100 protein-coding genes, 1 other RNA gene, 1 pseudogene and 1 other annotated feature are annotated in these 98,320 nt (G+C 32.2%); of the genes and pseudogenes, 5 read left to right on the forward strand and 97 right to left on the reverse strand.

Going from position 1 to position 98,320, the window contains the following annotated elements:
- Nucleotides 1–232 precede the first annotated feature (232 nt).
- From KA883_RS01480 to ccpN, 17 genes are all read right to left on the reverse strand, one after another.
- Complete coding sequence (locus KA883_RS01480; RefSeq protein WP_046208165.1) at nt 233–439, reverse strand: YqgQ family protein; 207 nt, start codon at nt 437–439, stop codon at nt 233–235.
- Nucleotides 423–1,874, reverse strand: coding sequence for a rhomboid family intramembrane serine protease (locus KA883_RS01485; RefSeq protein ID WP_046208164.1), 1,452 nt, complete (start codon nt 1,872–1,874; stop codon nt 423–425). The genes KA883_RS01480 and KA883_RS01485 overlap by 17 nt, the downstream gene beginning before the upstream one ends.
- Nucleotides 1,875–1,885: 11 nt before the next feature.
- Complete coding sequence (locus tag KA883_RS01490) at nt 1,886–2,428, reverse strand: 5-formyltetrahydrofolate cyclo-ligase (RefSeq protein ID WP_064208905.1); 543 nt, start codon at nt 2,426–2,428, stop codon at nt 1,886–1,888.
- 133 nt (nt 2,429–2,561) lie between these two features.
- On the reverse strand, nt 2,562–2,711 hold the full coding sequence (gene rpmG / locus KA883_RS01495; protein ID WP_019469354.1) for a 50S ribosomal protein L33: 150 nt from the start codon (nt 2,709–2,711) through the stop codon (nt 2,562–2,564).
- A gap of 129 nt (nt 2,712–2,840) precedes the next feature.
- Nucleotides 2,841–4,892 carry a peptidoglycan D,D-transpeptidase FtsI family protein gene (locus KA883_RS01500; RefSeq protein ID WP_046208162.1) on the reverse strand — a complete coding sequence of 684 codons (2,052 nt, stop codon included), beginning with the start codon at nt 4,890–4,892 and terminating at the stop codon, nt 2,841–2,843.
- Between the two features lie 120 nt (nt 4,893–5,012).
- Complete coding sequence (locus tag KA883_RS01505; RefSeq protein ID WP_046208161.1) at nt 5,013–5,612, reverse strand: superoxide dismutase; 600 nt, start codon at nt 5,610–5,612, stop codon at nt 5,013–5,015.
- A gap of 278 nt (nt 5,613–5,890) precedes the next feature.
- The gene (locus tag KA883_RS01510; protein ID WP_046208160.1) at nt 5,891–6,304 is read right to left on the reverse strand and encodes a Fur family transcriptional regulator; all 414 of its coding nucleotides are present in this window, start codon (nt 6,302–6,304) and stop codon (nt 5,891–5,893) included.
- Nucleotides 6,291–7,154, reverse strand: a complete 864-nt coding sequence (locus KA883_RS01515) for a metal ABC transporter permease (protein WP_046208159.1) — start codon at nt 7,152–7,154, stop codon at nt 6,291–6,293. Before KA883_RS01515 ends, KA883_RS01510 begins: the two co-directional genes overlap by 14 nt.
- A complete protein-coding gene (locus tag KA883_RS01520; protein ID WP_064208902.1) occupies nt 7,151–7,924 on the reverse strand; it encodes a metal ABC transporter ATP-binding protein in 774 nt (257 codons plus the stop codon). Before KA883_RS01520 ends, KA883_RS01515 begins: the two co-directional genes overlap by 4 nt.
- A gap of 177 nt (nt 7,925–8,101) precedes the next feature.
- Nucleotides 8,102–8,992: a deoxyribonuclease IV gene (locus KA883_RS01525; RefSeq protein WP_046208157.1), complete on the reverse strand. Its 891-nt coding sequence runs from the start codon at nt 8,990–8,992 to the stop codon at nt 8,102–8,104.
- Nucleotides 8,993–9,008: 16 nt separating this feature from the next.
- The gene (locus KA883_RS01530; RefSeq protein ID WP_210139827.1) at nt 9,009–10,343 is read right to left on the reverse strand and encodes a DEAD/DEAH box helicase; all 1,335 of its coding nucleotides are present in this window, start codon (nt 10,341–10,343) and stop codon (nt 9,009–9,011) included.
- Nucleotides 10,344–10,547: 204 nt separating this feature from the next.
- Complete coding sequence (locus KA883_RS01535; protein WP_046208155.1) at nt 10,548–11,651, reverse strand: Nif3-like dinuclear metal center hexameric protein; 1,104 nt, start codon at nt 11,649–11,651, stop codon at nt 10,548–10,550.
- Nucleotides 11,652–12,332, reverse strand: coding sequence for a tRNA (adenine(22)-N(1))-methyltransferase (locus KA883_RS01540; protein ID WP_046208154.1), 681 nt, complete (start codon nt 12,330–12,332; stop codon nt 11,652–11,654).
- Nucleotides 12,333–12,398: 66 nt separating this feature from the next.
- The gene (gene rpoD / locus KA883_RS01545) at nt 12,399–13,505 is read right to left on the reverse strand and encodes an RNA polymerase sigma factor RpoD (protein ID WP_046208153.1); all 1,107 of its coding nucleotides are present in this window, start codon (nt 13,503–13,505) and stop codon (nt 12,399–12,401) included.
- 138 nt (nt 13,506–13,643) lie between these two features.
- Entirely contained in the window at nt 13,644–15,428 is a 1,785-nt protein-coding gene (gene dnaG, locus KA883_RS01550) for a DNA primase (protein WP_046208152.1), read from the reverse strand.
- Nucleotides 15,429–15,474: 46 nt separating this feature from the next.
- Complete coding sequence (locus KA883_RS01555) at nt 15,475–16,296, reverse strand: pyruvate, water dikinase regulatory protein (protein ID WP_046208151.1); 822 nt, start codon at nt 16,294–16,296, stop codon at nt 15,475–15,477.
- 14 nt (nt 16,297–16,310) lie between these two features.
- Nucleotides 16,311–16,934 carry a transcriptional regulator CcpN gene (gene ccpN / locus KA883_RS01560; RefSeq protein ID WP_075100076.1) on the reverse strand — a complete coding sequence of 208 codons (624 nt, stop codon included), beginning with the start codon at nt 16,932–16,934 and terminating at the stop codon, nt 16,311–16,313.
- Between the two features lie 341 nt (nt 16,935–17,275).
- On the opposite strand from ccpN, the gene KA883_RS01565 reads away from it, so the two are divergent.
- Nucleotides 17,276–18,667 carry a glycine--tRNA ligase gene (locus KA883_RS01565; RefSeq protein ID WP_040030033.1) on the forward strand — a complete coding sequence of 464 codons (1,392 nt, stop codon included), beginning with the start codon at nt 17,276–17,278 and terminating at the stop codon, nt 18,665–18,667.
- A gap of 124 nt (nt 18,668–18,791) precedes the next feature.
- Here the strand turns inward: KA883_RS01565 and recO are convergent, their stop codons facing one another.
- The 19 genes from recO to lepA form a co-directional block, all read right to left on the reverse strand.
- A complete protein-coding gene (gene recO, locus KA883_RS01570; protein ID WP_046208150.1) occupies nt 18,792–19,550 on the reverse strand; it encodes a DNA repair protein RecO in 759 nt (252 codons plus the stop codon).
- A gap of 21 nt (nt 19,551–19,571) precedes the next feature.
- Nucleotides 19,572–20,471 carry a GTPase Era gene (gene era / locus KA883_RS01575; protein WP_046208149.1) on the reverse strand — a complete coding sequence of 300 codons (900 nt, stop codon included), beginning with the start codon at nt 20,469–20,471 and terminating at the stop codon, nt 19,572–19,574.
- On the reverse strand, nt 20,471–20,875 hold the full coding sequence (cdd, locus tag KA883_RS01580; RefSeq protein WP_046208148.1) for a cytidine deaminase: 405 nt from the start codon (nt 20,873–20,875) through the stop codon (nt 20,471–20,473). Before cdd ends, era begins: the two co-directional genes overlap by 1 nt.
- Nucleotides 20,876–20,966: 91 nt before the next feature.
- Nucleotides 20,967–21,305: a diacylglycerol kinase family protein gene (locus KA883_RS01585; RefSeq protein ID WP_046208147.1), complete on the reverse strand. Its 339-nt coding sequence runs from the start codon at nt 21,303–21,305 to the stop codon at nt 20,967–20,969.
- A gap of 8 nt (nt 21,306–21,313) precedes the next feature.
- A complete protein-coding gene (ybeY, locus tag KA883_RS01590) occupies nt 21,314–21,775 on the reverse strand; it encodes an rRNA maturation RNase YbeY (protein ID WP_046208146.1) in 462 nt (153 codons plus the stop codon).
- On the reverse strand, nt 21,776–22,723 hold the full coding sequence (locus KA883_RS01595; protein ID WP_046208145.1) for a PhoH family protein: 948 nt from the start codon (nt 22,721–22,723) through the stop codon (nt 21,776–21,778).
- 335 nt (nt 22,724–23,058) lie between these two features.
- The gene (locus KA883_RS01600) at nt 23,059–23,715 is read right to left on the reverse strand and encodes a hypothetical protein (protein WP_046208144.1); all 657 of its coding nucleotides are present in this window, start codon (nt 23,713–23,715) and stop codon (nt 23,059–23,061) included.
- 17 nt (nt 23,716–23,732) lie between these two features.
- Nucleotides 23,733–24,719, reverse strand: coding sequence for a flotillin-like protein FloA (gene floA, locus KA883_RS01605; RefSeq protein WP_026034799.1), 987 nt, complete (start codon nt 24,717–24,719; stop codon nt 23,733–23,735).
- A gap of 6 nt (nt 24,720–24,725) precedes the next feature.
- Complete coding sequence (locus KA883_RS01610) at nt 24,726–25,418, reverse strand: NfeD family protein (protein ID WP_438873265.1); 693 nt, start codon at nt 25,416–25,418, stop codon at nt 24,726–24,728.
- A gap of 377 nt (nt 25,419–25,795) precedes the next feature.
- Nucleotides 25,796–25,972 carry a 30S ribosomal protein S21 gene (rpsU, locus tag KA883_RS01615; protein ID WP_002483157.1) on the reverse strand — a complete coding sequence of 59 codons (177 nt, stop codon included), beginning with the start codon at nt 25,970–25,972 and terminating at the stop codon, nt 25,796–25,798.
- Between the two features lie 175 nt (nt 25,973–26,147).
- Nucleotides 26,148–27,494, reverse strand: a complete 1,347-nt coding sequence (mtaB, locus tag KA883_RS01620; RefSeq protein WP_046208141.1) for a tRNA (N(6)-L-threonylcarbamoyladenosine(37)-C(2))-methylthiotransferase MtaB — start codon at nt 27,492–27,494, stop codon at nt 26,148–26,150.
- A gap of 5 nt (nt 27,495–27,499) precedes the next feature.
- Nucleotides 27,500–28,252, reverse strand: a complete 753-nt coding sequence (locus KA883_RS01625; RefSeq protein WP_210139828.1) for a 16S rRNA (uracil(1498)-N(3))-methyltransferase — start codon at nt 28,250–28,252, stop codon at nt 27,500–27,502.
- 3 nt (nt 28,253–28,255) lie between these two features.
- A complete protein-coding gene (gene prmA / locus KA883_RS01630; RefSeq protein WP_046208139.1) occupies nt 28,256–29,194 on the reverse strand; it encodes a 50S ribosomal protein L11 methyltransferase in 939 nt (312 codons plus the stop codon).
- 4 nt (nt 29,195–29,198) lie between these two features.
- On the reverse strand, nt 29,199–30,329 hold the full coding sequence (gene dnaJ / locus KA883_RS01635; RefSeq protein WP_210139829.1) for a molecular chaperone DnaJ: 1,131 nt from the start codon (nt 30,327–30,329) through the stop codon (nt 29,199–29,201).
- A 137-nt stretch (nt 30,330–30,466) separates the two neighbouring features.
- Nucleotides 30,467–32,311: a molecular chaperone DnaK gene (dnaK, locus tag KA883_RS01640; RefSeq protein ID WP_046208137.1), complete on the reverse strand. Its 1,845-nt coding sequence runs from the start codon at nt 32,309–32,311 to the stop codon at nt 30,467–30,469.
- 51 nt (nt 32,312–32,362) lie between these two features.
- On the reverse strand, nt 32,363–32,989 hold the full coding sequence (gene grpE, locus KA883_RS01645) for a nucleotide exchange factor GrpE (protein WP_064208889.1): 627 nt from the start codon (nt 32,987–32,989) through the stop codon (nt 32,363–32,365).
- Between the two features lie 26 nt (nt 32,990–33,015).
- A complete protein-coding gene (hrcA, locus tag KA883_RS01650; RefSeq protein ID WP_046208135.1) occupies nt 33,016–33,996 on the reverse strand; it encodes a heat-inducible transcriptional repressor HrcA in 981 nt (326 codons plus the stop codon).
- A 99-nt stretch (nt 33,997–34,095) separates the two neighbouring features.
- On the reverse strand, nt 34,096–35,220 hold the full coding sequence (gene hemW, locus KA883_RS01655) for a radical SAM family heme chaperone HemW (RefSeq protein ID WP_064208888.1): 1,125 nt from the start codon (nt 35,218–35,220) through the stop codon (nt 34,096–34,098).
- A gap of 100 nt (nt 35,221–35,320) precedes the next feature.
- Nucleotides 35,321–37,144, reverse strand: coding sequence for a translation elongation factor 4 (gene lepA, locus KA883_RS01660; protein ID WP_046208133.1), 1,824 nt, complete (start codon nt 37,142–37,144; stop codon nt 35,321–35,323).
- Between the two features lie 319 nt (nt 37,145–37,463).
- Here lepA and rpsT point away from each other — a divergent pair, with 319 nt between their 5' ends.
- Complete coding sequence (gene rpsT, locus KA883_RS01665; protein ID WP_046208132.1) at nt 37,464–37,715, forward strand: 30S ribosomal protein S20; 252 nt, start codon at nt 37,464–37,466, stop codon at nt 37,713–37,715.
- Between the two features lie 225 nt (nt 37,716–37,940).
- On the opposite strand, the gene holA is transcribed toward rpsT, so the two are convergent.
- The 33 genes from holA to sal all read right to left on the reverse strand — a co-directional run bounded on the left by holA (nt 37,941) and on the right by sal (nt 70,273).
- Nucleotides 37,941–38,915: a DNA polymerase III subunit delta gene (gene holA, locus KA883_RS01670; RefSeq protein WP_046208131.1), complete on the reverse strand. Its 975-nt coding sequence runs from the start codon at nt 38,913–38,915 to the stop codon at nt 37,941–37,943.
- Nucleotides 38,916–38,991: 76 nt separating this feature from the next.
- Complete coding sequence (locus KA883_RS01675; protein WP_245337583.1) at nt 38,992–41,046, reverse strand: DNA internalization-related competence protein ComEC/Rec2; 2,055 nt, start codon at nt 41,044–41,046, stop codon at nt 38,992–38,994.
- Nucleotides 41,047–41,210: 164 nt separating this feature from the next.
- A complete protein-coding gene (locus KA883_RS01680; RefSeq protein WP_046208130.1) occupies nt 41,211–41,672 on the reverse strand; it encodes a ComE operon protein 2 in 462 nt (153 codons plus the stop codon).
- 79 nt (nt 41,673–41,751) lie between these two features.
- Nucleotides 41,752–42,456: a helix-hairpin-helix domain-containing protein gene (locus KA883_RS01685; protein ID WP_245337584.1), complete on the reverse strand. Its 705-nt coding sequence runs from the start codon at nt 42,454–42,456 to the stop codon at nt 41,752–41,754.
- Between the two features lie 48 nt (nt 42,457–42,504).
- On the reverse strand, nt 42,505–43,224 hold the full coding sequence (locus tag KA883_RS01690; protein WP_046208129.1) for a class I SAM-dependent DNA methyltransferase: 720 nt from the start codon (nt 43,222–43,224) through the stop codon (nt 42,505–42,507).
- Between the two features lie 2 nt (nt 43,225–43,226).
- Entirely contained in the window at nt 43,227–43,580 is a 354-nt protein-coding gene (rsfS, locus tag KA883_RS01695) for a ribosome silencing factor (protein WP_210139830.1), read from the reverse strand.
- Entirely contained in the window at nt 43,581–44,165 is a 585-nt protein-coding gene (gene yqeK, locus KA883_RS01700; protein ID WP_046208127.1) for a bis(5'-nucleosyl)-tetraphosphatase (symmetrical) YqeK, read from the reverse strand.
- Nucleotides 44,155–44,727: a nicotinate (nicotinamide) nucleotide adenylyltransferase gene (gene nadD, locus KA883_RS01705; protein ID WP_046208126.1), complete on the reverse strand. Its 573-nt coding sequence runs from the start codon at nt 44,725–44,727 to the stop codon at nt 44,155–44,157. Before nadD ends, yqeK begins: the two co-directional genes overlap by 11 nt.
- Entirely contained in the window at nt 44,727–45,017 is a 291-nt protein-coding gene (gene yhbY, locus KA883_RS01710) for a ribosome assembly RNA-binding protein YhbY (protein WP_046208125.1), read from the reverse strand. Before yhbY ends, nadD begins: the two co-directional genes overlap by 1 nt.
- Before the next feature lie 12 nt (nt 45,018–45,029).
- Entirely contained in the window at nt 45,030–45,827 is a 798-nt protein-coding gene (aroE, locus tag KA883_RS01715; RefSeq protein ID WP_046208124.1) for a shikimate dehydrogenase, read from the reverse strand.
- Between the two features lie 12 nt (nt 45,828–45,839).
- Nucleotides 45,840–46,937 (reverse strand): ribosome biogenesis GTPase YqeH, encoded by a 1,098-nt coding sequence (gene yqeH, locus KA883_RS01720; protein ID WP_406992545.1) that lies wholly within the window; start codon nt 46,935–46,937, stop codon nt 45,840–45,842.
- Nucleotides 46,938–46,946: 9 nt separating this feature from the next.
- Nucleotides 46,947–47,474 carry a YqeG family HAD IIIA-type phosphatase gene (locus KA883_RS01725; RefSeq protein WP_046208122.1) on the reverse strand — a complete coding sequence of 176 codons (528 nt, stop codon included), beginning with the start codon at nt 47,472–47,474 and terminating at the stop codon, nt 46,947–46,949.
- A gap of 18 nt (nt 47,475–47,492) precedes the next feature.
- Nucleotides 47,493–48,179 (reverse strand): 5'-methylthioadenosine/adenosylhomocysteine nucleosidase, encoded by a 687-nt coding sequence (locus KA883_RS01730; RefSeq protein WP_046208121.1) that lies wholly within the window; start codon nt 48,177–48,179, stop codon nt 47,493–47,495.
- Between the two features lie 290 nt (nt 48,180–48,469).
- Nucleotides 48,470–49,702 carry an NRAMP family divalent metal transporter gene (locus KA883_RS01735; RefSeq protein WP_046208120.1) on the reverse strand — a complete coding sequence of 411 codons (1,233 nt, stop codon included), beginning with the start codon at nt 49,700–49,702 and terminating at the stop codon, nt 48,470–48,472.
- A 3-nt stretch (nt 49,703–49,705) separates the two neighbouring features.
- The gene (pxpA, locus tag KA883_RS01740; RefSeq protein WP_046208119.1) at nt 49,706–50,464 is read right to left on the reverse strand and encodes a 5-oxoprolinase subunit PxpA; all 759 of its coding nucleotides are present in this window, start codon (nt 50,462–50,464) and stop codon (nt 49,706–49,708) included.
- Entirely contained in the window at nt 50,464–51,822 is a 1,359-nt protein-coding gene (locus KA883_RS01745) for an acetyl-CoA carboxylase biotin carboxylase subunit (protein ID WP_046208118.1), read from the reverse strand. Before KA883_RS01745 ends, pxpA begins: the two co-directional genes overlap by 1 nt.
- Before the next feature lie 20 nt (nt 51,823–51,842).
- Nucleotides 51,843–52,277 (reverse strand): acetyl-CoA carboxylase biotin carboxyl carrier protein, encoded by a 435-nt coding sequence (locus tag KA883_RS01750; RefSeq protein ID WP_046208117.1) that lies wholly within the window; start codon nt 52,275–52,277, stop codon nt 51,843–51,845.
- Nucleotides 52,277–53,284 (reverse strand): 5-oxoprolinase subunit C family protein, encoded by a 1,008-nt coding sequence (locus KA883_RS01755; protein ID WP_046208116.1) that lies wholly within the window; start codon nt 53,282–53,284, stop codon nt 52,277–52,279. The genes KA883_RS01750 and KA883_RS01755 overlap by 1 nt, the downstream gene beginning before the upstream one ends.
- Nucleotides 53,274–54,005, reverse strand: a complete 732-nt coding sequence (gene pxpB / locus KA883_RS01760) for a 5-oxoprolinase subunit PxpB (protein ID WP_046208115.1) — start codon at nt 54,003–54,005, stop codon at nt 53,274–53,276. Before pxpB ends, KA883_RS01755 begins: the two co-directional genes overlap by 11 nt.
- Nucleotides 54,006–54,289: 284 nt before the next feature.
- Complete coding sequence (gene greA, locus KA883_RS01765; protein ID WP_019469406.1) at nt 54,290–54,766, reverse strand: transcription elongation factor GreA; 477 nt, start codon at nt 54,764–54,766, stop codon at nt 54,290–54,292.
- A 25-nt stretch (nt 54,767–54,791) separates the two neighbouring features.
- Nucleotides 54,792–55,415: a uridine kinase gene (gene udk, locus KA883_RS01770; protein WP_046208114.1), complete on the reverse strand. Its 624-nt coding sequence runs from the start codon at nt 55,413–55,415 to the stop codon at nt 54,792–54,794.
- A complete protein-coding gene (locus KA883_RS01775; RefSeq protein WP_046208113.1) occupies nt 55,415–56,683 on the reverse strand; it encodes a peptidase U32 family protein in 1,269 nt (422 codons plus the stop codon). Before KA883_RS01775 ends, udk begins: the two co-directional genes overlap by 1 nt.
- A 14-nt stretch (nt 56,684–56,697) precedes the next feature.
- The gene (locus tag KA883_RS01780) at nt 56,698–57,621 is read right to left on the reverse strand and encodes a peptidase U32 family protein (RefSeq protein WP_046208112.1); all 924 of its coding nucleotides are present in this window, start codon (nt 57,619–57,621) and stop codon (nt 56,698–56,700) included.
- Entirely contained in the window at nt 57,618–58,259 is a 642-nt protein-coding gene (locus KA883_RS01785) for an O-methyltransferase (RefSeq protein ID WP_046208111.1), read from the reverse strand. The genes KA883_RS01780 and KA883_RS01785 overlap by 4 nt, the downstream gene beginning before the upstream one ends.
- A 769-nt stretch (nt 58,260–59,028) precedes the next feature.
- Entirely contained in the window at nt 59,029–59,355 is a 327-nt protein-coding gene (locus KA883_RS01790) for a DUF1292 domain-containing protein (protein WP_046208110.1), read from the reverse strand.
- A 16-nt stretch (nt 59,356–59,371) separates the two neighbouring features.
- Nucleotides 59,372–59,800, reverse strand: a complete 429-nt coding sequence (gene ruvX, locus KA883_RS01795) for a Holliday junction resolvase RuvX (protein WP_019469412.1) — start codon at nt 59,798–59,800, stop codon at nt 59,372–59,374.
- A 3-nt stretch (nt 59,801–59,803) separates the two neighbouring features.
- On the reverse strand, nt 59,804–60,064 hold the full coding sequence (locus KA883_RS01800) for an IreB family regulatory phosphoprotein (RefSeq protein WP_046208109.1): 261 nt from the start codon (nt 60,062–60,064) through the stop codon (nt 59,804–59,806).
- A gap of 67 nt (nt 60,065–60,131) precedes the next feature.
- Entirely contained in the window at nt 60,132–62,762 is a 2,631-nt protein-coding gene (gene alaS / locus KA883_RS01805) for an alanine--tRNA ligase (protein WP_210139831.1), read from the reverse strand.
- A 299-nt stretch (nt 62,763–63,061) separates the two neighbouring features.
- The gene (gene recD2 / locus KA883_RS01810; RefSeq protein WP_046208107.1) at nt 63,062–65,449 is read right to left on the reverse strand and encodes an SF1B family DNA helicase RecD2; all 2,388 of its coding nucleotides are present in this window, start codon (nt 65,447–65,449) and stop codon (nt 63,062–63,064) included.
- 4 nt (nt 65,450–65,453) lie between these two features.
- Nucleotides 65,454–66,140 (reverse strand): tetratricopeptide repeat protein, encoded by a 687-nt coding sequence (locus tag KA883_RS01815; protein ID WP_336606217.1) that lies wholly within the window; start codon nt 66,138–66,140, stop codon nt 65,454–65,456.
- A gap of 185 nt (nt 66,141–66,325) precedes the next feature.
- Nucleotides 66,326–67,438 (reverse strand): tRNA 2-thiouridine(34) synthase MnmA, encoded by a 1,113-nt coding sequence (mnmA, locus tag KA883_RS01820; protein ID WP_046208105.1) that lies wholly within the window; start codon nt 67,436–67,438, stop codon nt 66,326–66,328.
- Nucleotides 67,439–68,581 (reverse strand): cysteine desulfurase family protein, encoded by a 1,143-nt coding sequence (locus KA883_RS01825; protein WP_046208104.1) that lies wholly within the window; start codon nt 68,579–68,581, stop codon nt 67,439–67,441. It lies immediately after the preceding gene.
- A gap of 60 nt (nt 68,582–68,641) precedes the next feature.
- Nucleotides 68,642–70,273, reverse strand: coding sequence for a Sal family ABC-F type ribosomal protection protein (gene sal, locus KA883_RS01830; protein WP_080937834.1), 1,632 nt, complete (start codon nt 70,271–70,273; stop codon nt 68,642–68,644).
- A gap of 287 nt (nt 70,274–70,560) precedes the next feature.
- On the opposite strand from sal, the gene KA883_RS01835 reads away from it, so the two are divergent.
- Nucleotides 70,561–71,559 (forward strand): LLM class flavin-dependent oxidoreductase, encoded by a 999-nt coding sequence (locus tag KA883_RS01835; protein ID WP_046208103.1) that lies wholly within the window; start codon nt 70,561–70,563, stop codon nt 71,557–71,559.
- Between the two features lie 84 nt (nt 71,560–71,643).
- Here KA883_RS01835 and KA883_RS01840 read toward each other — a convergent pair whose 3' ends face one another.
- The 3 genes from KA883_RS01840 to cymR all read right to left on the reverse strand — a co-directional run bounded on the left by KA883_RS01840 (nt 71,644) and on the right by cymR (nt 72,579).
- Nucleotides 71,644–71,811, reverse strand: coding sequence for a hypothetical protein (locus KA883_RS01840; RefSeq protein WP_157947928.1), 168 nt, complete (start codon nt 71,809–71,811; stop codon nt 71,644–71,646).
- Nucleotides 71,812–71,846: 35 nt separating this feature from the next.
- Nucleotides 71,847–72,029: a CsbD family protein gene (locus tag KA883_RS01845; protein WP_046208102.1), complete on the reverse strand. Its 183-nt coding sequence runs from the start codon at nt 72,027–72,029 to the stop codon at nt 71,847–71,849.
- A gap of 130 nt (nt 72,030–72,159) precedes the next feature.
- Complete coding sequence (cymR, locus tag KA883_RS01850; protein WP_019469423.1) at nt 72,160–72,579, reverse strand: cysteine metabolism transcriptional regulator CymR; 420 nt, start codon at nt 72,577–72,579, stop codon at nt 72,160–72,162.
- Nucleotides 72,580–72,665: 86 nt separating this feature from the next.
- On the opposite strand from cymR, the gene KA883_RS01855 reads away from it, so the two are divergent.
- On the forward strand, nt 72,666–73,946 hold the full coding sequence (locus KA883_RS01855) for a replication-associated recombination protein A (RefSeq protein WP_046208101.1): 1,281 nt from the start codon (nt 72,666–72,668) through the stop codon (nt 73,944–73,946).
- A 74-nt stretch (nt 73,947–74,020) separates the two neighbouring features.
- Here KA883_RS01855 and KA883_RS01860 read toward each other — a convergent pair whose 3' ends face one another.
- The 24 genes from KA883_RS01860 to KA883_RS01975 all read right to left on the reverse strand — a co-directional run bounded on the left by KA883_RS01860 (nt 74,021) and on the right by KA883_RS01975 (nt 97,647).
- Nucleotides 74,021–74,788 (reverse strand): tRNA threonylcarbamoyladenosine dehydratase, encoded by a 768-nt coding sequence (locus KA883_RS01860; RefSeq protein ID WP_046208100.1) that lies wholly within the window; start codon nt 74,786–74,788, stop codon nt 74,021–74,023.
- A 117-nt stretch (nt 74,789–74,905) separates the two neighbouring features.
- Nucleotides 74,906–75,096, reverse strand: a non-coding RNA gene (ssrS, locus tag KA883_RS01865) — 6S RNA.
- Between the two features lie 61 nt (nt 75,097–75,157).
- Nucleotides 75,158–76,924 (reverse strand): aspartate--tRNA ligase, encoded by a 1,767-nt coding sequence (gene aspS, locus KA883_RS01870; RefSeq protein ID WP_046208099.1) that lies wholly within the window; start codon nt 76,922–76,924, stop codon nt 75,158–75,160.
- 12 nt (nt 76,925–76,936) lie between these two features.
- Nucleotides 76,937–78,199 (reverse strand): histidine--tRNA ligase, encoded by a 1,263-nt coding sequence (gene hisS, locus KA883_RS01875; protein ID WP_046208098.1) that lies wholly within the window; start codon nt 78,197–78,199, stop codon nt 76,937–76,939.
- Between the two features lie 342 nt (nt 78,200–78,541).
- Nucleotides 78,542–79,417, reverse strand: coding sequence for an N-acetylmuramoyl-L-alanine amidase family protein (locus KA883_RS01880; RefSeq protein WP_046208097.1), 876 nt, complete (start codon nt 79,415–79,417; stop codon nt 78,542–78,544).
- Nucleotides 79,414–79,866, reverse strand: coding sequence for a D-aminoacyl-tRNA deacylase (gene dtd / locus KA883_RS01885; RefSeq protein ID WP_046208096.1), 453 nt, complete (start codon nt 79,864–79,866; stop codon nt 79,414–79,416). Before dtd ends, KA883_RS01880 begins: the two co-directional genes overlap by 4 nt.
- Before the next feature lie 13 nt (nt 79,867–79,879).
- Nucleotides 79,880–82,069: a RelA/SpoT family protein gene (locus KA883_RS01890; protein ID WP_046208095.1), complete on the reverse strand. Its 2,190-nt coding sequence runs from the start codon at nt 82,067–82,069 to the stop codon at nt 79,880–79,882.
- 310 nt (nt 82,070–82,379) lie between these two features.
- Complete coding sequence (locus KA883_RS01895; RefSeq protein WP_046208094.1) at nt 82,380–82,898, reverse strand: adenine phosphoribosyltransferase; 519 nt, start codon at nt 82,896–82,898, stop codon at nt 82,380–82,382.
- 15 nt (nt 82,899–82,913) lie between these two features.
- Complete coding sequence (recJ, locus tag KA883_RS01900) at nt 82,914–85,190, reverse strand: single-stranded-DNA-specific exonuclease RecJ (protein ID WP_046208093.1); 2,277 nt, start codon at nt 85,188–85,190, stop codon at nt 82,914–82,916.
- 291 nt (nt 85,191–85,481) lie between these two features.
- Nucleotides 85,482–87,758 carry a protein translocase subunit SecDF gene (secDF, locus tag KA883_RS01905; protein ID WP_046207916.1) on the reverse strand — a complete coding sequence of 759 codons (2,277 nt, stop codon included), beginning with the start codon at nt 87,756–87,758 and terminating at the stop codon, nt 85,482–85,484.
- A 326-nt stretch (nt 87,759–88,084) separates the two neighbouring features.
- Nucleotides 88,085–88,345, reverse strand: coding sequence for a preprotein translocase subunit YajC (gene yajC, locus KA883_RS01910; RefSeq protein ID WP_019468514.1), 261 nt, complete (start codon nt 88,343–88,345; stop codon nt 88,085–88,087).
- A 17-nt stretch (nt 88,346–88,362) separates the two neighbouring features.
- Entirely contained in the window at nt 88,363–89,502 is a 1,140-nt protein-coding gene (tgt, locus tag KA883_RS01915; RefSeq protein WP_046207917.1) for a tRNA guanosine(34) transglycosylase Tgt, read from the reverse strand.
- A 24-nt stretch (nt 89,503–89,526) separates the two neighbouring features.
- Nucleotides 89,527–90,552 carry a tRNA preQ1(34) S-adenosylmethionine ribosyltransferase-isomerase QueA gene (queA, locus tag KA883_RS01920; RefSeq protein ID WP_210139832.1) on the reverse strand — a complete coding sequence of 342 codons (1,026 nt, stop codon included), beginning with the start codon at nt 90,550–90,552 and terminating at the stop codon, nt 89,527–89,529.
- A 2-nt stretch (nt 90,553–90,554) separates the two neighbouring features.
- Nucleotides 90,555–91,556 carry a Holliday junction branch migration DNA helicase RuvB gene (gene ruvB / locus KA883_RS01925; protein ID WP_046207919.1) on the reverse strand — a complete coding sequence of 334 codons (1,002 nt, stop codon included), beginning with the start codon at nt 91,554–91,556 and terminating at the stop codon, nt 90,555–90,557.
- Between the two features lie 33 nt (nt 91,557–91,589).
- A complete protein-coding gene (gene ruvA, locus KA883_RS01930; RefSeq protein ID WP_046207920.1) occupies nt 91,590–92,192 on the reverse strand; it encodes a Holliday junction branch migration protein RuvA in 603 nt (200 codons plus the stop codon).
- A gap of 12 nt (nt 92,193–92,204) precedes the next feature.
- Nucleotides 92,205–92,660 (reverse strand): ACT domain-containing protein, encoded by a 456-nt coding sequence (locus KA883_RS01935; RefSeq protein WP_046207921.1) that lies wholly within the window; start codon nt 92,658–92,660, stop codon nt 92,205–92,207.
- 11 nt (nt 92,661–92,671) lie between these two features.
- On the reverse strand, nt 92,672–93,961 hold the full coding sequence (obgE, locus tag KA883_RS01940) for a GTPase ObgE (protein ID WP_046207922.1): 1,290 nt from the start codon (nt 93,959–93,961) through the stop codon (nt 92,672–92,674).
- A 129-nt stretch (nt 93,962–94,090) separates the two neighbouring features.
- Complete coding sequence (gene rpmA / locus KA883_RS01945) at nt 94,091–94,375, reverse strand: 50S ribosomal protein L27 (protein WP_019468507.1); 285 nt, start codon at nt 94,373–94,375, stop codon at nt 94,091–94,093.
- A gap of 11 nt (nt 94,376–94,386) precedes the next feature.
- The gene (locus KA883_RS01950; protein ID WP_046207923.1) at nt 94,387–94,707 is read right to left on the reverse strand and encodes a ribosomal-processing cysteine protease Prp; all 321 of its coding nucleotides are present in this window, start codon (nt 94,705–94,707) and stop codon (nt 94,387–94,389) included.
- A 2-nt stretch (nt 94,708–94,709) separates the two neighbouring features.
- Nucleotides 94,710–95,018: a 50S ribosomal protein L21 gene (gene rplU / locus KA883_RS01955; protein WP_046207924.1), complete on the reverse strand. Its 309-nt coding sequence runs from the start codon at nt 95,016–95,018 to the stop codon at nt 94,710–94,712.
- A 12-nt stretch (nt 95,019–95,030) separates the two neighbouring features.
- Nucleotides 95,031–95,104, reverse strand: a sequence feature (ribosomal protein L21 leader region).
- A 29-nt stretch (nt 95,105–95,133) separates the two neighbouring features.
- Entirely contained in the window at nt 95,134–95,658 is a 525-nt protein-coding gene (mreD, locus tag KA883_RS01960) for a rod shape-determining protein MreD (RefSeq protein ID WP_046207925.1), read from the reverse strand.
- Entirely contained in the window at nt 95,658–96,500 is an 843-nt protein-coding gene (gene mreC, locus KA883_RS01965; RefSeq protein ID WP_210139833.1) for a rod shape-determining protein MreC, read from the reverse strand. Before mreC ends, mreD begins: the two co-directional genes overlap by 1 nt.
- Nucleotides 96,501–96,962: 462 nt before the next feature.
- Nucleotides 96,963–97,121, reverse strand: a complete 159-nt coding sequence (locus KA883_RS01970; RefSeq protein ID WP_164987239.1) for a hypothetical protein — start codon at nt 97,119–97,121, stop codon at nt 96,963–96,965.
- Nucleotides 97,122–97,188: 67 nt separating this feature from the next.
- Entirely contained in the window at nt 97,189–97,647 is a 459-nt protein-coding gene (locus KA883_RS01975; RefSeq protein ID WP_046207927.1) for a DUF4930 family protein, read from the reverse strand.
- A gap of 146 nt (nt 97,648–97,793) precedes the next feature.
- Between KA883_RS01975 and KA883_RS01980 the strand changes: the two genes are divergently transcribed.
- Nucleotides 97,794–97,973 (forward strand): hypothetical protein, encoded by a 180-nt coding sequence (locus KA883_RS01980; RefSeq protein ID WP_019468500.1) that lies wholly within the window; start codon nt 97,794–97,796, stop codon nt 97,971–97,973.
- 193 nt (nt 97,974–98,166) lie between these two features.
- Here the strand turns inward: KA883_RS01980 and KA883_RS01985 are convergent.
- Nucleotides 98,167–98,310 (reverse strand): annotated as a pseudogene (locus KA883_RS01985) (JAB domain-containing protein); the annotation flags it as partial.
- Between the last annotated feature and the right edge of the window lie 10 nt (nt 98,311–98,320).

Raw genomic sequence — 98,320 nt, forward strand, 5'->3', positions numbered from 1 at the left:
CGATTAACGTGTCAACATAGTAGTCTTTTTCCTTAAAATATATTTTTCTCTGTATAAAACATATATATCTATATTAATATTTTTCATTTCATAAATGCAATGATAATGAATATAAAGATACATTATATCAGCACTTGCATGATTGCTGTTATTTAGTTTCAATATTTTATCACTTTATTTTGGTAGATATCTATAATGTCAGTAACTACATTTTCATAAAACTTTCGTAAAATCAGTGTTCATTTTTTCTTTGACTAATCACTAATTTGGACTTAATATAATCATCTTTAGAAATTAAATTATAGGAATATAGTGAATGAAGCTCTTGTTCCATCATTTCATAAATATCATTTTTATCCTTAAAATATATAATAAAACCAAATTTTTTTAAAAGTTGTTGAACATCATAAAAAGTATTAATCTCATGAATCACTGTCATCGCTCAATTCTTTATTTAAATTTATATAATCATTATTTGTTGGATCTAATTTCAAAGCGGACTTAATGTATTTTCTTGCTTTATCTTTGTTATCGATGGATCTATTTGCAACCGCTAGTTGGTAATTTAATAATGCAGAATCTGGGAAGTTTCTTAAACCTCTTTCCCATGTTGCCATACCCTCTGATTTTGAATCAGTTGTCGCATTAATTAGTCCTTTTAGGTAGTATGTTTCATCATCAGCATAACTTTTATTCACCGTATGTTGTACCATATCTTCAGCACTTTTATAATTGCCATTTTTCATTTCTTTTTCAATGATTGTATTATAAATATTATCTTCTTGAATCGTAAAAATCCTAATTTGTGCTGCAATAAATAAAATAATCATTACAATTAGAAAAAACCAGAATTTATTTTGATTAATTCTAAAATAATATCCTATAAGTGTTATCAATAAACCACCAATAAATCCACCAACATGTGCTACAATATTTACATTTTGCATTAGTAATGAAACGCCAATTAGGATGAAAAGAACAATTAGCAATTGACCAATCAACTTTTGGTTAAATTGTTTACCAATATACATAAAAGCGAAAATGGCACCTATCAGACCAAATATAGCACCGCTTGCACCAACGGAGACGGTGTCTGTATTAAAAGATAATGAAGCAAAATTACCAAACAAACCAGAAACAAAATAAATAATTAAAAATCTCCAATGCCCAACGATAGATTCTACTATTTTTCCAAAAATAAATAAACTTAGCATATTCATTAATATATGTTCAAAGTTATAATGTAAAAATATGGATGTAATGAGTCTGTACCATTCTCCGTGGACAACATTAAAATGTACAAGACCCCCAACATCTAAAAGTTTTAAATCAGAAAATCGATTTAACAATAATACCATCGAAAGCCAGATAATAATATTAATTATTATTAATAAATATGTAACTGGTGCAAATTTTAGCATATGTTTTTCAATAGGATTATTATTTAATGCTCTTTGTTTATAAAAACCTTTTGTATGGTTCGCATCGCGATTAAACACAAACTTCACAAAAAAGTTGGTCATTATTTGATCTATATGCTCTTTTTGACGTAAAATTTTTACTTTGAATTTAACTGATTTTAGCTCATCTAAATTTTCATTTGTAAATGTTTTATCGGTATATATATATAAATTATAATTATGGGGTTTAAAACCTAAAAATGTAATTATATCTTCTTCATGGTCTTGGATTCTACTTTTATCAAATCTTACTTCTTGTGTAGAATTAGCACCAAATTTAAATATTGCAATGGATTGCTTTCTTTTATTTGCAAGCCAAACTTCAGTATCATCTTGATTACGATGCACAACTTGATAATTTAAATATTTTATCCAAGTATAAATTGACTTCCAAAAATGCTTTTCTGTAATCATTTTTCCCTCCATTAATTTGTAGTCGCTATAATTAGTTTTTGCACTGGTTGATCATGTGCTTCTATTTCAAAATCATTTATTTGAAAGTCATAAATTAAACTTATTGTTGGCTGCTGATGTTGTGATAAAAATTTATCAAAATAGCCGCCACCATAGCCGATTCTATAACCTTTATTATTAAATACTACACCAGGCACGATCAATAGGTCTAAATCATTTGTTATTTCTGTGTCACTTGTAACATAATTAATTCCTTTATCATCAGGTGCAATATTTGATAAATTATCTAACTCCTTAAATGACATTGTTTTATTTTTATAATTAGTTTCTGGTACAAATACTTTTTTATCATCATTTAATATTTTCGAAATGATGGGATATGTATCTACTTCATGTTGCATTGAGAGGACAACTCCAATACGATATGCCGATTTATATTCAGGTGTATTCATTAATTGTTGTGTTAAGTATTGATCAGCAGATAATTTTTGATCTTGATCCGAAAATTGTTTCATTTTATTTATGGTTTCTTTTCTTAACTTATGTTTACTCATATATGACACCTTCCCATTTTATATCCTCTTTTATTATAACGATAATAATATATTATGTCATCAAACTGTCATTTCAATATTTTTAATAAAAAAATAACCAGATTCTAAAATTAGAATCTGGTTAAAAATTTAATTATTTTGTTTCACGGTGCAATGTATGTTTGTTATCACGAGCACAGTGTTTTTTCATTTCGATACGTTCAGGATTAGTACGTTTATTTTTTGTTGTGATGTAGTTTCTTTCCCCACATTCTGTGCAAGCTAGTGTTACGTTTACGCGCATGCTAATTCCTCCTTACCTTTTCAAAATACGACTTATTTATCATACCATTTAGTTATAAAATTGAAAAGTATTATTTTTCATATATACCATACCCATAGGTTTTTAACTTAAAAATGAGTTATATGAATTTTATTTTTTATCTTTTTCCTTAAAATAATAGTTAATGATGTCTCTACCTAAGTCACCACCATTAAGCCAAGGTTCTGGTACAGGTTGATTTGTATATACAATTGAAAATGCTAATTTCGGATTATCACTTGGTGCATAACCTACGTAAGTTGAATTTACTTTTGGTTTGCCGTCCTGGAATACTTCTGCTGTACCAGTTTTACCAGCTGAAGGCACAACAGTATCATTGAAACTTTGATAACCTGTACCTTCTTTTTCATTATATGCCATTTTGAAACCTTCTTGCACTTGCTTAACTTGATCTGATGTATTGTTAACTTTATTTAATACGTCGCCTTTTACTTTTTGTTTCACGGGTCCTAATGAATCTTTATTTGTTGCTTTTCTGATTTCTAAACCAATATGTGGTTGAATTCTATAACCACTGTTCGCAATCGTGGAAGCATATTGTGATAACTGTAACGGTGAATAAGTGTCATATTGTCCAATTGCCAAATCTAAATAATTACCTGGATTATCTGTTAGCGGTTCTATTTGTCCGCCAGTCTCATTTGGTAAATCGATACCTGTTTTAACACCTAAACCAACTTGATTTAGTCCTTTTCGTAATTTTTGACCTGCTTCTGAGATATCAGTTGGTAGTGACATGTTTGGCGCGTATGGTGAACCTGCAATTTTTAATGCTGTTTTAAACATATATACGTTTGATGAATGCATTAAAGCTTCTTTATCATCTATAGTTACTTTACCGTCTTGGTTAAAGTATGAACGTTTAGAAAGACCACCAGAAAATTTCAATGGTTCATCAACCATTTTTTCGCCCACATTAATTGCATTGTTTTGATAACCAGCAAGTAATGTTCCGCCTTTAACAGACGATCCAACAGCGTATTGTGATGTGAAAGTTCCGATATCATAATCGGTTAAATCACCATTTTTATCAATTTGTTTACCAGCCATTGCTAAAATATCGCCATTATTCGGATTTTGAACAACCACTAAAGCATTGTCCATATCTTTAGCACCTTCACTACGTAATTTGCTTATTTGTTTTTCTAAATATTCTTCAGTTTTCTTTTGCAAATCAATATCAATACTTAAAACAAGATCATCTCCGCGTGACCCCTTATGAATCACTTGTGAGTCAATAACTTCTCCCGATTTATCTGTTGTATATTTCATTTCTTTCTTTTTACCTTTGAGAATATCATCATACTGATATTCCAAATAAGATTTTCCTACACGATCATTTCTTGAATAACCTTTTGACAAATATTGTTCTGTTAATTCTTTTGGAATACCTTCTTGTGTCGTAGAGACATCACCAAAAATACCACGTAATGTATCATCATATGGATACTTTCGATCCCAGTCCATTGTTGTATTAACCCCTGGTAAATCAGAAAGTTTTTGTGACACTGCAGCATATTCTTCATCAGTAACATCTTCATTTTTAATCATTTGAGGATCTAATGCAGAACCTGACATCATCTCTCTAAATATCGCTAATACTTGTAAATCTTTGTCTGAAAATGAATCAAATTGTTGCTTTCCAATTTTTTTATGTAACGTTTCATCATATTGTTCTTGAGAAATACTCCCATCATCTAACAATGCTTGTTCTTTTTTCATTAATTTGTCTGCTTGATTAGGGTGTTTCAAAATCCAAAAATCTTGTTTATCTCGATCTGTGATTTTATCGGTATCCATTTTTATAAGTTTCGATAAATTAGTAGCTATTTTTAAAACTTCTGATTGAGAAGTTTTTCTTCCCCGAGAAAAAGTGATGGCTTTTTTTGATGCATTATCTACTAGAACTTTACCATTTCTATCGAGAATTCTTCCTCTCGGAACAGCTTCATTAACAGTTAAATTCTCACTATTTTTAATTAATTGTTTATAATGAGAGCCTTGTGCAATTTGCAAATAACCTAATCGTAAGACAATTATTGCAAAAATAAATACAATTAGACCAAACACAAAGCTTATTCTTTTATTCATCGTATTTCTTATTTTCTCATCGTTTGATTTTTCCTTTAATCTTTTTAGCAAAACAACATACCTCTATTCAAAAGTGATCACTTTAAATGATATATGAAATTGATACAGATTTCTATTATTTTAAATAAAAAAATGACGACCTGTGTAAGGCCGTCAAAAATAGAAGCTTAATTATTTAGCAGCATTATATAATTCATCAACTTTTTCCCAATTTACAACGTTCCAGAAAGCACTAATATATTCTGGACGTTTGTTTTGGTATTTAAGATAATAAGCATGTTCCCAAACGTCTAAGCCTAAGATAGGTGTTTTACCTTCAGTTAATGGGTTATCTTGGTTTGGAGTTGTAACAATTTCTAAATTGCCATTATTAACAACTAGCCAAGCCCAACCTGAACCAAAACGAGCTGCAGCTTTATCTGCAAATTCTTCTTTAAATGCATCTAAAGAACCCCATTGTTCCTTAATTTTATCAACTACAGTTCCTTTTTCTTCAGAGTTTGGAGTTAATAATTCCCAGAATAATGAATGGTTTAAGTGTCCACCACCATTATTTCTAACAGCTGTTTGAATATTTTCTGGTACACTGTCTAAATTTGCTACAATTTCTTCAATTGATTTAGATTCTAAATCAGTACCTTCAATTGCTGCATTTAATTTAGTAACATAAGTGTTATGATGTTTGTCATGGTGGATTTCCATTGTTTGTTGATCAATATGTGGTTCTAATGCGTCAGAACCATAAGGTAAATTTGGTAATTCAAAAGCCATAAATAATCATCCTCCTAATTAATCTGTAAATAAAGCATAACAACTAAAAATGATTACAACAATGAATATGCTTACAAACTTATTCAAAAGTCATAAAATTATATTTGTTATCTTTAGTTCCTTTACTATTATATCTCAAAATAGTGGATTTTAAACATAAAGGACAAAGTATTTTAAAAATTCAATAAAATTCAGACTAATGACCTATATTTAGAAGGGAACTTTTTAGTAATAAGCGTCGATAGGTGCTATTTTACATTAGATACACGCTAAAAATTTTAAGCATGCTGACAAGCTTCACATATGCCATATACTTCTAATTTGTGTGTGTGAATATCGACTTTTGGTAAAAAAGCCTTTATCTGTTCAATTGGACAGAAATCAATAATTTTTGTATCACCACATGATTCACAAATAAAGTGATGATGGTGGTGATCTGTACATGCTATTCTAAACTTCATTTCACCGTCGAGTTCGGTACCCTCAACGATGCCTAAATCTTTAAATAAATGTAAATTTCGATATATTGTATCAAATGAGATACCTGGATAATCTTTGTCTAACTTTTGCTGTATATGTTTTGCGTTAATGTATTTATCTTCTTCTATAAAAACATTTATCATATCTCTTCTTTTATTTGTATACTTGTGTCCTTCTGCTTTTAGAATATTAATTGCTTCATCTGTTTTCATTATTAATAGCCCCTTTCACAGTTTTAAATTTAAACTTTTGATATGACATCATCATTGCTAATAAAAGTACAAGTAATACGACAATTACGCCTCCAGGGGAAATATTCATATAAAATGCTAATACTAGCCCTGCTATAACTGAAAATTCACCAATTAACACGCTTAATATAATAAGTTGTTTGAATCCTTTTGTCATACGCATTGCTATAGCTATAGGTAATGTAATTAATGCACTTACCAATAAAATACCTACGACTCTCATAGAAGCAGATATGACCATCGCGACGATAATAATAAATAAAAATTGTATCCATTTCGGAATACCTATCACTTTACTATATTCTTCATCGAATGAAAGAATGAATAATTCCTTATAAAATAACAATATAAATGCTAATACAATAATAACGATTGCGATAATAGTTGATAAATCACTGATAGTTACAGCACTGATTGATCCAAATAATAATCCAACAATTTCTTGATTAAAACCATCTGCAAGTGAAATAAAAATGGCACTTAATGCTATTCCTGCACTCATTATAATAGGGATCGCAATTTCTTGATAATTACTATACGATGTTCTAAGTTTTTCAATCAATAACGCACCAATGACTGCGAACAATATCCCAAACCACATTGGATTAATAAAAGTTAGTGCGGGTGCAATAGTCACGAAAAACATCCCGAATGAGATACCACCAAGTGTAACGTGACTTAAAGCATCTGCAATTAATGATAGCCTTCGTACAACAATAAATGCACCAATTAATGGGGCAATAAAACCAATCAAAATACCACTTAATAGAGAGTATCTCATAAAATCAAAATTTAATAATGCCTCAATCATGATGAACAACACTCCCTATTATGTTGGTGATCTACAAATTGTATAGGATGACCGTATATTTTAGATATTTCTACCTCATCTAACGATTTAAAATCCTCTGTCGTGCCATGAAAATGCAGATGCTTGTTTAAACATGCTACTTCTGTAGCAGTATCAGCCACGACACCTATATCATGCGTAACCAAAATGATAGTTACGCCTTCATTTTTTAAAGTTTCTAGTGTTTCATAGAATTCACTAACGTGTTTTGCATCTATACCGTTAGTTGGTTCATCTAATATAAGGACTGAAGGGTTACTGATCAACGCTCGTGCAATTAATACACGTTGTTGTTGCCCACCAGATAATTCGGCAATATTTTTATTAATTAAATGGCCTATATTCAATCGATTTAATACGGCTTCCACTTTATTTTCATCCTTTTTATTAAACCACTGAAATAACTTTTTACGTTTCGTCAGCCCACTCATCACGACTTCTTTAACACTTGCAGGAAAACCTGCTTTAAAAGCTTGAGCTTTTTGTGAAACATAACTAATCTTGTATAAAGATTGTTTTCCATTATATACATTACCATCTACAAGTATTTCACCTTTTTGCAACGGTAACAATCCTAAAATAATTTTTAGCAAAGTTGATTTACCGGCACCATTAGGTCCAACTATAGCCAAAAATTGTCCTTTATTAATTTTAATATTAATATTTTCTAATACTTTTTTGTTTTCAAAATAATAATCGATGTTTTTTAATTCGAACACTGGAGTAGTCATCTTTTCACCTCGTTCTATACTATACAACTTGCAAACAATTATGTAAATAGTAATGTTTACGAATTAACAAAAAAAGGATGATCTAGAAACTCATTTTGAATTGAGTTCGCTATGTCATCCTTTAAATACATTTATCTATTTTTTCACATTTTTGATTATAATTCATTTTTTTTAGTATTATTGCATTAAAATTTTATCCTTTAAACTTGGATCAAATTGTTGTTGTTTAAGCATTTCAATTTCAAATTTATAAGGTGGTTTTTTATTCTTTTTATCTTCACCAACATAGGGTGTTTCAAGTATTTTGGGAATGTTTTTAAACGTATCATGATGAACGATATAATTTAAGGCATCAAATCCGATATAACCAAAACCTATATTTTCGTGTCTATCTTTATGAGCACCAATATCATTTTTACTATCATTTACATGAACAACTTGTATTCTATCTATGCCTATAATCTTATCAAATTCATTCAACACACCATCAAAATCTTCTTTTACATTATAGCCTGCATCATGAGTATGACATGTATCGAAACACACAGATAAACGTTCATTATGATTGACACCATCTATAATTCGAGCGATTTCTTCAAAATCCCTCCCAATTTCTGAACCTTTGCCAGCCATTGTTTCAAGTGCAATGCGTACATTATTGTCATTCGTCAGCACTTCATTTAGACCTTCTATGATTTTATTAATACCAGCGTCCGCACCTTCTCCCACATGTGAGCCAGGGTGCAATACTATGTCTTTAGCACCAATGGCTTGCGTTCTTTCAATTTCACTTTGTAGAAATTCTACGCCTAGATTAAACACATGTGGTTTGACAGTGTTTGCAATATTTATTATATAAGGTGCATGTACTACAATATTTGAAAGACCGTACGTTTGCATTAATTCTTGTCCTTGATCAATATTTAGCTCTTCTATTGGCTTTCTTCTTGTATTTTGTGGTGCACCTGTATAAATCATAAAAGTAGATTCACCGAATTTATGTGCTTCTTCAGCTGAACCTGCCAACATTTTTTTACCATTCATAGATACATGAGATCCTAATAACATAGTAGTCACCAATCCTTTATTTATTTTTTCTGGCTTGACGATTTTGTTTCTTACTGTATTTTTTACGCTCTTGACGTTTTAAATGTTCAAGATCACGTTGGAATTTTTTCTTATAGCCAGGTTTTACTTTTTTCTTATTTCTCTTCACTTTATTTTTTAATTCATTTGTTAAATGATCATCTTTATTCTTACGTGATTGACGTGTATTGTGTGCTTTAATTGGCGATAACTCATCATTTTTTATATCAACATTTTCAAATTGATAACCTCGTTGTTCTATTAACGATATGTTTTCTTCTTCTTCAGGGCTATATAAGGTAATCGCCACGCCCTTGTATTGCCCTCTACCTGTACGGCCAACACGATGCGTGAAGAAATCGATATCATTTGGTACATCAAAGTTAATCACATGGCTTACGCCTTCAATATCTATTCCACGCGATGCTAAGTCACTTGCAATAACATATTGAAATTCTAAGTTACGAATACGCTTCATTTGTTGTTTACGCTCTCTTGGCGTTAAACCACCATGTATCATACCTAATTTTAAACCGGCAGTATTTAACTGGTCTGCAAGTTCGTTTGCATTATCACGACTATTACAAAATATAATACATAGATATGGATTTAAAATATCAATGAGTTTTATTGTTTTTTCTATCTTTGCTTCACCCTTTGTCGGAATTAAATAGAATTCAATATTTTTTTTATTTTTTTGAACATTTTCAATTTCGACGTATTCAGGATTTTCTAAATATTTATTTAAAAATGGATGTAATGATTTAGGAATAGTAGCGCTAAACACAGCTATATGGGAGTATTCATCTAAACGTGTAGCAATGTGGTCTACCTCTTCTATTAATCCTAAATCAATCATTAAATCAGCTTCGTCCACAACTAAATAAGAAGCCAAATGCACATGCAAATCTCCATGTTTAGCTAAATCGTTTATCCGAGTTGGTGTTCCTATAATAAGTTGCGGTTGATTCTTAGCGCGTTGTCTATCTTTTTCTATATCTGTGCCACCAATAAAAAGTTTAACAGATAAATCATCTTTGTAATCAGCTAAATGACTAGCGACATCAAATAGCTGTTGCGCTAATTCCCTTGTTGGAGCAACGATGATTGCCTGTGGTTCTTTAATATCGACATTTATTAAATGTATCAGTGGTAATAAAAAGGCATGGGATTTTCCAGTGCCTGTCTGAGATTGTCCAATTAAGTTTACTTGTTTTAATATTTTTGGAATAACTCTATTTTGTACTTCTGTAGGTTGATTAAAGTTCAAATTTCGTACCGCGTCAATTAAACTTGGGTCTAAATTAAACTTATCGAATGGGTGATTTGCCATGATTTGGCCTCCTTAAATCTTCATCTTTTCTATTATAAAGCATTCGCAAACGATTTTGAACTAATTATTTTATACTAAATTGGCAGTTATCAAATATAATTTAAATGTAAGTGAAGCTGGAACATAAGGATGCACAGCCTAGAAAAAGATTACTAGTCATTGACTAAAATAAATTTTATTTCTTGATAGTAACATGCATGGCAATTATAAATAATTAAATGGATCTGTGTTGAGGTTAGATGACTTAATTTCAAAAGTAATATCATCTGGGTTAAACCAATCTATTAATAAATTACACAAACCATCTTTCATTACATATTCACTATAATGGTTAATATCTAATAAGTTAATACCAGCAGTTTTTGCATCTAATGCATCATGATGTTTAATATCACCAGTGATAAAGATATCTGCACCTTGTTGAGCGGCTTGAGTCTCAAATCCAATACCGGAACCACCAATAATCGCAACCTTCTTAATAATTTGATCTAAATTACCAACATATCTTACACTTGGCATTGCCAAATTCGCTTTGACATGCTTCACAAATGTAGATATATCCATCTCGGATTCTAAATCACCAATCATACCTAAACCATAATTCGCTTCTTTTTCCATTTTTATAAAATCAAAAACTGGTGTTTCGTATGGATGATTATTTTTAATTAATTGTTCTGCTAAATCTTTTTGATATGCTTCAATCATAAATTCTAATTTAAATTCTTTTACTTCTTCAATTTTATCTATTGAGCCAATATGTGGGTTGGCACTACCAGTAGGCTTGAATTGTCCATTCCCTGAACTTTCAAAGAAACAATATTTATAATTTCCTTCTTCAGCTAAACCTGCATCACTCAATGCATCTTTAAATGTTTTAAGATTCTCTTCAGGTATAAACACTTGTACCTTATAGTATTTTAAAGTTTCTGGATTTAAAATATGTTGGTTCTTCAATTGAAGCTTTTCTGCTAACATTGCATTAACACCTTTTGGATAAACATCCAAATTTGTATGTAAAGCAATTAAATTAATATCATTTTTAATTAATTTTCGTAAGATAGCACCATAGCCTTCTTGTTGAATGATATTATTAACACCTTTAAATATAAGTGGATGATGACAAATAATTGTATTGAAACCTTGGTTTATTGCTTCATCAACAATTTCATTGGTACAATCTAGCGCGGTTAAAACACCTGAAATTTCAGCAGATTCGTCTCCGATTAACAAGCCGACATTATCCCATGACTCTGCAGTTTCAAATGGTACATGCTGATTTATTACTTGGAGTAACGTTTTAATTTTCATTTACAACACCTCATTAATTAAATTGATTTCGTTGTTAATTTCATTTAGCCGTTCACGATGTTTTTCAGTATTCAATTGATCTTTGATTTTTTGCAATGCCTGTCGTTCTCTTTCCCATTTTTTAAAAAATAATTCATGTTTCTTTTTTAATAAAATCGGTCCAAACTTTATTTCTGATTTAGTAAGTCTTTGTGTTTGTTGTTCAAAATAATCTGCCACTATTATTTCATATATATGACCTTTTTCTTCTAAAATAACTTCTTCAATAATCTTGTAATGCATGGAATCTAACAAATTTCTAATCGCACTAGATTGTATATTACTTTGTAAAATAAGCCTCGGATGGGCAGTTAATTTTTCTTTACCTTCTTGAAGGATTTTAGCTATTAACGGTCCACCCATACCACATATAGTGATGGAATTAACTTGATCATTTGACTGTAATATCGACAATCCATCACCTAGTCTAACATCGACATGATTACTTAACTCATGTTCCACAACATTTTTTTTCGAAGCTTCAAACGGTCCTTGGATAACTTCTCCAGCAATTGCATTTTTGACTAAATTGTTTTCAATCGCATAAATCGGAAGGTATGCATGGTCTGAACCAATATCCGCTAAACAATCACCTATTATATATGTACTTACTTTTTTTAATCTTTGATTTAATATAACCATAAAAGCGCTCCTCTATGTAAATGTAAAAAGCTCTTTTGTACGACTAGGTACAAAAGAGCTGAAAAATTAGTCCATAAAGTCTTTAAGACGTTTACTTCTACTCGGATGTCTTAATTTTCTCAATGCTTTAGCTTCAATTTGACGAATACGTTCTCTCGTAACGCCGAAGACTTTGCCTACTTCTTCTAGTGTACGTGTTCTTCCATCATCAAGTCCAAAACGTAAGCGCAGTACATTTTCTTCTCTATCTGTTAATGTATCTAAGACATCTTCCAGTTGTTCTTTTAATAATTCATAAGCTGCATGATCAGATGGACTTTGGGCTTCTTGGTCTTCAATAAAATCACCTAAGTGACTGTCATCTTCTTCACCAATTGGTGTTTCTAATGAAACTGGCTCTTGAGCTATTTTTAATATTTCTCTTACTTTTTCTGGTGGTAAATCCATTTCCTCACCAATTTCTTCTGGTGCTGGATCACGACCTAAATCTTGTAATAATTGTCTTTGTACACGGATTAATTTATTAATTGTTTCTACCATATGCACTGGAATACGTATTGTACGAGCTTGGTCTGCAATAGCACGTGTTATTGCTTGACGTATCCACCATGTCGCATATGTTGAAAATTTAAATCCTTTATTAAAATCGAACTTTTCAACTGCTTTTATTAAGCCCATATTACCTTCTTGAATTAAATCTAAGAAAAGCATGCCACGACCAACATATCTTTTGGCTATACTGACTACTAAACGCAAGTTTGCTTCAGCTAATCTTGACTTAGCAACTTCGTCCCCTTGTTCAATTCTTTTCGCCAATTCTATTTCTTCTTGCGCATTTAATAAATCGACACGTCCGATTTCTTTAAGATACATACGAACAGGGTCATTAATTTTAACACCTGGAGGAGCACTTAAATCATTAGGATTTAATTTTGCATCTTTGTCAGAACTATCTTTTTCGTTTACCAAACTGATATCGTTATCTGTTAATTGATCAAATAGTTCGTCCATTTGATCAGAATCCATCTCGAAGTTTTGCAATTTCTCTGCAATTTCTTCATGGCTAAGATGCCCTTCTTTTTTACCTTTTTCAATTAAGTGTTTTTTTACATCTTCTAAAGTTAGAGATGGGTCTATTGTTTGCTTTTTAAGTGTAACTTTATTTCCAGACATGAAAAGGCCTCCCGAATATAATATCAACTTGAAACCATGATATCATTTGATAGATAATCTTAATACTATCTACCCATAAATCATACGGTTTATTCAAGTTGTTAAACCCAATAATCTACAGATATATTCATTTTTAATTTAATTCATTCTATTTTTATTGAAGTTTACAATTTTTTCTAGGTAATATTTCTGCAACTCTAAATCACCTAATCTAGAAGCCTCCCGTAACTTTTGATTAAGCGATTCAATCGTTTCTTCATTTCTATTTGTTAAAAGTGTGTCTAAATAATCATCGATTTCATGTTCATATGGTTCTTCATTTATCAAATAGTTATCCAATGATATAAATGCTTCTTTAATGTCATTTGTATCGATATATTGTAAAACATCACTAATATTAAACGTATCATTCTCAGAATAAAACTCATGTAAAACATTAAATATACGCTTAAAATACTGATTTGTAAAGTCTTCTGTTTGAAGTAATTTATGATAATTTAAAAAAATATCCTTATCATTCATAAAATGTTTTAATAAAGCACGTTCTGCTTTTTCTTGCTTATTTAAATGAGTGAATTGTGGCACACTAGGCATTTGATATGACTGTGGTTGATAATAATCTTCACGTAGTCCTACTTCATTATTTAAACTATCCATGCTTACTTTAAACAATTCTGACACGTCTTGCAATATCTTTTTGCGTAAAATCGATGACTTCATTAATGAAATATCATTTGTGATTTCTTTTAAATACCTTTCATATGCTAAATCATTATTTTCTATTTCTTCTTGATGCATATGGACTTTATAAAGAATAAATGCTTTTTTTTCATGTTCCACAAAATAATTAAACGCATCTGCACCGTGTTTTCCAATATACTCATCCGGGTCCATGTTTTTTGGTAGTTGAACTACAAAAACATTAAATCCTTGTTGCAATAATATTTGCCCAGATTTTAAAGTGGCCTCACTACCCGCAAAATCACCATCAAACATTAATGTCACATTTGAAGTGAGTTTTTTCATAAATGCGATATGTTCTTGTGAAATCTGAGTTCCCATACTTGCCACAACTTGATGCAAACCTGCGTAATCAGCTTTTATCACATCCATAAAACCTTCAAGTAGTATAATTTCATCATTTTTACGAATTGCTTTTCTAGCTTGATCAACGTTGTATAACAATCTTCTTTTTTGAAATATCGGTGTTTCAGGACTATTGAGATATTTAGGCTCTTGATTTGTATATGTTCTTCCTGAATAACCAACTGTTCGACCTTGTGCATTTGATAATGGAAACATAATTCGATCCCTGAAACGATCATAATAGCTGAAATTCTCTTCATTCCTAGACAATAAACCCGCTTCATATGCTAATTGAATATCATAACCTTTTTTCTGTAAAAAGTCATGGCAAAAATGTGCATTTTTAGGTGAATAACCTATTTTCCGACGATCTATGAGTTCATCTGTAAACCCACGTTCTTTTAAATAGTTTAACGCTGCTTCTCCTTCAACGGTTTTTTTTAATGCATAATGATAGTAATCTTGCATTAATTCATGCATCTCAATCATTTGCAAATCTTCAGAAGCAATTTGATGATTAGTATGCTGTTCTGACGTTGCTTGAGGTGTTTCCACTTCAATATTTACACGTTCACCTAATAACTTTACAGCTTCAGTAAAAGAAACGTCTTTAATTTCTTGAGTGAATTGAAAGACGTTTCCTCCTTTTTTACAACCAAAGCAATGGCAAATTTGTTTATCTTCAGAAACAGTAAATGACGGTGTTTTTTCATCATGAAAAGGACACAACCCAATGTAATTGCGCCCTCTTTTTTCTAATTTAACGTATTCACTTACTAAATCGAGAATATCTGTTTTTTCTTTTATTTCATTAATGGTTGCTTGTTCAATTCGCAAAATTATCACCTATTAGACAGTAGTTATAATATTATAATAGAAATTCTTATTTTAAGAAACTGTTTTGCTCAATAATACTAATGATGTCATTTGCAGTTTCTTCAATCGCTTTATCAGTTACGTCTATAACAGGACATCCAATTTTTTCAACTAATTCATTGAAATAATTTAATTCTTCTTCAATACGTTGCTCGGTAGCATATCTTGCACTATCACCTAAGCCTAATTGCTTTAATCTTTCTTTTCTGATGCGATTTAATTTATCCTCACTTATCTTTAAGGCAATGCATTTTGAAGTATCAACATTAAATAAATTATCTGGGGGTGTGACTTCTGGCACAATAGGAATATTCATCACCTTATAACTTTTATGTGCAAGATACTGTGAAAGAGGCGTTTTTGAAGTTCTAGATATGCCCAATAGAACGATATCAGCTTTATCTAAACCTTTTGGATCTTTACCGTCATCGTATTTTACTGCAAATTCTATAGCGTCAATTTTTTTAAAATATGCTTCATCTAATTGGTGCACGAGTCCGGGTTCAAAATATGGTTGCTCATCTATTTTATCTAATAATATATTCATCAATGGGCCCATAATATCTACAGATTTAATTTGAAATTCTTTAATTTTTGCTTCCATATACTTTCTTATTTCTGGTTTAACTAATGTATAAACAACTATCGCTTCAGTATCTTTAGCAACTGAGATTACCTCATCTACGTTTTCTAAAGCTTCTATATACGGATACCTACTAATTTCACTTTCACATTGATTTGGGTTAAATTGTGAAATACATGCTCTTGCTACAAGTTCAGCAGTTTCACCTACTGAGTCAGAAGCAACAATAATTTTAATATTTTCCATTTAATACATACCACCTATTCATTTAGTAAAGAGACAAAAATTTTAGTAATTGTTGTTTTAGAAATACGGCCCTTCACTTCATATTTTCCATTTTCTTTTTTATTCACAATTGGTAAAGAATCAATTTCCTTTTCAATCATTAGGTTTGCAGCAAATATGACACGTTCGTCTTCCAATACAAAGCTTAAATTAGGCATACGAGTCATTATAATATTAACAGGCATAGTATGTATATCCTTACCTATCATCGAAGCACGTAATAAATCCTTCCGAGAACAAACGCCTATAAAATCTCCTTCATTATTTATAACAAATAACGTACTAACATCCTCTAGAAATATAGTACAAATCGCATCATAAACTGACATTTCACTTTTCACTACTACAGGGTGTGACGCATAATCTTTAACAATATATTGTTTTAATTGATCAGCAATTAATTTATTTTTGGGTTTTCCAGAATAGTAGTAGCCTACGCGTGGGCGTGCTTCTAAAATACCAGACATTGTAAGTATTGCTAAATCTGGTCTCAAGGTCGCTCTTGTAAGACTAAGATGTTCTGCTATATGTTCACCAGTAATAGGTCCATTATTTTTGACAATATCAACAATTTGTTGTTGTCTTTTATTCAGTTCTATAAGACTTCACCCCTTTACTCATTACATTTAATTATACATTGAATTATAAATTGCTACAAATACATATATTTACTTGCTAATAATCAACCAATACATTAAAATTATATTTAAAGCGAGTTAAGGGTGGTGAAAGCTTAACATAACAATTGGCTAAAAATTTAAAAAGAAGTTTCAAAGGCGAGTGTACTCACTAAATTGGGTGGAACCGCGGGTTAATAATATTTTATTAAAAACACATAATTATATGTGATTAAAAATAATTAACTCGTCCCAAGGCAATGATTAAGTTTTTTTCTTTTTCTTTGTCTTGGGGCGTTTTTATGTTAAAAGGAGTGTTTTTTTTGGCAAAAGATATGGAAACAATTGTTCAGTTAGCAAAACACAGAGGATTTGTATTCCCTGGCAGTGATATTTATGGTGGTTTATCAAATACGTGGGACTATGGCCCATTAGGTGTAGAATTAAAAAATAATATTAAAAAAGCATGGTGGCAAAAATTTATCACGCAATCTCCATATAATGTAGGGATTGATGCAGCAATTTTAATGAATCCAAAAACTTGGGAAGCATCTGGTCATTTAGGAAACTTTAACGATCCAATGATAGACAATAAAGATAGTAAAATTCGTTATCGTGCAGATAAAATAATAGAAGACTACATGGCGAATGAAAAAGGAGACGAAAATTTCGTAGCCGATGGTTTAAGTTTCGATGAAATGAAACGTATTATTGATGAAGAAGGTATTGTTTGTCCTGTAAGTGGAACTGCTAATTGGACAGATATTCGTCAATTTAACTTAATGTTCAAAACTTTCCAAGGTGTGACGGAAGATTCTACAAATGAAATTTTCCTACGTCCTGAAACTGCGCAAGGTATTTTTGTCAATTACAAAAATGTTCAACGTACAATGCGTAAAAAATTGCCATTCGGGATTGGTCAAATCGGTAAATCATTCCGTAATGAAATTACACCTGGTAACTTCATCTTTAGAACACGTGAATTTGAACAGATGGAATTAGAATTTTTCTGTAAACCTGGTGAAGAAATAGAATGGCAAAATTATTGGAAAACTTTTGCTAGCCAATGGTTAAAAGACTTAAATTTAAGTGAATCGGCAACACGTTTACGTGACCATGATGCAGATGAATTATCCCACTACTCAAATGCAACAACTGATATAGAATATCGTTTCCCATTCGGTTGGGGAGAATTATGGGGTATTGCAAGTAGAACAGATTATGATTTAAAACAACACAGCGAACATTCTGGTGAAGATTTCCAATATCATGATCAAGAAACAGGTGAAAAATACCTTCCATATTGTATTGAACCATCACTTGGTGCAGACCGTGTTACATTAGCATTCCTTTGTGATGCGTATGCTGAAGAAGGTGTTGAAGGTAGTAAGGATTCAAGAACTGTATTACACTTCCACCCTGCATTAGCACCTTATAAAGCTGCTGTTTTACCATTAAGTAAAAAATTATCTGGTGATGCAATTAAAATATTTGAACAATTAAGTGCAAACTTTGCAATTGATTTTGATGAATCACAATCAATTGGTAAACGTTACCGCCGTCAAGATGAAATCGGTACACCATACTGTATAACATTTGACTTTGATTCACTAGAAGATCAACAAGTAACTGTACGTGACAGAGATACGATGGAACAAGTACGTATGCCGATTGCTGAATTAGAAAGTTTCTTAACTGAAAAAGTGAAATTTTAATTTTACTTTTTCAAGTTATACTTTGAAAATAATAGTACAAAATGAAAACGTCAATTTCTATATAATTTATAGAAATTGACGTTTTTGACTTATAAAAATTTATTTCTCATTAATTTTGACTATATTAATTTGAATGATCTAATCTTTGTAATTGATTAATAAGCTTTTGACTTTTGAAATACATACCTGCATATTCACTATATAACATTATCATTAATTGCGACATTTCATTAATAATATCTTGATGTATACTCAAGGCGTTCATTTTACTGATAGGTAAATTTTGTAGCACATCTAATAAGTAAAGCGTTTTATTGGATAGTAGTAAAGCATTTGGATCTTGAGATTTTGCATGATTTGAAATTGCACCATCAAATTTAAAACTATAGCCAATGAGTTTAGCTTGGTCATCATCACCAGTGACTACACAATGATTGAAAATTGCGCTAAACCCAAACTTTGACATTGATTTAATTAATACAATTACCGACATCAACTGTGCGGATACACCACTTTTAATTTTATCTAATACAAAATGTAATAATTCGTAGCTAAACTGTGACAGTTCATCATTATCAATAGATCGATCTATCGTTTCAGTACATAAACTAGCATAACTACTCTCATAAATATCTAATCGAAGATGATAATTTTGATCGATGACATCTACTGAACTTAAAGTTCCCATGCCTTTCCACTTAGAATAAATAAACAAGCCATAAACAAATAATTGCGTATTAGCTTGCAAACCACTCTTGCTCTTTTTGGCACGGCGAACCATAAGTGGAATTTTTGCACCGTATTCATTTAAAATTGTAATAATTTTATCGGATTCGCCATAATCAACCGTTTTAATAATGATACCTTTTTGTTTGATTAACATTTTAGCTCACCGACTCTCAACTTAATCTTGATCTTCTAAATAGCCCATTTGACGAATAAAGTTTACTTTATTTCGCCAATCTTTTTGAACTTTTACCCATAGTTCTAAGTACACTTTAGACCCCAACAAGCCTTCAATATCTTGACGTGCTCTTTTCCCTACTTCTTTAAGTTTTTTACCACCTTTACCAATCACTATTCCTTTTTGTGAATCACGTTCTACAAAAATCGTTGCTTCAATCCTCACACGTTCTTCATCTTCTTTAATCATACGATCAACATTGACGCCTATCGCATGTGGAATTTCTTCATTCGTTAGGTGTAATATTTTTTCACGAATGAGTTCGCTCACTACAAACTGTTCTGGGTGATCAGAAATTTGATTATCCGGATAGTATTTTGGCCCTTCAGGTAAATATGATTTAATAACATTGATAAAATGCTCAACATTTAATCCTTCTAAAGCAGATATAGGGACAATTTCGGTGAAATTCATATATTTTTTATATTTTTCTATTCTTGGCATGAGCTCATCCGGATGGACGAGGTCAATCTTATTTAACACTAAAAACACTGGTGTCTTGACTGATTTCAACATTTCCATTATGTATTCATCGCCTCGACCAATATCTTCATTAACATTAACCATAAACATAATGGCATCAATTTCAGATAGTGTGTTTGTTGCAACACGCATCATATAGTCGCCTAATTTATGTTTAGGTTTGTGTATACCCGGTGTATCTAAAAAAATAATTTGTGCATCTTCTTGAGTCATGACACCTTGAATTTTATTTCTTGTCGTTTGTGCTTTATCAGACATAATAGCAATTTTATGTCCGATGACGCGATTAACAAAGGTAGATTTACCTACATTAGGTCTACCAATTATTGTTACAAATCCTGATTTATGTGCTGTCATTATTTTAAATCCTTTCCAGAAAATCCTAGAGGTAATAAATCACTAACTGTAGATTGAATCATGTCACCTTTGTGATTAGTCATATATACAGGCATTTCGTCATCACAAAGTTCTTTTAAAACCTGTCTACAAGAACCACATGGCGAAGAAGGTGTTTCTGCATCAACGGTTACAGTGATTGATTCAAAATCGCCAGGTCGATATCCATCAGCAATAGCTGCAACCAGACTTGATCTTTCTGCACATATACCTAATGGATAAGCGGCATTTTCTACATTTGCGCCGTGATAAGTTTTACCATCTTTCGTAATTAAGTACGCACCTACTTTAAAATTACTGTATGGCGCATAAGCTTTGCTTTGTGCTGTTCTTACTTCCTTGAAATAATCGGGTTGGTAAGCCATAATTTAACACTCCTATTCAATTTTTAATTATTATAGTATTTTTCCAAACTAAATGTTGCTTAATATATAGATAGATTAAAAATCGTATTTTCTATTTTATAAAATATGGTAAAAAAACAATAAGTCCTATTACCAACGCAATTATCGAAGCAAGCATAACACTAGCAGCTGCAGTGTCTTTAGCTTTCTTTGCAAGTTCATGATATTCATCTGTAATCAAATCCACTACATATTCTAGTGCTGTATTCATGGCTTCAAAAGTTAACACAAATCCTATAGCGATGATGATTAAAAACCATTCAACTATATTTATTTTAAAATAAAAACTCAGTAAAATTGCAAAACATGCAAAAATAATGTGGATTAAAAACTTTTTATCTTTGTTAAAGAGGACCAGTAAACCTTGAAAAGCGTACTTAAAACGTTTCATAACTATCTCTAATCTCTTGGCAATCCATAAGCATTTAAAATTTCATCTTGTCGACCAAACATTACCTTTTCATCAGCTTCATTTATATGATCATAACCCAATAAATGTAAAAAGCCATGAAGCGCGAGAAAACCAAGTTCTCTTTCAAAAGAGTGCCCATATGCATCTGCTTGTGATTGAGCAACTTCAGTGCATATGATAATATCTCCGAGTACTCTTGGTATATCTAACCCACTGATTTCAGGTTCATCTTCCTCTAATGCAAAGGATATTACATCTGTCGCCTTATCTTTATCTCGATACATTTTATTAATTTGTTGAATTTCCACTTTATCTACAAATGTCACAGATAATTCGGCATCATTTTCTATGCCTTCTTGTTCTTTTGCAAAAGAAAGAAGGTCGTCTATTTGCTTAAACCATTTTTTATCGACTAATTTAGTATGATCATTAAAATCTATAGTGAACATTTATTCTTCTCCCTCATAGCGATCAATTATTTTACTTACAAGTGGATGACGCACAACATCGTTTTGGTCTAAATGATGGATACTTAGACCTTTTACATTGTGTAACTTTGCTATTGCTTCTTTAAGACCACTTTTAACACCTTTAGGTAAATCAATCTGTGTCTTATCACCGGTAACAACCATTTTCGATCCAAAACCTAACCTTGTTAAGAACATTTTCATTTGAGCATGTGTAGTGTTTTGTGCTTCATCTAAAATAACAAATGCATCATCAAGCGTTCTCCCTCGCATATATGCTAACGGTGCTATTTCTATAACACCACGCTCGATAAATCTAGCAGTTTGTTCTCTTCCTAAAACGGTATTTAAACCATCATATAATGGACGTAAATAAGGATCAACTTTCTCCTTCAAATCACCAGGTAAGAATCCTAATGATTCCCCAGCTTCTACTGCAGGTCTAGTCAAGACGATACGTTTAACATTACCCTTTCGTAATTGCTTGGCAGCATAAACAACAGCTAAAAATGTTTTCCCAGTACCTGCTGGTCCAACACCAAATACCAAGTCATTATGATACATAGCATTGACGTAAAGTCTTTGCCCCATAGTTTTAGCCCTTATTGTTTTACCAAACGCATCTTTAGTAATTTCGTCCTCATATAAATCTAATAAGTAATGAATCGTACCATTTTTTGCCATTTTAACAGCAGCTTCTACATCTTTGAGCGATATTGTAACGCCTTGCTGTATGACTTTCAATAAATTAATTAGTACTGATTCTGCTTGTTCTACATGCTCAACTTTTTCACCTTTAACGGCTATTTCTTGTCCTCGAGCATGTATTATGACATCAAATCCCTCTTCTATTGATTTTAGATTTTCATCATTGTTACCAATGAGTGCTTGTGCTTCATTGATGTCATCTATTTGAATAATTCCAGGCATATAGTTGCTCCTTTACAAATATATTCGTTTCTATTATTTTATCCTATTAGATTTTAAGTTACAAAAAATAATTATGATGCATGATATGAAATAAGCATTATTATAAAAATAATAATTTGAATAAATCATACTGCAACTTCAATATTATTATATCATGAAATAATCTCATATTATTTCAAAGTGAATTAAAAATTGACATTAATTGTTATTTTTATGTAAAGCAAAGCATTGTGATAGACTGCGTGAAATTTATCAAGCATTAAATACTTTGAAATTAAAAATAACTCAACTCACAAAGTCAAGATTCTAACTTTATAAGTTGAGTTTAAATAAATTTATAATTGTTTTGGTCGTTCTAAAACTTCAGACCAAATAATGCCATTAACAACTTCATCATCTGCAAATCTATATTGAGCATTTGTGCCAGAGCTTTGAACAGAATGCGCATTCATTAACTGTTTTAAACGATAACGCTTAGTTCTCTCTGATAAATATTTATCAGAAATAATATCTCGTGCTTTTTTCTCAGTTCTTTGTATTTTTTTCTCAGTTTCACGATCAATCTCATTACGCACGTCTTCTATTTGACCCATTAAATCAGCTTCAAGCTCTTTTTTAAGTTTATCATCTTGTTGCTTTTGCTCACGTTTTACTTTTTCAGCTTCTGTTTCATTATGTTTAGGAGCTGATGATGATTCTTGTTGAGGTGTCTCAGTTTCCATCTTTTCAGCTCGTGTCTCAGCAGGTTTATTCTGCTTTGGTGTATGTTCTTCTTGAGAAAAAGGACCATCATTAAATTGTTTTTCTAACTCAGAAAATGTTTTACCGATTTCTTCAAGGAAACCACGTTTTTGTGGTGGTGCTTCAGATTGATTTGGCTGTTTGTTAGATGGCGGTTGTTGTTTTTTTCGTTTTTTATGACTATCATCGTTAATAGCTCCAATTATTGTAAAAATGACAGATACTACAAAGATAATAATACCTATATTCATTTAATCACCCCTATTTATTATTCCGGTGATTCATCATCTTCTTTTTTTGTACGTTGGTTAATAGAATTTCTCATACCAGTATCTGCTTCAACATTTTTCAGATTATAATAATCTTTCACACCAAGATTTCCTGAACGCAATGCTTCGGCCATAGCTAGTGGAACTTCTGCTTCCGCTTCAACAACTTTAGAGCGCATTTCTTGTACTTTTGCTTTCATTTCTTGTTCTTGTGCTACTGCCATTGCACGACGTTCTTCGGCTTTTGCTTGTGCGATATTTTTATCAGCAAGCGCTTGCTCAGTTTGTAAGTCTGCACCGATGTTTTTGCTAATGTCTACGTCTGCAATATCAATCGATAGGATTTCGAAAGCTGTGCCTGAATCTAAACCTTTACTTAAAACTGTTTTAGAAATATTATCAGGGTTTTCAAGCACTTGTGTGTGATGTTCACTAGAACCAATTGTAGATACAATACCTTCACCAACACGTGCAATAATTGTTTCTTCTCCAGCACCACCGACCAATCTTGCAATATTTGCGCGTACTGTAATTCTTGCTTTTGCTTTAACTTCGATACCATTCATAGCTACACCAGCGATAAATGGTGTCTCAATTACTTTAGGGTTTACAGACATTTGAACAGCTTCTAACACATCACGGCCAGCTAAGTCTATAGCTGCACCACGCTCAAAAGGTAAATTAATATCTGCTCTTTGTGCAGCGATATTTGCATCAACAACACGATCAACATTACCACCTGCTAAATAATGTGATTCAAGTTGATTTGTTGTCAAGTTTAATCCTGCTTTATGAGCTTTAATTAAAGGTGATATTACTTTACGTGGAGAAACTCTACGTAATCTCATTCCTACTAGGGTACCAATGCCTACTTTTACACCCGCTGCGATTGCTGAAATCCACAATCCAACAGGTACAAATGAAAATAATAACAATAATGCAATTACGACTATAACTGCTATAATTAAAATTCCAATCATACTCATTCTCCTTTATGTTTCTATTTCTCTCACAACAACTCGGGTACCTTCAACTTCAAGAATAGTTACTTTTTTATTGCGTAATATAAAAGAACCGTCTGAAACTGCATCGATACGTTCATCGTTATAAATAATAATTCCTGCTGGTCTTAAATCTGTAGATGTAACTGCAACTTCTCCAACTAAATGAGAGCGATCTTCATGTGATGTATAACCTGCTTCTGCATTTGTAGAATCCTTCAATACAACTTTATCTAAAAACGGTATTTTACGTTTGAAAAATTTCACAAGTATCACCCACTCTATGATTGATAATATTAAGGCAACGACAACATTAGCAATCATGTACACTAAATTGTCACCTAAAGTAACAATACTAAAAACGATTAATGCCATACCTATAATGCCTATAACTGCACCTACTACAAATAATTCAATAATGACGAATATCACACCAATAGCAAATAAGACAACTGAATAAAAGTTAACATCGCCTTTTATAAAAAATCCTAAAAAGAAGATGAATAACGCTAATGTTGATATAATTCCGATAATATTTATCCTATTTGAATATAACTGATACAAAAAGCCTAAGAAGATAATACAAGTTAATATCAAAGCACCTATTGGACTAACAATAAAGTTAGAAACGTTGTCTATCCAGTTTCCGTTTTCAACAAGTCTAGTTGAAAAGATTGTATGTATATTGCTTATCGAAGGAATCACTATATCACCTCACTCTCAATTTAATTATACATGAAATAAATATATGATTATACCGTTTACACAATAAAATTCATAATGTTATTCATTTTTAATTAAATGCTAGAAATATAAATATAGTCTTTTTCAATCTACTGTAAAAGAAGTAAACATTAATATTTGTTCATAATGTAAACGTGGTTGTTTTCTTAAATATGTATCATGTTATTTCAATGTTTATGACATCATTGTATAGGGAGAAGGATTATAGATAGTCACTTTCTTAACATATAAAAATAATAGCCTTAGCTGAATAAACAACTAAGGCTATTATGGTTTATAATTAATGTTGGTGTTGAGGGAGTCAACGAAACAATTAATTATTTGAATTTACGTTTACGTGCAGCTTCTGATTTCTTTTTACGTTTAACGCTAGGTTTTTCGTAAAATTCACGTTTACGTACTTCTTGAATTGTACCGCTTTTAGAAACTGTACGTTTGAAACGACGTAACGCATCTTCAAGTGATTCGTTCTTTTTGACTACTGTTTTAGACATGTGTATTTCCCTCCCTCCAAATATCAACGAAACTTTATAATCATTACACGGTAATTACCATGTATTAATTAGTATAATATATCTGATTAATGTGGTCAATTAGTAAAATTTTAATTTCATGATTCATTTTACACCATCAAAAGATGTTTGCAGTTAAATCATTGTTCATTAAAATTTAAACAGTAATTGAATGTTCTGTTGTATTGGTAGCATGATCCACTACTCTTAGTAACTCCCCATGATTGATTGGGTAATCAGGTTGAGTAATTTTAATTTTTACAAGCTCGCCAATCAGTGATTCATCACCTTCAAATTGAACTTTCATATAATTATCCGCAAAACCTATTAAAGTCCCTTGCTCACTGCCAACTTCTTCTGGAATGACTTCAAGTACCTCTTGGTCAAATTTAGATGCATATGATTTAGCCAGTTGATCACTTAAATGAATTAAACGATGTACACGTTCATTTTTAATATTTTCGTCCACTTGGTCATCCATTCTTGCAGCTGGTGTACCAATTCTAGAAGAATACGGAAATACATGTAGTTCTGAAAATTGATGTTCAACAATAAAATCATATGTTTCTTGGAATTCTTCTTCTGTTTCACCTGGGAAGCCAACAATGACATCACTTGTAACTGCCAATCCAGGTAGCGCTTCATGTAAACGCGTCAATCGCTCTGAAAAATGAGCCATAGTATATTTTCTTCTCATTCTCTTCAATACTGAATCAGATCCAGATTGTAAAGGAATATGCAGATGACGCACAACTTTGTTTGACTGTTCAATTACACTAATGACTTCATCCGTTAATTGACTAGCTTCAATTGATGAAATTCTGATACGTTCTAATCCATCTATCGTTTCTAAATCACGTAGTAATTGTGCTAAATTATAATTCTTTAAATCCTGGCCATATCCACCTGTATGGATACCAGTTAAAACAATTTCTTTATATCCTGAATTTACAAGTGTTGTTGCTTGTTCTATCACTTTTTCAGGATCTCTGGAACGCATTAATCCACGTGCCCAAGGAATAATACAGAAAGTACAAAAATTATTACATCCTTCTTGTATCTTCAATGAAGCTCTTGTTCTGTCTGTAAAGTATGGAACCTCTAATTCTTCATATGTACGATTTTTCATGATGTTTCCTACACCATTGATTGGTTGTCTTTCTTTTTTAAACTCATTGATATAACCGATTAACTTCGTTCGATCTTGTGTGCCGACCACTATATCTACACCAGGTATTTCCATAATTTCAGCAGGAGATGTTTGTGCATAACAACCTGTAACACATACAACTGCGTCTGGATTTTGTCTTATAGCACGTCTGATAACTTGTCTACTTTTTTTATCACCTGTATTCGTAACCGTACATGTATTGATAACAAATACATCAGCATTTGTTTCAAAGTCAACACGCTCGTATTCTGCTTCTTTAAATAATTGCCAAATTGCTTCGGTTTCATAATGATTCACTTTACATCCTAATGTATGAAATGCAACCGTTGACATAAATATCACCCCAATAAATCTTTTTGAAAGCTTACAGCACTTAATGTGTATAAAGGTGCAGTTTCAGCTCTTAATATCCTAGGACCTAGACCGACTTGATATGCTGAACTTCCAAATAACTTAATTTCTGATTCAGACAAACCACCTTCTGGTCCAAAAATGATTAACACACGATCACCAGGTTCAAATTTTTGAACAACTGCTTTAAAAGTACTTTTTTCCCCACACTTAGCAGATTCTTCATAAGCAATCAATACATAATTATATTCATCAATAATATCATAGATTTCCTTTAAATTCGACTTATACTCTATCTCTGGAATAATTAGCCTATAACTTTGTTCAGCAGCTTCTTTTATAATCCTTTGCCAACGTTCTAATTTTTTAGTTACTTTATTTTCATTAAGTTTTACAACTGACCTTTGCATACCAACAGCAATAAATTGGCTTGCGCCTAACTCTGTTGATTTTTGTATCATCCATTCATACTTATCTGCTTTAATTAAACCACTGCAAATTGTTACATGTTGTGGTAACTCTGTATTGATATCCATTTTTTCTATTAATACAATTTCGATTTGATCCATAGTTATATTTTCAATTTTACATTTATAAACTTTTTGATCTGAAAAAGTAATAATAATTTGATCGTCATATTGATATCGCATTACATTTGTAATGTGATGTATATCACTTTGATCAGTAATAAAAAAACGCTGATTTACATCAGCGTTTTGGTCAATAAAATATCTCTGCATTGCTTAATCGCTCACTTTCTGTCCAACGATACATACCCAACCGTTTTCATGATTAATAGAAATGATTTTAAACCCAACACGCTTCATCTGTGCTAAAATTGTTTCATGCTTTTCTGTTATAATACCAGAAGTTATAAAATAACCATCTTTATTTAAAGTATTATAAGCATCTTCAATCATTTCTTCAATAATATGAGCTAAAATATTCGCAATAACGACATCAAATTTTTCAGTTTCTTCTGTTAGTAAATTACCTGGCACAGCTTCAATTGCTTTAACACAATTATTTTTTTCGAAGTTTTCCTTCGCAACTTTAATAGCCATTTCATCTACATCAATCGCTTTTATGCGTTCTACTCCTAATAAATATGATGCAATGCTAAGTATACCTGAACCTGTACCAACATCAATCACTGAATCATCTGGCTTTACAAAGTGTTCAATCGCTTTCAAACACATGCTAGTGGTTGGGTGGTCTCCTGTACCAAAAGCCATTCCCGGATCCAATTCAATACACATTTCTGCTTCGTCTTCTTTTTGATAGGTTTCCCAACTTGGAACTATCGTAAATTTTTCAGAAGCTCTAAAAGGATGAAAATAATTTTTCCATTCATTTTCCCAGTCATGTTCTTGAATCGTTTGTTGTTGATATTCAAATATGTTTGTATCCAAAGATTCAATGCTTTTAATTTCATGAATCAGATCTTTTTTAAAGTCTTGAGTATACTTCATTTCATTAAAATAAGCTTTAACCCTTACGCCGTTAACTGGGTAATCATCAGGGTTTAACTCATAAATTTCACCAAACTTATCAGCAAAACCATTTTGAAGATCTAATGAATCTTCGATAACAACCCCGTTTGACCCGAATTCTTCTAAAATATTAGAAATAATAGGTATCGTATCATGATTTGCAGTGATTGATATTTCAGTCCAGTTCATTTTTTTATTCTCCTTTAAAGAATCTTTTTGCTTTGTCCTTAAAATTTGATGGTTGTTCAGTTAATGATTCACCATCAATATCAGCAAATTCTCTTAACAATTCTTTTTGACGTTCATTTATCTTAGTAGGTGTAACAACTTTTACATTGATAAACAAGTCACCATAACCATATCCATGAACATTTTTGACGCCTTTTTCTTTAAGACGGAATTGTTTACCTGATTGTGTTCCGCCAGGAATTGTTAACATTACATGACCTTTTAAGGTTGGAACCTTGACTTCATCACCAAGCGTTGCTTGCGCAATACTAATATCTTGTGAAAAGTAAATATCGTCGCCGTCTCTTTCAAAAGTTTCAGATGGTTTAACTCTAAATACAACGTATAAATCACCTTGTGGTCCACCGTTTTCTCCTGGTGCACCTTCACCTGCTAATCTTATTTGTTGTTCATTATCTACACCTTCAGGTACTGTCACATTAATTTTAACTGTTTTATTTTCAGTACCTTTACCATGACATGTTGGACAAGGTTCTTCAAATTCTTGACCAGAACCACTACATACTGGACAAACTTTTTCAGTTCTAACTCTACCTAAAATCGTATTTTGTTCTACTGCAACATGTCCTGAACCATTACAGTAATGACACGTTTTTTTCTTAGTACCCGGTTTAGCACCTTCGCCATCACAGGTATGACAAGTTACATCTTTGCGAATTGAAATTTCTTTGTTTGTACCGAATACGGCTTCTTCAAAGGTAACAGTCATTGTATATTGTAGGTCATCACCTTTTCTAGGTGCATTTGGGTCTCTTTGACGTCCACCACCAAAGAATGAACTGAATATATCTTCGAAGCCACCACCGAAACCGCTAAAGTCTTGACCACCAAATCCTTGGCCGCCAAAACCACCTTGTGGTCCATCATGACCAAATTGATCATAATTTGCACGTTTGTTTCCATCACTCAATGTTTCATATGCTTCTGAGATTTCTTTAAATTTTTCGTCTGCGCCTTCTTCTTTATTGATGTCAGGATGATATTTTTTTGATAATTTACGGTAAGCCTTTTTTATTTCATCTTTAGAAGCGTCTTTACTGACACCTAAGATATCATAATAATCTCTTTTGGCCACTTTTATCTCTCCTTTTACGATGGATTAAATTACTTATTAAAAAGGAAAAAGTCAAAGCCAATGTTCAATTGACTTTGACTTAATTTGGCTAAGCAATTGTGTCATATTTTGCTTTTAATAGCAATTAATAACTAAACTTATTTTTTATCGTCTTTGTTATCGTCTTCGTTCACTTCTGTGAAATCAGCATCTTCAACATTGCTATCATCTGAACCATTTGCTTGTTCACCTTGTGCTTGTTGTTGTGCTTGAGCAGCTTGTTCGTAAACTTTAGCAGATAAGTCTTGAACTACTTTTTCTAATTCTTCTTTTTTAGCTTTAATATCATCAATATCTTCGCCTTCAAGCGCAGATTTTAAAGCTTCTTTTTTCTCTTCTGCATTATTTTTATCATCTTCACTGATGTTTTCACCTAAATCAGTAATTGTTTTTTCAACTTGGAATACTAAGCTATCTGCTTCGTTTCTTAAATCACTTTCTTCACGACGTTGTTTATCTGCTTCAGCATTTTCCTCAGCATCTTTAACCATACGATCGATTTCTTCGTCAGAAAGTGAAGAGCTTGATTGAATAGTGATATTTTGCTCTTTATTAGTACCTAAATCTTTTGCAGTAACATTAACGATACCATTTTTATCGATATCAAAAGTTACTTCGATTTGTGGTACGCCACGTGGAGCTGGTGGAATATCAGTCAATTGGAATCTGCCAAGTGTTTTGTTGTCAGAAGCCATTGGGCGTTCACCTTGTAATACGTGAATATCAACTGCTGGTTGATTATCTGCTGCTGTTGAATACACTTGTGATTTAGATGTCGGAATAGTAGTATTTCTTTCAATCAATGTATTCATACGTCCACCCATAATCTCAATACCTAATGATAGAGGTGTTACGTCTAATAATACTACATCCTTAACGTCACCAGTGATAACGCCACCTTGGATAGCAGCACCCATTGCTACTACTTCGTCTGGGTTAACACCTTTGTGAGGATCTTTACCCACTTCTTTTTTCACAGCTTCTTGAACAGCAGGGATTCTTGTTGAACCACCAACTAAAATAACTTCATCGATATCAGAACTACTAATACCAGCATCTTTCATAGCTTGACGCGTTGGTTCCATTGTTCTTCTGATTAATGAATCAGCTAATTCTTCAAATTTTGAACGTGTTAAACTTAATTCTAAGTGCAATGGACCATTTTCACCTGCAGAAATAAATGGTAATGAGATTTGTGTTTGAGAAACACCTGATAAATCTTTTTTAGCTTTTTCAGCTGCATCTTTTAGACGTTGTAATGCCATTTTGTCTTGTGATAAATCTACGCCATTTTCTTTTTTAAATTCTGCTACTAAATAATCGATAATAACTTGGTCAAAGTCATCTCCACCTAGTTTATTATCACCTGCAGTAGAAAGTACTTCAAATACACCGTCACCTAATTCAAGAATAGATACGTCGAATGTACCGCCACCTAAGTCAAATACTAGGACTTTTTGGTCTTGTTCAGTTTTATCTAAACCATAAGCTAATGCTGCTGCTGTTGGTTCGTTAATGATACGTTCAACTTCTAAGCCAGCTATTTTACCAGCATCTTTTGTAGCTTGACGTTCACTGTCATTAAAGTATGCAGGAACAGTGATAACTGCTTTTTCTACTTTTTCACCTAAATAATCTTCTGCTGTACTTTTAAGGTTTTGTAATACCATCGCAGATATTTCTTGTGGTGTATATGATTTACCTTCTACATCTACTTTATGTTCAGTACCCATATGACGTTTGATAGATTGAATCGTATTAGGGTTAGTAATTGCTTGACGCTTAGCAACTTCACCTACTTGAGTTTCACCATTTTTAAATGCAACAACAGATGGTGTTGTTCTAGCACCTTCTGGATTTTGAACAACTTTTGGTTCGTCACCTTCTAAAATTGCTACACATGAATTTGTTGTACCTAAGTCAATACCTATTACTTTACTCATAACTAAATTCCTCCTGTTTGTTTTGAAAATTTGGTATTTTCATCAATATAACTATTGATTTACTTTAACCATTGAAGGTCTTAAAACACGTTCCTTCAATTTATAACCAGTTTGTAGTTCTTGAGTGACCTGACCTGATTCATAATCAGGATTGTCGTCTTGTACTACAGCTTGATGTATATTTGGATCAAACTGTTGACCTTCAGCCTCAATTTTTTCTAAACCGTTATTTTTCAATGCGTTCAATAAGCTTTCATAAACCATTTCCACACCTTTTTGTAATGATTTAAATTGCTCATCTTCGCCTTCGATTTGTAAAGCTCGTTCTATATTGTCTATAGTCGGTAAAATGTCATTTAAAACATCCTGAGCTTTATATGCTTTCATCGTTTGATTTTCTTTTTGGATTCTACGCTTATAATTTTCAAATTCTGCGTATAATCTTAAATATTTTTCTTCTTCTTCTTGAACATTATTTTTTAATTGTTGAATTTCTTCATCTTTAGGATCGATATCTGCCTCAGTATCTTCAGAATTTTCTTCTTGCAGATTATCTTGTGATTCATTATTCATTTCATCAGCATCTTCAACTGAAGTAGTTTGGTCGTTCTGTGATTCTTGATTAATATCTTCAGTTTTTTCGTTTTCATCGAATACTGATTCATTTTTTTCTGTCATTTTCTGCCCTCCAATACAATTCTTAATTACCAAATCGTATTTAGTAATTGTATTACATTCTGATAGTTCATTGCCGTTGGTCCGATAACCGCAATTTGACCTTTAAGTCTATCATCAATATGATATTCTGTAGTGACGATAGAAATATCGCTCAAGCTTGATTCGATTTCCTGTCCAATCTTAACATTAATTGATGAATTTGACATTTCATCAAGTAGCTGAGTAATTTTGTTTGATTCAATATACTGCAAGATAGGTTGAATAGAAGAAACATTTGATTCATTAAGTGCATCAATTAGTTTAACCTTTCCACCCATGTAAATGCCATTACTTTGATTATCAAAATGAACATCTATCGTATCTAACATTTCTTTTATAAAGTCTTTTTCAAAATCCGACTTCGCAAAAGCATTAAGTTCATTTTCTAAGCGTTGTTGATTTAATGCATTGTATCTTGCAGTCACAAAGTTAGCTATTTTAGTCAATTCATCACTCGATAAACGTGCTTTGGATACTAAATGTAAATGCTCAACATGGCCAGAAGTAAAAACAACAACCATGATTACTAAATATGCATTCGCTCGAATCAAGTGAATGTTATTAATAATATCTTTTTTGTGATTTGGACGCATTACCAACGTTGTATACTGAGAAGCGATTGAAAGTTCATTTGCGAACTCACTCAAAGCTGAGGAGATATCATAATGATTTTCAACCAGTAAGTCTCTTAAACGTTGTATTTTTTTGTGTTGTTGATGAGATGTTTGTTGCAATAATTGATTCACATAATATCTGATGCCTGACTCTGACGGCGAACGTCCTGATGAAGTATGTGTCTTCTCTATTAACTGTAGTTCTTCTAGTTGTTTCATTTCATTTCTAATAGTAGCAGGACTAACATTTAAATTATGTCTTTCAATCAGTGTTTTGGAACCAATCGGTTGACCTAAATCAACATAATCTTCAACAATTGCATTTAAAATGCTCAATTGTCTATCACTAATCATGTTTTCACCTCATTAGCACTCTTTTGTTTCAAGTGCTAATTATAATTTATCAAATTGGTCAAAGTAAGTCAATGTTAAAGCCCTAGTTTTTGAAAAAAATTAAACATTTAGTAAAAACGACTCAAATACTAGATTTCCAATTACTTTACCTCTCTCTGTTAAAGAAATATATCCGCCAGTATCATTAATTAATTCTCGTTGCTTTAAATCTTTGATTGTGTCGTTATAAACATCATCAATTGTTTTATTAAATTTTTGTTCGAACCGTTTTCTACTAACGCCTTGATTCATTCTTAAACCTAGAAACATTTCCTCTTCCATTTGTTCACTTTCTGTTGGATAAACTGAGTCAAGAACGGGCCTTTCCTTATTTTGTATCTTATTTATATAATGATTCACAGGGTTTACATTATTATATCGCTCGCCATTTACATAACCACTTGCCCCTGCGCCAAATCCATAATAGCCTTCGTTTTTCCAATATACTTTATTATGCTCTGATTCATGTCCTTTTTTACCAAAATTTGAAATCTCATATTGGTGTAATTCAGTCTCGTGCATTCGCTTTAATAAATATTCGTACATTTCTTCACCAACATCTTCGTTTGGAATTTTCAATTGACCTTTACGGTACATATTATAGAATTGAGTTTTTGGCTCTAAAATCAATCCATAACTTGAAATATGATCAATATCCATCGCTAACGCTTTTTCTAAACTTTCTTGAAAATCTTCTAGGCTTTGCTGGGGTAGATGATACATTAAATCTAAACTTATAGAAGGTATACCAACTTTCCTTGCATTGTTCACTGCTCTATAAATGTCCTCTGTCTTATGAGAACGTCCTAATATCGCTAGTAATTCGGGTTTGAATGTTTGAACGCCCATCGATAATCTATTTACACCATAATCTTTTAAAAGTTGTACTTTGGCTAAAGTTAGTTCGTCCGGATTGGCTTCAAAACTAAATTCACCTTTAATTTCAAAAATATCTGTAATTGCAGTTAATAGTTTTTTCAGTTGCTCATATGATAAAGCGGTAGGTGTCCCACCACCCACAAAAACGGTTTCTAAAGATCTAACTTCGCTCTGTTTCATTTCGTTAATTAAGCAATCTAAATATTGATCCACTGGTTGATTTTGTATAAAGTATTTATTGAAATCGCAATAAGTACAAATTTTGACACAGAAAGGGATATGGATATAAGCACTTTTCACTTCCATTTTTGAAATGACCTTCTTTCGTTAAATAAAATAGATTCATATAACAAAAACTGGGCCATAAATCGAATGGATTTAAGGCCCCAATGTTTAAAAAATCATATTAATCTTCGTCCATCTTAAGCACTGCAAGGAAAGCATCTTGTGGTATTTCAACATTACCCACTGCTTTCATTTTTGCCTTACCAGCTTTTTGCTTTTCTAATAATTTTCTTTTACGACTAATATCGCCACCATAACACTTAGATAAAACGTTTTTACCCATTGATTTTATATTTGTACGAGCAACTATTTTTTGTCCAACTGCTGCTTGTACCGGTACTTCGAACTGTTGTCTAGGTATTAGCGTTTTAAGCTTTTCAACTAACGCTTTCCCTCTTTCATATGCGAAGTCTTTATGAACTATAAAGCTAAGTGCATCTACTTTCTCTCCATTTAGTAATATATCCATTTTAACTAAGTCGCTTTCTTTATTATCAATAAATTCATAGTCAAAAGAAGCATAACCTTTTGTATTTGATTTTAGCTGATCAAAGAAATCAAACACTACTTCAGATAAAGGCAGTTCATAGATAATATTGACGCGTATATCATCTAAATACTCCATATTAATAAATTGGCCACGCTTACGTTGACACAATTCCATAACTGCCCCCACATAATCGTTTGGTACCATCATTGTCGCTCTTACAAAAGGTTCATAAATCGTATCAATTTGATCTCTTTCAGGCATATGCGCTGGATTATCGACTGAGATTTCATCACCATTTTTAAGAATACATTCATAAATTACAGATGGGGCTGTAGCGATTAATTCTATTCCAAATTCACGTTCAATACGTTCTTGGATAATTTCCATGTGCAACATGCCTAAAAAACCTGTTCTGTATCCAAAACCTAATGCTTGAGAAGACTCAGGTTCAAATTCTAATGAAGCATCATTCAACTGTAACTTCTCTAATGCTTCACGTAAATCGTTATAGTCTTTATTGTCTATAGGGAATAAACCGCAGAAAACCATTGGGTTCATTTTCTTATATCCTTTTAACGGCTCAGCTGCTGGACGGTGTAGATGGGTAATTGTATCCCCGACACGTGAATCATCTACATTTTTGATACTAGCAATGACATAACCAACATCTCCAACAGTTAGCTCGCTAACTGGTAATTGTTTTGGTGTATTGATGCCTACTTCTGTAACTTCAAAAGATTTTCCTGTAGCCATCATTTTTATTTCATCACCCGTTTTCAAAGTACCTTCAACAATTCTAATTGATGAAATAACCCCTCTGTAGGGATCATATTCTGAATCGAAAATCAATGCTTTTAATGGTTCGTCTGGATCTCCTTGTGGTGGTGGCACGACTTCTACAATTTTTTCTAATATATCATCAATACCAATATTTGATTTTGCACTAGCTAATACAACATCATCTTTATCTAGTCCTATGACATCTTCTACTTCTTGCTTTACACGTTCAGGTTCCGCTGCTGGTAAATCTATTTTATTCACAACTGGTAATAACTCTAAATCGTTGTCTAATGCCAAATAAACATTGGCTAATGTTTGGGCCTCTATGCCTTGTGCAGCATCTACTACTAATATAGCGCCTTCACATGCAGCTAATGATCTTGAAACTTCATATGTAAAATCTACGTGTCCAGGTGTATCAATTAAATGAAACGTATAAGTCTCACCATCTTTTGCATCATATTTTAAACGTACCGCATTTAATTTTATTGTTATACCACGTTCTCTCTCTAAATCCATGGAATCCAATAACTGTGATTGCATTTCACGTGATTCAACAGATTTAGTATTTTCCAAAATTCTATCTGCTAATGTAGATTTTCCATGATCAATATGTGCAATAATAGAAAAGTTTCTTATATTTTCACGCTTGTTTAAACGATTTTCTTTATCCATGTATTATCAGTCTCACTTTCATAATTCTAGCCCGTAATATGTATGACATTCTTTGATATAATAACGTTTTTATCTACTAATTGCAAACTTGATAAAATTAATAGTAAAATTTGAATTTATGTTTATCTTTCGTCGCTTATGTTACTATTTTTACTAATATCTTTTCTTGTTATAATTATTATTGTATCATTTATCGCGAGTTTACGCGCCTTATTATAAATAAATGATTGCAGAAACTTGGTTGTTTTGATAAAATATTTCTTGTTGTAATCAAATTAATTTTTGATAGCGAAGATCACACTTTTAGGAGGTGACAGACATGCCAAACATTAAATCTGCAATTAAACGTGTTAATACTACTCGTGTAACTGAGGAACGTAATATTTCACAAAAAAATGCAATGCGTACAGCTGTGAAAAGAGCTCATACAGCAATTGACACTAACGCTGACAACAAAGCTGAATTAATTAGCTTTGCATTGAAAAAAGTAGATAAAGCTGCGCAACGCAACTTAATACATTCTAACAAAGCTGCTAGAATTAAATCTTCTTTAATGACAGCTGCTAAATAAACTAAAGTTCAAGCGTAGGCTTGAACTTTTTTTATTTCAATATTTCATGCGACCTGCTACATAAGATTAGCCCAGAAATGATTTATAATAAGAGAAATCATTTCTGGGCTTTTTTACAACTTTAATATTTATTAGTTTTAGCATCATAACTATCAACATGCTTTATAATTCATCTACAGAAATCTATCCAGTGAAATGACTAGACGAAAACAAAAAGCTTCACATTTATAAGGACAAAATAAACAATTCGAGGATAAGGTGTTTATCCATATAAGATGACTTTAATTTATAATCTGTTTCTGCGCAATTATCAATAATATTTAATAAACTTTCTAATTCATAATGCCTTGCTTGGTTTAAAGCTAACTTCACCCTATAGGGATGAACGTTGATTGTTTTAGCAATTTGTTGGCCACTATATCCTTTTTGTCCCAATATTTTACTTTGATAAAAAAGTCGATAATTACTTGTAATCAGTGCTAATAATTTTATAGGCTCCTCTTTCATTGCTATTAAGTCTTTAACTAGTTGAATGGCTTTTGATTTTTTATTTTTTTGTATATATTCAGTGAGCAAAAAAACATTTTGTTCTAGACTTCTATTTACAATTTGATGAACATCATCTTTATTAATAGTCGTTCTATCACCCAAAAATAAAATGAGTTTTTCTATCTCTTGCTTAACAACATTAAAATTAACTCCTGTTAATTCAATAACTAAATCAAGCGCATCTTGCTTAATATCTTTATAATTCTCATGCAGTTGACTTTTTATCCAATGTTTTATTTCTTCTTCTGACATTTGTTCTATCTTTTTAATTTGCGCATGTTTTTTCAATGATTTAACAACTTTTTTTCTCTCATCTAATTTAGAATGATTAACTTCAAACAATATTAAAGTGTCACCATCATATTTTTCTATAAATTCTATCAGTTGATCAATGTTATGATTTAATTCTTTAGGCGGTTTCTCACCAGTAAAAACATATGCATTTTGTACTAGAACAGCTTTTTTATTAGAGAAAAATGGCATGGTAAGCGTTTCTTCAATAATTGGAGCTAAATCATTTTCATATAAGTTATATTTAACGAAGTTGAATTCATCTTTTGGTGCATCTAAATATTGTTCAATAACTTCAGAAGCTTTTTTTTCAATTAATTCAGGTACTTCACCATATATCGTTATTATATTGCTACTCATTCTCGGCACCCTTTCAATTCTATTACACATTTTGTAATTATAACACGCCTAATAGTTTCTCACTAACTAAAAAATTTCAATGGTATTGAGATTTTATTTCTATTTGATCTTTAAATAAAATGTTCACTTCTCCATTTACATTTGTTTGAAAAACTTTAATATTATTATATCTTAATCTATCAATAATTTGACGATTAGGAAGACCATATTTATTTTTTTCTCCTACCGAAATTAGAGCTATTTTTGGTCTAATTGATTGCAATAAACTGTTACTTGTACTCGTACGACTACCATGATGACCAATTTTTAAAATATTAACATTGGATAAATGATATTTATGTATCAATTTCTCTTCGTTATGATTTGTAGCATCACCCATCAGTAATATTTTATAACTATTGTACTGTATCAATATTATAATTGATTGTTCATTTAAATTATTAGAGTTAGGAATAGTAGCATCTAACAGATTAAGTTTCGCTTTATTCATAAAAAATTGTGATTTATTTTTAAAATCTATTAACTTTATGCCTTTTTTTATACATTTCACTTTTAAAAGATTTAATTCTTTCATTTTAAAACTATTAGCATTGATAATGATACTTTTAATTTTGAGTTGTTTAATTAAATAACTTAGTTCACCCATATGATCTAGATGAGGATGAGTAATTATAACGTAATCAAGTTCTTTTACATTATGTCGTTTTAAAGTTGGTAAGATATGATATCTAGAAATATTATGATTCGCAACTTTTTGTTTCGAATTAAAGTTACCACCCGTGTCGATTAATAGTGATTCGTGGTATTGAGTTTCAAATAAAAGTGAGTCCCCTTGCCCTACATCCAACATAGTAAGTTGATATGCATGCACTTGAGGTAGCATTGTAGAGACAATATACAAAGTAATTAAAGTAATTGACATTAGTTTATAGCATTTATGAACGAATAGAACTAAGGTCAAAAATGCAACGATAGTTATTATAGCTATTTGAAGATTATTTAATGTAGGAATATACCATTTGAAAAAGTTGAGTTTATCAAAAAGTTCAACCATTTTATCATGAAAAATAATTAATAAGTTATATAAATTGGTTATAATAATAGGTTTGAATGGTAAATGTATTATAAAAATAAGAAAAATAACAAAAGGAAATAGTATGAAAGAATAAAATGGAACAAAAAAGATATTAGATATCAAGCCAATCCATTGAATTTGGTGAAAATGGATACAACTTAAAATAAATGAACTTAATTGTGCTATCCATGTGATAGCGCATAAAGATTTAAAGATACCTAAATTCTTTAGTAATGGGCTGGCAAAAAGGATTGAAAAAGTAATTAAAAACGAAAGTTGAAATCCGATATGATAAATTAACGAGGGGGTTAAAATTGTTAAGCAAATAAATAAAAAAGCTAAAACGTTCATTGAATGCTTTATAATGTATTTTGGAAAAATGATTATTATCAAACTCATTAATATTGCTCTGACGGCACTTGCCGACATGTTTGTATACATGCAATAGATAGGTAATAATATGATTAATATTATTTTAATTAAAAACAATGGGCATTTTAATCTGTTAAGTATATAGCATATAATTGTAATAATAATAGCAATATGTGTCCCGCTAATAGCCAGAAGATGCGCTATGCCAATTTCTTTTATTCTATCTAATTCATCTTTATTCATAAGTGATGTATCACCTGTTATAAATGCGATCGTTTTTTCAGGTGAAATTATTTTCCATTGTTGCATTCTTTCGTAAATCAATGCTTTATGTTTATTTAAAATATCAGTAAAGTTATTATTGTTAGTTTTACAACTTGAAAGATGAATATTTTGAATCATAAAAATAAGATTGGAATTTGGTTCGTTTTTTATAGTATTAAATTTCCCATTGACTTTACAGGTTTTTTGTAATAAAAAAGCAGAAACTTTTTTTAAATCTATATTTTTTGATGTTTGTAAATTATAAACGTAAGTATAATGTTTTTTATTTATTTCAATCTTACCTTTAAGTTTATGATGCTCCAAAATTGGTTTTGTAATTAACTTTGCTTCTCCTTGAAATGCTTTGTTCAAAAGTAAAGCATGGTTATTTTTTTCTAATTTTAAATCATTTTGAAACATCATATAACTACTTAAAGATATGATGGCAACCATTATAAAATGAATTACATTAAATCTTTTTCTTTTCATTATAATAAATAGGCCCAATATTAAAATAAGAGATAAAACTTTATTAAAAAGTAATAAGTTACCAGCTAAATAAGCTAAAGCATAATAAATCAATTTTATTTATTTATTAAATATTGTGCTACATGTTCTTGATTAAATGGAATTTTTTTATACACAATACCTGATTGTTTTAACAATTCTAAAGCATAATGATGATTATGGTAATCTTCAGCATAATAAATTGTTTTAATACCTGCTTGAATAATAGACTTGGTGCAATTTAAACAAGGGAAATGAGTAACATAAATCGTTGCGTCCTCTGTTGACACCCCTTGTTTTGCGCATTGTAATAAAGCATTCATTTCTGCGTGAATCGTACGAATACAATGACCATCTTCTAATAGACATCCTTCATCAATACAATGTACTTCGCCAGACACAGAACCATTATACCCTCCTGCTATAATTCTATTATCCTTTACAATCGTTGCCCCTACAGATAGTCTTTGACATGTAGAACGCAATGCTAATAAGTGACTTTGCGCCATAAAGTATTCTTCCCATTTAATACGATCCATGATACTTAGCCTCCAATTTATGTATTCTTTAATATGTTTATTATAGATTATATCGCTTTTAGAAAAATACAACAAAATTTTACATTGTTAAATGTGAACTTAATTTTTCTATCGTTTTAGCACCGAAACCATTAATTTCTTTTAACTCATCAATAGATTTAAAATTTCCATTCTGCTCACGATACTCAATGATAGATTTGGCTTTAACCTTTCCTATCCCTGGTATCGTTGTGAGTTCGCTTTCTGTTGCAGTATTTATATTTACTTTTGCTACATCAGCATCCTTATTTTCTGATAAATTTGTAACAGTTTTATTTTTATTCAATGGATTATTAGTTTGTTCCCCTTTTTCTGGAACATATATCATTTTTTGATCGATTAATCGTTCGGATAAGTTAATGTTCGTTAAATCAGCACGTTCTGTAGCAATAGCTTTGTCCAACAACTGTTTAATTCTATCATTACTGCTCATTTTATAAACATTAGGATGTTTTACTGCACCTTTAATATCAACATAAACAAATGAATCTTTACTATCATTATTGCTTTTTGCAGTAGTTTTTTTAGATGACCGTTCACTTTTCACATGTGGTAATGATTGATTATGGTCAGATGTTTCAATTAGTGCAGATTCATCATTTTGCTTGATTTGATCAACACCACGATTCATCAAAAATGATAGTGTTAGCACTGCAATCAATATTATAATTAGCATAACACAGGCCTTTATTTTTAAATTACATCGACTGAATCTTTCTTTGAATAATTCCCATAATGGTAACAAAAAATCACTCCTTTATACTTTACACGCATAAAGGAGTGATTTTACTTTTTATTTTTTTACAACGAAGAACAAGCGCTCTCCTTTTTGATTATGGTTATTGATTTCAAAATCAACGAATGTTGTTATATTTTTAAAGCCACATGATTCTAACATTTTAGTGTAAACATCTTTTGAATAAGTCTTTTGATAATGTGACTCATCAAATCTCTTATAATGCTTATCATCTTGTTTTATAAAAAACGTCATATCATGCCATACACTTAATGGTTCTTCCCCGCGAACAGCTTCCCAAGCTAAAAATACATTTTCAGTTTCATCAATATAACTTTGATTATTGAATAAAGTATTCATTTTATGTTCTGTATGCACATCAAACATAAATATACCTTCATTCGGCTCTAAATGATGATATACTTGCTGAAAAGTGGACAACACATCTTCATATTCTGTTAAATAATTTAAAGAATCACAAAAAATAGTTATTACATCAAATTGTTGGTTTAGGTCGAAATCAGTCATATCGCCTTCAATCCAATTTACTTCACTAGATTTTTGCATCGCTATCGAAAGCATATCAACACTTAAATCCATACCAGTTATACAATCAAAATCATTTAATTTCGAGGTGAAACTCCCTGTTCCACAACCTATATCCAAGATGGTTGATTTATTTTTAGCATAAAATTCTACAATATCAAGCCATGATTCGTAAGGCTGATCTAAAGTTAATTGATCATAGTAATAGCTCATTTCTTCATATTGAACCATTATTAATAAACTGCCTGTCCATAAGATTCTAAAGGTGCATCACGATATAATTTCTCCAAGTTATAATAATCACGTTCATCTTTATGGAATACGTGTACGACTACATTGGCCAAGTCAATTAAAATCCATCTTGCTTCATTAAAACCTTCCATTCGTTTCACTTCAATTTCCGCTTCGTTAGCAGCATCTTTTACTGCGCGTGCGATGGATTGTACTTGTCTTTCATTATTGCCGTGGCATACGATAAAATAATCGGTCATATAGCTAATACCTTGCATATTTAAAGAAATTATATCTTCTGCTTTTTTATTCTCAGTTGCATTGACAGCTAAATTTAATAATTGATCTGATTTCATTTAATCATCCTTTACTCTTTCGTTACTATAATTGTAATAATTCAAGCAGGCAATCGTGGCATCATAAACGGTAATATCTTGCGTGATTAAATATAAAACAGTTCGCTTAGATATTTCATAAATGGTTTTATCTAAGCTACCTTGATTGTATGCTAAATCTCGAATTTCTTCAACGCCTGGGGTTTGACGACCAGGTTCAATATAATCTGCAATAAAAACTAATTTTTCTGTTTTAGTCATTTGAGCACGACCAGTAGTATGATTTTTAATGGCAAGCAAAACTTCTTCGTCATTCACAGCGAATTTTTGTTCCATTATAACTGCACAGACTGGGCCGTGTAAGATTTCTGATCCATAGCTCAACAAGTTACTATCTAAATCATTTTGTCTAACAATCTGATACATAGATCCTAAATCATCATATTTACTATAGTCATGTAAGATACCTGCAAGTTCCGCTTTATCTTTATCCCCATCATATAATTCAGCTAATTTAACAGCCGTTTCTGCTACTCTTAGTGAATGATTAAATCTTTTCTCCGGTAATTTATCTTTTACTAACGAGACTGCTTCATCAAATTTCATATAATCCTTCCTCTCTGATATATTTTTCTACACTTTGAGGAACAAGCGTATGGATATTTCCCTGTTGTTTCACTCTATCCCTAATCAGCGTTGAACTTATATCTATGCGTGGAATATTAATTGCAATCATATTATTTGAAACTTCTTGTTTTGCTTTTCCACGATTCACAATTACAAAGGTTACCATCGATTTCAATTTATCAATCTCATACCATTTTTCCAATTGTATATATTGGTCGGTCCCTATAACAAAATATAGTTGTGCATTAGGATGCTTTTCTAAAATGTGTTTAATTGTGAGATATGTGTAACTTTGTCCCTTGCGTTCTACTTCATCTAAATAAACAAAGCCAAACCCTAGTTCGTTAATTGCACACCGGATCATATCGATTCTATATGCTGCATCTAAGTAATCATCATGCGCTTTGAGCGGCGACATATAACTTGGAATAAAATAAAACAAATCTGGTTTAATAACATGATTCACTTCACTAGCAACAACCATGTGAGCCGTATGAATCGGGTTAAACTGCCCACCATATAAGACTATCGTTTTAGACATTATGGTAATTGAATTTGTTTATTATCATGTGATTCTTTATACAAGACAATCATAGACCCGATTACTTGAACAATTTCACTATGAGTTGCATCGCTTAAAGTTTGTGCTAAGTCATTTTTATCTTCAAAGTTGTTTTGTAATACATGTATTTTAATTAATTCTCTATTTTCTAAAATATCTTTTAATTGTTCTATCATATTTTCACCAACACCTGCTTTTCCGATTTGGAAAGTTGGATCAATATTATGTGCTTTACTTCTCAAAAATCTTTTCTGTTTACCTGTTAACATAAAATGCTCCTTTTATAAATAATCTAATACTGTGCGTTTCATAACTTCTACCTCTGGTTCTGTACCTGTCCAAATCTTAAAACTTTCTGCACCTTGATAAACAAACATATCCAAACCATTATAAATTGGGTTACCTTGGGCTTCAGCTTGTTCTAAGATGGGTGTTTTAAAGGGTACATACACAATATCACTTACTAAAGTTTCCGGATCCAAATTTTTCAAACTAATTGGTATTTCTTGATTTGTATTCATCCCTGCTGGTGTCGTATTTATAATAATGTCGAATTCAGATAAAGCTAATTCAGCATCTGATAAGCGGATTTTATTTACATTCAAACGCCATTGATCAAACCTGTCTAAAGATCTGTTGGCTATAGTAAGTTTCGGTTGTACATATTTGGTTAATTCATTCGCAATACCTTTACTAGCACCGCCTGCACCTAATATTAAAATATAAGCCTGTTTTAAATCTGGGTACACGCGTTGTAATCCTTTAACGTAGCCGATGCCGTCTGTATTATAACCAGTCCATTTGCCGTCTTCTATTTTAACTGTATTCACAGCACCTACAGTTTCAGATTGTTCGTCAATTTCATCTAAAAAAGGTATAATGCGTTCCTTATGAGGAATTGTTACATTGAAACCTGAGAGTGCTTTATCTGAAATAATTTCTCTTATTTGGTTGAATTTATCTTCAGGAATATTAATCGCTTCATATGTTGCATTGCAATTTAAAGTTTCAAAATTGGCATTATGCATCACTGGAGATAAAGAATGATCGATAGGGTGGCCTATTACTGCATATTTCATACTCTTCACACCTTACATAATTGAATTTCTTAAAATAACATCAACATTTTTTGGCACGCGTACAATTACTTTTGCACCTACATCAATTGTGATAAAACCTAATCCCGAAATCATCACGTCACGTTTTTCTTTACCTGTTTCTAATCTTACGGCTTTAACATTACTCAAATCAAAATTTTCAGGGTTATGCGGTGGTGCTAATACAGATCCTAATTGATTTCGCCATAATTCATTAGCCTTTTCTGTTTTTGTTCGATGAATATTTAAATCATTAGAAAAGTAACAGACTAACGGTCTTTTACCACCACTTATATAGTCTATACGTGCGAGTCCACCGAAAAATAATGTTTGTCCTTCGTTAAGTTGGTACACACGTTGTTTAATTTCTTTTTTTGGCATAATTGTTTTAAGTTCATGTTCAGATACTAAATGTGTCATTTGGTGCGCTTGAATAATTCCTGGTGTATCATACATAAATGTTGTTTCATCAAGTGGAATATCAATCATGTCCAATGTTGTGCCAGGAAATCTTGAAGTAGTAACAACATCTTTTTCTCCTACACTGCGTTCTATTAATTTGTTAATTAGAGTTGATTTACCTACATTTGTAGTTCCTACTATATATACATCCTCATCATTTCTAATATTGTTAATAGAAGTTAATAGATTTTCAATACCTTCATTTTTGTCAGCAGAAATAAGTACTACGTCTTCGGCATCAAGTCCATATTTTTTGGCTGATTTCTTCAACCACTCTTTTACACGACGTTTATTTATTTGTTTTGGCAGTAGATCTATTTTATTAGCTACGAGAATAATTTTTTTGTTGCCAACAATACGTTTGATTGCATTAATAAATGATCCTTCAAAATCAAAAACATCTACAACATTTACTATTATTCCTTTTTTATCTGCTAGACCGTTAAGTAAATTTAAAAAGTCATCACTATCTAAACCTACATCTTGTACCTCGTTGTAATTCTTTAATCTAAAACATCTTTTACATACAACATCTTCACGAAATAAATTATGTTCCGGAACATAACCTGGTGCATCAGAATCTTCAGATTGTAATGGTGCACCACACCCTATACATTTCAATACATCCACTTCACTCAATCAATTTTCCTCCCATTTTATATATCCTTTTTTTCTAAAATGTTGTAATAATCTGCGTTCAATAAGGCGATTAAATTTAGTAATAAAACCATCCGTTTGTTTAACAGGTACTACCATAATAGTAAATAAACCGCGTCTATTCCCACCAAATACATCCGTTAACATTTGATCACCAATCACTACAATCTCTGATGGATTTAAATTCATAGAATGCATTGCACGATCAAACGCACGTCCTCTAGGTTTTTTAGCTTTAAAAATATAATCTACTTTTAATGATTTTGAAAAACTACCGACTCTTTTTTCATTATTGTTAGACACAATTGTAATTGTAATCCCTTTTTGTCTTGCTTCTTCAAACCATGTTTTAACCGCTTCAGTAGGATCGGCTACATCCCATCCTACTAGTGTATTGTCTAAATCAGTAACGATACCTTTTACGCCAGATTCTGCAAGCTTATCTATATCAATTTGAAAAATTGACTGTACATATTCATTTGGCATAAAGTATTTCTTTATTATACCCATTATTTCTATTCACCTTTTTTATATTTTTTTTATTAAATTTTCTACCATTGTACTAGAAGACTTTGCTGCTTTTGTTAAAAATTCATCAAATGTGATACCTGCGTCGCCATCAGCTAAATCTGAAATTGCGCGCGTGATAATAAATGGTAAATTAAATTGATAGCAAGTCTGAGCAATTGCAGTTGCTTCCATTTCTGCAGCCATCGCTTGAGGGAAATTTGTTTTAATTTTCATTCGTTGGTCTTTTGTTCCAATAAAACTATCGCCGCTTACAATCAAGCCTGTCTTTGCAGTTAACTGTTGATTAGTAATTACTTGTGTCGCTTTATCAATCAATGATTTATCTGCTACGAATTGCGCTGGCATTTGTGGAATTTGTCCTAATTGATAACCAAATGCTCTAGCATCAGCATCATGATAAGCAACCATATCACTTATCACGATATCTCCTACGTTTAATGATTTATCCAATGCTCCTGCAGAACCAGTATTTATAATTAAATCAGGTTTGAACTTTTCAATTAATAATGCTGTTGAAATTGCAACATTCACTTTACCAATACCACTTTGAGTTAATACGATTGCTTTATCATTTATATACCCTTTATAAAAATATACATGTGCAATATTAATCTCTTCAAAGTCAACAAGTTTATCTTTTAAGATTGCTACTTCTTCTTCCATAGCTCCTATAATACCGATCATCGTTTTTCACCTCAATTTAAAATCCTAACCTTAGTTATTCTACCACATTTAAACCAATAGCTCGACGATTGAACGATATTTATATCAATTTATTATTTCATTCTTTTCCATAAGAAACATAAGAATAATTTCTCTGCTTTCAATTGAATTAATCTGTAAATTTGTTGTTTAATATTTCAAACTATTCGAGGCTATTTATAGAAAAAATCATCATAAAAAATACCATTCCCTAAGTCCTTGTTTTGCATTAAGAACTAGAGAATGGTTTATTTGTCACTATAATTGTTTTGTTAACTACCCATTAATTCTGTCAATCCTTGTAGTGAATAAACACCTGTAACAACTGTAACGATCACAGCAATTGCTCCAAAGACTAACATCCATGTTGGATGATGATAATCTCCGACGATTGATTTTCGTTTACTAGCAATTAGTATTGTCGTTAATATAATTGGTAAGATAAGTCCATTTAAAGCACCTGCAACGATTAATAATGTAACTGGTTTTCCTAAAAATAGAAAAACAAAAGTTGAAATGACTATAAATGAAATTACAATAATGTTTGTTTTATTATAGATAGATTTATGCAATGTTTTTAAGAAAGTTGCACTTGTGTATGCTGAACCAATAACTGAAGACATTGCTGCAGCAAATAAAACGACACCAAAAATATTTCGACCGACTGGTCCTAATACATGTTCAAATACAGAAGCTGGTGGGTTAGTATCATTTAAAGTTACACCTGTAACGACCACACCGAGTACCGCTAAGAATAATAAGGTTCTAAGTACACCCGTTGTTAATATTCCTGAAATTGCCGCCTTATTGACAAATGGCAAATAGTGTTTACCTTTGATACCTGAATCTAATATTCTATGTGCACCAGCAAAAGTGATATAACCACCAACTGTTCCTCCTACTAATGTGATAATCGGTAAGACAAGCGCTAATGGTTGCTCTGGCATCACGAGATGTTTAGCTGCGTCTGCATATGGTGGGTTTGCCTTAAACATTACAAATGCAACAACTACAATCATTAAAACGCCTAAAAACATCGTGACAACATCCATAATTTTTTGACCACTTTTACTTACAAAAATAAGTATTGATAATACAGCTGTAATAGCTGCACCAATCTTTACATCTAAGCCAAAAATTGCATTTAATCCTAATCCAGCACCAGCAATATTACCGATATTAAATGCAAGTCCTCCTATTGCAATTAATATCGATATAAAAGTACCCAATCCTTTAAAGATTTCATTAGCTACTTCTTGTCCACGTTTACCTGTAACTACCAACACTCTCCAAATATTAATTTGCGCCCCTATATCAATCAATATTGATAATAAAATTGCAAAAGCAAAACTTGAAGTAAACTGAGCAGTAAATACTGCTGTCTGAGTTAGAAACGCGGGTCCAATTGCAGATGTAGCCATTAAGAATACAGAACCTAATAATAATCTTTTATGATTTTTTGTAAATTCAAAATCCTTTGATTCTGTTTTTAATTTTTCTCCCATGTGTTAGCCTCCCAGCTTAGATATAGAAACGCCTTCTTTCGATAATCTGTCTCTTATTTTTGTAACAAATTCTAGTGCGTGTTCACCATCTCCATGAACACAAATTGTATCTGCTTGAATATCAATTTCCTTGTTATTTTTCGTAACGACTTTTTGTGACTTAACCATTTTGACAACTTGTTCAATAGCTTCTTCAGTGTCAGTGATCAATGCATCACTTTCTTTACGACTAACTAATTGACCATCATCTTCATAGCGTCTATCTGCAAACACTTCGGCAGCAGTAGTTAAACCAACAGCTTGCGCCTCTGTAACAAGTAGTGTATTTGATAATCCAACATAAATTAATGATTTATCAAAATCATATACAGCTTGTGCAATCGCATGAGCAATTGCTTTATCACGCGCCCCCATTTGATAAAGTGCTCCATGTGGTTTCACGTGATTTATTTTAACTTGGTGAACATTACAGAATCCGCTTAATGCACCGAGCTGGTAAATGACGATATCATAAATTTCTTTGGGTGACAAGTCCATATTTCTACGTCCAAATCCTTGTAAATCTGGGAGGCCAGGATGAGCACCTATACCAACACCATTTGCTTTAGCTAATTCCACCGTTTGATTCATGACATGTTGGTCACCAGCATGAAAACCACATGCAATATTAGCTGAAGTAATTAGCGGAATAATTTGATTGTCTCCACCGAATGAATAATTTCCAAAAGCTTCGCCTAAATCACAGTTTAAATCAACTTTCATCATGATTCCTCCTTAATTATTTGATGTCTATCTAAGAATTTAATATCTACATCTTTTGCATCACCATTAGCATATTGCGGATACGATAAAACAGCATATAAGAAATCAGCTGTCGTAGTAAAGCCATCGATTACCATTTCATCCAATGTTACTTTTAATTTTTTTATTGCTGAATCTCTATTTGGTGCTTTTACAATCACTTTAGCTACAAGTGAATCGTAATTTGGCGATACCGTATAGCCATGATAAAGTAAACTGTCGATACGGACGTTAAAGCCTTGAGGCAAATGTAATGCTTTTACTTTACCTGGTGAAGGCTGAAATCCTTTCTGAGGATTTTCTGCGTTGATTCTTGCTTCAATGACATGACCATCAAATATCACTTCGTCTTGATTGAACGGTAATGTACCGTGTTTCATTAAATAGAGCTGTGCGTGTAGTAAATCACGATTTGATCTCATTTCAGTTACTGTATGTTCTACTTGGATACGCGCATTCATCTCTATGAAGTAATAAGCATCTTCTGTCACTAAATATTCGATAGTACCTGCACTTCTATAACCAGATGCTCTTGCTACTTTCACAGCATCATTACACATAGATGTTCTCATATGTTCAGATAATGCAGCACAAGGCGATTCTTCAATTAATTTTTGATTTTTTCTCTGAACTGAGCAATCACGTTCACCTAAGTGTATGTAATTTTCTTTACCGTCTCCTAACACCTGAACTTCTACATGTTTAGCTACTGGGATAAACGCTTCCACATATACGCGATCATCATTAAAATATTTTTGCCCCTCACTTTTGGCTTCTTTAAATGACTTTTCTAAAGATTCTTCTTTTTTGACAATCCTTATCCCTTTGCCGCCACCACCACTGGCAGCTTTTAATACAAGTGGATAACCAATATCTTGCGCAATTTCCTTAACTTCTTCGATTGACTCTACAGCAGAAGTAGAACCTGGTATGATAGGCACATTAGCTTGGTCTACAGTTTGTCGTGCTGTTATTTTATCACCCATCATCTCCATAGTTTGATCAGTTGGCCCTATAAAATAAATACCGTTTTCTTCAACATTTTTAGCGAATGAAGTACTTTCTGATAAAAAACCATATCCTGGGTGAATTGCATTTGCACCACTAATTTTTGCTGCACTAATAATTCTATCTTGGTTTAAATAGCTATCTAATGCATTGGCTTCACCAATACATATCGCTTGATCAGCTAAGCTGACATGTAGGCTAGACTCATCCCCTAAAGCATAGATAGCTACAGTTTCAATATCCATTTCTCTACAAGCGCGGATGATTCTTACAGCAATTTCTCCTCTATTTGCAATTAAACAACGATACAACTCAAATACCCCCTTTATACTTATTTCACAGTTATAATCGTTTGATCATACTCAACATTTGCGCCGTGATTGACATGTATTGTGTCGACTACTCCACTCACATCACTTTTTACTTCATTCATGACTTTCATCGCTTCTATATAACCAATGGTATCTCCTTTTTTAATTTCATCACCTTCATGAATAAGAGGATTTGTTAATTCCTTCTCGTCTTGTAAATAAAATGTTCCAACCATTGGTGATTTGACAACTTGATCGGATTGTTCTTCATTTGATGCACTTTGTTCATTTAAACTTGATTCATTATTTGAAACTAATTGTTGTTGCGCAGTTGATGCAGATGTATTATCGGTAAAATCTATAGTGATTTCATTTTCATAATCTTTATAATTAAATTTTTTAACCCCGTTATCTTTTACCATCTTTATTAATTGTTCTACTTTTTCAAAATTCATTATAATTCCCCTTTCAATAAATGATTAATACGAGTAGATGTATTTCTCAATTGTGAAATATCAAAAATTGGTTGCTCTTTAATATTATTGATTGTATTTTTAAACGCTTCTTCTTGTTGCTCTAATTTTTTAACTGCTTCTTCGATTGTCGTCCATTCAAAACGAATCGTATCATTAGGTTGCATTTGAGCTAATTTATGTAAATCAGATGCGCAAACAGTTGCTATTTTTGTATAACCGCCTACTGTTTGTTTATCATTTAATAAAATGATAGGATTGCCATCATTTGGCACTTGTATACTGCCTAAGGCAACAGGCTCTGATATTATGTCAGCCGATGTGTTTGGTGAAATCGCTTCACCTTGTAACCGATATCCCATACGGTCTGACTTTTCTGATATTTTAAATTCATTAGCTACTAGTTTTTGTTGTGCCTCTTCGCTAAAGCTATCAAATTGAGGCCCTTTGATGATTTGAATAGGTTTTTCTTCAACTTCACCAACATCTTTTGGTACACTCAATCCAAGATTTTGTGCATATGGATAATCGTTTTCGCACTCAATTACATCACCAGATTTTAATGCGCGCCCTTTAAAACCACCAATTTGACTTCGTGTGTGTGTAGAATAACTATTTGCTACTTTATGAATTGTCAAAGGTTTACCAAATAATAAGTACCCTCTAGCCCCTTTAGTGACCTGTCCAACTTTCAAAACGTCACCTTTTTTTACTGCTATTACAGTAGATTCATCAATAATTGCTTCGTTAACAGTTGCTTTGAACTCAGCACCTATTAATACAAAAGCATTGTCTTCTAAGAATTCAATTGTTGGGCCAATTATTGTACATTCAATTGCTGGCCCTTCATTGCCAATGAGTGCTTGTCCAGTTCGATAAGCGTACCGATCTAAAACACCTGCAGTAGAAAATCCTTGGTCTTGATAGCCGATTCTTCCTAAATCTTGAATCGTACTAAATAACCCTGGATTAATAATTTTAATACTCATATTGAATTTTCACCCATTTCTTAATATCAAATTCACTTTGCTGTTCTTCTATAATCTGTTCGAACGTTGATTCATCGATAGGATAGAATTTTATATAGTCACCAGATTCATATAAACACATAGGTGTTTTTGAAATATCAAATACAGTAATTGGTGTACGTCCGATGATTTGCCAACCACCTGGAGATTGTTTTGGATATAAACCTGTTTGATTATTCGCAATACCTACAGAACCCGCTGGAATGCTCGTTCTTGGTTCTTCTCTTCTAGGTGTAGCCAGCTCTGGATTTAAACCACCTAAAAACGGAAAGCCTGGCATAAATCCAAGCATATAAATTAAATATCGATTTTCTGTATGTAAATTAATGACGTCCTCTATTGATAATTGATGATGTGTAGCTACTTCTTGAATATCTGGACCATAATCACCACCATAAAGAACTGGTAAACTAATTATTTTTACTTCATTATTATTTTCATCAAAATCCAGTTGATTTAATTGTTCTAGATTCAGCGCTTTAACTACTTCCGCTAAACTTTGTTTTGTAATATCTATATGTAGCATAATTGCCCGATAAGAAGGTATCACTTCAATAATTGCTTTATGTTGTTGATCTTTAATATAATTTTCAACTTTTTGAACTTCCTTAAATGTCGAAGGATTGATTTGTTGTTCAAAGTAAATCATAATTGTCTCTTCATTGATCAATTTATATTCCAACACATTTCCCCCTTTGTATTTTATACATTAAACTATGATTCAAACATTAATATGTGTACAACATTATAATTGTATCATTAACTGTCAGACTATGTTTAATTAAAAATAGTTATAATTGTCGATAATAAACTACTATTGTTAAATACAAATTAATCCAAAATTATCTCAATATTTCAATTATTGTATCAATGATATAAATTTATCAAATAGTTGAAGATAAGTATATGTTTTTATTTATAAAGTGTAAAATCCCCCTAACAATAAGTGTTAAGGGGATTTTGATATTATTTGATATTTACAATTTTGACATTAATTTCTGCACCATTTGGTAGTGGAACACGAACTTCTTCGTTTAATTTTTTACCGATTAAACTTTTTGCCATTGGTGATTCATTTGAAATTTTACCATTAAATGCATCAGATTCAGCTGATCCAACAATTTGGTATTCCTCTTCGTCTTCACCAGGTAATTCTACAAAAGTTACAGTTTTACCAATTTGTACTTGGTTGTTATCACCAGTATCTTCGATTATTAGGGCATTACGTAGCATATGCTCAATTCTTTGTATATCTTGTTCGATAAATCCTTGTTCATCTTTCGCAGCATCATACTCAGAGTTCTCAGATAAGTCTCCGAATGAACGTGCTACTTTTATTTTTTCTACGACTTCTGGTCTCTTAACCGTTTTTAACTCTTCAAGTTCATTTTCTAGTTTTTCGAAACCTTCTTGCGTCATAGGATATTGTTTTTGGTTTTCCATATTGTCATCTTCCTTTACTATAATACTATTGTTTACTTACTAAAGTCTGAATTTTCGTCGTCATTATATCGATCGCAACTTTATTACTTCCACCTTCTGGAATGATAATATCTGCATATCTTTTTGTGGGTTCTATAAATTGATTATGCATTGGTCGAACTACATTTAGATATTGACTTATTACAGAATCCATTGTTCGTCCTCTTTCTTCTGTATCACGAAGTAAGCGACGTAAAATTCGTAAATCTGCATCTGTATCAACATAAATCTTGACATCCATTAAATCTCTTAACGTTTTATTTTCAAGCGCAAATATGCCTTCTACGATAATAACATCTTTTGGTTTAAATGCAATCGTTTCTTCACTTCTAGTGTGATTTGTATAATCATATGTTGGTACTTCGATTTGTTTGCCATTTCTCAAATCGTTTAAATTTTCTATTAATAAGTCATTATCAAAAGCAAAAGGATGATCATAATTGGTCTCTAAACGTTCTTCGAAACTTAAATGCGATTGGTCCTTATAATAATAGTCTTGTGCCAATAATGCAACACTATGGCCTTCTAAATTTTTCATTATTTCATTTGTCACTGAGGTTTTACCCGAACCCGAACCACCAGCGATTCCAATAATAGTCGTACGTTTCATTATCCAATTTCCTTTCTCATCATGTTGTTGGTATAAATTGGATGATCAACTTTAATTTGCACGATTTGCAATGGATGTCGTGCAGCATCAAGTTGGTTACCTTCTTCATCATAGATAGTGTCAACAACTTGTCTAAATGTATCGATTTCAGGACCAAAAAACTCTATTTCGTCCCCAGGTTCAAATTTGTTCCGCTGTTGAATCGTAGCAAGCTTAGTTGTTTCATCATAAGCCAGAACCAATCCACAAAAATCATAAGCTGAGTTCTTTTTATTTTGTTGCCCAAACATTTGTTCCTCATATCCAGGTGTGCCTTCAATAAATGCAGAAGCAGTATCTCTATTAGCACATTTTTCCAGCTCAGTTAACCATTCTGGCTTAATTTTAAAGTTATCAGGATCTTCTGCATAAGCATCGATGACTTTGCGATATACAGACACTACAGTTGCAATATAGTGTATTGATTTCATGCGTCCTTCAACTTTAAGTGAATCCACACCAATATCCATCATTTTAGGGATTGATTCAATAAGTTTCAAATCTTTTGGACTCATTGCAAATGGAGTCACTGCATTTTCGTCATAATATAAATCTAATTCACCATCTTCATCAACTTCCAACAGATCATAATCCCATCTACAACTTTGACAACAACCGCCTCTGTTAGAGTCTCGAGCAGTCATGTGATTACTTAATGTACATCTACCAGAATACGCAATACACATCGCACCATGTATAAATGATTCAATTTCAATATCTACTTTGTCTTTCATTTCCTTCATTTCCATAGCACCAGTTTCACGTGCTAATACTACACGATCTAGACCTTCATTTTTCCAAAATTCTACAGCTTTATAATTCGAAAGAGATTGTTGTGTTGATAAATGAATTTCTAAGTTCGGCGCTACACGCTTGCAGGTTTCAATAATAAGTGGATCTGCAACAATAATTCCAGTGGCGCCTGCTGACTCAATATTTTTTAAATACTCGTCCAATCCTTCAATATTTTCATCATGAGCAATAATATTAGTCGTAACGTAAATTTTCGCCCCATATTGCTGAGCGAATGTCACACCTTCGTTTATTTCTTCCATCGTAAAATTATCTGCATTTGATCTTAAACCATATGCTTGTCCACCTAAAAATACAGCATCAGCACCATAATGTACTGCTATTTTGAGTTTTTCTAAATTACCTGCTGGTGCAAGTAGTTCAGGTTTTTTAATCTTATTATTAGTATGATTTTCAACTTTTTCTAATAATTCCATTACTTAAACCTCCTTTAATAGACTGTTTGTTTATACAAGAATCCTTCATCAAACGGACGGTGCTCAGGCTGAATGGCCTCAATCGGATCTACAAGCATAAATTTTTCATCATCATAGGTTTCAGGATCTTCTTTGAACAAATCAATCGCTTCTCTATATTGCTCTGTACATACATTGATATATTCTTCAGTTTGTAATACACCATCGATTTTGAATGCATCAATATTGGCTGCTAAAAGCTGATCTAACTCTTCGATCAAACAAATATCATTAGGTGACATTATATGCGTTCCATTATAATCTTCAAAAACAGGATATTTGTTATCCCGTTCTTCATCATATAAAAGCAACTCATTCGCTTCTTTATTTCGTTGAATTTTCATTTGTCTTTCTTGGAAAGTAAAATAGTTACCTAATAACATACGTTTTGATTGAAACATGCAAGTCATACCATGTACTTGTACTTCAATCTCTACATCTGCATTTTGTTTTATATTTAATATTTCATCTAAACTTAATTCTCTAGCTAATTGCGCACGTTGTGCACCTTTTTTCCCCCAATAGTTACACTGGAAATAATTTGTGACTAGTGCTTCTGCATCCCAATTTAATGGAATCGGATTTGGTTGTTCATTCACATACATAACTACTGCTGGATCGCCAAATATGATGCGGTCAACGCTTACTTCGTGTAAAAAATCTATATATGATTTTAGTGCATTTAAATGATAATTGTGAAAAATACCATTTACTGCTACGTAGGCTTTTTTACCATGATTATGTATTAATTCCACTGCTTCTATCAATGCTTCTCTTTTAAATTCTCCTGCTAATCTTAAGCCGAATCTTTGCTCACCAATTACAAAAGCATCTGCACCTTTTTCAATTAGTGTCTCAATATGTTTAACAGATTTTGGTGTTACTAATAATTCTGTCATTTTGATTCTCCTTTAATCGAAATAGCTAGACCATCATCCATATTAAGGAAATTAGTTGTGAAATGAGGTTGAGCCATAAGCCATTCATTATATTCTTGTACTTTTTTTACCATTTGTCTAACATTTCTACTTCTCACTTCGGAAATATCAGAAACAAAACCATGATACAAAACGTTATCTGTAACTATTATCCCACCTTCATTCAATAAAGGGGCGTACAAAGAAAAAAACTTTTTTGATTGTGCCTTTGCAGCATCAATAAATATCATATCAAAAGATTCATGTTTGATATTTTCTAAAGCTTCTAACGCATCCTTTTCAATTAACTCAATTTGAGTTTCAAATCCAAATTTCGCAAAATTTTCTTTGGCTTTTAATTGCATATCATCATCACGCTCGATGGTAACCACTTTTATTTCATCAGAAACAGAAGCAAATTGCATACTGCTATAACCAATCGCTGTACCTATTTCTAAAATGCGCTTGGGTTTATGTATTCTGATCAGTTGTTTAATCATATCTAATGTTAGTCTATCAACGATTGGAACATGGTGTTCCAACGCATACGGTCTAAGTTGTTCAATAGCAATATCATTCTCTTTGTGCAATTCTAATAAATATGATTGATTATTTTCCATTTTAAAACTTCCTTCAATGTAGATATTTCAAAGCATTTTTGACAAATAAAATAAATCAGCCAATAATCGTGACTGATTGTATTATGGTTAATAATGACGTCTATAAGTTGTTATTTTCGAACTACTTTATATAATTCTTTGAAAATATCTCATAAATTTAAAATTTAACTTTATATATTTTACCACAAACCCATATATTTTATAAGTGTAAATTGTGATAATTAACTAGTTAATATAACTGTAGCTGATTGAGTACTTTTATTCTTAAATATAAAAATTGGGACTTAAAAGTCTCAGTTACGATAAGCTACATTTGTGTGTATTTTTGAAAAATTTCTTTTTGATTTGATATTAAAAATGTTCAAAATAAACGATACTTTTTTTAAAACAACAGAATCTAAAAATAGTTTGACATTATTAAATCGATATTTTTCTTCGACTTATTCGAATATGAAAACTAAACTGGCATCTGTAATAAAATAAAAGCCGGTAGAGACAGAGTAAATTAGCGTCAGTAGAATTCAAACACAAAAAGACTGTCAACAAAGCTGGAAACTTTGTTGACAGTCTGAGTTGAGACTTTTAAGTCTCGGCTTAATAATTTGAAATAAGCACTTTGTATCTCATATTTTATCCCTTAACGATTGTACAAGATTTGACTAACAAGCTTTGTCACCAAAGAAAAACATAAACATTATTAAATCAATGTGTCGTCCACGTTCACGTTTTAATTAGTGGTGCAAATTATTTGAGTTGTTCAGATTAGAGGTTATTCATGGTTATGATCATGATCGTCCATTTCAGTGTTAACGACTTCTTCAATCATATCCCATTCTTCATCTGTTTCAACCGGTAAGAATTTTCCGCCTTCACCATCTTCATCAGGCTCATTAATCATTGGTACTAATTCGATTAAATCATCATCATCTGATTCTGCACCTTCTTCAGCAAGAATCACATATTCTTTTTTAAATTCAGGATGGAAAAATTCTAATACTTTACGGTAAAGTACTTCGTTTCCATCTTCATCATATAAAGTTAATAGTTCCTCTTGATTATTAATTTCTAATTCAGATTCATGGTTGTGTTCAGTCATTATAAAACGCTCCTTTTTATTGTATAGAATCTAAATAGCCTTGTAATATAAATACTGCAGCCATTTTATCTATTACTTTTTTTCGTTTTTGTCTAGAAACATCTGCTTCAAGTAAAGAACGTTCTGCAGCCATGGTACTTAAACGCTCATCCCACATGATTATCTCTACAGATGGCAATGCTTCTTGAAGTTGCTCCTTGTATTGTAACGAAGCTTCGCCTCGAAATCCAATAGAATTATTCATATTCTTTGGCAAACCAATGACAACAGTACCAACTTTTTCTTTCTCTATGATTGTTACTAGTCTGTCTATACCTAGTTCATTCTTATCTTCGTTTATATGGAGTGTATCTAATCCCTGGGCTGTCCAACCCATGAGATCACTTATAGCAATGCCAACAGTTTTACTTCCTACATCTAAACCTAAAATTTTATGTTTTAGCATTAATTACTTTGAATTCTCTTGTAAATAATTTGAAACTAATTCTTCCATGATATCGTCACGATCAATACGACGAATTTGGTTTCTAGCTTCATTATTACGTGGAATATACGCAGGATCTCCTGATAATAAGTAACCAACGATTTGATTAACAGGATTATAGCCACGTTCTTTCAATGTGTTATAGACATTTTGAAGTACTGTTTTGACATCTTCTTTTGGAATTTCATCATAATTAAATTTCATTGTTTTATCAAAGTTTTCCATTTTGTAACACTCCTTCATATCGAGTAAAAAGTACTTATTGTTAATTCTACATGACAATAGTTAGAACTTATAGAGATTTAATGTAATCTTTAATGAAACGTAATGATTCTGTTATGTTTTCAGGTTGAGTGCCTCCACCTTGAGCCATGTCTGGACGGCCACCACCTTTACCACCTACAATAGGTGCCATGTTTTTAATAATATCACCAGCTTTTACACTGTCTGTTAAAGCTTTTGGCACTGTTGCTACTAATGACACTTTACCATCTATATTACTAATTAAAATTATAATAGCATCTTGCAATTTAGATTTAAAGTCATCCATTGTCTCACGAATCGCTTTTGCATTTGCGACTTCAACCTCAGTTGCAAGGACTTTAAATCCATTAATTTGTTCCACTTGATTTGTAATATCACCCATTTTTAGTGTAGTGATTTCTTTATTTTTTTGCTCAAGTTGTTTAGTTAATTCTTTTTCATCCGCTTGCATTTGGATGACTTTATCCAAAACTTGATCATCTGATTTCACTTTAATTTGTGCTTTCACTGCATTAAATTGTTCTTGAATTGTTTCTAAATATAGGAATGCTGATTTTCCGGTAAATGCTTCTATACGTCTCACACCAGCACCAGTACCTGATTCACTTACTATTTTAAACAAACCTATTTCAGAAGTATTATTAACATGGATACCTCCACATAATTCAATAGAGAAAGGAGACATATTCACTACTCGAACAACCTCACCATACTTTTCACCAAACAATGCCATCGCGCCTAACTTTTTAGCTTCAGCAATAGGCATTTCTTGAATATCCACATCTATACTATTCCAAATTTCTTCATTAACTCTTCGTTCAACTTGATCAATTTCTGCTTGATTTAAAGGTCCAAAGTGCGTGAAATCAAATCTTAATCTCTCTGCTTCAACAAGTGAGCCTGCTTGATTGACATGGTCTCCTAGCACTTCTTTTAATGCTGCATGTAATAAATGTGTAGCGCTGTGATTCTTTTTAATATCTCTACGTTCAATGTGGTTTACACTAGCAAACACTTCGTCATTCTTTTTAACAGTGCCAAATTGAATTTCACCTTTGTGTAAGTTTTGTCCATTGGGCGCTTTGGTAACTTCAGTAACATTGATTTCGAACTGTTCATTACTTATAGTACCTTCGTCTGCAACTTGTCCACCACTCACTGCATAAAATGGTGTTTCTTTTAAAATAAAGTAAATAGTTTCTCCTGCTTCAGCTTCATTTACTAATTCACCATTATATATGATGTCCGTAATAATCGTTTTTTGGTCCATGACATCATAACCTACAAATTGACTATCTGTTGTTATTTTTTTTAATATGTCACTTTGTACTTGCATAGATTGTGAGTTTTGACGTGCTTGTCTAGCTCTGTCACGTTGTTTTTGCATTTCTTCTTCAAAAGTATTCATATCAACGGCAAGATTTTCTTGAGTTGCAATTTCTTCAGTAAGTTCAACTGGAAAACCATATGTGTCATATAATTTAAATGCATCTTTACCACTAATTTCATTTGTCGTCGACTTTGCTTTTGTAATTAAATTATTTAATATCGCTAGGCCTTCTTCTAATGTTTCATGGAAACGTTCTTCTTCAGATTTAATCACACGTTTGATGAAATCTGATTTTTCTTTAACGTTTGGATAGTATGGTTCCATTATATCTGCAACAATATCAACTAATTTATACATAAACGGCTCATTAATGTCTAAGGATTGGCTAAATCTTACAGCACGACGTAAAAGTCTGCGTAGCACATAACCTCTTCCTTCATTTGCAGGTAACGCGCCATCAGCAATTGCAAATGAAATTGTGCGAATATGGTCAGCGATAACTTTAAATGCGACATCATAAGAATCTGTTTCAAGATATTTTTTACCCGAAACATTTTCAACTTCATTAATGATAGGCATGAACAAATCCGTTTCGTAGTTTGTACGAACATTTTGTGCGATAGATGCCATTCTTTCGAGACCCATTCCAGTATCAATATTTTTATTTGGTAATGGTGTGTACGTATGGTCTTTATTATGATTAAATTCACTAAATACTAAATTCCAAACTTCTAAAAATCTTTCATTTTCACCGCCTGGATACATTTCTTCAGCAGGATCATCTTGTCCAAATTGATCCTCTCGATCATAGAATATCTCTGTATTAGGGCCTGATGGTCCCTCACCGATATCCCAGAAATTACCTTCTATACGAATAATCCTACTCTCTTCTAAGCCTATGTCTTCATTCCATATTTTATAAGCTTCTGTATCCTCAGGATGTATGGTTACATACAATCGTTTTGGATCCATAGCCATCCATTTTTCATTCGTTAAAAATGTCCAAGCAAATTCAATGGCTTCTTTTTTGAAATAATCACCAATTGAAAAGTTACCTAACATTTCAAAAAAAGTATGATGTCTAGCTGTAAAGCCAACATTCTCAATATCATTTGTTCTTATGGCTTTTTGAGAATTGACAATACGAGGCTTTTTCGGTGTTTCTCTGCCATCAAAATATTTTTTCAATGTCGCAACACCAGAGTTAATCCATAGTAAAGAATCATCATCTATAGGTACTAAAGGTGCAGAAGGTTCAACCATATGTCCTTGTTCAACAAAGTAATCAATAAAATTCTGTCTAATTTCACTTGCTTTTAAGTTTTTCATACTTAAAATTCCTCCATCTCAACTCAAGTTATATCAGTTATTTGATAAAAATGAAAATAAAAAACGTCCATCCTATCAAAAGGGACGAACGTTTCGCGGTACCACCCTAGTTATAAGCATTAATCATAATTAATAATTCCGCTTATCACTTAAAATAAGTATATTTATTATTTAACATAAAGTAGCTTTCAACTATGCTATCTGTACTTTTCACCAGCCAGTACATCTCTTGTCGACTACCATAATTTACTCATCTTTATGCACAATCAATTATATTGTATTTACTTTAACCTACGTTGTCAATGTTCAACAAAATCATATGGCGAAATATCTCCCATATTAATCATAGGGTTAATTTTATATATATTTTCTTCTGTTAAAATAGTCGTGGCATCAAACGTATCTTCAACTGCAACCTCATCTTTACGATCATCATTATTAAAATACGTTTTTAAGAATGAACAGAGCTGAGTCATTCTCACTTGACCATGTGTATTTAAACCGATTTCAAAAGCTTGTGGATCACCCAGAAATACTAGTGATTGCTTAGCTCTTGTTAATCCTGTATATAATATAGGTTTTTGTAACATTCTAAAATATTGCTTAACCATAGGCATAATTACAATTGGAAATTCAGAACCTTGTGATTTGTGAATAGACGTACAATATGCATGTGTTAATTCTAACAAATCTTGTCTTACAAAAGTAATTTCATTTCCGTCAAAATCAACGACCAATACATCTTTATTTAAGGCATTTTCTTTTGCCCAAAATATGCCAACAATCACACCAATATCGCCATTAAATATATTATCACTCGGCCTATTTACTAGCTGTAGCACCTTATCCCCTTTTCTAAAGACAACATCACCGAATTCAATTTCACGCGTATCCTTTTCTTTAGGGTTTAAGATTGTTTGCAATACAGCATTTAATTTTTTTATACCTGCAGAACCTTTATACATAGGGGCTAATACTTGTATATCACTCATATCATAACCTTTTTTAACAGCACTTGAAACAACCTTTTCAACAACTGAAGGTATTTGTTCAGTTGAACAATTAATAAAGTTACGATCATGAAATCTTTGTGTGATATCAATCGGTTCTCCCAATTTCATTCTATGCGCCAATTCTATGATACTAGATCCATCTTGTTGTCGGTAAACTTCAGTCAGATTCACTCTAGGTATAACTTTAGAATCAATGAGATCTTTAAACACTTGTCCTGGGCCTACGGAAGGCAACTGATCTTCATCACCTACTAATATCACTTGGGCATGAATAGGTACCGCGCTAAGAAATTGATGAAACAGCCAGGTGTCGACCATTGACATTTCATCAATAATGATTAGTTTAGCTGAAATCTCATTATCTAAAATATCTTCTGGCTGTGTGTCTTGATTCCAACCTATCAATCGATGTATAGTCATAGCTTCCAACCCTGTAGATTCAGCCAATCGTTTTGAAGCTCTACCTGTAGGTGCTGCTAATACAACTGGGTAATCATCGTTTTGATAATCATCATAATCTAAGGATAAACCATGTATTTCTGCATATAATTCGACAATACCTTTAATCACAGTAGTTTTTCCTGTTCCTGGCCCGCCAGTTAGCAGCATAACTTTACTATTGATTGCAGTCTGTAGCGCATCTCTTTGGGAATTAGCATAAGTGACTTGATTGCGTTGTTCGATTTCACCAATTTCTAATAATAATTCAGACTGCTCAATTTCTTTTAATTTATTCGTATAGGTGTAATTACGATATAAGTTTTGAACACTTTTAAGTTCCGAATAGTATAAACTAGGAATTGCTAATTCGTGTTCCTGTTTTACTAATTTGGTATCTTCAACTAAGATTTGAATCATATTTTCTAATTGTTGAAGTTCAATCACTTCATTTGGTGATTGTGATAACATATCTTGTGTCATTTCTAATACATTTTGTGTTGGTAAGTATGTATGCCCTTGCTTAATACATTCTTCTTCTAATACATATAATAAACCCGCTTTTAAACGCTCATCATCATTAAATTGAATACCCACATTTTGTGCTAAAGTATCCGCTTTGTTAAAACCGATTCCTTTCACGTCGTAAACTAATTGATAGGGTTTATTTTCTACAATATTAAGTGTATCACCTAAATAAACCTGATATATTGCCATAGCGAGTTTAGGCCCAAATCCTAAATCATGTAATCGAATAATAATTTGTTCTGTTTCTTGATTACTCGCAATTTGTTCAGCAATTTGCTTTTGTTTTTTCCCAGGTAAACTAGGTACTTTTTCTAAAACAGATGGGTCATTTAAAATGTCTGAAATAGCATTTTCTCCAAGTGTATTCACAATATTTTGAGCTGTTTTTTTACCTATTCCTTTAAATAAATCACTAGATAAATAGCTAATAATAGCCTCTTTGGTTTGAGGCAGCTCTTTTTCAAACGTTTCAGCTTTTAACTGTTTACCATATTTAGGATGTGAAACGACTTGACCTTTAAAAGTATAAACATCGCCTTCAGCAATTTCTGGAAAGAACCCTACAACTGTAGGCATAGAATCAAAATCTTCATTAGATTCTATCGTATCTACTTTTAAAACAGTATAAAAATTGTCTTTGTTTTGAAACAAGATAGCATCTACAGTACCTTTAATCATTGAATTATTGAATAATGTAGGGTTGTCCATTTAATTACTCCTCCTCTGCGATGGATTTAAACGTTTTGATGGCATGTTGACTCATCAAATGTTCTGGGTTGATAGCAACTGCACGTTCAAAATATTCGATAGCACATTCAGTATCCTCTGTTAACATATAAGTTGCTAGACCTAAGTTATATAAAGCGTCTGTATGTTTGTCATCTAATGAGACTACATACTGTAATTGTGAAACAGCCTGTTCGTACATTTCTAAGTGACATAATACCAATCCATATTGAAATTGTACCTCTACATCCTTACGATTATCTTTTTCAGCAGCAGTCATTAAAAAGGGAAGTGCTTCTGTAAATGCTTCTAACTGGTTAAACGACATACCTATCATATAATTGGTGTCGATTTCGTCAACTTTATATTGTAATGCTTGTTGGTATAATTTAACCGCTTCTTTATATCGCCCTTCATTATAATAAACATTAGCTAAATTGTAATAAACAGCCCCATTTTTTGGGTCAATGGTTAGTGCTTTTTGGAAAAACTTTTCCGCTTTATCTATTTCACCCGCTTCAGCGATTAATATACCTGCATTGATATAATTTTCTACTTCATTCGGGTTTGCTTCTATATTTTCGAATAATGCTGTTAAAGCTTGCTCAAAATTACCTTGTTTAATCAATGTATAAATTTGTTCTTGATTCATGCTATCCCTCTCTCTCAACATCTTATTATAACATTTAAGAATGAAAAAACAGTAAAAAGGAGTAAGTCACAAATCAAAAATTTAAAATTTGATATTGTATGCTTACTCCTCAAAATACGATTAAACTATGAAACTTTATATTTAATTAACAATATAGCAATGTCATTTTGCTATTTTAATCATTACGAAGCATTTAATTAATTTGTTTAAACAACATAACTTAATTGACCTGATGTTTTATATACATCATCTATAGTAGCGCCACCTAGACAAACATCGCCATCATATAAAACGACTGATTGACCTGGCGTAATTGCGCGAACAGGTTCGTCAAATGTTACTCGAATTGCATTATCATGCTCTTTTTGAACAAAAACTTTAGTATCTTTTTGACGATATCTAAATTTCGCTGTACATTCAAATCCATTTTCTAAATCAACAGGGTTAACAAATGAAATATCTGAAGCAATCAAATAGTCACTGTAAAGCGCTTCATGATGAAAACCTTGTTCTACATATAAGACATTATCATTTAAATTTTTGCCTACTACAAACCAAGGGTCTCCATCTCCACCTATACCTAGACCGTGACGTTGACCGATAGTATAGTACATTAATCCTGCATGTGTACCTATTTTCTTACCAGTTAAAGTTTTCATTTCACCTGACTGTGCGGGTAGATATTGAGATAAAAATGTTTTGAAGTTACGTTCACCGATAAAACAAATACCAGTTGAATCTTTTTTCTTAGCTGTAGCTAAATCTTGTGCTTCTGCAATTCTACGCACTTCTTTTTTATCAATATCGCCAATTGGGAACATTACTCTAGATAATTGTGATTGTGATAATTGATTTAAGAAATAAGTTTGATCTTTATTATTGTCAACGCCCCTCAACATTTCAACATGTCCATCTTCATGACGTCGTACACGAGCATAATGTCCAGTTGCTACATAATCTGCACCTAACTTAAGCGCATGCTCTAAAAATGCTTTGAATTTAATCTCTTTATTACACATCACATCAGGATTTGGTGTACGGCCTTTTTTATATTCATCTAAGAAATAAGTAAACACTTTATCCCAATATTCTTTTTCAAAATTAACTGCATAATATGGTATACCTATTTGATTACATACAGCTATAACATCATTATAATCTTCTGTAGCTGTACAAACACCATTTTCATCCGTATCATCCCAATTTTTCATAAAAATACCAATGACATCATAACCTTGCTCTTTTAATATATGTGCTGTTACGGAACTGTCTACGCCACCTGACATGCCTACTACAACACGTGTATCTTTATTTGACAACTAAACTTCCTCCTTGAATTTATGATAAATTTTGTGAATTTCGGTAACTAAATATTTAATTTCTTGTTCGGTCGTTTGTTCATTAAAACTAAATCGCACAGAATGATTCGCTCTTGTATCGTCATCATACATTGCTACTAAAACATGTGAAGGTGATGTAGAACCTGCAGTACATGCTGAACCAGAAGCTACATATATATTAGCTAAATCTAACAATGTTAACATAGTTTCCACATCAATAAATGGAAAATACAAATTAACAATATGACCAGTAGTATCAGTCATTGAACCATTTAATTCAAAAGGCACTGAACGTTCTTGTAAAGATACAAGAAATTGGTTTTTTAAATTCATCAAATGGACATTGTTTTCATCTCTATATTGGTTTGCTAGTTTTAAAGCTTCAGCCAATCCGACAATTTGAGGTACGTTTTCTGTACCTGCTCTTCTTTTCACTTCTTGTTCTCCACCTAATTGTGGAAACTTAATGTTTGTACCTGATTTTATTAGTAATACACCGACACCCTTTGGTCCACCAAATTTATGTGCCGTAATACTCATTGCATCGATATCAAATTCATGAAAATCTATGTCTAAGTGCCCTATAGCTTGTACAGCATCTACGTGAAATAAAGCATTTGAATGACTAACAATTTCATCAATATCGTACATTGGTTGCACTGTGCCAATTTCGTTATTAACAAACATGATTGAAACAAGGATTGTCTCATCAGTCATTGCACTTTTCAATTGTTCTAACGATATCAGACCTTCTTCATCTACATCAAGGTATGTTACATCAAAACCTTCTTTTGCTAATTGTTCAAAAACATGGAGTACAGAATGATGTTCTATTTTAGTTGTTATAATATGCTTACCCTTATCTTGGTTTGCATACGCAATACCTTTAATCGCTGTATTATTAGATTCTGTTGCGCCACTAGTAAAAATTACTTCACTAGGCTTCGCATTGAGTTGTTTAGCTACAAAACGACGAGACTCATCTAAATATTTACGTGCATCTCTACCTATACTATGTATAGAAGACGGATTACCGTAATGTGTTGTATAGATTTCCATCATTTTATCTATTACTTGTTGTTTAACAGGCGTTGTAGCAGCATAATCTGCATATACTTCCATGTTTGACACTCCTTACAAATTTATCAATGTTCCAATGATAGCACCATCTAATTAATTTTTCTAGTTGTCTGTTTCAAAATGACCATTTTCATCTATCATTTCATATTCATCTAACAATGTTAATGTTTCGTTTACATTTGATTTTGTCTTTTTATTTTGGGTTAAGTTATATAATTTTTTATTTCTAATTTCCCAGTGTGTCGCTTTAAACCTAGCTTGAAAATACTCATCATGGCTCACAACTAATACTTGACCGTTAAAACTTTTTATCATATTTAAAATTAAGTCCTGTGTTGAAATATCAAAATAATTAGTTGGCTCATCTAAAATTAATAAATTGGCACCAGAGCAATATAGCAGTACAAATTGAAATCTACTTTTCTCTCCCATAGATAATTGACCAATTGGTGCATTAATTTTTTCCTCTTTAAAACCAAATGAAGCTAATATAGTTTGCGCTTCGCTTCTTGATATTTTATTCGTACTTAATAGCATCATCAGTGGAGATTCTGCTTCATTCAAATTTTTGTTCGTCTGATCGAAATATCCAATTTTTAGTGAAGGTGTGATTTTTAAATGTCCTTGATTAGCAAATATCTTTTGTCTGATAATCGCAATTAAAAGAGATTTTCCGCTTCCATTTGGTCCCGTTATTAATACGTTTTCTTTTTGTTTCATTTCGAAATGCGCATGTTCAAATACATGATGTTCACTTATAACAACATTGAAGTCATCAAAATGAATTAAAAAACGCTTACGTAATTGGGCTTCATGATTAAAATGATAATGTTTTTGTTCGTTATCTGGCTGGTTTATGGTCTTCTCATTTAATTTTTCGGTCATTTGTTTTTCTTTTACTTTAGCCTTTTGAGCTAACTTACTAAGCTTCTTCTGCTCAATAGGGCTACGAACACTTGCTTTTTGTCGTGCTGAATGATGCCATGTTTGGATTCGTTGTATCGTGCGATTAAGTTCTGCTATTTCTTTTTGTTGCTTTTCGTACATATTTTGTTGTGTTTGTAACGTTAAATCTTTAATTTCACGGTACTTGGAATAATTACCATTATATTTATTCGTTTTTTCAGATGTTACTTCAATGACATGAGTCGCTGTTTGATCGATAAAATCACGCTGGTGTGATACATAAACAATCGTACGTTTTGATTTTTGAATTTTTCTAATCAGTTGTTCCAACATTTCTAAATCTAAATGATTCGTGGGTTCATCCAGTAAGATCAGTGGTTTGTTTGACATGAATGCTTTTAATAACGCCAGTCGTGTTTGTTGACCACCACTTAAATCTTGAATTTGTTTTTCTAAATCTTTTTCTGTTAAATTCATTTGATTCGCTTGCGTAATAATACTCTGTTCAAATTCGTAACCATTTAATGCACTATAGTCTGCAATATATTCATAATTGTCTTCAAGTTTTTGCTTTATCTGCAATATTTCGGGGTTTATTTCCATTACATAATCTAACCCTGTTAAGTGTTCATAAGCTAACATATTTTGGTACATTAAATAAGTTTCATCTTTATATTTCGATTTTATCGCTTCTAACAAAGTCGTTTTGCCTACGCCATTGTTACCTATCATTGCAATATGTTCGCCTTTATCAATTTGAATTTCTACAGAGTTAATTAAATTTTTACCAAATTTTTCAAATGGTTTTTGAACAAAATAAAAAGACATACCAATTCCCTCTTTCTTAAGGGATACGACATGCCTTAACAATCCGAACATTATTTATGTTAGGTACTTGAGTGATGATTTTGCATTAAGACATGGTCTTATCCCATATATTACTTTTTTGATTAAATAATTGATATTGTTTGTTTTCATGAGATTTATTCATTGTCTTAATAAGGCCACCTAACTTTTTAATTTCATATAGTATAACAGTGAGCAATTTCTTACGCAAGTTTTATTTAGACTGTTATACTGCAATATATTAATATATTTAAGGAGGACATAGTGAAATGAGCGATATTAAATTATCTGCACTTAATCTAGTTCCAATTAGAGAAGGTCAATCCGACCAAGATGCAATTAGTGATATGGTTAAATTAGCACAAAATTTAGAAGAACTGGATTATGAAAGATATTGGATTGCAGAACATCATAACGCACCTAACCTTGTCAGTTCAGCCACTGCGTTATTAATACAACATACATTAGAACATACTTCTAAAATAAGGGTAGGCTCTGGTGGCATCATGTTACCTAATCATGCACCTCTCATTGTTGCAGAACAATTTGGGACAATGGAAACTGTATTTCCAGATCGCGTTGATTTAGGTTTAGGGCGTGCGCCAGGTACTGATATGATGACTGCAAGTGCGTTACGTAGAGATCAACACAATGGCGTTTATGAATTCCCTGAAGAAGTAGAACAACTTGCAACTTATTTTGGTCCAGGTAATCAACAAACGTATGTCCGTGCATATCCAGCCGTTGGTAAAAATGTACCTCTTTATATATTGGGTTCTTCAACTGATTCTGCACACTTGGCTGCACGCAAAGGATTACCTTATGTCTTTGCAGGTCATTTTGCACCACAACAAATGAAAGAAGCAATTGAAATTTATAAAGAACTATTTGAACCTTCAGAGGTATTAAGCAAGCCATATGTGATTGTTTGCTTAAATGCCATCGTTGCTGATACAGATACACAAGCAGAATATCTGGCAACAACACAGGCTCAGGTAATGGTAAGCATTACTAGAGGAAGAATGCAACCTGTACAACCACCAACTGACGATTTAAAGGGACTACTCACGCCTACTGAATATGAAATTGCCAAACAACGTATGCAAAGTTCACTCATCGGTTCTGAAGAAACGGTTAAACAAAAATTACAATCATTTATTGATGAATATGGTGAAATAGATGAATTAATGGCAATTAGTTACATCTATGATCAAGAAGCACAACTTGAATCGTATCGTAAACTTAAAAATATTATTTCAACTTTTTAATTAAATATAGAAAAGCCCAGTTTCTAGTTAGAAACCTGGGCTTTTCTATATTTAAGCGAATAAACTTAAACTTTAAAGACAATTTTATTTTTTGTCGTCTTTTTTATCTTTGTCATCTTTTTTATCGTCACTGCCACCAGTGAAATTATCGATTTGTTCAGATGCTTGCTTTGCTTTTTCGTTATCCGTATCTTTTAATTTATCAGAAACATTTTTTGCAGTTTCTTTTGCTTTATTCAAGAAATCAGACATAATAAAACCACCTTTTTAGTATTAGTTACCGATTATTATTTTTTAAATTTATCGATAACTTCATTTGCTTTATCTTTTGCATTTTCTACTACTTCTTTGGCTTTACCAGAAGTTTTATCTTCTTTACCTTCTTTTTCTAAGTCTTTATTGTCGGCAACATTACCAACTGTTTCTTTAACGTTTCCTTTTGCTTGTTCGAATTTATTTTCATCTGCCATAAATAATACCTCCTTAGCAATGTATTTATTAAATACCACAATACTTAAGACGTAAACATTTAAAACAAATTTTTTTAAGTATTTTCAGTTAATGACAAAGAAACGTTTTAATAAATAACAATTTTACATCTTATATATAGAACATATATCCATCTAAATTATTAGTTTCATTATAATCTGCTAAATATTTTAAAGTTGTATTATCTAATACTTCTCTAACTGCATCTCTCATTCTAATCCAAAGTTGTTTTTGCGCAGGAGGTTCAGAATCAATACTTTCTACAAATGTAATTGGTCCTTCTAACAAACGAATAATGTCACCAGCAGTAATTTCTTCAGCTGATACTCTCAATTGATAACCACCTTTTGCTCCACGAACACTTCGGATTAAACCAGCATTTCTTAATGGACCTACGAGTTGTTCTAGATAAAGATCACTTAAATTATTTTCTTCAGCTATAGATTTTAACGAAACACATCCTTGCCCTTGCTTTTTGGCTAAAGATATCATTAGTGTTAAGCCATATCTGCCTTTTGTTGATATTTTCATTATATAACCTCACTTAATTCGAATACTATATATTAACATTCTATCATTTTTTACGTTAAGATAATATTAGAAAGGTGTGAAAGATTGTGACGAACGAACCACTCGCTTCAAGAATGCGACCAAATAATATTGATGAAATTATTTCACAAGATCACTTAGTTGGTGATAAAGGTATTATACGTAGAATGGTCAATACCAAACGACTATCATCCATGATTTTTTATGGTCCACCTGGAATTGGTAAAACGAGTATTGCTAAAGCAATTTCAGGTAGTACTCAATTTAAATTCCGTCAGCTAAATGCTGTTACAAATACTAAAAAAGATATGCAACTCATTGTTGAAGAAGCAAAAATGTCTGGACAAGTCATTTTATTATTAGATGAGATACACCGTTTAGATAAAGCTAAACAAGATTTTTTACTACCGCATCTCGAAAGTGGAAAAATTGTGTTGATTGGTGCTACAACATCAAATCCATATCACGCAATTAATCCTGCAATTCGATCAAGAGCGCAAATTTTCGAATTATATCCATTAGATGATAATGATATAAAAATTTCTTTAGAAAGGGCTCTCCACGATGAATCACGTGGATTAGCTTCATACAATCCAGTCATTGATGAAGATGCGATGAATTATTTCACTACACAAAGCCAAGGTGACGTTAGAAGTGCACTGAATGCTTTAGAATTAGCTGTGCTCAGTGCTGAAGTTAAAGAAAATCAAAGACATATTACATTAGAAGATGCTAAAGATTGCTTGCAAAAAGGTGCTTTTGTCAGTGATAAAGATGGTGATATGCATTACGATGTGATGAGTGCATTTCAAAAGTCAATTCGAGGAAGTGATGTAAATGCAGCATTGCATTATTTAGCACGTTTAATAGAAGCTGGAGACCTACCCACCATTGTCAGAAGATTATTAGTGATTAGTTATGAAGACATAGGTTTAGCTTCACCTGGTGCAGGCCAACGAACTTTAGCAGCAATTGAATCTGCTGAAAGACTAGGATTTCCAGAAGCAAGAATTCCTTTGAGTCAAGCGGTAATTGAATTGTGTCTGTCTCCTAAATCTAATTCTGGAATCACTGCTATCGACGCAGCACTGTCAGATATTCGAAAAGGTCATGTAGGACAAATTCCCGACCATTTAAAAGATGGTCATTACTCAGGTGCCAAAGCTTTGGGTAGAGCAATAGGTTATAAGTATCCTCATAATTATGATAATGGATTTATCGCACAACAATATTTGCCTGATAAATTAAAAAACAAAATTTACTATACACCTAAAACAACATCAAAAACAGAACAACAGCTTAAATCTATTTTTGACAATATCAACAAGGCACAACAAAATAATCATTAGTTTAAGGTTATATCAAACAACCGCGTTAACACATTTGAAATGACTTCCTGTGTTAACGCGGTTCGTTGATATCTTTATTTATCTTTGATTCTTGTTACAGGTATATCTTTGAGTATGTCATTAACCACATAGCTTGCACATATCAACCCCACAACACTGGGTACAAATGCATTTGATGAGGGTGGCATTTGCCCTTTCCTAGTTGGTGCATTTGCATCGCCAACTGTTTCTTTGACATCTTCTCTTATAACGATTGGACTTTCATCTGAAAATACTACAGGTATCCCTTTGTATATACCTAATTTTTTCAATTTACGACGTATCAATTTAGCCATTGGATCCATATAAGTTTTAGAAATATCTGCAATTTGGAAACGTGTCGGATCTGTTTTATTTGCGGCACCCATACTCGAAATTACAGAAATACCTCTTTCAAGACATTCTTTCATAAGATGAACTTTATATATCAGTGTATCACTTGCATCTATAAAATAATCGATATCATAGTTATTAAACAAGGCTTCGTATGTTTCTTCTGTATAAAACATATGGAGTGATGTAACTTCACATTCAGGATTGATTAATTTGATGCGCTCTTCCATTAATGTGACTTTACTTTGACCTATTGTAGATGTTAAAGCATGTAACTGTCGATTGACGTTCGTTATATCAACATCGTCTTTGTCTATTAATATAATATGACCTATATTCGTACGCGCTAATGCTTCAGCTGCAAATGAGCCAACGCCTCCTACCCCTAAAACAACAACGGTTTTTTGTTTTAATAATTCTAAACCCTCTTTGCCGTATGCCAATTCATTTCTTGAAAATTGATGTTTCATTTTTAAACTCCTTATTTAGCGAATACTATAATCATAACATTTTTACGATCCGATTAATTGTAAAACAATAAATTATAACGATAAAAAAAATACGCAAGACCGAAGTCTTGCGTACCGATAGAGTCCGTGCGTGCCGTAGTTATAAATTGCTTGATCATTCGGCCTGCTATTAACAGGTGGGTGCCCTGTTTCTTGTTTTGCAAGTCCTCCTTAAGAGGCGTGTGCGCTGCAAGAAAACCTATTGGGCTCCCGGATCAAAGAGTGTTAGGCCCAAATATGAAGCAAACTTACGAACACTACAGATGACTACCTTATGCAAGTATAATAACACATTATTAGAATTTAGCAAGAATAAAGACTTAATAAAAATTAATGTCTAATTCTTAATGAGAGTTCTTCCAATTGATTTTCTGATACTTCACTAGGTGCATTTGTTAATAAACAAGTTGCAGATGCAGTTTTAGGGAATGCAATTGTGTCACGTAAGTTTGTACGTCCAGTTAACAACATAACTAAGCGGTCTAAGCCTAAAGCAATACCGCCATGTGGTGGCGCACCATATTTAAATGCATCTAATAAGAAACCAAACTGTTCTCTAGCTTGTTCTTCAGTAAATCCTAATACTTCAAACATTTTTGATTGTAAATCTTCATTGTGAATTCTAATTGAACCGCCACCAAGTTCATAACCATTTAAAACAATATCATATGCATTAGCTTGAGCATTTTCAGGTTCAGTATCTAATTTGCTAATATCTTCTTGTTTCGGTGCTGTAAATGGATGGTGTGCAGCAGTATAACGTTTTAACTCTTCATCGTATTCAAGTAATGGCCAATCTGTTACCCACAAGAAATTCAACTTACTTTCGTCGATTAAATCTAGTTCTTTAGCCAATTTTAATCTAAGTGCACCTAAGCTTTGAGCTACAACATTAGGCTTGTCAGCTACAAATAAGACTAAATCTCCAGATTGCGCACCAGTCAAGGCTTTTAATTTTTCAACATGGTCTGCTTCAAAGAATTTAGCTATAGGGCCATTTAAACCTTCATCAACTACTTTAACCCATGCCAAACCTTTGGCACCATATATATTAACAAATTCAGTTAAAGCATCAATATCTTTTCTAGTATAATTATCAGACGCACCTTTAGCTACAATTGCCTTCACTTGTCCATCGTTATTTACTGCATCTTTGAAGACTTTAAAGTCCATGATTTCACCAAGTTCTGAAACATTCATTAATTCCATACCAAATCGTGTATCTGGTTTATCAGAACCAAAACGCGCCATTGCTTCATCATAAGTCATTCTTGGGAATGGACGAGGCACTTCCACTTCTTTTACATCTTTTACAACTTTTTGTAACATTTCTTCACCCATGTCCATGACATCTTCTTGATCAACAAAGCTCATTTCAATATCAACTTGCGTAAATTCTGGTTGACGGTCTGCACGTAAATCTTCATCACGGAAACATTTAACAATTTGATAATATTTATCAAAACCACTAATCATTAACAATTGTTTAAATATTTGTGGTGATTGAGGTAATGCATAAAATTCACCTTCATGAACACGAGATGGTACTAAATAATCTCGCGCACCTTCTGGTGTTGACTTAGTTAACACTGGTGTTTCAATATCATAAAAACCTTCACCATCTAAATATTGTCTAATTGAACGTGTCGTTTGATGTCTCATCTTAAACGTTTGTGCTAATTCTTGACGTCTTAAATCTAAATATCTATATTTTAGTCTTATATTTTCATCCACATTTTGATTATCCTCATTTAAGGCAAAAGGTGGTGTTTCAGCTTTATTAATAATCTCAATATCTGATACTTGTACTTCAACTTGACCTGTAGCAATTTTGGGATTTACTGTTTCTGGGTCACGTTTTTTTACAATACCTTTTACTTCAACTACATACTCAGATCTAATTGTTTCAGCTATACGTAATGCTTCTTCAGAAAAATCTGGATTAAACACAATTTGTACATAACCTTCGCGGTCACGTAAATCTACAAAGATCAGTCCACCTAAATCTCTACGATTGTGTACCCAACCTTTTAATATAACTTCTTGTTCTAATAGTGATTCAGTCACTAAACCACAATATGTTGTACGCTTACTCATGATATCTTCTCCTTAATTTCTAAAATAGTTAACAAGTTCGTTCAAATCAATACGTTCTGATTCCCCGGTCTCCATATTTTTTACATTAATATTTTTTTCTGCTAACTCTTGATCGCCAATCACAACAGTATATTTGGCATTTAATCTATCAGCTTGTTTCATTTGCCCTTTCACTTTACGTTCCATATAATCTTTGTCCGCTTTCACACCATTTTGACGTAAATCATTTAATAATTTTACTGCATAACGGTCTGCTTCTTGACCCATCGTAACGATAAATAAATCAAAGTCGTGGTCTACGTCTAATTCAATGCCTTCTTCTTCTAAAGCCATTAATAATCTCTCAATACTAAGTGCAAAACCAATACCAGTTTGACTTGGACCATCTAACAATTCAAGTAAACCATTATAACGGCCACCCCCACATAATGTCGTAATTGCACCTTCATAATTCGGATTATCAATCATAAGTTCAAATGCTGTGTGTGTATAATAATCTAGACCTCTTACTAAGTTAGGATCTTCTTCATATTCAATGTCTAAATCATTTAAATGTTGTTTTACTTCCTCAAAATAAGTCTTTGAATTAGCATTTAAATATTCCGTAATTCGTGGTGCGGTTTTAACTGATTCTTTATCTTTATCAATCTTACAATCTAAAATTCTCATTGGATTCGTGTGCAGGCGTGCTTGGCAATCTTTACAAAAATCGCCAATTACTGGTTCAAAATGTTTAACCAAAGCTTCATTATATTCTTTACGAGAATCAATATCTCCAATACTATTAATGACTAATTTTAAATGTTTAAGACCAAATGACTGATAGATATGCATGACCATTGCCAAAATTTCAGCATCGATACTTGGATTTTCTGCACCTATGGCTTCTACACCAAATTGTGTAAATTGACGATAACGACCTTTTTGTTTTCGTTCATACCGGAACATTGGCCCATTGTAGTACAATTTTATTGGTTGATTAGGTAACCCTTGCATTTTATTTTCAATATATGAACGTACGACTGCAGCAGTACCTTCAGGTCTCAGAGTGATACTGCGATCACCTTTATCTTTGAATGTATACATTTCTTTTTGCACGACATCCGTTGAATCACCAACACCACGTGCAAATAATTCAGTACTTTCAAATATCGGTGTACGGATTTCTTCATAATTATATAATTCCATCAATTCATCTAATTTTGCTTCAATATATCGCCATTTTTTTGTTTCACTTGGTAAAATATCTTGTGTTCCTCTAGGAATATTTATCATAAAACCTCTCCTTTTATACAATAAAAAGTCCCTTGCATAACTATTCAGTTATACAAGGGACGAATATCCGTGTTGCCACCCTAATTGGTTATAAAAAGTTATCAATGAATTTTTTCTAACCCACTTCATACGGATAACGTTCGTCACACGGCTTTAATTTCATAAAGCACCTCTTCTTGTGTTTTTATAACTAAACTACTAAGCATAATTTTCCAGCCACGAATTATGTCTCTACACATTTAAAAATGTTGACGTTTCATTTAGCATAGTCAAGAATAATAACGGTTTTAATATAGAATTCATATTTAATAATAACGAGTTATTGATTAATATGCAACCTTTTTATTCTGAAAAATATGCACGTAAACCATCGACAACTGCTTGTTCAACAATATGGCGATGTAATTGGTTTGTTATCATATTTTCATCGGTTGGGTTGCTAATATAACCTAACTCTAATAAAACAGCGGGTACATTCGTCTGTCTCAATACTTGGAAGTTTTCTTGTCTAGCGCCTTTATTTGTCAGTAAGGCTTTCTTTTGTATGTACATATTTAATGTTTCTGCAAGTGCCTCTTGGTTGTTTTTAAGCCAATAAACTGTCGTTCCATTAGCTTTAGAAGATTTGAGTGAATCGTTATGTATACTGATAAAAGCATCACCTTTAATATTACGATCGTCCAAGCTCACATAACTATCTGAACTTCTCGTCATATTTACAGTAGCACCTTCTTTTTCAAGCAGTTTTTTCATTTCTTTAGCTGTCTTCAGTGTGTAAACTTTTTCAGTACTTTTCTTTTTTGTATTACTTGAAGCACCCTGGTCACTTCCTCCATGACCAGGATCAAGTACAATTGTTTTATCTTTTAGTGGTTTCTCGTTTGCGTTCGCATCTGCCTGAATATTTAGATTTGTATGCCAACCAGCCACCCATCCTTTATCTTTATGATTACTTGACTCTACTTCTATCCATTTACCAGACTTACCAATTTTATTATAACTTTGACCTTGGTTTGCCGGTTTAATAGTTGGATATACAGCATTAGGACCTGTTCTCAAATCAGTATCTTCAGTGATATATATCGTATTCGAATCTTCATCATTATGATTTAGAAAAGCGATGAGCATAAAAATAAATATGACAAATGCTAACGCAACAATTAGCGTTGGAAAATTTTTAAAATTATGTTTATCTAGCCAAGTATTGATTGTTTTCATACGATTTTGCCATCCTGACTTTCATAAATAATCGTCACTGGTCCATCGTTAGCAATATTTACAAGCATATCTGTACCAAATTCACCTGTTAATACATTTATGTGATAATCGCGTAAAGCATCATTAAATTTTTCATAAAGTTCATTAGCTTTATCTGGCGGCATTGAATTGGTAAACCCAGGTCTATTGCCTTTTCTTACATCTGCATATAGTGTGAACTGTGAGATAGAAAGAATCTCGCCTTGTACTTGTTGCAAATTCAAATTAAGTTTGCCATTATCATCTTCAAACAATCGGGCATTCACGATTTTTCTTACTAATGTATCAATATCAGCTTCTGTAGATGATTTACCTACTCCAACAAACAAACAATAGCCTTTATTAATTTTATTATCTATTGAACCATTAGAAACAGATGCTTCTTTCACTCTTTGAACTATAATCTTCATGTATGTTTCACCTCTAATTCCAAACTCTTGTTACTGTGTAAACATCACCAAGCTGTTTTATTTTATCAACAACTTGATAGACTTCATTTACATTTTTCACCATAACACCAATATTAATGATTGCATTTTTATCAATATCTGAACGACCAGAAACTTTAACTAAGTTACTTTTAGTGGAATTAACGGCTTGTAAAACTTCATTTAATAAACCATTGCGGTCATAAGCTGTAACTTCTAAGTCAACCTGATATCGTTGTGTCGCATCTTTAGAGCGTACCCATTCGACACTAATTAATCTGTCTTTTTCATTTTTGATATTAGGGCAATCCGTTCGATGCACTTTAATACCATGACCTTTAGTGATATATCCAACAATATCATCACCAGGGATTGGATTACAACATTTTGATAATTTAATCAGTACATTTTCAATTCCTTCAACGTAAACGCCACTATCTGTAGTAATGTCGTCCTTAATGGGCACAGATTTTTGTACTTCTTGTACTGAATTCAAGGCTTTTTGTTTGTCTTGAATCCGTTGTTTTTCAGTTAACTTATTTACGATTTGTAAAGCAGTCACGCCACCAAATCCTACTGCAGCAAATAAATCTTCTTCGTTAGAAAAATTATATTTATCTTTTACAACTTCTATATTATCATCCGTTAAGACTGCATCTACTCGGTAACCCTGATCTTTTATTTCTGCTTCGACCATAAACTTACCTTTTTCAATATTAGAAGATCGATCTTGTTTTTTAAAGAAACTGCGTATCTTACTTTTGGCACTAGAAGATTTAACAATTTTCAACCAATCACGACTTGGACCGTAAGAGTGCTTACTTGTTCTGATCTCAACGATATCACCGGTTTTCAGCACATAATCTATTGGTTCAATTTTCCCATTGACCTTAGCACCAATCATCTTATTTCCTACCTCGCTATGTACAGCATATGCAAAATCGATTGGCACAGCACCATAAGGTAACTCTATTACATCACTTTCTGGTGTAAAGGCATATACTTTATCGCTTTGTAAATCAAATTTTAAAGTTTCCATAAACTCTTCTGCATCGGTCGTAGTACTATCCGTTTCAGCAAGTTCTTTGATCCAATTTAATTTTTTATTGAAATTTTGTGTTTTCTCAGTAACTTTTTTACCTTCTTTATATGCCCAATGTGCTGCAACCCCATGTTCTGCAATTTCATGCATTTCATAAGTTCTTATCTGAATTTCTAAAGGATCGCCATTGGGTCCAACGACCGTAGTATGTAGAGATTGATACATATTTTGCTTCGGCATAGCAATATAATCTTTAAATCTACCAGGCATAGGTTTCCATAGTGTATGCACAAGACCCAATACAGCATAGCAATCGTTGATTGAATTAACGATGATTCTAATAGCTAATAAATCAAATATTTGATCAAATTGTTTCTTTTGTTTAACCATTTTTCTATAAATACTATATATATGTTTAGGTCTACCATTAATATCGCCGATTATATTCATTTTTCCCATTTCTGTATCTATGCGATTGATAGCATTTTGTATATATTCTTCTCGTTCACTACGTTTTTTCTTCATGAGATTAACGATTCTGAAATATTGCACACTATCAATATATCTAAGTGCTGTATCTTCTAATTCCCATTTAATCGTATTAATCCCCAATCTATGTGCTAAAGGGGCATAGATTTCTAAGGTTTCTTTTGAAATCCTTATTTGTTTCTCTCGTGGCATTGCTTTCAATGTTCTCATATTATGTAACCGATCCGCTAATTTAACAAGAATAACACGGACATCTTTAGCGATAGCAATAAATAGCTTGCGATGGTTCTCTGCTTGCTGTTCTTCTTTAGAACGATATTTTACTTTTTTTAGCTTCGTCACGCCTTCTACGATTATGGCAATTTCTTCATTAAACATGCCTTTTACATCATCAAACGTATAAGGTGTGTCCTCAATCACGTCATGTAAAAAACCTGCAACAATGGTTGGACCATCTAAATGCATTTCGGTTAAAATCCCAGCTACTTGTATAGGATGCATAATATATGGCAAGCCATTTTTACGAAATTGACCTTCGTGTGCCTCATAAGCTAGATGGTAACTTTTCAATACATATTCATAATCTTCTTTTGACAAATATGATTTTGCTTTAGATAATACTTCGTCCACACTGTATGGATATTCATTGTTCACTTAAGACACCCCTATACTAAATATTAATCATGATTAGATACCCAGTATTATTTTATATCGATTGTAACGTATTTTTACGCTATTAGGTCAAATTATGTATAATAGTTATATAATACTACATGTTATTAAATAAATAAATGCGTACCTTTGACAATTGGCAAAATGTAGTTGAATTTTATTTTTTTTAATACACATAAAAGATGTTTCAGTTAATTAATCATAAATACTATTTTAATAAATATAAAGAGCCAAATGAAATCATCTTAAATGTTTTCATTTGGCTTTAAAATTTCGTCAATTATAAATATTATTATTCATCATATGAGATTAAACTCATTACATCATACGCTTTAATTTTTTCAATACCTTTTAAATATTTTAATTCTATAATGAAAGCGATACCTACAACTATACCACCTAATTGTTCAACCAACTTAATTGCCGCTTCAATCGTACCACCTGTAGCTAGTAAATCATCCGTAATCAACACACGTTGCCCTGGTTTAATTGCATCTTTGTGCATAGTTAATACATTTGTGCCATACTCTAAATTATACTCATACCGAATGACTTCTCTAGGAAGTTTGCCTTCTTTTCGCACTGGTGCAAAGCCAATACCCATTGAATATGCGACAGGACAGCCAATGATAAAACCTCTAGCCTCTGGTCCTACAACGACATCAACATCTCGTTGTTTTGCATATTTAACAATTTGATCCGTTGCATATCCGTAAGCTTCACCGTTGTCCATTATTGTTGTGATATCTTTGAAGTTAACCCCTGGTTGTGGCCAGTCTGAAACTTCAGATACATATTGTTTTAAATCCATACAAACTTCCTCCTATTATTGTACCAATTCATCTTTTATCCATTGCTTTAAGCGATTAAAATCTTCATAAAGCAATAACTTTTCAACTTCAATTCTATCAATACGACTTTGATAATATTTACTTGAAGCAATATCACGTTTCGTTGAAACATCTTTTAATTTGATTATACCATCTTCAACTTGAATAAACTCTAAATCCAAGAAAACTTTCAAGATAAATTTAAGCATGTTTGGTTGAATATTTAAAAATTTACATAGTTGTACGCCTTCATTAGCTAAATTTGTTTCTTTTTTAGTAGCAAGTGCCTTAAAACATTGTTTAAATGTTTCCATTTTTGGCATACCTTCAAAGTATATTGATCTATCATGATTTAACACGAGATATATTTGGGATATATCAACAGTTTTTAATGTTGTTTTTAAATCATTTATAGACGTTGGCAGATCTCTAAAGACGTATTTTTCATAGTTATTACTAATTTCATCACCATAATAATGATAATTTTCACCTAACTTTTCACTTCTTTGATGAATTAAATAAGCAACATCCTTAGCATCAGCATTTAAATCATTTACTTTGTTTTTACTTCTATAGTCTAAAATCTGTAAATTATGACTCGCTAAATCTTCAATCATAAATTGAGGCGATTGAAATCCATTCCATTCATTAATTTGTAATGTGCCAATGACATTAATAGGCTGTTGTACACCCAATTCTTTTACTAAAGCACCATTTTGCCAAAAAATTGCTTGTAATTGACTTTCACCGATAACGAGTTTCAAATGTTTTTTCTCCTGACCAATGCCTTTAACTTGTTGTACAAGAACGTCTTGTAATTCAAAGCACGGGCTAGTGAAATCTGTGCCAAATGGTCGTAATCTCTGAATATCTTTGATGTTTTGTATCGTAATGTCACTTTCTGAAATCAATACATCAACTTTTTTACGTGGTTCAAGTGAAGTTGTTTTGGCTAATTGTGCCATCCACTCATTTAAACTGTTTTGTAGTTGTTGAATATTTTCTATAGGCATTGTGATCCCAGCTGCCATATGGTGACCACCGAATTTTGTAATTAACTGAGAATAATCACTTAAAATTTCAAACATCGACACTTGATCGATGCTTCGAGCTGAACCTTTTGCGTGATTTTGAGCTTCATCTATATTTAAAATTAATGTTGGTAGACTGTATGTTTCCACAATTTTTGACGCTACAATACCAAGTACACCCTCATGCCAATCTGCTTTGGCTAACAATAAAAATTTTGAGCCTTGCTGTACTTGTTCTTCTGCCATTACAAGTGCTTCTTCGGTAATTTGAGACACGATGTCTTTACGCTCTTGGTTAAAAAATTCAACTTGTTCGGCTAAAAACATCGCTTCATCTTCTGTTTCAGTCATTAGTAGCTCTGCAGCAAGTGCAGCATCTTCTAATCGACCAACAGCATTTAATCGAGGCCCTATAATAAACCCGACGGTCTCCTCGTTGATTTCATCATTATAACCTGCTTGGTTAAGTATAGCTTTTATTGATGGAGGACAATATTTATTTAATGATGCTAAACCGTTTTGAACCAATGTTCTATTTTCATCCGTTAAAGATACTAAATCAGCGATTGTTCCAATTGCAACCAAACCTAAAAAATAAACAGGTGGTTCTTCCAATAAACATTGAGCTAGCTTATAAGCAACGCCCGCACCACATAAATATTTAAAAGGATATTCAAACTCAGGATGCATTGGGTGGACAATAGCGTATGCATTAGGCATCGTTTTACCAATTTCATGGTGGTCTGTGACAATAACATCGACACCCAAGTCTTGAACCATTTGTATTTCATCATGGCCTTGAATACCATTATCTACGGTTATGATTAAAGATATCCCCTCATCATAGGCATTCTTAAAAGCCAATTCATTAGGACCATAACCTTCAGAAAAACGATTTGGTATATACCAACCTACATGGGCACCAAGTTCTTTCAATGTAGTGACCAATATAGTCGTTGAAGTAACACCATCCGCGTCATAGTCACCATATACTAAAATCTTTTGATTTTGATCTATCGCCACATTGATACGTTCAATAGCTTTTTCCATATCGCTCATCTTCCAAGGATCATGTGTCATTTGGACTCCTTCTAAAAGATTACGAATATCGGTTTCATCTGTAATACCTTTACTTTCCAAAACTTTTTTTACAATAGGAGTTAGCTTTAAATCTGCTGAAATATGATCTGATATTTCAACTTCAGGTAATTTAACGTCCCAATTATATTTTGATTTAATCATACTATTCTCCCTCATTTCCACAAGCAATTATACAAAAGAATCCAAAAAATAAAAAGTAGTAACCTTTAATTCAACCATAACTTAAAACTCCTATTCTTAATAGTTGAATAGTTTATGACATAAATAAATCATTTATCTATGAGTACATGCATAGTCAAAAATTACAATACATTCAATATAAAAAATGACTAATCCGCTTTTACCACGGATTAGTCATCTATTTTAGAAACGGGCTTTTTCTCCCATACTGATTTATGATTGATTTTTAAGTTAGTACCTATTAGATATTAATTATACTAATATTTTTTCATCATTTGATTTTTTCTCTTTATATACAATAAGTTTATTGTCGTCTGATTTTTTAAGCTGACGTTTTTTCATAATTCCCCATAAAGGAACAGCTATAAATACTGATGAGAACACACCAGATATTAAACCAATTAACAACGCTAATGAGAAATTGAAAATACTTGGTGCACCGAATGCTAATAGTGCAACTACGACAATAATCACTGTCAGCACTGTATTGATAGAACGCGTCATTGTTTGACGAATCGATCTATTGACAATATCATCGATTTGTTCAGGTTTCGTAATCACTTTTATTTTATGCAAGTTCTCACGCACCCTGTCAAACGTTACAATCGTATCATTAATTGAGTAACCAATGATAGTTAGCACGGCTGCAATAAATGTAATATCAACTTCTAATCTAAATAGACTGAAAACTGCCACAATCATAAATGCATCGTGTAATAATGCTAGTACTGAAGACAGTCCCATACGCCATTCAAATCTGAAAGTGATATAAATAATGATACCAATGGCAGCATATAATAATGCCATCATCGCATTTTTAGCCAATTCTTGACCTATAACTGGTGAAACAGTATTTACCGTTGGATCATTGCCAAATGATTTATCAATTGTGTTCTTAATTTTTGAAACTTCATCTTTAGATAAATCATTTTTAAATTGTACTGTTGCATTTTTACCATTTTCACCTAAAGAAACTTGTGTAGGTTTAAAATCTTGATCTTCAAGTGTTTTTGTCACTTTCGCTTCAGATATTTTATCTTTTGATTCAAAGTCAACTCTTGTACCACTTGTAAAATCAATACCTAAGTTTAGTTTGAAAATAAACAGTATCACTGCACCGACAATTAAAATTAGTACGCTTAGTGACAACAATGGCTTGGCTAACTTCATGAAATCCCAACGCTCATAAGGGGTTTTTAAATCATGAACTTCCTTACCTTCATTTATATCTGCAATATGATGCTTGTTCACACCAAACAACCAAGATGATTTTTTGAAGAAATTTGAAGAAACAAGCAATGATAGCAACCATCTGGATAAAAATACTGCTGTTACAAAAATCATTAATATGCCAAGTAACAACATCGTTGCGAAACCTTTAACAGAACTTTCACCAAAGAAGAACAATACAGCAGCAGCAATCACAGTTGTAAGCTGCGCATCTACTATGGTTAAGAATGAACTTTTATTCGCTTTTTTGTAAGCTTGTTTAAGTGTTCGTCCAATTTTCAGTTCATCTTTAATCCGTTCATACATGATAATATTCGCATCGACTGCCATACCGACACCCAGCACTAAAGCTGCAAGGCCTGGTAACGTTAAGACACCAGAAATGAAATTAAATGCTACTAATGTTAAGTAAATATAAACAGTAAGTGCAATAACAGCTACTAATCCTGGTAAACGATAGAAACCTAACATAAATAAATAAATAACTGCAATACCAATTGCCGCAGCAAATATGGTTTTATCTAATGCATCTTGTCCAAATTGTGCACCTACTGAATTTGAGTAAATTTCATTTAAATCTACAGGTAATGACCCGGAATTTAATAAATCAGCAATTTGTTTTGCTTCTTCAATCCCTTTTTCACCTTTAAATCCACCAGAAATTTCCACACTATCTGAATTGATAGGTTTGTCAACTGAAGCAGCAGACACGTATTTTGGATCTTTTTTATTCATTTCTTTATGGTAAGTATCACCTTTTTCGTGATCTAGCCATACAACCATGACATTTTCATCTTTTTTTGAAATTTCTTCTGTTACTTTTTTAAATTTATCACTATCTTTTAATTTAAAAGTAACCGCGGGCTGATTCGTATTTTGTTTGAATTCTTGTTTCGCTGAACCCTGTTGTATATCTTTACCCGTAAGTTTGATATTGTCATCAGCATCACGAATCGTTAAATTAGCTTGTGATGATAAAATTTCTCTAGCTTGAGATTGATTTTTTATACCTGCTAATTGTACACGGATTCTATTTTTATCTTCCACTTGAATTTTAGGTTCAGAAACCCCTAAAACGTTCACACGGTTTTCAAGTGTTTTTGCTGTGGCTTTGACAGCTTTATCATCAATTTTATCTCCTTTTTGTAAAGGATCAACTTGATATAAAACCTCAAAACCACCTTGTAAATCTAATCCGAGGCTGACATTTTTAACTACATTTTTATATGTAAGTCCTATCCCGCCTAACAATAGAACCACAAGTAATATAAATGCAACTATTCTACTACTCTTCTTCACTTGAACACCTCATTGTAAGCTTATGTTATAATTTTTTCAGAATTCAATCGCCATCTTTATCATTTACTCGACGATTAAACTTTTTCTCAATAACCTTACATATTTTAACACATTACATGTAGTGTAAAAACAAACTTAACTTATTTGTAACTTCTTTTTAAATGTAAGTGTTATCAATTGTAATGATTACTTAAGCTATATAAAATATTTGCTTTTGTCTATCTTTCATTATAACACCAACTATATCTTTAAAGTCCAATATCTTTAGGTTTTGTTAAACAAAAAACGAACTGATAGTATATATCAGTTCGTAATTATAACGTGATTTATGAAGGATCAACTTGTTTAATAGCTGGCTTTTCTAGAGTAATTTCTGTACCGTTGCCATTTAAAGTTAATACAACTGTAGTTTCGTCAACGCTACGTACAGTTCCTTTAATGCCACCTATAGTCGTAACGTGTTGTCCAGATGAAATCTGACTAATCATTTCACGATGCTCTTTAGCCTTTTTCTGTTGTGGTCTAATTAAGAAGAACCACATTAATACTAATAATAATATCGGTAATATCAATGAAGTAAATTGCATATAGTTATTGCTCCCTTTTAAAAGTTTTTTGGGTTTTCTACATTTAGTCCATACTGTTCAAAAAATTCTTCTTTAAAATCAAGTAAACGATCATCACGAATAGCTTGTCGGATGTTTTCCATTAATTTCAGCAAGAAATGTAAATTATGATAAGTAGTAAGACGGATACCAAAAGTTTCTTCTGCTTTTATTAAATGCCTTATGTATGCTCTACTATAATTTTTACAAGTATAGCAGTCACAATTATCATCAAGTGGACCTAAATCTTCAGCATATTTAGCATTTTTTATAGTAACACGGCCATGTGAAGTCATACATGTACCATTACGTGCAATACGCGTAGGTAATACACAATCAAACATATCCATACCTCGAATGCTACATTCTATTAATGCATCTGGCGAACCCACACCCATTAAATAGCGCGGTTTGTCATTAGGCATAAATTGTTGTGTATGCGAGACCATATCATACATTACTGGCTTTGGTTCTCCAACAGATAAACCTCCAATTGCATATCCAGGAAAATCCAACGCCACTAACTCTTCAGCGCTTTGTTGACGTAAATCTTTATATTCTCCACCTTGGATAATACCAAATAAAGCTTGATCTTCGGGTCTTTGATGCGCTTGTAAACATCTAGCAGCCCATCTACTTGTTCTTTCGATTGAATCTTTTACATATTTATATTCAGCTGGCATAGGTGGACATTCATCAAATGCCATCATAATATCTGAACCAAGGTCATTTTGAATCTGCATTGATTTTTCAGGACTCAAGAATAATTTCGAACCATTAGTATGATGACGGAATTCAACACCTTCTTCAGTAATTTTTCTTAAATTACTTAAACTAAATACTTGAAAACCACCTGAATCTGTCAGTATTGGACCATTCCAGTTCATGAACTGATGTAATCCCCCACTCTTTTTGATAATATCATTTCCTGGTTGCAACCACAAATGATATGTATTTCCTAATATTATTTTTGCTTCCATCTGATGCAATTCTTCAGGGCTCATCGTTTTCACCGTGGCTTTGGTTCCAACAGGCATAAACATTGGTGTTTCAAACGATCCATGAGGTGTATGCACGATTCCTAATCTTGCTCCAGATTGTTTACATGTTTTTATATGTTCATACGTTACAGCTGGCATACAAAAACTCCTTTCGTTTCATTCCTATAAAATTAACATTGCATCGCCGAAACTAAAAAATCTATATTCCAATTTGACTGCCTGTTGATAGGCGTTCAGTATGTAATCTCTTGAACTAAATGCAGAAACTAACATAACTAATGTGGATTTCGGCAAGTGAAAGTTGGTAATTAATCCATCTATCGCTTTAAATTTAAAGCCAGGATAGATAAAAATATCAGTCCATCCACTGTCTGCTACAAAATTGTTACGTGATTGCATGATTGTTTCTAATGTTCTAGTAGAAGTCGTACCTACTGAAATAATACGATGCCCATTTGATTTTGTATGGTTTAGTAAATCTGCCGTATCTTGATCCATCTGATAATATTCACTATGCATTTCGTGATCATCTATATTTTCAACACTCACAGGTCTAAATGTACCTAATCCAACATGCAAAGTAATGAATGCGATATTAACACCTTTAGCTTGCAATTGCTCAAGTAGTTTATCGGTGAAGTGAAGTCCAGCTGTAGGAGCCGCCGCCGATCCGGATGCTTTTGCATAAACGGTTTGATAACGATCTGGGTCATCCAAACGCTCTTTAATGTAAGGAGGTAAGGGCATTTCGCCTAATTCATCCAAGCGCTCTTGTAATATACCTTCATAGTTTAAACGCATGATTCTTCCGCCTTGATCTAATGTTTCGATACATTCAGCTACTATTTTGCCTTCACCAAAAAACAATTTGTCTCCTACTTTAATTCTTTTTGCTGGTTTCAATAAGACTTCCCAGTCATTATCTTCGAGTTGCGTTAGCATCAGCATTTCCACTTTTGCACCTGTTTCTTCTTTCAAACCAAATAAGCGTGCAGGCATGACTTTTGTGTCATTAAGTACTAATGTATCTCCTGCTTCTAAATAATCAATGATATTTTTAAAGTGTTTATGCACAATATTTCCAGTTTTTCTACCAAGCACAAGCAAACTACTCTCATCTCTAGTTTTTAGAGGCGTTTGAGCGATTAATGATTCTGGCAAATGATAATCAAATGCTTCAATATCCAAAACTATTCCTTCTTTCCATTCTTACTAAAATGTTCATAAGCATAAGCTGTCGCTCTACGCCCTCTTGGTGTACGTTCAATAAAACCTTTTTGTATTAAAAATGGTTCATAAACATCTTCTATTGTGACACGTTCTTCTCCAATAGAAACAGCAATTGTATCTAAACCTACTGGGCCACCTTTATATTGTTCTAGGATGCAGTTCATCATCTTATGATCAATATAATCTAATCCTTCATCATCTACTTGTAACAATGCTAGTGATTGTTTTGTCGTATCAATACTAATCAATTCATCTTCTTTAACTTGTTGAAAATCTCTTACGCGTTTTAACAGTCTGTTCGCAACTCTCGGTGTACCTCTACTTCTTTTCGCAAGTTCAATTGCACTTTCATCATCAATAGTCGTACCTAATACTTCTGCGGTGCGTATTATAATTTCTTTTAATTCATCTTCTCTATAATATTCTAATCTCAGATGAACACCAAATCGATCACGTAAAGGCGCAGTTAAGCTTCCTGCTCTGGTTGTAGCACCTATCAATGTAAAAGGCGGCAAGTCTATACGTATACTTCGCGCTTCTTCTCCCTTACCTATTACAATATCAAGAAAGAAATCTTCCATTGCTGGATATAAAACTTCTTCCACAACACTACTTAACCTGTGTATTTCATCGATAAACAACACGTCTCCAGGTTGTAAACTAGACAGAATGGCTGCTAAGTCACCCGGTCTTTCAATAGATGGGCCAGATATGGTTCTAATATTAACTTCCATTTCATTCGCGATGATATTGGATAAAGTTGTCTTGCCTAATCCAGGGGGGCCAAATAATAGCACATGATCTAACGGTTCTTTCCTAATTTTAGCTGCTTTGATAAAAACTTCTAAATTTGATTTAATCGTTGACTGTCCTATATATTGGCGTAATCTTTCTGGTCTTAAAGATAACTCAAATGATGATTCATCTTCATGCATAGATTGATCTACCATTCTATCATCCATTTGTAATTCCCCCTTCTTAAAATTTCAACAAACTTAAGCTATGAGCAATTGTAAACCACGCTTCACTGCATCGTCTATTGAGTCAAAAGATTCTTTATTTAAAGTTTTTTCAACTTTATTTAACTCTCTCTTAGAATAACCTAGCGCTTCTAAAGCTAGTAACGCTTCTTTAACAATAGCAGAATTTTGCTGATCATCATGTACTACATTAAATAAGTGACTGCTATCTTCCTCAGTTATTTGTACTTTACCTTTAAGATCTAAAACAATTTGACGCGCTGTTTTTTTACCTATACCTGGGAATTTTGTTAAATAAGCATCATTTTCATTCTCAATTGCAACTTTCACTTCATTTGGTGAGCTACTAGCTAAAATTGCTAATGCTGATTTAGGACCGATGCCTGTCACTTTAATTAAACTTAAGAACATGTCTTTTTCCTCTTGATTAATAAAGCCATAAAGCAGCTGAGCATCTTCTCTTACAATCAATGAAGTATGGATCAAAATCTCTTGATCTTTATATTTTTGAAATCGATATGAGTTTGGCGTTTGAATCTCATAACCTACACCTGAAGCTTCTAACACTACATGAGTAGGATTTAAAATAGTTAAAGTTCCTTTAATATATGCGTACACAGTCACACTTCCTTATATAGTCATACTAATGAGTTCAACATTAGAAATATGTTCAATCTTTTTCAATGAATTTATAACTTCATCTATTTCTAAATCTGTGTCTTTACCATCTAATGATAGTGTAATGGTAGCTCTACCGTCCATCGGTATACTTTGATGAATCGTCAGCACTGACAAATCTAATTTAGAAAGTGTATTTAAAACTTTAGCTAACATACCTATGATGTCATTTACATACAATATCAATGTAAACTCTCTTGTTTCCTCTAATTTTTCGTCAACTGGAAATATCGTGTCTCGATATTTATAAAACGCACTGCGGGATAAATCGAATTGCTTCACTGCTTCAAATATGGACAATGATGGGTCATTTTTCAAAACTTCTTTGATTTGTAAGGTTTTAACCACTGATTCAGGTAAAACATCTTCACGAATTAAATAAAACTTTTTATTTTCATTTTTGTCCATATCAAGCACTCCTATTCAACAAATTCAAATTCTCCACCAAGTATTCTTACAATATCTCCATTTTCACAACCACGTTCACGTAGTGCATCGTCAATACCCATTGAACGCATTTGACGCGCAAAACGTCTAACGGCTGGATCACTGTTAAAGTCAGTCATTTTGAACATTCTTTCTATGGCTTTACCACTCACTACGTAAGCAGCATCATCGTCTCTTGTAATCGTAAATGCATCCTGGCTAGGCGTGTGTTTATAGACAACTCTATTAACACCCAAATCTTCTTCCTTATTAAAATCTACATCTTTAACTTCTTCTAGTGTATCAGCAATAGCATATAATAATTCATCAATATTGTCGTGCATTACTGTAGACAACGGAATAATACGTACACTGGTATCATTTAATTGTTCTTTAAAAATAGTTAGATTATCTTCTGCATCGGGGATATCCATTTTATTAGCAACAACTATTTGTGGTCGATCTTCTAATCTATGTTCATAAGCTTTTAATTCTTCATTAATAATTTGATAATCTTCGTAAGGATCTCGACCTTCTGAACCACTCATATCAATCATATGCACAATTACTTTGGTTCTCTCAACGTGTCTTAAAAACTGATGACCTAATCCGATACCTTCAGAAGCGCCTTGTATAAGACCAGGTAAATCCGCCATCACAAAACTTCGATGATCTTTGGTAGAGACAACACCTAAGTTAGGTTTAATAGTCGTAAAATGATAAGCTCCAATCTTTGGTTTTGCTTTAGAAACTGTTGATAGTAATGTAGATTTCCCAACACTTGGGAAACCGACTAAACCAACATCTGCAAGTAGTTTTAATTCCAAAGTAACCTCAATTTCTTCACCTGGTTCACCATTTTCACTAAAATCTGGTGCAGGGTTTCGTGGAGAAGCAAAGCGTGAATTCCCACGACCACCACGACCGCCTCTAGCAACTGTAGCACGCTGTCCATTCTCTACTAAATCTGCTAATACTTCTTCAGTTTCAACACTTTTAATGATTGTACCTGGTGGCACTTTTAATACTAAATGCTCAGCGTTTTTCCCGTGCATATTACTACTTTGGCCACCTTCACCTCTTTTAGCTTTGAAATGTGTTTGATATCTGAAATCTAATAACGTTCTTAGACCTTCATCTACTTCGAACACAATTGAAGCTCCGTTACCACCGTCACCACCAGCTGGTCCACCAAATGGTACGTATTTTTCTCTTCTGTATGCAGTTATGCCATTACCACCATCACCAGCTTTAAGTGATATTTTAACTTGATCAACAAACATGATTTCACCTCTTTTTTACTAAATTTAATTTACATATCTTGTATATTATAGCATTTTCTAGATAACTAGAAAATAAAGACAAAAATAAACACCAGAAGTCATCACTTCTGGTGTTAACATTAACAAAAATTACTCAGCAGCTGCGTATACAGATACTTGTTTTTTGTCTCGACCTTTACGTTCGAATTTTACAACGCCGTCGATTTTAGCGAATAATGTATCGTCGCCACCACGACCAACATTTTCACCAGGATAAATTTTAGTACCACGTTGACGGAACAAAATAGAACCGCCAGTAACGAATTGACCATCCGCACGCTTAGCACCTAAACGTTTTGATTCAGAGTCACGTCCGTTTTTTGTAGAACTTACCCCTTTTTTAGATGCGAAGAACTGTAAGTTTAATTTTAACATTTGGTTGCACCTCACTTATAATTTAATCTAATATTTTCTTTGTATTCTTCTTCAATTGTCTGCAAAGAGACTAACATTGCCTGAAGAATTAATTGCGCTTTTTCGTTATGTGTATCGACACTTCTAACATGGAAGTATCCACCGTCATCACTATAGTCAATGTCGGGTTTCTCGGTTGTTAATCCCATTATAGCATTAACACTACCGAAAATAACTGCAGATGCTCCTGCACATACAATGTCATAACCATACTCACCATGTTCGGCATGACCATCCATGACAACGTCTGTTACTTGGCCCGAATCATTTAATGTAACATCTACATTAATCATAATTATGCGTTGATTTTGTCGATTGTTAATTTAGTGTATGGTTGACGATGACCTTTTTTACGTTTAGAGTCTTTACGACGTCTATAAGTGAATACAGTAATTTTTTTACCGCGACCTTGTTTGTTTACAGTAGCAGTAACTGTTGCACCTTCAACTGTTGGCGCACCAACTTTAACTGAATCTCCACCTACAAATAATACTTTATCAAAAGTGAAAGAATCACCTTCATTTACGTCTAATCTTTCAACGAAAATTTCTTGTCCTTCTTCAACTTTTACTTGTTTTCCACCTGTTTCAATAATAGCAAACATACTTTGCACCTCCTATAATTTAAGTCACGCCAAAATCAGGTGACATCACTGTACTTGAACCTGATTTTGAGCGGTTGTATGTAGCTAGAAACTACTCAACTACTGCATTTTAGCATTACAATCTTTTACTGTCAATCTTCAATTGGATTTTTTTGAGAAATTTTGTTATTAGCGGATACAAAATAATTAATAAAATAAAGTTTAGTATAAACGTCGGTAACATTCTAAAAATCACAAATTCAAATAAATTAAATTGAACTAATCCTAAAGCACTATATATAATTGCTACATAAATTTCTAACACGAGTGTACTCAACAATACGATTGTAAATAGCATCGAATGATCTCGATAAAATACTTTGAAGAAAAAATCCATGATGACAACTAATAAAATATAACCAAATAAATATAGTCCGTAAAAACTTCCATAATATAAATCGGTAATTAATCCTAAGACAATTGAGAAAACCATTGCTACACCAAAACCTCTATAGACACTCATGATTAAGATGTACATTATCGTTAAATGAGGCACGAAGATGATTTCATTTCCAGAAATTTGCATAGGTATCACTAGTGCAATTGCAGTATCAATATAAAAAAGAATGATACCAATAAGAAAGTAGTAAAACGTACGCATTAATTATCACCACTTTCAGTATCAGGCACCGTATTAGGGTCTCTTTTAGCAACATAAACATGGCTTAAATCAGCTAAATCAGTACCAGTTTTCACTCTAACTTCTTTAGATAAGCCATACTCATCATTTTCAACTTTTGCTACTTCACCTATGTATAACCCTGTTGGAAGCTGATCAGCTAATCCACTTGTAACTACTTTATCTCCTTTTTTAATACTGTCTTTATTGTTTATATCAGATATTACTAGCTCTTCAGTTTTAGCATCATAATGGTCTATGAGACCAAACACATTTTTGTCATCATGTTGAATATTGACAGATAAGCGATTCGCCCTTGTATTTGTTGATATTAAATCTACTTGTGAAGAGAATTGATTCACTTTAGAGATACGTCCAACTAATCCATCAGAAGTCATTACTGCCATATTATTTTTGATGCCATCTTTTGCACCCTGATTAATCACTAATGTATTCATCCACTGATCAGGATTTCTTGAAAGAACTGTGCTTGAAATTGGATCAAATTTAGATATATCTTCAATATTTAATTCTTTTTTATACTTTTTATTTTCTGATTTTAACCTTTGATTTTCTGCTTCTAACTGTTTTATCTCACTTGATTGCTTTTTGGAGTCGCCATTAGAAAAAATACTATTGATAGATCCAGTAACAAAGTGGACTGGATAACTCACAGCTTTTTGGCCAAAAGCAACCGTATCTCCCACATATTGTTCAACATGTGATTGTGATTGTGAGCGTAATGACACACCAATCAAGGCTATAAACACAATGATTGCACATAATATAACAATCAATTTGTTGTTTCTAAAAAACTTTGACAACCTAAACACCTCTATTAACCAACTATTTTATCTTCTTCTTATCATTTTATATTACTACTAAAACGAAATAAAGCACGAACATAAAGAATATAGAACAAAATTTATTTACGGATTTAAATATGAAGATAAGTTTATTATATTTTATATTCAAACATTGTGATAACTTGTATTATAGCAGTAATTATATAGAATAGTGTATTATTTAGTATTGATTTTAACACATCAATTAATTTTTATAATAGGCAACTAAAAATAACGTCAAGGTAACCCATTATTCATTTCAATAAATATCCAACCGAATAAAAAAAGAACGAGTCAAAATCAATCATATCCAAATCGACTTTAAAACTCGTCCTGCTTATTTATCCTATTTATTTTAAAAAATCTAAGAAATGCTTAGAAGCAGTGTAAACTGCTCTTACATACACATTCGATTAACTTTTAGTACTTGATTAAATAAATCTAATTTTTTTCTTCATCTGATGATGTTTTAGAGTCGTTAGACTTACTAGATTCTTTTTCATCTTCTTTATAAAGCGTTTCTTCTTTACGCCAACGTGCAAATAAATTTTGTGCTTTTGCTTGTTCGTCTGCTTTTTTTTCATTAGATTTTTCACTCATTATAAACACCAACCTTTTCTTATTACTTATATAAGGCTAACTTATTTATTAAAAGAATTCAAATCCATTACTCATAATTTGATGCTGGCTTTAATTCTATATGTTCACCTAATTGATTAAGGTCTTGATTCATCTCTATTTCAGTTTTATAAACTCTCATAGATTCAGAACCAAATTTATATATAATAAATTCATCGCCACGTTGCCCAGCCAAATAAGAGTCGTTATATCCCATTCTTTCAATACCAGTTACTGACATAAACTCTCGTTTATCAATCCAATTAAACATATTCTTCGTTTGACTAAGTGGAACGTTATTTAAAATATCATTATCTTCCACTGAATATCTTTGTCCACCTGTTAGATGCCCTTTATTTGCGCTATTATTTAAGGATGATTCATCATTGTGCATTGGATTCCAATCTTGGTCTTTTAAAAAAGGCGCGTATTTGAGTGCGAAAAATACAATTACTATAATGGCAATAATAGCTATAATATTCTTTATAATGCTAAATATGAAACGCATGAACCATCCTCCTATTTTATTCATCAAAATTATAGTATGTTTAATAAAGTTTATCATCAGACTATAGGTGTATTTATATTTTAACTATAGACCGATGTATGTTTAATGCATTAATATTAAACTATATTAAAAGGAGTGAATAGACAATGAGTATTTTATCTATAATCCTGCTTGCACTCTTAGTTATCTTATTATTTAGAGTAGGTTTATCTATTTTAAGATTTTTAATCTATGTTGGCATAATTGTATTATGTATTTACCTAGGATACCAAGGCATTCTTTGGTTAATGGAAAATTATAATCAATTTTTCAGTTTTATAAATTAAAATTTTAGCGCTTATAGACATTGATGTCCAATAAGCGCCTTTTTTTAATTCATATGACTGTTTTCGCAATTACACGCTTACATTAATAACAAGCACACAATAATAACGCCCAAATTAATCTAACGACGACCGTACTAAAAATGAATAATCCTAATCTTTCAAAAATTAAGACACGTTGATGAAACTATACCGCTTAATCAAAATATCCTTCTTCTACCATACTTAAATATTCATGGTCTCCTATAATGACATGGTCTAATAAATCAATACCTAAAAGTTGTCCACATTCTCTAAGTCTTTCGGTGGTTTTAATATCTTCATTTGAAGGTGTGATGTCTTATCAAGAG

It is taken from the genome of Staphylococcus sp. GDY8P54P (assembly GCF_017892645.1).
GTDB lineage: Bacteria > Bacillota > Bacilli > Staphylococcales > Staphylococcaceae > Staphylococcus > Staphylococcus ureilyticus.

Excerpts from the sequence above, each read along its gene's own strand:
- KA883_RS01480 (WP_046208165.1), bottom strand. The coding sequence starts at position 439 with ATGACAGTGATTCATGAGATTAATACTTTTTATGATGTTCAACAACTT.
- KA883_RS01485 (WP_046208164.1), bottom strand. The coding sequence starts at position 1,874 with ATGATTACAGAAAAGCATTTTTGGAAGTCAATTTATACTTGGATAAAA.
- KA883_RS01490 (WP_064208905.1), bottom strand. The coding sequence starts at position 2,428 with ATGAGTAAACATAAGTTAAGAAAAGAAACCATAAATAAAATGAAACAA.
- rpmG (WP_019469354.1), bottom strand. The coding sequence starts at position 2,711 with ATGCGCGTAAACGTAACACTAGCTTGCACAGAATGTGGGGAAAGAAAC.
- KA883_RS01505 (WP_046208161.1), bottom strand. The coding sequence starts at position 5,612 with ATGGCTTTTGAATTACCAAATTTACCTTATGGTTCTGACGCATTAGAA.
- KA883_RS01510 (WP_046208160.1), bottom strand. The coding sequence starts at position 6,304 with ATGAAAACAGATGAAGCAATTAATATTCTAAAAGCAGAAGGACACAAG.
- KA883_RS01515 (WP_046208159.1), bottom strand. The coding sequence starts at position 7,154 with ATGATTGAGGCATTATTAAATTTTGATTTTATGAGATACTCTCTATTA.
- KA883_RS01520 (WP_064208902.1), bottom strand. The coding sequence starts at position 7,924 with ATGACTACTCCAGTGTTCGAATTAAAAAACATCGATTATTATTTTGAA.
- KA883_RS01525 (WP_046208157.1), bottom strand. The coding sequence starts at position 8,992 with ATGTTATTAGGATCTCATGTATCTATGAATGGTAAAAAAATGTTGGCA.
- KA883_RS01530 (WP_210139827.1), bottom strand. The coding sequence starts at position 10,343 with ATGGCAAATCACCCATTCGATAAGTTTAATTTAGACCCAAGTTTAATT.
- KA883_RS01535 (WP_046208155.1), bottom strand. The coding sequence starts at position 11,651 with ATGAAAATTAAAACGTTACTCCAAGTAATAAATCAGCATGTACCATTT.
- KA883_RS01540 (WP_046208154.1), bottom strand. The coding sequence starts at position 12,332 with ATGGTTATATTAAATCAAAGATTAAAAAAAGTAAGTACATATATAATA.
- rpoD (WP_046208153.1), bottom strand. The coding sequence starts at position 13,505 with ATGTCTGGAAATAAAGTTACACTTAAAAAGCAAACAATAGACCCATCT.
- KA883_RS01555 (WP_046208151.1), bottom strand. The coding sequence starts at position 16,296 with ATGGAAAATATTAAAATTATTGTTGCTTCTGACTCAGTAGGTGAAACT.
- recO (WP_046208150.1), bottom strand. The coding sequence starts at position 19,550 with ATGTTAATCAAACAAAAAGGTATCATTATTAAAACGGTTGATTATGGC.
- era (WP_046208149.1), bottom strand. The coding sequence starts at position 20,471 with ATGACAGCACATAAATCAGGATTTGTAACAATAATTGGTAGACCTAAT.
- cdd (WP_046208148.1), bottom strand. The coding sequence starts at position 20,875 with ATGGCTTACCAACCCGATTATTTCAAGGAAGTAAGAACAGCACAAAGC.
- KA883_RS01585 (WP_046208147.1), bottom strand. The coding sequence starts at position 21,305 with ATGAAACGTTTTAAGTACGCTTTTCAAGGTTTACTGGTCCTCTTTAAC.
- ybeY (WP_046208146.1), bottom strand. The coding sequence starts at position 21,775 with ATGTTCACTATAGATTTTAATGATCATACTAAATTAGTCGATAAAAAA.
- KA883_RS01595 (WP_046208145.1), bottom strand. The coding sequence starts at position 22,723 with ATGCCTGGAATTATTCAAATAGATGACATCAATGAAGCACAAGCACTC.
- KA883_RS01600 (WP_046208144.1), bottom strand. The coding sequence starts at position 23,715 with ATGAATATAGGTATTATTATCTTTGTAGTATCTGTCATTTTTACAATA.
- floA (WP_026034799.1), bottom strand. The coding sequence starts at position 24,719 with ATGAGTATGATTGGAATTTTAATTATAGCAGTTATAGTCGTAATTGCA.
- rpsU (WP_002483157.1), bottom strand. The coding sequence starts at position 25,972 with ATGTCTAAAACAGTAGTCAAAAAGAACGAATCACTTGAAGATGCGTTA.
- mtaB (WP_046208141.1), bottom strand. The coding sequence starts at position 27,494 with ATGTCAACGGTTGCATTTCATACATTAGGATGTAAAGTGAATCATTAT.
- KA883_RS01625 (WP_210139828.1), bottom strand. The coding sequence starts at position 28,252 with ATGCAGAGATATTTTATTGACCAAAACGCTGATGTAAATCAGCGTTTT.
- prmA (WP_046208139.1), bottom strand. The coding sequence starts at position 29,194 with ATGAACTGGACTGAAATATCAATCACTGCAAATCATGATACGATACCT.
- dnaK (WP_046208137.1), bottom strand. The coding sequence starts at position 32,311 with ATGAGTAAAGTAATAGGTATTGACTTAGGTACAACAAATTCATGTGTA.
- grpE (WP_064208889.1), bottom strand. The coding sequence starts at position 32,989 with ATGACAGAAAAAAATGAATCAGTATTCGATGAAAACGAAAAAACTGAA.
- hrcA (WP_046208135.1), bottom strand. The coding sequence starts at position 33,996 with ATGATTAGTGATAGACAATTGAGCATTTTAAATGCAATTGTTGAAGAT.
- hemW (WP_064208888.1), bottom strand. The coding sequence starts at position 35,220 with ATGGAAGTGAAAAGTGCTTATATCCATATCCCTTTCTGTGTCAAAATT.
- lepA (WP_046208133.1), bottom strand. The coding sequence starts at position 37,144 with ATGGATAAAGAAAATCGTTTAAACAAGCGTGAAAATATAAGAAACTTT.
- rpsT (WP_046208132.1), top strand. The coding sequence starts at position 37,464 with ATGCCAAACATTAAATCTGCAATTAAACGTGTTAATACTACTCGTGTA.
- holA (WP_046208131.1), bottom strand. The coding sequence starts at position 38,915 with ATGAGTAGCAATATAATAACGATATATGGTGAAGTACCTGAATTAATT.
- KA883_RS01675 (WP_245337583.1), bottom strand. The coding sequence starts at position 41,046 with ATGTTTCAAAATGATTTAAAATTAGAAAAAAATAACCATGCTTTACTT.
- KA883_RS01680 (WP_046208130.1), bottom strand. The coding sequence starts at position 41,672 with ATGGATCGTATTAAATGGGAAGAATACTTTATGGCGCAAAGTCACTTA.
- KA883_RS01690 (WP_046208129.1), bottom strand. The coding sequence starts at position 43,224 with ATGGTTCAATATGAAGAAATGAGCTATTACTATGATCAATTAACTTTA.
- rsfS (WP_210139830.1), bottom strand. The coding sequence starts at position 43,580 with ATGAAATCAGATCAATTATTAAATTTAGCTGTCAATGCAACTGAGAAT.
- yqeK (WP_046208127.1), bottom strand. The coding sequence starts at position 44,165 with ATGAAATTTGATGAAGCAGTCTCGTTAGTAAAAGATAAATTACCGGAG.
- nadD (WP_046208126.1), bottom strand. The coding sequence starts at position 44,727 with ATGTCTAAAACGATAGTCTTATATGGTGGGCAGTTTAACCCGATTCAT.
- yhbY (WP_046208125.1), bottom strand. The coding sequence starts at position 45,017 with ATGTTAACAGGTAAACAGAAAAGATTTTTGAGAAGTAAAGCACATAAT.
- aroE (WP_046208124.1), bottom strand. The coding sequence starts at position 45,827 with ATGAAATATGCAGTAATAGGCCACCCTATCGATCATTCTTTATCTCCA.
- KA883_RS01725 (WP_046208122.1), bottom strand. The coding sequence starts at position 47,474 with ATGGGTATAATAAAGAAATACTTTATGCCAAATGAATATGTACAGTCA.
- KA883_RS01730 (WP_046208121.1), bottom strand. The coding sequence starts at position 48,179 with ATGATCGGTATTATAGGAGCTATGGAAGAAGAAGTAGCAATCTTAAAA.
- KA883_RS01735 (WP_046208120.1), bottom strand. The coding sequence starts at position 49,702 with ATGGGAGAAAAATTAAAAACAGAATCAAAGGATTTTGAATTTACAAAA.
- pxpA (WP_046208119.1), bottom strand. The coding sequence starts at position 50,464 with ATGAAAGTTGATTTAAACTGTGATTTAGGCGAAGCTTTTGGAAATTAT.
- KA883_RS01750 (WP_046208117.1), bottom strand. The coding sequence starts at position 52,277 with ATGAATTTTGAAAAAGTAGAACAATTAATAAAGATGGTAAAAGATAAC.
- KA883_RS01755 (WP_046208116.1), bottom strand. The coding sequence starts at position 53,284 with ATGAGTATTAAAATTATTAATCCAGGGTTATTTAGTACGATTCAAGAT.
- greA (WP_019469406.1), bottom strand. The coding sequence starts at position 54,766 with ATGGAAAACCAAAAACAATATCCTATGACGCAAGAAGGTTTCGAAAAA.
- udk (WP_046208114.1), bottom strand. The coding sequence starts at position 55,415 with ATGAAACGTACGACTATTATTGGAATCGCTGGTGGTTCGGGTTCGGGT.
- KA883_RS01775 (WP_046208113.1), bottom strand. The coding sequence starts at position 56,683 with ATGGAATTATTAGAAAAAGTTGAAAATCATACTAATAATAAGATTAAA.
- KA883_RS01780 (WP_046208112.1), bottom strand. The coding sequence starts at position 57,621 with ATGACAGAATTATTAGTAACACCAAAATCTGTTAAACATATTGAGACA.
- KA883_RS01785 (WP_046208111.1), bottom strand. The coding sequence starts at position 58,259 with ATGGAAAATAATCAATCATATTTATTAGAATTGCACAAAGAGAATGAT.
- KA883_RS01790 (WP_046208110.1), bottom strand. The coding sequence starts at position 59,355 with ATGACTGAACACAACCATGAATCTGAATTAGAAATTAATAATCAAGAG.
- ruvX (WP_019469412.1), bottom strand. The coding sequence starts at position 59,800 with ATGCTAAAACATAAAATTTTAGGTTTAGATGTAGGAAGTAAAACTGTT.
- KA883_RS01800 (WP_046208109.1), bottom strand. The coding sequence starts at position 60,064 with ATGGAAAACTTTGATAAAACAATGAAATTTAATTATGATGAAATTCCA.
- alaS (WP_210139831.1), bottom strand. The coding sequence starts at position 62,762 with ATGAAAAACTTAAAAGCAAGTGAAATTAGACAGAATTTTATTGATTAC.
- recD2 (WP_046208107.1), bottom strand. The coding sequence starts at position 65,449 with ATGGACAACCCTACATTATTCAATAATTCAATGATTAAAGGTACTGTA.
- KA883_RS01815 (WP_336606217.1), bottom strand. The coding sequence starts at position 66,140 with ATGTTGAGAGAGAGGGATAGCATGAATCAAGAACAAATTTATACATTG.
- KA883_RS01825 (WP_046208104.1), bottom strand. The coding sequence starts at position 68,581 with ATGGAAGTATATGCAGATTATGCTGCTACAACGCCTGTTAAACAACAA.
- sal (WP_080937834.1), bottom strand. The coding sequence starts at position 70,273 with ATGTCTTTTTATTTTGTTCAAAAACCATTTGAAAAATTTGGTAAAAAT.
- KA883_RS01835 (WP_046208103.1), top strand. The coding sequence starts at position 70,561 with ATGAGCGATATTAAATTATCTGCACTTAATCTAGTTCCAATTAGAGAA.
- KA883_RS01840 (WP_157947928.1), bottom strand. The coding sequence starts at position 71,811 with ATGTCTGATTTCTTGAATAAAGCAAAAGAAACTGCAAAAAATGTTTCT.
- KA883_RS01845 (WP_046208102.1), bottom strand. The coding sequence starts at position 72,029 with ATGGCAGATGAAAATAAATTCGAACAAGCAAAAGGAAACGTTAAAGAA.
- cymR (WP_019469423.1), bottom strand. The coding sequence starts at position 72,579 with ATGAAAATATCAACAAAAGGCAGATATGGCTTAACACTAATGATATCT.
- KA883_RS01860 (WP_046208100.1), bottom strand. The coding sequence starts at position 74,788 with ATGAAACATCAATTTTCAAGAAATGAATTGGCATACGGCAAAGAGGGT.
- aspS (WP_046208099.1), bottom strand. The coding sequence starts at position 76,924 with ATGAGTAAGCGTACAACATATTGTGGTTTAGTGACTGAATCACTATTA.
- hisS (WP_046208098.1), bottom strand. The coding sequence starts at position 78,199 with ATGATAAATATTCCTAGAGGAACACAAGATATTTTACCAAGTGAAACA.
- KA883_RS01880 (WP_046208097.1), bottom strand. The coding sequence starts at position 79,417 with ATGAAAACAATCAATACTTGGCTAGATAAACATAATTTTAAAAATTTT.
- dtd (WP_046208096.1), bottom strand. The coding sequence starts at position 79,866 with ATGAAGATTATAGTTCAAAGAGTGAAAGAAGCATCTGTTTCTAATGGT.
- KA883_RS01895 (WP_046208094.1), bottom strand. The coding sequence starts at position 82,898 with ATGGATTTAAAACAATATGTATCTGAAGTTTCAGACTGGCCACAACCA.
- recJ (WP_046208093.1), bottom strand. The coding sequence starts at position 85,190 with ATGATTAAATCAAAATATAATTGGGACGTTAAATTACCTGAAGTTGAA.
- yajC (WP_019468514.1), bottom strand. The coding sequence starts at position 88,345 with ATGCAATTTACTTCATTGATATTACCGATATTATTATTAGTATTAATG.
- tgt (WP_046207917.1), bottom strand. The coding sequence starts at position 89,502 with ATGCCAGCTGTAACGTATGAACATATAAAAACATGTAAACAATCTGGA.
- ruvB (WP_046207919.1), bottom strand. The coding sequence starts at position 91,556 with ATGGATGATAGAATGGTAGATCAATCTATGCATGAAGATGAATCATCA.
- KA883_RS01935 (WP_046207921.1), bottom strand. The coding sequence starts at position 92,660 with ATGGACAAAAATGAAAATAAAAAGTTTTATTTAATTCGTGAAGATGTT.
- obgE (WP_046207922.1), bottom strand. The coding sequence starts at position 93,961 with ATGTTTGTTGATCAAGTTAAAATATCACTTAAAGCTGGTGATGGTGGT.
- rpmA (WP_019468507.1), bottom strand. The coding sequence starts at position 94,375 with ATGTTAAAATTAAACTTACAGTTCTTCGCATCTAAAAAAGGGGTAAGT.
- KA883_RS01950 (WP_046207923.1), bottom strand. The coding sequence starts at position 94,707 with ATGATTAATGTAGATGTTACATTAAATGATTCGGGCCAAGTAACAGAC.
- rplU (WP_046207924.1), bottom strand. The coding sequence starts at position 95,018 with ATGTTTGCTATTATTGAAACAGGTGGAAAACAAGTAAAAGTTGAAGAA.
- mreD (WP_046207925.1), bottom strand. The coding sequence starts at position 95,658 with ATGCGTACGTTTTACTACTTTCTTATTGGTATCATTCTTTTTTATATT.
- KA883_RS01970 (WP_164987239.1), bottom strand. The coding sequence starts at position 97,121 with ATGAGTGAAAAATCTAATGAAAAAAAAGCAGACGAACAAGCAAAAGCA.
- KA883_RS01975 (WP_046207927.1), bottom strand. The coding sequence starts at position 97,647 with ATGCGTTTCATATTTAGCATTATAAAGAATATTATAGCTATTATTGCC.
- KA883_RS01980 (WP_019468500.1), top strand. The coding sequence starts at position 97,794 with ATGAGTATTTTATCTATAATCCTGCTTGCACTCTTAGTTATCTTATTA.